The organism is Deltaproteobacteria bacterium HGW-Deltaproteobacteria-18 (assembly GCA_002841885.1).
Lineage (GTDB): Bacteria > Desulfobacterota > Desulfovibrionia > Desulfovibrionales > Desulfomicrobiaceae > Desulfomicrobium.
The window spans coordinates 56,880-172,222 of record PHBE01000009.1; the positions used below are offsets into that span (position 1 = coordinate 56,880).

A 115,343-nucleotide genomic window follows, 5' to 3' on the forward strand; every position below is an offset into this window, starting at 1 on the left:
CACAGTGGGCATGTACCTGTTCTTCATCGTCATCGCCCTGTTCGGCATCTGGGTATTCGGGGCATTTTTCAAGAATATCAAGACACTGAAGTATGAGGACTGATCTTATGATTCATAACAAAAAGGAATTCACCGGGGGAATTGCCCTGCTCGTGGTCTTCTTCATAGTCCTTTTCGCAATGTTCCAGCCCCTTTTCGATGGGCACAACGCAATGGGGTATCTGGACAACCTGTACAACTCCATCTCCAAGGGTTCGGCCTACTATGTGGACAACCTGAAGGAAGAGGCCAAGACCGTGTCCGGCTATCAGGTCAACGTTACCATGAAGATGGAAAACGAGACGCAGGCCGCCGACAGCGTCGCGCTGATCACCGCCGCCGGAGCGACGGCGACGGCTCAGGGAAAGGAATTGACCATATCCGGCGATTATTTCGCCATCCTGAGCGCCAGTCTTGAGGATGCAGACCGCATGTACCATAACGACGGCGCGGCTCTCAAGGCCAAGTATCCGGTTTTCGAGTCCAAGGATGATCGTCAGGCGCTCTACAACTGGAGCACGATCCTGGCCGGTTTCGACAAGAAATTGAAGGACCAGGAGGCGTTCGCCGAAGCCAAGGTGGCCTTCAACATCAATTCCAAGGTCGTGGAGACCGCCTACAACTACTACAGCGTGGTGCCGGAGCAGATCAGGGACAAGGCCGGAATCGTCATCTTCTCCCTGGCGTTCTATGTCATCTACACCATGTGGTACGGCTTCGGCATCCTCTTCGTCTTCGAAGGCTGGGGTCTGAAGATCAGCGGTCATTGATGCCAAATTAAGCCAGGGCCTTCCCTGCAAGAGAATCATCATTGTCGGCGCGGCCTCCACAGGAGGCCGCGCCGAAATTTTTGGGCCGGCGAATGTCCTTTGCCAGGTGGGTCGGCTCAGGATACTGGAGAGTGCATGAATCTTTCCGAATATTACAATACCGTCATGGAACTCAGCCACGGCATCGTCATCACCCTCGACGAGGACGGGCGGATCATCCATGGAAATTCGCGTTTCGAAGCGCTTTCCGGCTACGAAATCGGCGACATCGCAGGCCAGGACTGGTTTGAGCTTTGCGTGGACGCCAAACGCGCGGACACGTCCAGGGCGATATTCGCGGGGATCGTCGAGGCCGGGACGCTGGCGTTCATGAAAGGCTCCCTCATGACCAGGGACGGGCGCAAGATCTATATCGACTGGAACATGAAACCCCTGTTCGACTCCCGGCAAAGCCTGGTCAGCGTCCTCTGCGTTGGCCAGGATGTCACGGCCCATGTGCTGCGTCAGCGCGAGTTGCTGCACGAACATGGTCGACTGGTGGCCCTGAACAAGGAGCTTTCCTGCCTGCACGCCATGAACCGCATCGTCTCGAACATGGATAGTGAACTGCCGGACATTCTGCGCGAGATATTGGCCATAATCCCTCCCTCGTTCCAGAATCCCCAGTCCACTGGCGTGCGCCTGCTGCTCGACGGGCAGGTGATAATCAGCGGGAAATTCACGCCAGATGCCTCGTGCCGTCTGGAGCAGGAAGTGCTCGTGCAGAAGGTGAAACGCGGGCACCTGAGCGTCAGCCTTTCGGGGAGCGCCGAGGACGGGACTGATTTCGCCTTTCTGCCCACGGAGTCCGAACTTCTTGGAGCCCTGGCCAAGCATGTGGGCTGGATCATCGCCAAACGCGAGGCCCTGTCGACCAAGAGAAATCTCGAACGGCAATTGCAGCACGCAGACCGGCTGGCCAAGATCGGCCAGTTTGCGGCCGGCGTGGCGCATGAATTGAACGAGCCCCTGGCCAACATCCTCGGCTTTGCGCAGCTGGCCGAACAGACCCCTGGCCTTCCGGCGCAGGTCATGAAGGATCTGGACAACATCATCAAGGCGGCCCTGCACAGCCGCGAGGTGATCAAGAAGCTGATGATTTTCGGTCGTCAGGTGCCACTACAGAAAAGCCTTGTCGATTTGAATCAGATCATCCGCGATTCCCTGTATTTCATCGAGATGAGCGCCTCCCGAGGCAAGGTCGAGGTGCGCATGAACCTGGCCGAAGGACTGCCCACGATCATGGCCGACCCGCAGCATCTCAAGCAGGTCATCGTCAATCTGGTGGTCAACGGCATTCATGCCATGCCGGGGGGAGGGGTCTTGACCATAGAAACCATGTCCTTCAAGGATGACGTCTATCTTCTGGTCAGCGACATAGGCGTTGGCATGTCTCCGGAAGTCATGCGGCAGATTTTCAGCCCGTTCTTCACCACCAAGGACGTGGATCAGGGTACGGGCCTGGGTCTTGCGGTGGTGCACGGGATTGTCCATGCCCATGGCGGGGTCATCGAAGTGGAGAGCGAACCGGGCCGTGGCACGCGCTTTGAGATCACCTTCCCATGCCGCCAGAGCGTGCCTGACATGAATCCGGCCACCGACGACAAATAAGGACGAAATGAGCATGCAGGACAAGGCTACTTCAATTCTGGCCGTGGATGACAGCCCCGCAACCCTCGAAGTCATCTCGCGCAACCTGACCGGGGCGGGCTATGTGGTCCATACCTGCGGCAGCGTCGAGGAGGCCGGAGCATTTCTGGACGGGACGCCTGTGGACCTTATCATCACCGATTACAAGATGCCCCGGGCAAACGGACTGGAACTCATCAAGTATGTGCGGGACAATTTCAAAGACACCGAAATCATGATGATCACCGGCTATCCGACGATCAGCGGAGCCGTGGAAGCCATGCGAGACGGGGCCGGGGAATACCTGGCCAAGCCATTCACCGGCGAGGAGCTCCTGGCCGTGGTCCGGCGGATTCTTGAAAAACAGGCCAGAAGGCGAGCGGCCCACGCCGATGATCAGGAGCTCAGCGCATTCGGGATCATCGGTAACTGCCCCGAGATGCAGGCCGTTTACGGGCTTATCCGCAAGGCCGCCCAGACCAGCGCCAATGTGTTCATTTCCGGAGAGTCGGGCACGGGCAAGGAACTGGTGGCCCGCGCCGTGCACTACAACAGCGACCGCAGAGCCTCCGCCTTTGTGCCGGTCAACTGCTCGGCCATTCCCGACACCCTGCTTGAGAGTGAACTCTTCGGCCACGTCAAGGGCGCCTTCACCGGCGCCAAGGACAGCCGGGCCGGTTTTTTCGAGATCGCCAACGGCGGGACCATTTTTCTGGACGAAATCGGGGACGCCAGCCCCAATCTGCAGGCCAAGCTGCTGCGGGTCATGCAGAGCAAGGAGTTCTGCATGGTCGGGTCATCAAGAACCCGCACCGTGGACACCCGCATCATCGCGGCCACGCACAAGGATTTGAAACGTCTGGTGGCGCAGGGCCTTTTCCGGGAAGATCTTTTTTACCGCATCCACGTCGTGGAGATCCCGCTGCCGTCCCTGGCTGAACGCGGGGACGACATCCTCATGCTGGCCAACCATTTCCTGCGCAAATTCGCCGCAGACATGAACCGCGAGACCCCGCGCATGACCGACGAGGCTCTGCAAGCCCTGGCGCAGTATGCCTGGCCAGGCAATGTCCGGGAGCTCGAAAACCTGTTGCAACGCCTAGTCATCATCGGCGACGGGCCTGTCATCGACATCACCGACCTGCCCGAGTCCATGCGATTCTCCATCAACCGCGGCCGCCACGGGGACAAGACCCTGGCCGAGGTGGAAGCGGATCACATCCGCGCAGTCCTGGCCCGCACCGGCGACAACAAAACCCGCGCCGCCGAGATACTGGGCATCGATCGCAAGACACTCAGGGAGAAGCTGAAGCGTCTGGGATTGGGGTGACGGGTTTGTGAGGAGTCTTCGCGAACGTGTCGGGCTATGCGTGAGAGCCCAGCTTTCGACACGGCGATCCAGATCTGTAATTCTTGAGCATTTCGCATCGCGGCCGCGCTGCGGGTTGGATTGATTCAGCGAAGTCATTGCGAGAAGCTAGGCTCTGCGTGGGAGTCTTCGCGCGTAGCCCGACTTTCGACGCGGCAATCCATGCCTTCGATTGTTGGATGCATCGCATCGCGGCCGCGCCCCGGGCTAGGCCGGGCAAGGCCCGCCGAAACTCCTTCTCCGGCTTCGTAGAGCCGAATCGTTGCGTGTAAAACGGGAAATTTGGGCAGCGCAGCGGCAACGATTCAGCAACCGATGCCTGGCTCAGTCAGACAGTCGGCGCCCCTCGCCCGGCCCAACCCGGTGCGCTGGAGCGGCGCAGGGATGGGCTGCCTGAAAATTACTGCCCCAGGTTGCCGAAAATGGCGGGATGCGAGAAATAAAAGCCGTTGCACAGAGCCTTCATCCCCTTGAAGAAGGGGATCCATGTCTTTGCAGGGTCTCAGGGAACAAAGAAAATCCAGCCCCTATGCGCATTTTCATACGTGTAGGGCCTGGATTTTCTGCAGTGACGAATCGGATCGTCATTTGGGGCAGGAGGGCTTCCTACAAAAACTTCTTGAACACAGCCTGCAGGCTTTCGGCCGTGAAGGGTTTGCGCAGGATGTCGTTGACTCCGGCTTCAAGGGCCGCCTTGTTGTCGTTGGCCTCATCCTGGGTGGTGACCATGACTACGGGCAGGTCCTTCTTGGAGAAGGATTTGCGGATCTCCCGGGTCAGGTCGATGCCGGTGATGTCGGGCATGTTCAGGTCGGTGAGCACCATCTCCGGAGTGTTCGATTGCAGCCATTCCAGGGCGCTGGCCGGGAATTCGAAGAGCACGGGCTCAAAGCCAAGTTCATGCAGGGTGGACTTGTAGATGCTCAGGATCATGCGCGAGTCGTCCACGGCGCAGATGCGCTTGCGGACCGTCTTTTTTTCTTCCGGGGCCAGCAGTTTGAGGGCCAGCCCCGAATAGCCGTGTTCTTTGAGGATGGCGTAGAAGAAGTCGCGGATGTCCTGATGGGCCCGGGTCAGTTGGCTCAGCGCCATGGGCTGGAAGCGCTCCTCTTCCATGAGGCTGAGGAATATCTGTTTGGCCTGGGCGTTGATGGTGGTCTTGATGATGCGCTGGGCATCCTCTTCCCTTTCGCTGGCCAGGTTCTTGATCCCGGCGGCCATGATCTCGTTGAAGTTGCGGTCTATGGCCTTGGCAGCGGCGATGCATACGTGATCCACCGGGTCACTGAGGCCCTGCGTCAGCACGTAAGCGCCCCGGTCCAGCGGCAAGAGGCCCAGGGCTTCGTAGGCGGCGAAGCGCACATTGGCGTTGGCGGGGTGGGTGTGCAGCAGTTTGCGGATGGGCGAGATGGCGGCCGGGTCCCCGATGTCGCCCAACACATTTAATGTATGGATGCGCAGATCGGCGTCGTCGAAGAGCAGGTTCTCGGTCAGAATGGGGACGGCTTTGGGGCCGATGCCGACCAGAGTCTTCTTGGCGTAGGAGCGCAGATGGGCGTAGTGTGAGCGCATGGCCTCGTTGAGCTTGTCCAGGGAGATGGAGTCCTGGACCTTGGCGAAGATGTCGAGGATGAGCAGGTCGAGCTGGTTGTCCGTGCCCATGCGTTCTGCCAGCCGCAGCATGGCTGTGGGCGTGCCCAGCTTGCCCAGGGCCTTGGTGGCGGTGATGATCAGGGCGCGGTTGCCGGAGTAGAGGAACTCGCTCACGGGATTGGTGGCCTGCGGATCGCCGATTTCACCCAGGGTGTCGAGGATCTGGTTGATCTCGCTTATGTCCGTGGCTGCGAGCAAGGCTTCGATCAGATTGTCGACCACTTCCTCCAGGCGCAGCTCTCCGGCCATGGCGATGTACATCTCGCGGCAAGGGGTCTGCGGGTTGCTTATGGCCGTGGCGAGCAATTGGGGTTGGGCCAGGATCTTGACGGCCAGGATTTCCCGGACCAGCGGCAGGCTCGCGACCATGTCCCGGTGTTCGGAAATGAATCGGCAGAGGACGGGTACGGCAAACTCGGGCGCAGCTTCACGAAACGCGCCAAGTACCTGCTCACGGATGTTTTTGTCCATGTTCTCCAGGTATCCCAGCACCAGACGTGCCTTGATGGTGTCTTTATGATGAATGTTGTCCCGGATCTCGGCGAGCAGATGGGCGTGATCAGCCATGGCGACCTCCCAGGTTGGGGATGAATGCGGACAGGAGTGAACCCAGGGCATTGGCGGAGGCATTGGCCTGACTCAGAATCTCTGCATGAGATGTCTGGGCCATGCAATCCGGCAGGTTTTTGTTGGTCAGGCAGGAAATCCCCAGAACCTTGATGCCCATATGGTGGGCGGTGATGGCTTCGGGTACCGTGGACATGCCGATGGCGTCGGCTCCCATGATGCGGAACATGCGCGTCTCGGCCGGAGTCTCAAGACTGGGACCGGCCACGGCCACGTAGACCCCCTGCTCCAGGCGCTGTCCGCAACTCATGGCGGCCAGCATGGCCTGCTCGCGCAGGGCAGGGCAGTACACCTGGGACATGTCCGGGAACCTTGGTCCCCAGTCGTCGACATTGGGCCCGGTCAGGGGATTGTGTCCGGTCATGTTGATGTGGTCAGTCAGCAGCATGAGCCCGCCGGTGGCAAACAGGGGATTCAAGGCTCCTGCGGCATTGGTCAGGATCAGGTTTTCGGTCCCGAGCAGGCCAAGGCAGACGATGGGCAGAGTCACTTCCTGCGGGCGGTAGCCCTCATAAAGGTGAAAGCGTCCGGAAAAGACGAAGACAGGCGTGCCCTTGATCTCGGCCACAAGCAGCGTCCCAGCGTGGCCTTCAACGGTGGAGACCGGGAAGCCGGGGATGTCCGCATAGGGGATGCTTTTTTGAATCCACGCGGGTTCGATCCATTTTCCCAGGCCGCTGCCGAGCACAAGGGCGGTTCTGGGCATGGACAGGCAGTTTTTCTTGATCCAGTCGGCGGCGGTGCGGGCTCTGGTCTGTATATCAGTCATGGTCGTTATCCTTGATTATTTTCGTCCCGGAGCGATTCTGCCCGTTAATCTGGACAGCCCTCCAAACGCTGTTATACTGTTTCTTCAAGACGGTTTCTTTGGACTCCTCAGCTTGTTTGAAGGCGTCCACGGCGCAAAGAAATCAGACTTATCTTTCATCTTTCTTGCGGATTGTTTTGGTTTTGGCAAGGATTCCGAAGAGTTTATTTCTCTTTTTGACGAGGACAGCCCGGCCTGTCGGACTTGCCCCGATGCGATTATGGATATAAGCGGGTCCGGCTTTATGAAGGAATTTATTTTTTTCAACGCCCAACAGTTCATACAAGGAAAGGCTCTTTTAGACATGAAGAACCCCATCGAATCCAAGAAACATAAAGTTCTCATCGCCAATCGGGGAGAGATCGCCATCCGCATCATGCAGGCCTGCCGCAAGCTTGGCCTGGCATTCGTGGCGCTTTTCACCGAACCGGACAAGGACAGCGAGCACTGCGTCCTGGCACGCAAGCTTGGCGGGGACGAGTCCCTGTACCGTGTCAGTTCATATCTCGACGCCAACGAAATCTTTGCTGTGGCGGATCAGGCCGGAGCCACGGCGATTCATCCCGGATATGGCTTTTTTGCCGAGGATTACCGTTTTGCCCGCCGCGTGGCCCAGCGCGAGCAAAAACTCATATTCATCGGGCCTTCCTGGCAGGTCATCCGCGAACTCGGCGACAAGATCAACACCAAGCGTCTGGCTCGCAAGCTTGGCGTGCCCACGGTTCCCGGATCGGACAAGCCCGTGACGGATGACCTCGAAGCCGAGCACATCGCCAAGTCCCTGTTCGATTTTCAAAAAGAGCAGGGCATCAACAAACCCGTCATCCTGGTCAAGGCTTCGGCCGGGGGTGGGGGCATGGGTATCGAGGAAGTGGACGATCTGGACAAGTTCCGCAGCGTCCTGCGACGCATCAAGAGCTACTCCAAGCGCCAGTTTCGCGACGAAGGCGTGCTCATCGAGCAGCGCATCTTTGACTTCAACCATCTCGAAGTGCAGGTGTTGTCCGACCGCACGGGCCAGAACCCCGTCCATTTCGGCACCCGCAACTGCTCGGTGCAATCACCCGGCCATCAGAAGCGCATCGAGGTCGCGCCCGGTTTCGATCCCTCATCACTGCGCTACGCCTTTGACGCAAAAAAGGTGCTCGAAGACATCACCGAGTATTCCCTGCGCATGGCCAGGGAGGCCGGGTACGACAACGTCGGAACCTGGGAATGGATCGTCAGTCCCACCGGGCAGCCGTTTCTGATGGAAGTCAACACCCGCATCCAGGTCGAGAACGGAGTTTCGGCGCGCATCGCCGCCATCAAGGGCAAGGGCGACGTGGACCTCATCGCGGAGCAGATCCGCGTGGGCCTGGGCGCTCCTCTTGGTTACACCCAGAAAGACATCACTCTGAACGGCGTCGGCATAGAGTACCGCATCATCGCCGAAGATACGGACAACAAGTTCGCCCCCTGGGTGGGCCGCATCACCGCCTTTGACTGGCCCAAGCAGGATTGGCTCAAGATGCACAGTCAGGTGCCTACCGATCGCGAGTACGAGATCCCTACGGATTTCGACCCGAACCTGGCCCTGGCCATCATCTGGGGCAAGGATCTGGCCCAGGCCAAGGAGCGGGGAGTGGAGTTCCTGGGTTCCCTGACCCTGCAGGGCATCAACGCTTCCGGTGAAGCCATGAAGTCCAATGTCGAATTCCTCAAACGCAAGACCGAGGGCATCCTGGCTTTCTAGGATTCAAGCCGGCTTCGGGATCACATCCGTGCCGAATACTGATTAAGCGCTCAAGCTACGCCGGAAAAATCCGGCATAACCCAAGCATGCGAGGCAATCGCGCACTCTTATGGATATCGAAAAACGCATACAAGAACTTCGGGACCGCCTGAAATATATTCTGGACATCTTCGGACCCGATGAAAATACCAATGTCATCATGCTGGAAGCCAAGCTTGGCGAGTACGTCGCTCGCGAGCCGGGTCTGTCCAAGCAGGAAGCCATCCGGCAACTGGAAACCCTGGAAGAGCTGTTTCGCTTCCTGGAGAAGAAGCTCGAACGCGAGCTGACTCCCATGAACAAGGTGCGCATCGTGCGGCATCCGCAGCGCATCTGCCTCAAGGACATCCTTGAAAACGTGTACGACAACTACACCGAGATCGGCGGTCAGGACGATTACAGCATCGATCCGAGCATGCTCATCGCCCGGGCCTACATCACCCGCAGGCGCGGCAAGAAGGTCCACAACCAGGCGGTCATGGTCATCGGCCAGGAAAAGGGCCATGGCCAGGAGTTCCGCAACGGCGGTTCGGTCAAGCCCTGGGGTAACGCCAAGGCCCTGCACTACATGAAGGTCGCGGAGACGGAGAACATTCCGATCCACACCTACATATTCACCCCCGGTTCCTATCCCATCGAGGACTATCCGGGAGCGGCCCAGCAGATCGCCAAGAATCTCTACGAGATGGCCGGGCTCAAGGTGCCGATCGTTGCCGTCATCTCCGAAGGCGGGTCCGGCGGAGCCGAGGCCATCGGCCTTGCCGACACGCGCATCATGATGTCGCACGGCTACTATTCGGTCATCTCGCCCGAGGGTGCGGCCGCCATCGAGGGTCGGCTGCGCGGCGGACAGCGCGCCGAGCCCAAACTCATCGAGCACTGCGCCAAGCAGCTCAAGATGACGGCCGACGACAACCGCGCCATGGGTTTCGTGGACTGGAAAATCAACGAGCCGGAGCTTGGTGCCCGGCCGGAACATTACGACTTCTTCCGCAAGCTGCGCAAATCCGTGGTCTCTTCGACGGACGAGATAGTCCTGAATATCAGGGGTATGCGCTTTTTCAGGTCCCTCGCGCTACGGCGTCACAAGGGCGCGGACGTGTATGTGCGCTGGAGCCTCGACAGCCGGGCCAAGGAGCGTCTGCTCTGGACCCGCTACATGAAATTCCGCCGCATGGCGCAGGATGCCTACCTGGACAAACGCCACTGGTTCAGCCGGAGCAGCGAGTGGACCAGCGAGTTCTTCTCATCCCTGTACTCCTATTTCCGCTACGACCTCTTCGGCAAACAGCACAAGAAGGTCACGGAGCTGGCCGAGGACGTGCACGCGGAGATGCAAGTCGTGGTCGGGCGCTCTTCGCGGTATTGGAAGAACGTCATGTCCAAACTGTCTTTCGGCAAGGCCAAGAAGGACGTGGACAAGGCCGGACTGACCTCCCTGTCCACCTGGGACGACGGAGCGCTGAACAGCGGCAAGTGGCAGTACGTCAGCCCCCAGGCCAAGCTCGACCGGGCCGTGGTTTGCCCCAACACCGCCGTGCACGGATGCCTTGATCAGTGGGCCCCGGATCTTTTCGGCGAGTGGGCCGGGGTGTGCAGCTTCTGTGGGCACCATTTCCCCATGGAATACCAGTGGTACCTGCACAACATCTTCGATCCCGGCTCCATCTACGAGGTCTTCAGCGAGATCGAGTCCACCAATCCCCTCAAATTCGACGGCTTCGACCTGAAGCTCGATGAGGCCAAACGCAAGACCGGCCACAAGTGCGGGTGCATGACCTTCGAAGCCCGCATCGAGGGCACGTCCGTCATGGTCGCCATGTTCATGGGCGCTTTCCGTGGCGGCAGCGTGGGCGCTGCCGAGGGCGAAAAGTTCGTGCGTGCCATGGAGCGTGCGCGCAAGAAGCAGCTTCCATTCCTGTCCTATGTGCACGGCACTGCGGGCATCCGCATCCAGGAAGGCGTCAACGGCGTCATCCAGATGCCGCGCTGCACCATGGCCGTGCGCCGCTACACGGAAGCCGGCGGTCTGTATCTGGTGCTCTACGACACCAACTCCTACGCCGGGCCGGTGGCCAGTTTTCTGGGGTGCTCGCCGTACCAGTTCTCGGTGCGTTCGGCCAATATCGGTTTTGCCGGTCCCGGAGTCATCAAGGAGACCACGGGCATGGATATCCCGCCCAATTACCACAACGCCTATCAGGCGCTGTCTCGCGGGCATATCCAGGGTATATGGGATCGCCGGGAAATCCGGGGCAACCTGGTCCAGTCCCTGCAGACCATGGGTGGCCGCAACCTTTATTACCGTTAGGAGACCGTTGAAAAATGGCGATCTGCCGCGTCAGCGAAAAAATCCAGACCGCTCATGTATGCGCAATACACCGCGCGCCCTGGATTTTTTCGCTTCCTTGCATCTCACCATTTTTGAACGGTCTGCGAATTTTGAATTTTTCAGTCAGTTAGGAGTCACCAGTGATCGACGTTAAAGAATTGTTGCGGGAGCTGCGCGAGGAGCCTTACGAGAAGATCTCCATCAGGGCTCCCCATAGCGGAAAGGTGGAATTCGTGGCCAAGGAGCCCGGAGTGCGGGTCGTCGGCCCCAGCGGCACCTGGAAGGAGGTCCCCGGGACCCTGCTGGTCCGGATGGAGCGCGAAAATGTCAAGAAACCTCTCTTCGCCCCGCAGAAGGGTGAGGTCATGTCCCTGGGCGAAATCGAAAACGGCCAGTTCGTGCAGGCCGGTCAGGAGCTCATGACCATCCGTCATTACCTGACCCGCGAAGAGGTCATCGCTCGCATCCTGCGCCGCTCCCTGTCCCTGTTTCTGGCTCCGGAGAAGGGCAAGTATTATTTCTTCCCCGACGTGGACATCAAGGTCAAGACCAAGGGCAGCCAGAGCGTGCACATAGAGGACGGGCTGGAACTCTTCATCCTCTCGCGCATGAAGCGTGAGACCTCGATCCGCTACAGCGGCCCGGCCGGCATCATCTATGCCGTCTATTTCGAGACCAACGACTCCGTGGACCGGGACAGCCCGCTCATCGGCGTCTGCCCCGAAGACCAGCTTGGCCAGATCCAGGAAGTCGTCAGCCGCGTGCAGAGCGACTGGGAGGAGAGAGACTGATGGGCAAGGTCCTTCAGGTTCGAGTGTACGCCTACACCTACAGCGAGGAAGATGTCCGCAAGGCATGGCCAAGGCTCTGGAGCCTGGCCTTCGAGGAGACCAAGCCGGGATTTCCTTACGAGATGGCAGGGGTTCTTGAGCTTGTCAGGGCCCTTGATGACCTGTATCAGTTCGGAGTCATTGCCGAGGCCATCAGCAAGGTTTTGGCCTCGGAGCTTCCCAAGGTCGTGAAGGCGGTGGAGGAGTTGCAGCGGCACCTCGCCGACTGGAATCCGCAGGCCGCCAACCAGGCCTCCGACCGCATTGAAGAGGGGCTTGGCGAGCTGGAAAAACTGGTGGCCAATCCATGACCGCATCAACATACACGAGGAGACGACATGGCAGGTAGTCTGAATAAAGCAATCTTGATCGGCCGTTTGGGCCGTGATCCGGAGATGCGCTACACCCCGTCCGGGCAGCCGGTGGCCAATTTTTCCATTGCCACGGATGAAACATACACGGGCAAAGACGGGCAGAAGGTCGAAAAGACCGAATGGCACCGCATCGTGGTCTGGGGCAAGCAGGCTGAATTCTGCGGCAACTATCTTGCCAAGGGCCGTCTGGTCTACATTGAGGGCAAGATCGAAACCCGCAAGTGGACGGACAAGGACGGCGTGGAGAAATACACCACGGAAATCAAGGCCGACCGCGTGCAGGGACTCGATTCCCGCCAGTCTGAAGGCGGCTACGCCCAGGCCCCGCAGTACCAGCAGCGCCCCCAGGGAGCACCCCAGGGCGGCTCCCAGAACGGCGGCCGTGGCTACGAAGACGACATGGGCCCGGCCTTCCCTTCCGAAGCCAGCGGGATGGATGACGCACCTTTTTAGCGAATACCTTTTTACAAACTGTAAATAATAGAAGTGGAGTTACTGAAATGACTCCACTTTTTTTGTTATTGACACTTTTTGGTAAGCTGACTTCCCGGGAAACTTCGGACCACTCAATTTTTGAGGGTTTCCCCAAGGTTCAGTTTTTTTCCATACTGCCGGCAGAAGTGTTCGGGCGTCATGTTGTTCAGGCTTGAATGCGGGCGAACGGAGTTGTAGTGCCGCCTCCGTTCATCGATCACAACCTGCGCCTCAGTCCGACACCGGAACCATTCTCTCGACAGGCACTCGTCTCGCAATTTGCCATTAAAACTCTCGTTCAAACCGTTCTGCCATGGCTTGCCAGGCTCAATCAACGCCAGGTCCAGTATTCCGTTATTTTAATGAATGCCCCGGAGATTCTGATTCTCCGGGGCATTCTGACGATGCAGCCCCTGTGAAGGAGTTGTGAACAGGGATACTTCACCGCCTCTCATCATGATTCGTGAATCCACGGCTTCGGCATGCGACCGACGTCGGACTGCAGTTTCTCTGCTTCCGATGCCGCGGCACCGGGTCCATTGTCACACGAACGGCCGGGCTTCCCGTCAGAATTCCTTGGCGAGTGTGAAAACGGCCAGATTGCCCTCGGGCGCGTCCTTGGCCTGCACTTCGTGGAGAAATCGAAACGTCGCGCGGGTTTTCCAGGGTGCTATGATGTAGGAGATTTCGGGTCCAAGTGCCAGGGAACTGTCATGGACATCCTTGTCCCATGTAACGCCGCTGCCGGAGTCGTCGGTCATCTGTTTCTGCCAGTAGCCAGCCAGGCCGAATTCCCACATGCCGATCATTTTCCCCAGGCCGGCCTCGACGATGACGTTGTCGCCGTACCTGACGTCGGTTGCACTGTTTTCCGTATTGATCTCGTACCGCAACAAGGCGGACAATGACCAAGTCCTGTCCTCGTCGAAAAAGTAGGTCCCCCCGATGTCGAGCATGTGCGTCCAATAATTCTTGCCCGGAGAGGCCGGCCGGTCCTTGTTGTAATCTCCCACAGGAAGAAAGATCTCGTAACCGAAAGCGATGTCCCACCTGTCCAGATGCCAGGACAGGAGGAGCGGGCATACGTCCACGTCGCCGATGCTGCTGCGCGTATCCCCGCCATAATTGGAGTACTGCACGTGCGTGTATGTCAGCGGGATGGTCGCGAACATGGCGTAGTCAGCTCCGAAAATCTTGTAGTCGGTCACCCACAAGGGTCTGATGGCGTCGCAGACCACGTCCAAATCGAAGTTGATGGGGATCTTGTGCCCGTCGCCATCGTTGACGCGGTCCGCATTGTAGGCCGCGAGATAATTGAGGAGGTAATATCCTGGTCCCGGAACGGACGCGACCTTCACGCCTTCCACGCCGGCCACGTAGTGGCCGTTTGCCGCCAGAGACGGAAGTGCCGACAGCAGGACGACAAGAAGTGCCAACAATGCTTTTTTCATGTAAAAGTTCCTTTTGATGGATCTTGTGTTGCGATGACCGTCCAGGCGGCTGGTTGCCGCCTGGACGTCCGGCTTATGCGCCGATGGCGGCGGTCATTTTTGCGGCGACGAAGTCCAGGCCGAGTTTTTTCAGATGCGAAACCTTGGGGATTCCTGTCTTGATGTCGTATCCACGCAGTTCGTAATAGGCATCCAGCATCTTGTTGAACTTCACCGGGTCGATGGGCGGCAGGGGATTGGGGCCGACGGGGTGCTCCCCTGGGCAACTCGTATTGAGGCATTTCCAGTTTGGCTGATCGTCCTCGCGGCGCATGCCGCGCATGCAGATCGTCGCGCGTTCAATCTGAACGCAGCGTTCGTAGATGTTGTCCAGAGCCTCCTTGGTGTATTCGATGCCCGTGGCGTAGTATAACGCTTTGCTGATCATCTTGTGCATGTATTCGAGTTTTTCCGGAGTATCGTGGAAGTAGGCCAGGTGGCCGAAGTTGAATTTGCAGACGCCCGTGGAGTCGGAGAAAAAGAAGAAGTTCTCATAGAACCTGACCAGCTTTGCCTTGCCCATGGGATGATAGGAGCGGACATCGCCGGCCTCTTCGGTTCCTCCCAGATAGGCCGCGACCGGGGGGATGTTGACCCACTCGGCCGTGGGCAGGCCGTTCAGGTGATGCGACCCGCGCGGCGAGACTGCGAACTGCAGCATGGACCCCATGGTGGAGCGGGTCTCGACGCCCGTCGCGCACATCCCTTTCTGACAGTAAACCGACTTGAGCGCCTCGTCACCGAGCGTTTTGGCAAAGCGGTACGGCCCTTCGGCCAGCTTGTCGCCACAACCCTCGCGGAAAGTGATCTTGGGCAGCAGTTGAACGCAGGCGTCGCCATTGGCGAAATCGAGCTTAATGCCATCCGTGAAGTCATCACCGATGAGATTGCGTTCACGCAGTTCCATGATGGTTGAAAACACCGCGCCCGCTTCCACCGTGTCCATGCCGTAGTCGTTGATCATGGCGTTGAGCTTGAGCACGACGCGGCAGTCGGTGATGTCGCATTTATGGCCCAGGGCCGTGGTGGTCTCGTACTCGGGCCCGCCACCCCGGGTGGGGTACTTGCCGTCGGGAACGGCATAGGCCGCGTGGCAGTGGACCGGACAGGTGAAGCATGCCTCACGCCTGGTCCCGTAGGTATCAAACCAGTGGTTTACCAACTCATCGAATTTGGGGTCGATGCCGCAGCGCTGCCAGTTGCGGATCGGGACCATTCCCGTCTTTCCGATGAGATTGGTCACGCCGGGCGTTCCGTACGTGGACATGACTTTGTAGGTGAAGCTGTGGGCAGGACCGAAGTTCGGGTCCATGAGATCGTCGCGCAGCTGTTTGGAGATTTCGAAAAACTCTTTCGGCTTGAACAGATTGATGGTCTTGGTTCCGTTCGCGACGATGGCCTTGAGCTTCTTGGAACCGAACACGGCGCCCAGGCCGCAACGGCCCATGGAATTGGTGGTCTCGGTACGCACATTGGCGAAGCGGACCAGGTTCTCGCCCGCCTGGCCGATGCACAGGAGCTTGGTGCGCTCGCCGTATTTGTGGATCAGCTCCGCCTGCGTATCTATGGTGCCTTTACCCCAGAGGTCGCCGGCAGGCAGTATCTCGATATTGTCGTCCTCGATGTTGATATAGACCGGCTCTTTCGATGCACCGGTGATCACGAGCATGTCATACCCGCAACGCTTGAGGGCGGGGCCGAAATGTCCGCCGGAATTGGCGTCACCCCATCCGCTCGTGTTCAAGGGCGCCAGAAACGTCGCATGAGTGCGCCCCGAGCTGGGAAAGGTGGTGCCTGAGAGCGGGCCGGTGCCGATGTAGATGGGGCTCTCGGGGGCAAGAGGGTCGGTCTTGGCCACATCAACGTCCCGGAAAAGCAGGTAATGGGCCAGAGCTCGCCCTCCAAGCCAATCCTTGTGGTACTTGGTCGCGTCCTCCCTGACCACCTTCTTGCTCGTCAAATCGACCCGGAGAATCTGTCCCATGTTGCCATATGTTTTCGTACTCATTGTTTATGTACTCCTTGCAATTCCGGGTTAGAGCTTCGTGTAAGTGATTGCGCCTGTGGGACACCAGGCCACGCATTGCGGGTTTCCGCCGCAGAAGTCGCATTTGAAGGCGGTTTCTGCTTCCGGGTGAACGTGAATCATCCCGAATTGGCAGGCCTCAACGCAGGTTCCGCAACCGACGCACTTGGCCTCGTTCACGACTCTCGCCCCGGTTTTCGGATCGATAAAGATGGCCTTTTCGGGACACGCGTCCAGGCATTCGGGGGATGGACACTGTCGGCAGAACTCATTGGTGCTCATTTCCGTAAAATTCGCCCAGGACAGATGTTGCGGAATGCCAGGCGCGTTTGCGCTGAGAGCGCTGGCTCCAATGAACGGAAGGACCGGTTTCAGGTCGAAGACATTGCGCCTGGCCTTGATGTCGGCGTCGCCCGCGTGGAACTGGGCGCAGGCGACTTCGCAGTATGCGCATCCGGCGCATTTGGTGGTGTCGAAGTGCAGTTCGTACTGGGCTGCGGGCAACTTGCCGCTCTCGGCTTCCGGACTGGCCTGAGCGGCCAGATCGCCGGCGAGGACGCCGGCCAGGACTCCACCGCCGGCCTGCAGTGTTGTTTTGAAGAACGATCTTCGAGAAGCGTTTACGGACTGTTCTTTTTCCATGTCGTTAAGCTTGCTCCCCTCTTTCATGTAACTCCTCCGTACGCGGTATTTTAGTGCCTGAATGGGGTGATCCGCATTCGTCCTCCCCATTGAAAGAATCGGGCCATGTCGTTAATGATGTGTAACATTATGATATATAACGTTTTAATTGCAAGACGGCGCAGGGGGTGAGTGAAGGGAATATTCCAAAAAGAATATTTTCAGGGGCAAGAACAGCTAACCGTCTGTGTATGCACGACCTTTCAGTCGTATGACTTTTAGAATATTATAATATATGTCGCGCTTCTGCTGGATGGAAAAATTCATGTGTGATGCAAATTCAGGCGAGACTGGGCTGAAAATTGATGCAAAAAAATCAAACTCTGCCTGTAGTCATTGGAAAATCAGATATGAATCTGGATCAGCTCAGAGAGAATCATCTGCATTAGATCAAAGACTTGCATAAATCCGGATAAATTGAGAGGGATTGCAGGTTTCGGATTGTTCGGAGTTCGCTCACAAGAGCACGGAGACGTCACGGAGGGTCAGGCGCAAGCGCCTGCCATGCGGCGATGGCGCTCCCCAAGTGCCCTCTGAGGGACGGGGAGTTATGGGCGCTGCCGGACAGTTTCTGCAACGGCAATCCACGTGCACTACCACGCAACCGGAGAGGGCCATGCGCCAGATCACGAATTCGGCAGATGCTATTCAGGAACTGGACTCCCTGCGCCAGACGGTCATGGCGCAGCAGAACAAGATCGACGACCTCTCCAATGAACTGATAAAATTCAAGGCGATGTTCGAAGGCTCCTCGGATGCCATTTTCCTGATGAACAGCACCCGGATCAGCGACTGCAACGCCCAGGCATGCCGGATCTGGCGCAGCAGCAGGGAAGATATCATCGGAAAATGTCCTTATGATTTCGCCCCTGACACGCAGCCAAATGGAGGAAATTCCCGAAAGCTGGCCGAAACCAGAATCCGGGCGGCGCTGAAGGGCATGCCTCAGCGCTTCTACTGGCGGGACCGGCGCAGCGACGGGACGCAGTTCGACACCGAGGTTCACTTGCGGGCCATCAACATCTGCGGCGAAGAGTTCATTGTGGGGACGGTGCGCGACATTACCGCCATCCGACGCGACGAGGCCAAACGGGAGGCCCTGTACAAGCGCATCGCCATGATCATCGAGAAACGGAGCATGGAACTCGAGGCTGCCGAAAACCCCGATGCCGCCGAGACACGCTACCGACAGCACGTGAGAAAAGACCTCGCTCTGCTGGACCGGGAACTCAGGCACACCTTCGAGTCCGACAGTGACGGGTTGATCATAACCGATTCCCGACGCAACATTCTCAAAATCAACGCGAGTTTTTCGCGGATGACCGGCTACGTCCGCAAGCAGGCAGAGGGCGGCAGATGTTATCAGGTCTTCACCTGCAAGGGCTGTTCGGGGGGCGCGTGCATCGTGGCCCGCATGCTCCTCGGGCAGGACCGGGCCACGTTCGACACCGAATGCTACAACGCCCAGGGCGAGAAGGTGGCCTGTCAGATGGGGGCGACAGCCCTCCAGGACTCCCGCGGGAGACATATCGGCATGGTGGTCAGTTATCGCAACATCACCGAGTACAAGGAGTGGGTCGAGGCCCTGCGTCATTCCGAGGAATTGCACAGGATTACCTTGGCCAGTATCTCCGACGCCGTATTCATTACCGATGATGATGGTTTCTTCTACTATGTCAGCCCCAACGTGGAGAACATTCTGGGCTGCAGCGACGACGAGGCGCTCTGGAGGGGGAATATCGCAAACCTGCTGGGAGATAACCTTTATTCCCGCGAGGAACTGGATCGGCGGGGGGAACTGAGCAATATCGAGATCAAGGTGCCTGACGTGCTCGGCCGCGAGCGCATTCTCATCGTCAACGTGAAGAAGGTGGCCATCCAGACCGGTACCGTCCTGGTGACCTGTCGAGACATCACGGAAAAGCGGCTCATGGAGCGAGAAGGCCAGCGTAAGCAGGAACAACTGGAGCAGGCGGACAAAATGGTCTCCCTGGGCATCCTTGTTTCGGGCATTGCCCACGAGATCAACAACCCCAACAACTACATCCTCCTCAATTCACAGCTGCTCAACCGGATTTGGGTCGACATCGTCCCCATTCTGGACGCCTACCACAAGGAGACCGGGGATTTTCTGTTGAACCGCATCAAGTGGAGCATGGCACGCGAAAGGATGCCCCAGCTGCTGGCCAACATGGAGGAAGGGGCCAAGCGCATCAAGAATATCGTTACGGAGCTCAAGAATTATTCACGGCATGAGCCTACGGACCTTGAGCAGGTCGTGTTCGTCAATGCCGTGGTCAAACACTCGCTTGCCCTCTTGAACAACCAGATCAAAGGCGCCACGGACCATTTCGACGTCGGCTACTGCCATGACAGGCCCAAGGTGCGAGGCAATCGTCAGAAGATAGGGCAGGTGATCATCAATCTCGTCATAAACGCCTGCGAAGCCCTCCCCGACCATAACTCCACCATCGATGTGAAAACGATGGCCGATGTCGATGCCGGCCGTGTCCTCATCGTGGTGCGCGACACGGGCTTCGGGATCCAGCCGGAGGACATGCCCCATATTACCGATCCGTTTTTCACCACGAAGCGCAGCGTGGGCGGCACCGGACTGGGGCTGTCGGTAAGCGCCAAGATCGTGCAGGAGCACGGAGGAACCCTCGATTTCTCGACCAAGCCCGGACGCGGAACAACGGCCATATTGTCACTGCCCATGATTCGCGAGGAGGTTCGCCCATGACCCCGGCCGCACCCAAGAATGCCCGTATCCTGATGATCGACGACGAAGCCGCGACCCTGGACAGCTTCGAACTTACCCTGACCGCCGCGGGATTTGATTCCGTCGTGCGCTGCATGGACAGCCGCCGCGCGCTGGAGCAGCTCCGTGCGCTGGCCGCGGATGTGGTGCTCCTCGACCTCAGCATGCCGCACGTGTCAGGCGAAGAACTGCTGGAAGTCATCAGGAACGACCATCCGGATACCGAGGTTATCATCATAACCGGGATCGACACCACGGATTCGGCCGTGCGCTGCATGCGCATGGGCGCCTACGACTATCTGGTCAAGCCGGTCGACGAGAACCGGCTCACGGCCACCGTTGGCCGGGCCATGGAAACGATACTGTTGAGACAGGAGAACATCTGCCTCAAGGAACGGTTCCTCGAGGGCCGAATCCTCAACCCGCAGGCCTTTGAATCCATTGTGACCGCCAGCGACAGGATGCGCCATATCTTCCAGTATGTGGAAGCCATTGGGACTTCGCGCCAGTCCGTGCTGGTCACGGGTGAGACAGGTGTGGGCAAGGAGCTGCTGGCCCGCGCCATTCATGCCACAAGCCGCCCCGGCGGGCCTTTCGTGGCCGTGAATGTGGCGGGGCTGGACGATATTGTCTTCAGCGACACCCTTTTTGGCCACAGCAAGGGCGCTTTCACCGGTGCCCACACCGCTCGGCTCGGCCTGGTGGAGAAGGCCGCCGGGGGGAGCCTTTTTCTGGACGAGATCGGGGATCTGAGCCACACCTCGCAAGTCAAACTCCTGCGTCTCATCCAGGAGCGGGAATACATGCCCCTCGGTTCGGATTCGGCCCGCCCCGCCGAAATCAGGGTCCTGGCTGCAACCCATTGCGACATCGAGAAGGCCGTCGCCGAGGGGCGGTTTCGCAAGGATCTGTATTTCCGTCTCAACACCCACCGCATCCATATCCCCCCCTTGCGCGATCGTCAGGACGACATCGCCCCGCTGCTGACCCACTTTATGCACAAGGCGGCAAAAGAACTGGGCCGCGAGGCGCCCTGCTTGCCGAAGGAACTCCCGAAACGGCTCTCCGTCTACAACTTCCCGGGCAATGTCCGCGAGCTTGAGGGGCTGGTCTTCGACGCCCTGAGCAGGAGCGGCAGGCAGACCCTCGATATCCAGCCCTTTCGCGACAGGCTGGGCATGGCCAGGCTCATCCCGGAGGAACCGGACATGGGCACGTCAAACGGAGGATCCATCGTCTTCCCGGAGAAACTGCCGACGCTTGCCGAATCGAACGAACTCCTCATCGCCGAAGCCATGCGGCGGGCCGAAGGCAAACAGATCCTGGCCTGCCGCATGCTCGGACTTTCCCAGCCGGCTTTGAGCAAGCGATTGAAGCGCAGCAAGCTCAAGTTTTGACCTCGGTCTTTTTGATGGAAGCCCCTGAGAAGTGGCACCCATGGGCGATGACTAAGCTAAGCTGCGTTGATTGCTTAGGCAGTTACGGCAGTCCTTGGGCATTTATCTGCTCAGCACTTTTCAGACCAGTCGAGATTGGGTCGATTTTTCTCAGAGCAGATGGTGGGTATCCTGCGCAAGATGATCGCGGCCAGGTGGCGCAGGTGTCCTCTCGGGAAACTTCAGGCCAAATCATGGCAACAGTCCATTTCTCCATCCGCTCTGCCGGTAGACTCATCAAAATGTAAACAAGCGCTGCCCGAAAGACCATTTTGTAGATCCTGAAGGCTGCGGGCAAGCCTGTCGATAAAGTGGATTCACAAGGTGTTGCCATCATCCATGCGAGAGTGGCTACAAATTGAGTCCTGATCTTTAAGATGTTTGCTGTATTTTTTTGATATCACGCAAGGGTGGTGCTCCAAACAGACGACTGTACTCGCGGCTGAACTGAGACGGGCTTTCATAGCCGACCTGGAATGCCGCGCCAGTAGCGTCCTGATGTTCCGTCAGCATGAGCCGGCGGGCCTCGTGCAGGCGTATCCATTTCTGGTACTGGAGCGGGCTCATGGCCGTCATGGTCCGGAAATGGTGGTGGAACGTGGATGTGCTCATGCCGGCGGATGAGGCAAGTTCATCGACTTTGAGGGGCTTGCTGAAATTGTCTCTCAGCCAATCCAGCGTCTTGGCGATCTGGTGGCTGTGGCTGCCGGCAGTAGCAATCTGCCGCAAGCGCGGTCCCTGATCGCTCATCAGCATGCGGTACAGTATTTCACGCTGTACGAGCGGCGCAAGGACGGGGATGTCGCTCGGCCCGTCGAGCAGGTCGATGAGGCGTTCGAAGGCATTGAGCAACGGCACGCTCAGCTTGCCGACGGCCATGCCCCGCCCTGCCTGTTGCACGCGGGAGATGGGCAGGCTGCTGTCGACCATGAGTTGCGCAAGCTCGCGCAGATCCAGCTTGAGGATGAGGCCCAGATATGGCTTGTCCGGACTTGCCTCGGTGATCTGCGCTACCACCGGAAGTCCCACCGAAGTGATGAGGAAGTGGTGATCGTCATAGACGTACTCCTCCTCGCCGAGGAAGACGCGCTTGGCACCCTGGGCGACGAGGCAGATGCTCGGCTCATGCATGTAGCTCGTCGGTTCGCTGGGTGCTGTGAAACGGCGCAGGCCCAGGCCGGGGATGGCTGTCTCCACCGCGTTTTCCTTTTGTGTCCACCTCGCGATTTTCTCGCCCAGCGCCCCGCGCGCATCAAACAGGTCGTCATTCCAAGCCAGATTTGAAGTAGCCATTGTCTTTCCCCCCTTTTCTTGAGCGCCTAGCAGAACCATCGGTCCAAGAACAATACATTGGTTTGATCTTTCGGATGATCAGGCAAGAATTCGAGAGGATCGTTCTACCCGCTTCCGGTTTTTTCACCGTAGGAATTCATTCAAGAATGGGCAAGCGGCCTGGAACAGGCTTTTTTGCGAAAGCTGCCACCCCTGGCGCCACGGCCTGTCAGCCAAGAATGCTCAAGTAATTGGATCACAGACGCTCCGTAATTTGGAGCAAGGAGAATCACATGGATTTTACATTTTTCAATCCCACGAAAATCATTTTCGGCGCCGGCTCTCTCGAAAAACTCGGCGCAACCGTAAGCAGCCTGGGTAAACACGCCCTGCTCGTGACCGGCGGCGGCAGCGTGAAGAGGAGCGGGATATTTGACCGCGCCGTGGCCAGCTTGAATGCCGCCGGCGTTGCCGTGACAGAGTGCGCGGGCATCGAGCCCAACCCACGCATCACCTCCGTCATGCGCGGCGCCCAGATTGCGAGGCGGGAGGGTTGCGATGTGGTCGTAGCCCTGGGCGGCGGCAGCACCATGGATGCCTCCAAGGTCATCGCCGCAGCGGTTCTGTATGAAGGAGATCCCTGGAACCTGATCGCGCATGGTCAGAAGGACTGGCATATCCCGACCGAGGCGCTGCCGGTCGTCACCGTCCCCACGCTGGCCGCCACGGGTTCGGAAATGAACAGCGGGGCCGTCATCAGCAATGACGACACCAAAGTGAAATCCTTTGTGCAGACGGATTGCCTCTTTCCGAAGGTGGCAGTGGTCGATCCCGAATTGACCCTGACCGTGCCCAAGGATCAAACCGCGTACGGCGTGTGCGACATCATCACCCATGTCATGGAGGGCTATTTCAACGGCGTGGACGGCACGCCCATTCAGGATCGCTTCGCCGAAGGCGTTATCATCAATGCGGTGGAATGGGGCCGTAAGGCTGTGGCCGATGGTTCGAACCTCGAAGCACGCGAGCAGGTGCAGTGGGCTTCCATAGTGGCGCTCAACGGCTGGATTCAGGCCGGGGTGGATATGGTGCCGCCCATGCACATGATCGAGCACGCTCTGTCCGCTCACCACAACATCACCCATGGCGCCGGCCTGGCCATTGTCGGCCCGGCCTGGATGCGGTTCGCCGCCAAAGCCCGGCCCGCGCGTTTTGCCCAGTTTGCCGAGCGTGTTTTCGGCATCTCGCCTGAAGGAAAGGGCGTTCAGATTGTGTCAAGGGAAGGTATCGACGCCTACGTGGCCTTCCTGCGGGAAATCGGTTGTCCCACGCGCTTGTCGGATGTCGGCATCGGCGATGAACTGGTCGAGCAGTATGCGACGGACGCCGCGCTCGTGGTGCATGATGAGCAAGGCAGACTGCTCGGTCGTCCGCCCATGACCAAGGCAGATATTGTGGCGGTGCTGCGAGACGCGCTGTAAAAAAATGTATTCAGGAGCTGAGATATGGAAATCAAACGGAATGGATCCCAAGCTTCCATCACCGGCCCGGCGGACTGGTTTGCGGGCAGGGTGCGCATTGCCCCCCTGCTGTTCGAAGCCCAGGCTCCGGCCCGTGTGACCAGCGGGGCCGTGACCTTCGAGCCGGGCGCGCGAACGGCGTGGCACACGCATCCCCTGGGACAGATGCTCATCGTCACGGCCGGATGCGGCCGCGTGCAACTGGACGGTGCCCCGGTGCAGGAAATTCGCCCCGGCGACACGGTCTGGATCGCGCCGGACGAGCGCCACTGGCATGGCGCGGCTCCCCGCACTGCCATGACGCACATTGCCATTCAGGAGATGCTGGATGGATCAAGCGTGACATGGTCCGATCATGTCACGGACGAGGAGTACGGCGCGACCCCCTGCGGGTAGGTCGGATGCATCCGGAAATGTTCCGGAGACACTATATCGTAGCATGCGAAATATGCGGCGGTCCGGTTTGCGTGTCGCCGCATGTTTTTCTGAAATGCGTAACAATCGGACGCGGCCTGGCGGCCGGGTCAGCCTTTGCGCCTTGAGTCGCAGCGGTTGCTCACGTTTCGGAGAATCGGGCAAAAATATACGAGGATTGGTCTACTCTTTCGCGCCATGACTGGTAATCGGAAGAACGCTCATTCGCAGAATACGCTCAGAGAGTGGGCAAACAATGCTTTCAAGGAGAAATAAATATGAACACCACACGACAGAACAAAAACGACAGTCCGGCCCTGCCAGGTCGCCGCCATGTATTGAAGACCGGGATGGCGCTGGCCGCGGCGTCCGTGTTTCCCCTCGCGGTCGCTCAGGCCAATACCGACAAAGCTCTGGTCGGCAGCAACGCATACACGCTTGAAGATCGCCGCAGGCTGGGCTCCCTTGAAGTCTCCAGCATCGGCCTCGGCGTGCAGAACATGAGTCGCACCTACCAGACGACCATCCCTACCCGATCCGAAATGCACAACATCATCCGCACAGCTTATGACCGAGGCGTCACCTTTTTCGATGCGGCAGAGGCCTATGGGCCGCATGAGGTGGAGCGGATTCTCGGCGAAGGGGTCCAGCCGTTTCGGGATCAGGTCGTGATCGCATCCAAATTCGGCTGGAACATAGACCTTGAAACGGGCGAACGGCTGCCCGGCCTGAACAGCCGCCCCGAGCATATCAAACTGGCGGTGGAGGGCATGCTCAAGCGTCTGCGCACCGATCGCATTGATCTTTTGTACCAGCACCGCGTTGACCCGCAGGTACCCATCGAAGATGTCGCCGGCGCGGTCAGGGAACTGATCGCGCAGGGCAAGGTGCTGCACTGGGGTCTGTCCGAAATGGGCACGAACACTTTGCGCCGCGCCCATGCCGAACTTCCCGTGACAGCGGTCCAGAACGAATATTCCATGCTGTGGCGCGGCCCGGAAGAAAAAGTCATCCCACTCTGTCAGGAGCTCGGGATAGGCTTTGTGCCGTGGAGCCCCCTTGGCGTGGGTTTCCTGACCGGGGCCATCGACGCCAGGACGCGCTTTGCCGACGGTGATTTCCGTAAGACCGAATCCCGTTTCGCACCCGAGAATCTGCCTCACAATCTGGCTCTCGTGGACCTGCTCAAAAGCTGGGCCAAGCGCAAAGAGACCTCGCCCGGCCAGATCTCGCTGGCCTGGCTGCTGGCGCAGAAGCCGTGGATCGTCCCCATTCCCGGCACGACGCAGATGGTGCATATGCTCGAAAACATCGGCGCTGCCGCTGTCCGCTTCACTTCAGCCGAATTGGACGAGCTGAACAAGGCTGTCGCGGCCACTGAGATTCAGGGTGCGCGCCTGCCGGATTTTGTCCAGGTGTTCTCGGATGTGGAAGCGCCATTTAAAAAATAATCGTTCTCGAACAAAAAATTCGCGATAGGGCCTCTGCGCTGAGCTTGACGCTTGATGCGAAGTGTGGCCGTACGGATTTCGAATGACCAACACTGGCCCATCGCAAAATCCGCGAGTGTCTCCGAATTGGAAAAATGTTATTAAAGGAGTTTTTCATGCACGTGATTCTTGTCAACGGCAGCCCACATCCACACGGCTGCACTTACACAGCCCTGGAAGCGGTGGCTTCGACACTGCGGGAGGGAGGGATCGAAACCATTTTTTTCCAGGTCGGCACTAAGCCCTTGGCGGGGTGCATCGACTGCCGCTCCTGCGCTAAGACCGGGCGCTGCGTTTTTGACGACAAGGTTAACGAGTTCGTGGAGTTGGCCGAACAGGCCGACGGCTTCGTGTTCGGTTCGCCCGTGCATTATGCCGCCGCCAGCGGGGCCATGACCAGCTTCATGGACCGGACGTTCTTTTCATCCATGCTGTCTGGGCGCTCGGTCTTCCGCCTCAAGCCCGGTGCGGCCGTTGTGTCCGCCAGGCGCTCCGGCACAACGGCTGCCCTCGATCAACTCAACAAATACATGACCTGGGGCGAGATGCCGGTCGTTTCGTCGCGGTACTGGAACATGGTCCACGGCAATACGCCGGACGAGGTGCGCCAGGATCTGGAAGGTTTGCAGGTCATGCGCGCTCTGGGCCGCAACATGGCTTGGCTGCTGCAATGCAAGGAAGCGGGTTTGAAGGCGGGGATTGCCTTGCCCGATCCGGAAAAGCGGGTCGCGACCAATTTCATTCGGTAAATGCATGTGCCAGCCTATCGGAGTCCGCACCCATGTCCTGATCTCACGGTCGACCATTTGTTGGATATTCGCGGTGAGCGCACTGCTTGCAATGTTCTTTTTGGAAAATGGTGTCACCATGGCTGCCGAACCCGATGTCAATCGGCTTGAATTCCAACATTTGACGCTACGGGACCGTGTCCGCGACATTGCGCGACATCCGGCCTTTCGCGGATTTGGCCCTCTGCTGCTGCCGTGGGACGACAATTCGGCATACCTGGATACGCCGCTGGCTAACGTCGGTTTGCTCATGCCGTACCATGGGCATGTGCGACCGGATGTGGTTGTTCGTGCTCTGAATCGTATGATTGATGATGTCGCCGCAGGTCTGCCCGTATTTCATGACTTTTATGACGAGCAGCAGAAGCAGGAGGACCCTGGCAAACGGCTGACCGGTCTGTTTTTCTTGCGGGGCAAGCAGGGTGCGCCTTTTGCCGTGGTCTGTCCGGGCGGCGGATTTTCTTATGTCGGCTCCCTGCATGAGGGTTTTCCCCTCGCCGTGGAACTGAGCGCCAGAGGATACAACGCCTTTGTCCTCAGATACCGGGTGGGGAGCGAACTGCTGGCCACGGAAGATCTGGCGGCCGCGCTTGCGTATGTCACGGACCATGCCGGCCCGCTTGGCGTCGGGGTCGGCGGATATTCGCTGTGGGGCGGATCGGCCGGAGCGCGGATGGTCGGCAATATCGCCCAGCATGGAGCTGCCAGGTTCGGAGGCGTCGGAGTCCCTGCCCCTGGAACCGTTGTCATCGCCTACACAGGACAGTCCGGCATTTCATCCACCTATCCCCCGACGTTCATGACCGTCAGCAGTGACGATCGGATCGTCAGCGAATCGGTCATGGACCGTCGCGCCGAGGGACTCCGAAGGGCCGGGGTTCCGGTCGAGTACAGAAAATACACCACTGCAGGTCACGGATTCGGCACTGGTATCGGTACGGATGCCGAGGGCTGGATAGGGCATGCGATCCGGTTCTGGGAGAAGCACATCTCCATCGGCGCTCCCTGACCCGTTTCTTGTTGCAAACTCCGTACGACAAAGGCCTGACTACCCGAAAGAATAGTCAGGCCTTTGTCATTGGAAGCTTGAAGAACGACAAACAATCCGGAGTCGCGTTGGCATAATCCACCGAGGATTGCGCGTGCGTTCAGGCCTGTCCCATTTGCTGCAAGCTCTTGATGTCGCGCAGGGGCGGGGTTCCGAACTGGCGCTTATACTCGCGACTGAACTGCGACAGGCTTTCATAGCCAACAGACAGCGCCGCACGCGTCACATCCTGCTTTTCGGCCAGCATGAGCCGCCGCGCTTCGTGCAGCCGGAGCCACTTCTGGAACTGGAGCGGGCTCATCGTCGTCAGGGTCCGGAAATGATGATGAAAGGTCGACACGCTCATGCCCGACTGTCGGGCCAATTTTTCCACCTTGAGTTGTTGCGAGTAATTGCCCCGGAGCCAGCCGATGGCCTCGGCGATCTGATGGCCGTGGCTGCCTTCCGTGGCGATCTGGCGCAGGCGTGCGCCCTGGTCGCCGGTCAGCAGGTAATAGAGGATTTCCTTCTGGATCAGCGGCAGCAGAATGGGGATGCCTGCCGGCTGGTCGAGCAGGCTGATCATCCGCTGGAAGGCGTTCAGGAGCGTCGTGCTGACCGGGCTGATGGCCATGCCCCGATCAACTGGCGGCGCCTGCGGAACAGGCAGGGCGCTGTCGGCCATGAGTTGGGCGGCCACGGACAGGTCCAGCCTGTAAACCAGTCCAAGCAGGGGTGCTTCGGGGCTGGCCTCGATGACATTGCCCATCACGGGCACGCCCACGGACGTGATCAGGTAGTGATTGGCGTCGTACTGATAGGCTTCCTCTCCCAGACAGATGCGCTTGGTGCCCTGGGCAACCAGGCAGATGCTTGGTTCGTGCAGATAGCTCATGGGTTCCGTGGGCGCTTCGTACCTGCGCAACAGCAAACCCGGTATGCTGGTCTCCAGCCGGTCCTGCTTTTTCGTCCAGCGGGCGATCAGCGCAGCCAGCGCCGCGCGCGCCGCGTCCAGTTCCATCTCTGATGCCATCTGATTGTGTTCGTTCATACGCGACTCCTTGTTGCAGTCCATGTATCAGGGTCGCTCGACAAAACAACATGGTCGCCAAGCTTTTCGGAGGATCGTGCAAAAAATTGCGAGGATCTGTCTATCCGAAACGTACCCAGAGAGTAGACCGGACATGAAGGCTTGGTCTGTCGCTGCGGTGTCGGCGGCAGGACTGAGCCGGAAAAACACCATGCAGCATTTCGCAGGAGAACCATATGGATACCATTATTCTGAACAACGGCGTGGAGATGCCCATCCTGGGCTTTGGCGTCTTCCAGATCGCCGATCCGGCCCAATGCGAACAATGCGTCGCCCAGGCACTCGAAACAGGCTACCGCCTCATCGACACGGCCGCGTCCTATCAGAACGAGGAGTCCGTGGGCCGGGCGCTCAGTCAGAGCGGCATTCCACGTCAAGATCTCTTCATCACCACCAAGCTCTGGCTGGAAGACGCCGGATACGAAAAGACCCAAAAAGCCTTCGACAAATCCTTGGCCAAGCTGCGGCTCGATTATCTGGATCTGTACCTGATCCATCAGCCCTATGGCGACGTGTACGGCGCGTGGCGGGCCATGGAGGAACTGTACAGGGATGGGCGGGTCCGAGCCATCGGCGTCAGCAATTTTTATCCGGACCGCGTCCTTGATCTGATCCTGCACAACGAGATTGCGCCCGCCATCAACCAGATCGAGACGCACCCGTTCTGCCAGCAGGTTGCGACGCAGCGGTTCCTGAAGGACAACAACGTCCAGATCGAGTCCTGGGGGCCGTTTGCGGAAGGTCGGAACAATCTCTTCGGCAATGAGGTTCTGCAAAACATTGCTGCGAAGCACGGCAGGACCGTGGCCCAGGTCGTGCTGCGCTGGCTCACCCAGCGCGGAATCATCGCCATTCCCAAATCCGTCCGGCCCGATCGCATGGCCGAAAACTTCGCGATATTCGATTTTTCGCTGACCCTGGAGGATATGGCGGAAATCGGCAAGCTGGACATGGGCGTCAGCAGTTTCTTCGACCATCGCGATCCCGAAATCGTCAGGTGGCTGGGAACGAGAAAGCTTGAGCTCTGATCCACGTGTCGAGTTCGGTGATCTTGACCGCCAATAAGGAGAATATTCATGCACTCTATGCTGACGAAATGTGCGTCCCTTGCCTCGCTGCTGGTTTTGGTTGTTTTCGCATCCGCTGCGTTCGCCGCCGAATCAGACGGCCAAATCACTATCACGCGAAGGGGCTCTCAAGCCACTAAACCCGTAACCGGCCAGCACCATGCCGGTGCGGTACGCATTGAGCAAAGCTTCACGGCAAGCCCACTGGCGCGTCTGGTCGGCGAGCAGTTCACCTTTGAGCCGGGGGCGCGGTCGGCCTGGCACTCAAGCCCCATGGGGCAGATCCTGCTCATCACTTCCGGAAAAATGATCGTTCAGGAAGAAAACGGCCCCCTCGAAGAGGCGTTTTCGGGCGACGTGGTGATTTTTCCGCCCAAAGTGAAGGGCTGGTTCGGGGCATCTCCCGATACAGCCGCGTCCGTCTTGGTGATGGCCGAAGCCGTGGACGGCGGCACCGCGACCTGGTTTGAACACGTGAGTGACAGTCAGTACCAGAGCGGTTCTTCAGACAAAAAATCCATGAATCTGACGATCTCGCGCGCCGGCTCCTTGCCTTCCGGCAAGGCCGATCCGGCTCATTTTACCGGGATCGCCCGGACGGATTATCTGTTTTCTCCCAAAGACGGTTCACAAGCCTATGGCGCGGTGGTCACATTTGAGCCGTGCTCGCGGACCGACTGGCACAGCCACCCCATGGGCCAGACTCTGATTGTCACTGCCGGCCGTGGCTATGTGCAGCGCCTGGGCGGGCCGCTGCATGAACTCAGGCAGGGCGATATCGCCTGGACACCGGCCGATGTCGTGCATTGGCATGGCGCGGCCCCGGATACCGCCATGGCGCATATCGCGCTCTCCGAGCGGGTTGAAGGCAAGTCCGTGGCATGGGGCGCGAAAGTAACCGACGAGGAGTATGGGGCGGTCAACCCGAATGAAGTGCCGCATAAATTGCAGAAAATCGCGCTAATCGCGGCGTTTACGGCCAGTGGCGACATGGACCGTCTGAAGACGGTGCTGGTCGAAGGGCTGGAGGCGGGCCTCACCGTGAATCAGGTCAAGGAAGTCCTGATCCATACCTATGCTTATGCGGGCTTTCCCCGCGCCCTGAACGGGATCAACGCCTTCATCGGCGTCATGGAAGAACGTGAAAAACAGGGCATCAAGGATGTGCACGGCCCGGAAGCAAGCAAGATTGCCACGGACAAGAGCAGGTATGAATACGGCCACGATGTCCTGGCGAAGCTGCGCAACCCATCGTTCGTGCCCGGCCCGGCAGGCTCCCTGAAAAGACCGGCATCGCGGCCCGGATACGAGACGTTTACCCCGACCATCGAAGTCTTTCTGAAAGAGCATCTTTTCGCGGATATCTTCATGCGCGACGTGCTTGATTACCAATGCCGCGAAATAGCGACCGTCGGAGTATTGAGCAATTTGCCGGGCACGAACGCCCAGCTCCGCTCCCACATCGGCCTCGCCTTGGTGCAAGGCTTTACCGAGCAGCAAATGAAACATCTTTTTGCTGTCCTGGGAACGTATCTTGGCAAGGAACGGGAAGATAACGCCCTGTCGGTTCTTCAGCAGGTGACGGAGGAGCGGAAGAAGTAGCGCAAAATGAAGCCTGCAAAAAGTCATGTAAGAGTATCAAGCTCGAAGCCGAAGTTATAGTAATCAATAAAGTTATTAAAATAAGGAGAATAAGTATGTTTATATTTAAAGTCATGATGGGGTTGGTGGTGGCCATTGTTGTTTCCGCAGGAGGAGTAATGGCGGCCGACTATAAAAAGAACCCTTTCACTTTGGTCTATGACGGCGCGGTTACGGAAAATGTGAAAGGCGCTGTGAACATGAATCAGGTCACGTATAAACTGAATGGTATCGATATTTCGGCCAACGTGTATACGCCTGCGAGCTATGACCCGAGTAAGACATATCCTGCCGTGGTCGTGGCTCATCCCAATGGCGGCGTGAAAGAGCAGGTCGCCGGCCTGTATGCCCAGCGTCTGGCGGAAAAAGGCTACATCGCCATTGCCGCCGATGCCGCGTATCAAGGCGCGAGCGGCGGCACGCCGCGCAGTGTGGACAAGCCGGCCAATCGTATCGAGGACATTCATGGCATGGCGGATTTCATCAGTCGCTACGCCGGAGTCGATGCCGATCGTTTGGGCCTGCTGGGCATCTGCGGCGGTGGCGGCTATTCCTTGAAAGCGGCCCAAACCGACAAACGTTTCAAAGCAGTCGCCACTTTGAGCATGTTCAATTCCGGTCTGGTGAGACGCAACGGCTACATGGACTCGCAAGTGCCCACCATTCAGGAACGTTTACAGCAGGCCTCGGACGCCCGTGCACAAGAAGCGGCCGGCGGCGAGATCATCTATGCGGCTGATGCCAAACTGACCGATGAGCAAATCGCCAAGTTGCCGTTCGATCTGTACCGCCAGGGCTTCGAATACTACGGCAAGACCCACGCCCACCCGAATTCGACGTTCAGGTACACGATGAGCAGCCTGCTGGCGCTGATGAATTTTGACGCCGCCAGCAACATGGACCTCATCAACCAGCCTTTTCTGATGATCGCAGGCAGCAAGGCCGACTCGCTGTACATGACCCAGGATGCCTTTCAAAAGGCCGTCAATGCGAAGAATAAAGAATTGTTTCTGATCGACGGCGCGACTCACATCGAAACCTATTGGAAGCCCCAGTATGTGGACCAGGCCATGGGCAAATTGGCCCAGTTCTTCGGTGATACGCTCAAGTAAGGAGGCAAACGATGAGTATGAAATTGAAAAAATTGATGCTTGCGCTCACGCTGACTTTCGTCGGCGCGAGCCTCGTGGCCTGCGCAACCGCCGAACGCGGCGTCAAGCCCACGCCAATGGCCATCCAGGAGCAGGGGAGTTTTGCGGTAGGCGGGAGCGTCGTCACCGTACCCGGCGCATACGCTCTCAATTCCCGCGCCCCTGAAGGCCAGACCTATCACGGCGATCATGCCTACGTGTTCTATCAGGTGCCAAAGAACGCCCGCAAACTGCCCCTCGTGCTCTGGCACGGCTTCGGGCAGTTCTCCAAGACCTGGGAAAGCACGCCGGACGGACGTGAAGGCTATCAGAACCTGTTCCTGCGCCGGGATTACAGCGTGTACGTCATCGACCAGCCTCGACGCGGTAACGCCGGGCGCGGCACGGTGGGGGCGACCATCACTCCGACCCCGGACGAGCAGTTCTGGTTCAACATGTTCCGGGTCGGCGCATGGCCGGATTTCTATCCCGGCGTGCAGTTCTCCAAGGAACCCGAGGCCCTGAACCAGTATTTCAGACAGATGACGCCCGACAACGGACCCATCGACATCGGCGTCAATTCGGCCGCCGTTGTCGCCTTGTTCGACAAGGTCGGCCCCGGCGTCCTCGTCACCCATTCGCACAGCGGCGGCATGGGCTGGGACGCGGTCATGAAGAGCGACAAGATCAGGGGCGTGGCCTCGTATGAACCGGGCAGCAACTTCGTGTTCCCCGAAGGCGAGGCGCCCGCGCCGGTCACGAGCAAGTTCGGTGACCTGAAGGCCGTGAGCGTGCCCCTGGCGGATTTCATGAAGCTGACCCGTATTCCGATCATCATCTACTACGGGGACAATATCCCGAGCGAGCCTTCAGAAGATCTCGGCCGGGACCAGTGGCGGATTCGCCTGGAAATGGCGCGAAAATGGGCCGACGCCGTCAACCGTCATGGCGGCGACGTCACAGTGGTGCACCTCCCCGAGGTCGGCGTCCATGGCAACACGCACTTCCCGTTTTCCGATCTGAACAACGTGGCGGTCGCAGACCTGCTGTCAGCCTGGCTGAAGGAAAAACGACTCGACTAAGTTCCAAATATCGAATGGACGATGGCCCAGATGCCTCGTCACATGATGAAGGCTTGAGATTCCCCGTCTCAAGCCTTTTTTTACCCTGGACCCTCTTCCGGGCTGAATCGACGCTCCTTTTGCACCCTTTGAAATACGGCGATAGTCTTCATTTTCGGACCTTCAGGCAAGAATTCGCGAGGATTGGTCTACCGCTTTGGAATCCGGAATGCGTACAGATGTTCAAAACGAAAGGCGGGCGGCCCCGTCCGCTTGAATCTCCATCACCACGGCATCTTCTCTGGAGAAGGGATCATGAACACTATGTCCGCAACAGCAAAACCATCGAACAAGGCGTATGTCCTGCTGGTCATCGTCTGCAGCTATCTACTGATCGTCCTCGATATATCCATCGTCATCGCCGCGCTGCCCAGGATGCAGCTTGACCTCGGTTTCACGGCCACTGGCCTGTCCTGGGTACAGAATGCCTATATTCTGGCCTTTGGGGGCCTGATGCTTCTCGGAGCTCGCGCCGGAGACATGCTTGGTCGGCGGCGCATGTTCATCATTGGGCTGATTCTTTTCACGCTGGCGTCTCTGGCTATAGGCCTCGCGCACTCGGCAGAGATGTTGATCGTGTTTCGCGCCATTCAGGGCGTCGGGGCCGCGATTCTGGCGCCCTCCACCTTGGCGTTGCTGACAACCAATTTCGCGGCAGGTTCTGAGCGGACCCGCGCCGTGGCCATGTACGGAGCCGTGGCCGGCATGGGATCCAGCGTCGGCTTGGTCATGGGCGGTGTCCTCACGGACTGGCTGTCCTGGCGAGTCGGTTTTCTGATCAACGTGCCTCTGGGCATCGCCCTGATGATCGGGGCCTGGCGGTGGATCCCCGAGTCCGAACGCAGGTCCGGCAGCTTCGACATCATCGGCGCCCTGACTTCGACCCTGGGCATGACCGCCCTGGTGTTCGGCATCGTACGTTCGGCCCGTGTCGGCTGGGCCGATTCCCTGACCCTGGCGATGGTCATGGGCGGCGTGGCGTTCTTGATCGCACTCGTGATCAACGAGACCAAAGTGGCGCAGCCGATTATGCCCCTGCGCCTGTTCGCACATCATGAGCGCTTGGGCGCGTATCTGGGCCGGTTCCTGTTTCTCGGCGCCATGGTCGGATTCTGGTTCTTCACCGCCCAGTTCCTGCAGCGCGTGCTTGGCTTCAGCGCGTCCGAAGCCGGACTTGCCTTTCTGCCGGTGACCGTCCCTAATTTCATCAGCGCCCTGTCCGTTCCCCGCATGACCCGCCGATTCGGCAATGCCGGGCTCATGATCGGCGGGCTGCTTGTTTCGCTGCTGGGCATGTTCTGGCTGAGCCGGGTCGGGGTAGGGGGCTCTTACCTGACGGGTGTGGCCCTGCCCATGGTCCTGATCGGCATAGGTCAGGGATGCACGCTCAGCCCGCTGACCGTTTCCGGTGTGGCCGACGTGTCCGGAGAGGATGCCGGAGCGGCTTCGGGGCTGGTCAATGTCGCCCATCAGCTGGGAGGCTCCATGGGTCTGGCCGTGCAGGTCGTGCTTTTCGCGGCTGCCGGGGGTGCGGCAGGATCGCCCCAAGCCCTGGTTCACGGTATTTCTGCTGCGTTGACTGGCAGTTCGGCCATGCTCGCCCTGGCCCTGGCCCTGGTCTGGCTTCTCGTCATTCGTCCACGTTTCACGCCGGTCAATGTCCCGATCTGCAATCAATAACCGTAAGGAGATTATGCCATGAAAAAAGACATCGATATATTGGAACGTCCCCTGTCCCGTCGGGAAATGCTGCGCCGCACCGCAGGGGGACTTGCGGGAGGAATGCTGGCCGGACTGGCCGCCCCGTTGTTCGCGAGCGGGACGCTGTTCGCCGCTCCGGTCGATGCCAGGAAGTTTTTGACAGTCTTCTATTCTCGCAGCGGCAACACCCAGATCATGGCCGGCTTCGTTCAGAAAGCGGTCGGCGGCGATCTGGTCAGGATCGGGACGGTCCACCCCTATCCCGAAGCATACCGGGCCACCACCCGTCAGGCCAGGGAGGAACTGGATTCCGGTTTCAAGCCGCCGATCACGACAAAAATCGCCAATCTGGCATCGTATGACGTCGTATTCATCGGGTCGCCGTGCTGGTGGGCAACCATCGCCCCTCCGGTCATCACTTTCCTTACCGAAAACGACCTTGCCGGAAAGACCGTGGTCCCGTTCATGACCCACAAGGGCAGCGGGCTGGGCCGGACTCAGCCGCATGTGGAATCGCTGTGCCCGAATTCCAAGGTGCTCAAGGGGTTGGCCATCTGGGGAGACGACATCAGCTCATCAAAAAATGATGTCACGGGCTGGTTGCGGGACATCGCTCTGGTATCCTGATACGGTTGCCGCGCTTCGCATGGGGCCGGACGGAACGTTCGTCTCCGGGGGATGCTTCCTCATCGATGGCGGAGTGACGGCCCCAACTTTTACGGTGAGCCTGCCCCTAAGTCATCGAACTCCTTATTTCGACTTGGCTCCCACGGCACAGCGAGTTCAACGCTTGGCTCGAGCTTTCAGATTCTCCCGGATTTGACGAACAGGAATCGCAACGCTCGGTGCTTCACCGCTGTGACAGGACCATGCGGTCGGATTGTCGAGAGAAAGAACATGGCCGGAGGATAATGCTTCCGGCCTTCTATTTATCCCGCAGAACAATGCGCGTTATTTCCGACGGCACGCCGATGCGGCTGGCGAATCCTCCCCAGATTCCTGTGCCGGGACTGACATAGAGCTGCATGCCGTTCACGTCGTACAGGCCGTTGACCAGCCCGCCATTATAATTTGCGATCAGCTTCTGGATGAAGAACATCGTGCCGCCGTGCGTGTGCCCAGAGAGCTGAACATTGGCCAGAGTGCTGCCGGCCGTGCCGGGCCGATGATCGAGAAGGATGCGTGTCGTATCCGGAGCGCCGCTAAATGCCTTGTGCACATCCGGCCCTTCTCCGCCGAAACGCTGCTCCTGGATATCCGGAACGCCTGCGATGACGATCTCCTCTCCATCGACCGACAGCACCCGGTGCTCGTTGTGCAGCATGTCGATGCCAAGTCTTTCGAAGACCGGGAGCCACCCGTCGGCCTGGAAATAGTATTCGTGATTTCCGGTCACTCCGAAAACGCCGTACTTTGCCCGCAACTCTCCAAACGGTTGGACCTCGCGCCCGATCAGGTCCGGCAAGCCGTCGATCATGTCTCCGGTCACGGCGATGACGTCCGGGTGCAAGTTGTTTGTTTTCTCGACCACGCTTTGCAGCCAATCCCTGCGCACCAGTGGCCAGATATGGAGGTCCGACAATTGGACAATGGAAAATCCGTCCAGCCTGGCAGGCAGTTTCGGCACGGTGATCTCGACCGTGCGCATATCCGGAACCTTCACGGCCTGCCACGTACCCCAGATCGCCATGACCAGCGCGGCTGCGAGCAGGAACGCGCTTCGGAAGGCAGGGGTCAGGGGCAGCCGCCATGTGGCGCCGGCCTGACGAGCCAGCCATGACACCAGCACCGCCACGTCCTTCACGAGCAGCAGGACGGCCAGGATGACCAGAGCGGCGTACAGCGCCTCCATGGTCAGAATGACCGGGCGCGGCAGGTCCGGAGCAAAAAAGGAGCCGCCGAGTTGTTCGTACAGAAGGTACTTCATGCTGGCAGCCAAAAGAGCGACAGCCGCGGCCGCCTTGCCGGGCAACGGCCAGCGCAGGGGAAGAACGAGGCTCAAGAACGCGTACATGAAGAGAAACAAGGATGGGAGAAAGAGTCGCATACAGTCCTGATAGGCTACTGAACAGCCTGCTGGTTGAGGGGTTAGGTGCGTCGGTGATGGGAAATAATCAGTCATGATCCCAGGTCCACTAACCGATGTCGGTTATCTGGTTCGGTATGATGACGCTCGAAATTCCGGGATGTGTCAAGAGATGGTCCCTTCCGTTTCATGATGTCATTTTTGATGTTTAGCTGTGCCTTGTGAAGGAAACCAGGCACGATCCTCCGGGATTGTTGCCCGATTCTCCGGAAAGATTGTCTCGGTGCAAGAACGCTTGCCGGCAATGGAAGGAGGAGGCCGGGAGGCGCGCAGGAGAACCAGGCAAGAAATCAACAGGATTGTGTCTTCATGAGACAGGTCGGGAGTACTACCTACTCATTGATACGTTTGGACGGCCTGGACCAGTTGCGCGAGTGGCAGCCGGGTGTGTCCATGATAGTGATGTCAGGACGCCGAAAAGGCGCACGGGGAATCGAGAATTTGACCTTGAGGAGAGTGTGATGCTGTACAGAAAAATGCCGAAAAACGGTGATGAAAGCGAAGCTGCTGCGGTGGCTTCGCTTTTTTTATCATTGACACATTCCGCGCTTTGATTTTGAAAATATTACTCTGAAGAGGGCACGTTCGCACGACGAGTGAGGGCGGTCCTGCGGCCTGTTCATGGGATGCGCCGCAACGTCTTGTGCAATCAATACATCGGGAAGCAAAGGTGAGTGAACATGGAGAAAGCAAAGGTCTATTTTACCGATTTCCGCACGGTGGCTTTTGGAGACGGACTGCCCACCAAGCTCAAGAAGCTGATCAGAAAAGCCGGGGTCGGTGATATTGATATGGACGGGAAGTTCGTCGCCATCAAGCTGCATTTCGGCGAATTGGGCAATATCAGCTATCTTCGTCCCAATTACGCCAAGGCCGTGGCCGATCTGGTCAAGGAACTCGGTGGCAAGCCGTTTCTGACCGACTGCAACACCATGTATCCGGGCAAGCGCAAGAACGCTCTCGAGCATCTTGAATGCGCTTGGGAAAACGGGTTCTCGCCGCTGTCGGTCGGCTGTCCCATCCTTATCGGGGACGGGCTGAAGGGGACCGACGACATTGCGGTGCCCGTGGTGGGCGGAGAATATGTCAAGGAAGCCAAGATCGGCAGGGCGGTCATGGATGCGGACGTGTTCATCAGCCTGACGCATTTCAAGGGACACGAGATGACCGGCTTCGGCGGGGCCATCAAGAACATCGGCATGGGCTGCGGCTCACGGGCCGGCAAGACCGAGCAGCACAGCGGCGGCAAGGCGTCCATCGACGAGGCCAAATGCCGGGCCTGCATGGCCTGTCTGAAGGAATGCGCCAACGAAGCGCTCCACTTTGACGAGGAAGCGGAAAAGATGCGCGTCAACGAAGACAATTGCGTCGGCTGCGGCCGTTGCCTCGGGGCGTGTAACTTCGACGCCATCGCGTTCAGGAATTTCGCGGCCAACGAGCTTCTGAACAAGCGCATGGCGGAATACACCAAGGCGGTAGTGGATGGCCGTCCGTGTTTCCACATCTCGCTTGTCGTCGATGTCTCCCCCAACTGCGACTGCCACGGGGAAAACGACGCGCCCATCCTGCCCGATCTGGGCATGTTCGCCTCTTTTGATCCGCTCGCCCTGGACCAGGCCTGCGTGGATGCCTGCATGAAGGCGAGGCCCCTTCCGGGCAGCCAGCTCTACGAGAACCTGTTGAAGTCCGATTTCAACGACCATCACGACCACTTCAGGAACTCCACGCCGCAATCGGAATGGCGCTCCTGTCTGGATCATGCGGAAAAGATAGGGCTGGGCACCAGGGACTATGAGCTGATTTTCGTCAAATAAGCCGTGTAGATGAAGGTGGGAAGTCATCGACGCCAGGCAGGCCGAATACGAAACACAAAGCCGGAGGGCAGATGAGCAGCGACAGGTTGGCGGACATCGGAGTTGTCGGACTGGCGGTCATGGGGGAGAATCTTGTGCTCAACATGGAGGGCCAGGGCTTCACCGTGGCCTGCTTCAATCGCACCGTGGCCAGGGTCGATGCGTTCGTAAGCGGGCGCGGCGCGAACAGAAGCATCATCGGCTGTCATAGCCTGGAGCAACTGGTCCGGGCGCTGTCCAAACCACGCAAGGTCATGTGCATGGTCAAGGCCGGCGAGGCGGTGGACGCGTTGATGGCATCCCTCATTCCGTTGCTCGAGCCCGGGGACGTGATCATCGACGGCGGCAATTCCCATTTCCGTGACACCATGCGCCGGATCGACGAAGTCGAAAAGCACGGCCTCCTCTTTGTCGGGGCCGGAATCTCCGGGGGCGAGGAAGGAGCCCTGCACGGCCCGTCCATCATGCCCGGCGGGTCCGAAGGCGCCTGGGACATCATCCGCCCCGTGTTCCAGCGTATCTGCGCCGTGACGCCCGACGGGGAGCCGTGCTGCGAGTGGATGGGCGAGGGCGGAGCCGGGCATTTCGTCAAGATGGTGCACAACGGCATCGAGTACGGCGACATGCAGCTCATCTGCGAAGTCTACCATCTGATGAAGGCCGGGCTCGGGATGTCCAACGAGGAGATGCGCACCGTCTTCTCCCGCTGGAACAAGGGCCGCCTCGATTCGTACCTGATCGAGATCACGGCGGACATTCTCGGTTTCCGCGACGACAAGGGCGCATACCCCCTTGATGCCATCCTCGACGCAGCCCAGCAGAAGGGCACCGGCAAGTGGACGGTGGGCGCGGCCCTCGACGTCGGCCAACCGCTGACGCTCATCGGTGAGGCCGTCTTCGCCCGCTCCCTTTCGGCCCTCAAGGACGAGCGCCTTGCCGCCGCGCAGGTTCTCACAGGCCCCTCTCCATCTGATCTCGATGTGCTGTTCGAAGATTTCGAAGAGGCCCTTTACGCGGCCAAGATCGTTTCCTACGCCCAGGGCTTTCAGCTCCTGCGGGCCCAGGCGCAGGAACAGGGCTGGAAACTCGACTTCGGGAAGATCGCCAGGATATGGCGCGGCGGCTGCATCATCCGCTCCGTCTTCCTGAAGAACATCGAGAGCGCCTTTTCGGGAAACCCGGATCTCGTGAATCTTCTGCTCGCCCCTTTTTTCCGCGATGCGGTCATGCAGGCCCAGACCGGATGGCGGCGCGTCGTGGCGGCGGGGGCCTTGGGCGGCATCCCCGTACCAACCCTCTCGGCCGCACTGGCCTATTTCGACGGCTATCGCGCGGCCGTGCTGCCCGCCAACCTGTTGCAGGCCCAGCGCGATTATTTCGGGGCCCACACCTACGAGAGGACGGACAGTCCCCGTGGCGAGCGTTTTCACACCAACTGGACCGGGCAGGGCGGCGCGACCTCCTCGACGTCCTATGAAGTCTAGGGAGCAAGAGGAATGATAGTTGCGAAAAAATGCGCGCGAGGCCTGGTTGTCGCGATAATGGGGGCCGTTCTGCTTTTCTGGGCTGCGAGCGGGCCTGCGGATGCCGCTGAATTCGATCACGGCCACGGCATCCTCGGCCAGGTTCTCAGGGAGCGGGTCGTCGACGGCCGGGTCGATTACCGGGGGCTCCTGAAATCTCCGACGCTCCTCGATCGCTATCTGCAATCGACGTCCGGCGTCACCGAAGCCCAGTTCAAGGGCTGGAACGAAGGGCAGCAGCTCGCGTTCCTGATCAACCTCTACAACGCGGCCACCCTGCGGCTGATCATCGATCACTACCCGCTGGAGGGTATCAGGGACATCGGTAACATTTTCAAGGGGCCCTGGGATCAGAAGGTGGTCAGCCTGTTTGGAGGAATGATCACCCTCAACCATCTCGAACACGACATCATCCGCAAGGACTACGCCGAGCCGCGCATTCACATCGCCCTGGTCTGCGCGGCCAGAAGCTGCCCGGCACTTCCGAGCTACGCTTTCACGGCCGATGCGCTCGACGGGCAACTGGGCGAACGCGCCCGGCTCTATCTGTCAAGCCCGGAGGGCTTGCGTGTGGACCGCGCTGCCGGGAAGGTCTTTGTTTCGTCCATCTTCAAATGGTATGGGGAGGATTTTGTGCCCGGATTTTCCCGGACGCCGGGTTTCGACGGGTTGAAGGACAAGGAACGGGCGGTCATGCATTTCATCGCACAAAACGTATCCGATGACATGCGCAGCTATTTTTCAGGAGGCGGATACACATTGGGATACATCGATTACAATTGGTCCCTGAACGAACAGGAGGTCGGCCCATGAGCCCCGCCGCACCTTCTCGGCAGGGTAAAGTCGTCAAGATCCTGGCGATTATCGTCGCCGTTGCGCTGTTGCTGACTGCCATCAGGTACTTCGACGTTCAGACCCTGTTGAGGCAGGCCTTGCAGTGGATTTCGGAACTCGGTCCGGCAGGTCCGATCCTTTTTGTGGCCATCTACATCGCAGCCTGCGTGCTGCTCCTGCCCGGGGCTATCCTGACCCTCGGCGCCGGTGCCGTCTTCGGGCTCGCCAAAGGCTTCGTCGCCGTCTCCGTGGGGGCGACCCTGGGCGCGACCTGCGCCTTTCTGGTGGGACGCTACCTGGCCCGTGACTGGGTGGCCGCCAGGATCGCCGGAAGCGAAAAATTCCGGGCCGTGGACGAGGCCGTGGCCCGCGAAGGCTGGAAGATCGTGTTGCTGACGCGTCTGTCGCCAGTCTTTCCTTTCAATATCCTGAACTACGCCTTCGGCCTGACCAAGGTCGGTCTGAAGGATTATTTTCTGGCCTCCTGGATCGGCATGATCCCCGGGACCGTCATGTATGTGTACATCGGCTCCCTGGCCGGGGATCTGGCCAGCCTTGGAGCAGGGGGACGCGAGCGGACAGCCGGGGAGTGGGCTTTGTATGGGGTGGGCTTTCTGGCCACCATCGCCGTGACGGTCGTCGTTACACGTCTGGCCCGCAAGGCGCTGGCCGGCAAAATCGCAGCGTGAAGGAGATTCGTCATGGCGGATTCAAAAGTGCATTCTGTAAAACATGAGCCCCAGGACGAGCACAACAGGACCCTGGAGTCTTTCGTGCGCCCTTCGGGATGGACCAATCCCAGGCCAAAACCCATCTATAACCTGGTGGTGATAGGTGCCGGGACGGCCGGGCTGGTGTGTGCGGCGGGCGCGGCCGGGTTGGGAGCCAAAGTGGCTCTCATCGAGCGGGATTTTCTGGGGGGCGACTGTCTGAATTTCGGTTGCGTGCCGTCCAAGGCTCTGCTCCGGGCTGCGAGGGCCGCGGCGGCCGTGCGGGACGCTGGGGAGTTCGGCGTGAACGTGCCGGAAGGCATTGAAGTCGATTTCGGCCAAATTATGGAGCGCATGCGCAGGCTGCGGGCCGCCATCGCCCCTAACGACTCGGTTCGGCGCTTCCAGGGTCTGGGCGTGGATGTCTTCCTCGGTCCGGGCCGCTTCACGGATCCGCATACCGTGGAGGTCGGCGGGGAGCGCCTGTCCTTGGTCAAGGCGGTGATCGCCACGGGAGCCCGCGCCGCCGCCCCGCCCATCGAAGGGCTGGATACGGTGCGTTATCTGACCAACGAAACGGTCTTCTCCCTGACGAAGCTGCCCAAACGCCTGGCCGTCATCGGCACTGGGCCCGTCGGCTGCGAGCTGGCCCAGGCCTTCGCCCGCTTCGGTTCGGAAGTGCTGCTCATCGAGTCGTCCCGGGGCATCCTGCCCAAGGAGGATCGGGACGCGGCGGAGTTTGTCCGCCAGGCCCTGATCAAGGACGGCGTGAAGCTCCTGTGCTGCGGGAAGGAGGTCAAGGTCTCCCCGGCCGAAGGCGGGCGGATACGCCTCGTGGCGAATGCGGGGGCCGGGAGCTACGACGAGACCGTCGACGAACTGCTCATCGCCGTAGGCCGCAAGCCCAATGTCGAGGGATTGGGCCTGGAAGAGGCCGGGGTTGCGTATTCGGCCAAGGGCGTGCAGGTCGATGACCATCTGCGCACGACCAATCCCGACATCTTCGCCGCCGGGGACGTCTGCTCCCCGTTCCAGTTCACCCACGCCGCGGACTTCATGGCCCGCACGGTCCTGCGCAACGCGCTTTTCAAGGGCCGGGCCAAGGTCAGCGCCCTGACCATCCCCTGGTGTACCTACACGGAGCCCGAGATCGCGCATGTGGGTCTTGGCGAGAAAGAGGCGGCGGAAAAGGGGATTGCCGTGGACACCTTCACCCGGGAATTGCGTGAGGTCGACCGGGCCATCCTCGAAGGGCATACCGACGGTCTGGTGCGGGTGCATGTGCGCAGGGGCACCGACAAGATCGTGGGTGCGACCATCGTCGCCAGCAACGCCGGTGACATGATATCGGAGATATCCCTGGCCATGACGAGCGGGCTGGGCCTCGGGAAGATTGCGAACACCATCCACCCCTACCCGACCCTGGGTGAAGCCATCCGGCAAGTCGGCGACGCCTACAACAGAGGGCGGCTGACGCCGTTGGTCAAGCTCCTGTTTGAAAAGTGGCTGGCCTGGCAGCGAAGGAAGAAGTGATGCCTGGGACCGAACCCTGCTTCAAGCATGAGGGTAACTTCATGGCAAAATAGTAGTTTTCCGATTCATTCCAGCAAATGTCGATACCGTGAATGACTGATGGCCAGGTTCAGGAGGCCTCGACAGCATTTGATTTCCAGCTTTTCTGATGCCGGCAACGGACTTTTTAACGTAACAGACTGGAATTTCTGTGGCAATTTTGGAAAATTTATGGCTTTATGAAACATGTACTGAAGCGACGGATTTGCCGGTCTGATCATGTGGGAGCTGTTGCAAGGGATGCACGAAGGAGGCTGGGTTCATGAAGCAGTCACAGACGGAATGCGGCGCAAGATTGTCCGCAAACATTTCGGGGCAGCAATGAAGCGGAGCCTGATAGGCGTGTTGCCGCTCATGGTTCTTCTGGCCGCGTTTTCCGTCTGCGCGGAGCCGCTCAGGCTGAGCACGCTGGAATGGCCTCCTTTCGTTGGCCAGGATCTTCCGGATCAGGGAACGACCAGCGCCCGCGTGCGCAGCATCTGCGCCGTCGCGGGGCTGGATCTTGCCGTGTCCTTTCTGCCCTGGAAGCGGGTGCTCATGGAGGCCCGCGCCGGGCTCGCCCAAGGCTACTTTCCCGAATACCGCTCGGCGGACCGAGAAAAGGAATTTCATTTCTCGAAGGCGGTCGGGTGCAGCGTGGTGGGGTTGGTGCATCGGCGTGACGTGACGCTGGACTGGGTCCGCTTGGAGGACCTGGGCTCCTACCGCCTCGGCGTTGTGGATGGGTATGTGAACACCGAGGAGTTCGACCGTCTCGTGAGTGCAGGCGTCATCAGCCCCGTCAAATGCAACTCCGATGAGATGGCCCTGCGCATGCTCGAGGTTGGGAGGATCGACGCGGTCGTCATGGACCGGGCCGTGTTCAGGCATCTTTCAGGCAGGGCGGAAGCGTCGCAAACACCATCCCCCCTGGTCTTTGCCGCTAAAATCCTCACCGTACACTCGCTGCATGTCTGTTTTCCCCGGACTCCCGCCGGAAAGGCGCTGGTGGAGCGTTTCGACCGCGCGATCGTGTCCGGCGGGCTTGAGCTCATATGTGCCTCCTCGACCGAGGACCGCCACTGATTTCCTGCCGCGCACCTTTCCCTTGTTCGGGTCACCACCTCCCGGAATGTTTTTTTCCGTTGCGCTTTCCCGAGGGAGCCGGGAAACCTGCTAGCGCAGTCCCAGGATGCCGCGCTGTCCGAGCTGGCGGATGAACATGGCCACGGCCTGCTCGGCCTCTGCCGGAAGGCAGGAATAGTGCTTGGCAAGCTGGCGCGCCAGATCGTCCACCGAGGCCGTGCCGTCGATGCGGTTCCAGACGAAAGTGCCCATGGCGTCAAGCTCCAGGGTGCGCATGGGCAGGGTGACGGAGGGGGGTAGAAGCCGGGCCAGCCAAGGCTTCAAGGTGGCCGGGTGGCTGATGCGGACCAGACCTTGGTCCGAGACGATGGTCCGGATTCCGGGCATGGGCACGGGTACGGCGGAGAGGGCGTCAGCCTTGGATTGCGATTGCTGCATACGCCGCGAATGTCCTTTCGAAGTCCGGTGCCGGGACGAGGCAGCCGTGTTCCGTGAGAATCAGGATCTTGTTCCCGGCTTCGTCATGCCGGATGCCGCCCCGGATTTGACCCGGGTTGAAGGGGAGCCTGGCCAGGATGCGCCGCCATGGCGAGGCTGGATCGGCAAAGCGCGCTTGCGTGGAGTCGTTTGAACTGACGCTCAATTCACGACCGTGTTCGCGCAGGATTTTTTTTTCGAGCCACGCTTCAAGGGCAGTTTCTGCCAGAAGCACGCTGGCCGGTGCAAGACGCTCAAAGACAAGCCTTGAGCGGGCGATGGAGAACTCCAGCCTGAAAGCGCCGGGGCGAAACGAAGCCTTGTCCAGGACCGCATGCGGCGGAGTTTCGAGCCGCAGGTCGTAGCAGCGCCAGCTGCGCCATGCATCGGGGGGGGTCCAGTCCAGCGACTCCAATACCGAGCGGAGCAGGGCCTGCGGCGGGGGAGCGGAAAATAGGGCGGCGACAACCGCCTTTTTTTCCGTCGGATGCAGCACAAAAAGCCTGGGCTCGGCGGAGGGGGCGGCCCAGACCTCGCCCCTCAACCTGCTGGCCCGCGACGCACGAAAGGGAGTCAGACTTGCGTCGCCGATTCCCGAAGCCTTGAGCAGCCGTGGGCCGTCCTTGTCCGGACTGAAGATGGACTTTTCCGGGCCGAAGCGCAGATCAAGGACCGGCAGGTCCGTCCCGGCAAGCCGCACAAAGCCGCGATCCAGGATCACGGGTTGCATGCCGGCCGGTATCTCCAGTCGCAGGCCGTCCCAGCCGAGCGAACCGGTCATTGCGGGATGAGCAGCCGGTAGTCGAGCTTGTTCGCGGGGGTCGGATGGCGACCGTTTCGAGCCTCGGATTCATTCCTGGCGTCCCGGCAGGCGGCTTCGCTGAGCCACAGGGAGCGCAGGGTCATCTTCACGAAATTGCCCGTCTTGGAGCTTTCGTCCCTGCTGTGGGTCAGTTCGAGATTGACCTGCTCACCTTCGGAGTTGATGAAGCTCCATTTCCAGGACATTACCGTCTGAAAGGGATCGCCGCGCCATTCGAGAGGCTTGCCGAAACGATCCTGGTAGCGATTCAGCAGGTTGTCGAAGAACCCGCGGGTTGCATCCTCGAATTTTAGCTTGATGCGCACGATCCGGCCGACCTGATCGCAGTTGGCGTACGCCACGGTGCCCCCCCTGATGCCGGGAGCGTAGTAGGGACTGAGTTCGACCTCGATCAGGTGCCGCTCCTGGGAAAGGGGGATCTTTGTATGTATCTCGCAGATGTCGTGGATGCTGGAGACGTCCTCGCCGAGAACGATGCCTCCCAGGGACGTCGGAAAAACTTCGGCCTGGACAGAGGTGGCCATGAACAGCCAAAGAAGAAGTATGCAGCGTTTCATGCACACGATCCTATTCCAGTCCCGCGCAGGTTGTCCAGCCGCGAACGGGGGGAGGAGTTTCTCGTGACCAGAGTCCTCGTGTATTACGGCTTAATGCTCTTGGTGCTGACCTTTTACGGCGGCCAGGTCTGACCTTTCGTCGACTCGCTTCCGGTCTGGAAGTTCTTCATCACCCTGGCCGCGCACCTTGCCGTCGCCCTGGCCCTGCGGCAGCTCCTCATCCCCCGGCTGGTCAAGCCTCTGCCCGTGCCGCGGCAGTCGACACGCCTGCTGTTCCTGGACTTCGCCCTCTTCGTGGGCGCGGGTCTGGCTGTGGGCGTGTATCATCATCTTTTCTGGGGGTTTCCGGTCTTCAGCGGCGTGGAGATCATCATAGGTTTCGCCACTATCGGCCTTTTCGCCGCCCTGGATCTGAGTCTGGAGTGGGAGCACCGCGTCATTGCACACACGGACATGGCCGAAGTCCACCGTCCCGGCCCAGCCTCCTTCTTTCCCCAGACCCGGCGTTTCGCCTACCTCTCCTCAGGGATCATCATCTTCGTAACCATGGTTCTGCTCGCTCTGCTCATGCGCGACATCACTTGGCTCGAGGCCCAGGAAAAGGCCGCTCAGGACCTGTCCACCCTGCTGTGGGCCGTGATCTGGGAAGTGCTTTTCGTCATGGGCATCCTGCTGGTCATGACCCTGATCCTGGTCTTTTCCTATGCCCGCAATCTGAAGCTCCTCTTCCGCAACCAGACCTCGGTCCTGGAAATGGTCAGCCGCGGCCGTCTGGATACCAAGGTCCCCGTGGTGACCAACGACGAGTTCGCGGTCATCGCCGGGCACACCAACGTCATGATCGATCGCCTGGTGGAGCGGGAGCGGATGGTGCATGGCCTGGAGTTGGCCCGGCAGATCCAGGCGAATCTGCTGCCGACCGCCTCGCCCTACCTGCCGGGCCTGCAGCTCTACGGGGCCAGTGTCTTCTGTGAGGAGACGGGCGGGGATTTCTACGATTTCATGGTCCGCGACGGCGTCGGCGGACCGGAGTTGGTGGCGGTCATCGGCGACGTGACCGGACACGGCGTGGGCGCGGCCCTGCTCATGGCTTCCATCAGGGCTTACCTGAAAGCCCTGCTCCTGCAGGGACTGGACCTGGCCGAGGTCATGACGCGCGCCAACTCTCTCATCCACGCGGATGTGGACGACAGCGGCAATTTTGTCACCGCCTTCGTGCTGTCCTACTGTCCGGACACGCGCCGGGCCGCCTGGGTCGGGGCCGGGCACGACCCTGCCTGGTTCGTCGCCGAGGGTGGCACGGTCAGTCGCAGTCTGGCTGGCCGGGACATTCCCCTCGGGGTCACGCCGGGCTGGGAGTACACGGAACTTTCGGAGGAGCTGGAAAAGGGCGTGCTCGTCATGGGCACAGACGGAATTTGGGAGGCCGGGATAGAAGGGAAGGGGATGTTCGGCAAGGAGCGGCTTTTGAGTGTGGTCAGACGGAACCTGCAGGCGTCGCCTCAGGACCTCGCCTCGCGCATCCTGGACGCCGTGGATGCGTACACCGAAAACGCCCGCGTCGAGGACGACCGGACAGTGGTCATTGCCCGTCTGGCATAGCAGGCCGCCTCAAAAACGGCGATCTGCTGCGTCAGCGGGAAAAGCCAGGACGCGCAGTGTATTGCGCATACATAAGCGGTCTGGCTTTTTTCGATTCCTTGCGTCTCACCATTTTTGAACGGCCTGCGAATTTTGATTTTTTCAACAGTCAGAGCAGGTCGACCTCCCGCAGGGCCATCGCCATGTCGGGGCACATGGCGAAGATGCGGTCGTAGCCTGAGATGTCGAAGATCTCGGCAATGTAGTCCCGGACGCCGCAGATCAGGACCTGCCCGCCGCGTGGGTTCAGACGCTGGTAGCTCATGACCAGGATGCGCAGGCCGGCGCTGTTGATATACTCAAGTTCCGAGAAATCCATGATCAGGTGCCTGACGCCGCGGTCGAGGCTTTGCAGGACCTTTTTCTCGAGTTCGGCAGTGGTCGCTGCGTCGAGGCGCCCCTTGACCTGAAAGACGGCGGCAGCGGGGTGCTCTATTTCGTGGAGTTGCATGCTTTCTCCTGCATGTTCTTGCTGATGGTGAGCCTGGTGCGGTTGCGTCCGCCGCTGCGGGTGTAGTCCATGCGTGCTGCCAGGTTGCGCACCAGGCACAGGCCCATGCCGCCGATGCGGACGTCCCCATGTTTTGCGCATCTCTCCAGAGTGTGTGCAGTGGGGTCGAAGGGCGTGCAGGTGTCGACGATTTCCACGATCATGTCCTCCTCGCCGTCCGTCACGACGACGGAAACTTCGCAGTCCTGCCCCCGGCTCTTGCCGTGGGTCAGGCTGTTGGAAACGATCTCGTCGACGATGAGGCCCAGACGGTAGCGTAACGCGTCGGGCAGAGCCCTGGCCCTGGCGAATTCCTCCAGGGCTGCGAGCAGGTTCTGCTGGTCGTCCTCCGGACGGTTCAGGGAAAAATCGAATCTGGCGGTCATGGCGTCCTTTTCTCTAGGCATAGAGTAGGGTACTCAGGAAATCAAACCACAACTCGACAAGGATTGGCAACAGTTCATGGTGACCAAGCGCAGCCTGAATTCCTGGGTGCTCGAAAAAAACGGACGATGGCAGCTGCTCATCGTCCTCTTGGTCGTGGGGACCGTGGCCATCCGCGTCGTGCCGCTGGAGATGCAGAAGCGCATCGTCAACCAGGCCATCGGCCGGGGCGACATGGAACTGCTCGTCCTCTACTGCCTGCTCTTCGTGGGTTCGACGCTTTTGTCCAGCACCCTCAAGTTCTGCATCAATCTCCTGCAGGCCTACATCGGGCAGCACACCCTGCTCCGCATGCGCATCACCCTGCACGAGCACATCCTGAGTCTGCCGCTGTCCTTTTTCCGGACCATTCAGCCCGGCCAGGTCATCAACGCCCTCATCAACGAACTCGCCTCGGTCTCCGGATACATCGGCAGCGCCGTGTCCGTGCCCCTCATCAACGTCTGCACTCTTCTGGCCATGGGAGGCTACCTCTTCTACCTCAACCCGCTCCTGGCGGGGATGAGCTTCGTCATCTATCCTCTGCAGATCGTGGTGGTGCCCCGTCTGCAGAAGCGCGCCAACGAGGCCAACCGTTACCGCGTTCAGATCAGCCGGGCCATTTCCGGCAGCATCGGCGAGGTTATCACCGGCGTGCACGAGGTGCACGGCCACGCCGGCTTCGCCCTGGAGAACGAGAAATTCGCCAGCCAGGCCCGGCACCTCCTCAAGGCCAACGTGCGCATGAACGCCTACCGTTACGGCATCAAGTTCGCCAACAACTTCTTCGAGCACTTGGGGCCTTTCCTGCTTTTCCTGGTGGGCGGTGCCATGACCATCCGTGGTCACTTCGATCTCGGCGCCCTGGTGGCCTTTCTCTCGGCCTACGCGAGCCTGAGCGACCCCTGGCGCGAGCTCATGGATTTCTACCAGCTCAGGGAGGACAGCCGGGTGCGGTACTCCAACGTCATGGCCGCCTTCGACCTCACGCCCGATCACCTGCTCGTGCCCGTGGGCCGCGACGTGCACCGGCTGCGCGGCGACATCGACCTGGAAGGCGTGGCCTTCAGAACCCCCGAGGGCGCGCGCATCATCGAGGGCGTCAACCTCAGCATCCGTGCGGGCGAGATGGTGGCCCTGGTCGGCTTTTCGGGCAGCGGAAAGTCCACCCTGGTCAAGGTCATCGCCCAGCTCATGCCGTACACCGGAGGGCGAGCGCGCATCGACGGCCACGAGGTGCACGAACTGACCAAGCTCGACGTAGCCGAGAATCTGGGCATGGTGCCGCAACATCCCTTCATATTCAGCGGCACGGTCCGGGAGAACCTGCTCTATTCCAGCAGCGCCAGCGCCGCCAACCGCGTCCCAGGCTTCATGCCGCCGGACCTGGACCGCATCATAGAGGTGGTCCAGCAAGTCGGGTTGTTCCTGGACATCCTCAAGTTCGGCAGCCAGGCCAACATCACACCGGAAGAGCACCCGGAGCTCGTAGAGCGTGTGCTGCAGATGCGCCGCCTCTTCCGGGAGCGTTACGAGGTGCAGTTCGCCGAGGACATCGAGTTTTTCGACCAGAGGCGTTATCTGAACTACGGCTCCATCCTCAAGAACATCGTTTTCGGGGATTTCATCGAGCGCAGGGCCCGTCTGGAGGACGCCCTGAGCGACCGGCATTTCATCGAGTTCCTCGAACACAGCGGCCTGGACAGGATCCTGGTGGACTTCGGCGCCATCGTGGCAGTCGCGACCGTTCCCATCCTGCGTTACGGTGCGCAGACCCCCGAGCTATATGCCGAAAGCCCCATCTCCAGGGATGACGTGGACAGCTACGCCCAGATCGTGTCGGAAATGGGGGCACGGGGGCAGGGTTCCCTATCGAAAGCCTCCCATAACCTGCTGCTGCGTCTGGCCTTGAAGTTCGAGTCCGGCCGCCACAAGACCGTGCGCATGCCCGAACAGCTCAAGGACCGCATCCTGGGCGCCAGGTCGGAATTCCGCGATTTCATCAAGGACATGGAAGACCTGAGGCTGCGCTATCTGGAACCCACCCGTTACCTTGAGTCCTACAGCATCCGCGAGAACATCCTCTTCGGGCAGCCCAAGTCGGGCCGCTCCGGGACACTGGAGCGCATCAACCAGCACCTGGTACAGCTCCTCATCGAGGAGGGGGTGCTGGAGCGCATCGTGGAACTTGGACTCGAATTCCAAGTGGGCAGCATGGGCGAATACCTCTCGGGCGGGCAACGCCAGAAGGTCGCCCTGGCGCGGGTCTTTCTCAAGCAGCCGGCTGTGTACGTCCTGGACGAGGCCACGGCGGCCCTGGACAACGCGTCTCAGGCTCGGGTTCAGAATTTTCTTCGGACCGTGCGCGGAAAGCACACGGTCATCTCCGTTGTTCATCGTCTGGACACGGTTTCCCATTACGACCGGATCGTGGTCATGAAAGCCGGAAAGATCGTGGAGAGCGGTCCGTACGACGAACTCATGGCCGCCAAGGGGGTGCTTCATGGTCTCGTCGGAACAGTCTGAAAACCACCAATGCGAGCTGGAGTGCAACCTGCGCGTCCTGCGCGAGCTGCCCTTCCTGGCCGAACTGCCGGAGGAACTGCTGCGGGTAATGGCCTATCTGTGCGAACGGGAGACATTTGTCCCGGGACAGGCCGTATTCGAGGAGGGACAGCCGGCAGAAGGGGCGGTAGCCGTCATCACGGGGTCCATGGTCATTGAGCGGGGGGGGCGCAAGCTGGCCGCATTGAACGAGGGGATGTGCGCGGGCGGGCTCACGCTGCTGGGCCAGTACCGCTGGCTCTACACCCTGCGGGCCGAAACCGCGGCCGATTGCCTGCTTCTGCACCGACGCAGGCTTCTCCCCCAGCTTGTGGCCCAGCCCGCGTCCCTGGCCGCTGTGGCCCGGGAGCTTGTGGAGAGCGTGGTTTTCTGGGATTTGCAGCGTCTTGAACGTGGCGCCGACGGGGATGTTGCCGGGCCGGGATTGTTGTGAGGGTTGCGCCGGGCGCGTGCCGGGGTCAATTCCCGGAGGCCCGTAATTTTTCACGGAGATAAGGCATGGCTTCCCGCCTTCGCGGGAATGACTTCGTACCGTTGGCGGTGACCGGATGTTCGAAAGATGGAATCCATGCCTGCCATGCCTCGGTTGCACAACGGATCCGGTGCCCTCCGGAAGCGTTCATCCTGCTAGTACGGCAGCCTGTTCAAAGACTTGAGTATCAGCGTGCAGCCCATGGCGAACATTCCCGCCAGACCCATGCCGCAGGAGAACCCCGCCAGCAGGACCGGGGCGTACTGCCGCCATTTTGTCCCGAACTTCTTCAGGAAATAGTAGCGTCCCAGCAGCGCTCCCGCCAGTTCCAGGATCAGTCCGTGGGGCGTGGACTGGCCCAGGCCCCGCACCACGCCGTAGATGAGCAGCACGGGCAGGCCCACCACGCTCAGCAGGGCGTAGACGATCACTCCGAAAACCACCCCCGATGAAACATAGATCGAATTGAGCGCCTGGAAGAACAGGGAATTACCCTCCAGGGTGGCCGTCTGCAGGAGCAGGGTGTTCAGGGCCTGCAGATGCCACAGTTCCTGAGCGTAAGGGTAGCTGGCCGAAGGTATGGGCGCCAGTTGCCACAGGAACTGGGAAAAGAGCAGGGAGGCCACGAGCACGATGGGCAGGGTCAGGAATTCGGCCTTGATGATTCCCCGCAGGCTCGTGCCGGTCAGTTCGATCTGGCGGAAGCTCACCGTGGCTTCGCCGTAGTTGTGCATGGGGATGGGCGCGTACCAGATCTCGATGCCGTGATATCCGAAGTACTTGGCCCCGGCGATGAAGCTGGCCTCGCGCACCAGCGGCAGGCTGACGTACTGCCCGGCGATGCCCTCCATGCGCGCCGTGATGTAGGAGATGATGGGCGTGTAGATGAAGCCGTAGAGCAGGAAGAAGATCCAGGGGAAACTCGGCACCAGCCACATGCAGAAAGCCACGTAGGACAGGGTCGAGAAGACGTAGATACCCAGGGACAGCCAGATGGAGATGTCCCCGCGGCCCGGGGGCGGGGAGAACAGGGCCGCGAAGTTCAGGCGCTCGCCGGTCTGCTTCCGGTAGGATTTTCCCACCTGCCAGAAGCCGATGAGACCGATGGCCAGGCCCAGTCCGATGCCGAAGCTCATGTAGAAGTCGAAGCTGTTGGAGAAGACCGTGTCCACGGTGCCCATGCCCGGGTGCCAGCGGTGCAGGATGCCGTGGGCGTGCAGGATGGGGTTGGCCACAATGGTGATGAGCAGGCCCACGAAACCGCCGATGACGGCCCAGAAGGGCAGGACCATGCCGATGAAGATGAGGCCCAGATCCAGCTGGATGCCCGTGGCCACGGCCGGCAGGAAGCCTTCGGTATTGCGGGTCAGGTCCAGCCACGGGATGGGGATGATCCGGATGGGCTCCGTAAAGAACAGGCCGGACAGGGCCGGTAGCAGCACGTAGACGAAGCCGAAGGCCAGTCCGATCATGGCGCCGATGGAGAACACGCGCCATTTCCAGCTGTCCTTCTTGTCCTCGGTGGACTCGGCCAGGGCCATGGTGCCCAAGGCGGCCACGGGGGCCATGGGGAAGGGCAGCTTCTCCACATCCGAGGTCAGGCGGTACAGGGCGTAGCCCAGTCCGAACTGGTCCACACGCTGGATGATCATGGCCCCGCACATGAGCAGCACGGGCACGAACCAGTCCCGATGCAGGAAGGTGCGTTCGACGTAGGCGGCCGAATTCAGGGCCGGGGCCACCCAATTGGGGATGTATTCCGTCAGGCCCAGCATCTGGGCCGCGTCGGACTGGACCAGGTACTGGTTCCAGAGCAGGCCCTGGAAGGGCGAGGCCAGGGCCGCGCCGGCCATGTAATAGAGCAGGAAGATCTCCTGCTGCTTGAGTTCCGAATAGGAGCGTTTGGCGATCTCGGCGAAGAGGATGATGGTCACCCAGCGTGCCGCCGGCCCGATGCCCGTGCCCAGCACCAGTTGCAGGTACATGGAGCCGGGCATCATCAGGAAACCTATGAAGATGGCGCCGACCACGGTCTTCCAGTCAAAGCCCTCCTCGAAGTGCGTCGGCGGTTTCAGCAGATCCCGGTATTCCTTGAGTTCGCGATCGTCGTACATGGCACTCTCAGGATGGCAGAACCAGGTAGCTGATTCCGGTTTTAAGGCTGACCAGGGCCCAGAAGGCGCCCATGCAGAAGTCGCCGATGATCAACCCGATGAAGAAAAGGCGGACGCGCCGGTACAGAAACGTTCCTCCGTAGCGCAGGCACAGGGTGTTGAAGACCCAGCCGATGAGGAAGCTGAACCACAGGATGCGCATGGAGGAGCTGAAGGCCAGGATGTAGCCGATGGGATGGATGGGCCACCAGGGAAAGAGGTAGTAGCACAGCACCAGCACGAGCATGACCGCGGCACCGATGAGGATGAACGTCAGGATCCAGCCGTCTGGCGTGTGAGCCGTCTCCAGGAGGCGTTGGGAGTTGGCCCAGACCGTCCTGGTGGTGCGCGTGGCCCAGTCCATGTCCAGCTCCTGGATGCCGTAGCGGTAGCAGACGTAGAGCATGCCCATGAAGGAGGCGACCACGGCCAGGACCAGGCTCGCGGCCATGGCCAGACCCATGGTCCGCCGACGGCGCACGTGCTCGGAGACCTTGCCCGCATTCATGAGGGACGGCAGCAGGGATTCGCGCACGTCCACAAAAAGCATCTTCTGCAAGCTCATGCCCAGCACCAGGCCCACGCTGCCCAGAGGCTTGGAGCCGAACAGGGACAGGGCTGCGTCGGACGGGGCCGTGTTCAGGGAGATGTAGGGGATGCCGCCCTGGCAGACGAGCTTGGCGACCACGAGCATGACCGCGAAGAAGCCGGCGTAGAGCAGGACGGCCGCGCCCAGGCCCATGCCCCACCAGGCCGACCAGGCGCACAGCCCGGCCAATCCCCCCACGGCGCCCAGCAGGGCTGTGCGCGAAGAGATCCAGCCCGCCTCCTGGAATTCCGGGTCGGGGCGTACGCACTGTCTGATGGTGTTTAGCAGGTATTCGCGCGCCAGCCAGACCATGAACCCGAAGAAGACGATGGTCGCGCCGATGACCTGGGTTTCCTCGGGCCTCGAGATGACCGGGCCGAAGAGGGTGCCCAGGGACGAATCCGGGATCTGCAGCCCCGAGGTCTGCAGGATGCCCGTGACCAGCCCGGCCAAAAGGAAGAACAGCCAGAAGCTGAAGGATATCTGCCGGGTGGTGATGAAGGCGAAGCCGATGAAGGCCGGGTAGATGAAGATCTTGAGTTTCTGGAAGCCCGAAAGAAAGCCCGCCGATGGGAAATATGACCCGGCCAGGATCTCCGTAGGCATGGACGGGATGGACGGGAAATGGGCCGACAGGCCGCCCAGGGTGTGGATGAGCACGGGCACGCACAGCCCGCACAGCAGGAACGGGTCGCCCAGGAAGGCGAACAGGCGCTGCTCGTCGTAGGCCTCGGCCAGGAGTTTGGGCATCTGCAGCAGGGGGAAGTTGATGCGTTCGTTCACGACCCATTGAGTGGCGAAGAGGCTCGCCAGGCAGAAGAGCGTGGCGTAGGCCAGCAGGATGAAGACACTCCAGGCGCCCAGTACGGGAAGCCAGAAGGACCACGGGATGCGTTCCAGGGTCTCTATGATCGTCAGCCCGGTCTTGCCCGGCAGTCCTCCATACACGGCGTTCAGAACGGACGGGTCGCTGGGGTAGAGGGCCTCGGGCAGGTGGGGCAGCAGGCTCTCCCAGTTGTTGGTGGCGTCGGCGAAGTAGGCCGGGGCCGTGATGTTGATGAAGAAGGTCCGCACCAGCCCCGTGAATCCGATGCCCGAGACCAGGACCATGAGGGCCCAGGCAGTGAGCAGTTCGTAGCCGCTCAGCAGGGGGGGGCGGCGGCTGATCCTGGACAGGAGCGAGAGGAGCACGGCCGAGGCGAAGAAGACAAAGAAGGCCGCCAGGGGAAAGTGCCCGCCGGCCAGGGGCGTGGTCCGCAGGTAGGCGTTGGCGAAGGGGGTCACGGCGCAGAAGGCCACGCCCAGGAGCGTGCCGCCGAGATAGGCCCTTGGTCTGATGACGTGTGTCATGCCGCGCCTCCCTCAGTGTTCATGCGTTCCTGCATGAATCGTTCGAATTTTTCCTTTTCCGGGTCGCCCAGGGATCGCCAGATGAGCAGCTGCTTGCGCAGGTCGTTCAGAAACGTCCTGCACAGGCGCAGCCAGGCGTTCCGCTCCCCGGCCTCGCGAGTAAGGGTGGCGCGCATCTCCAGGAATCCCGGGTAGTCGGGCGAGGGGCAGGAGATGATGGACACCCGCTGGCGGATGCCGAAGTCGAAGGGCGCGAGCCAGGCTCTGAAGGAGATGTCGAAGCACTCCGGATGATCCTCGGCGCGCAGGCCCACGGGGCAGGCGTACTCCACTTCCAGGTCGTCGGTGGAGAAGAGGCCGTGGGAGATGTCGGCGTGGGCCAGGTAGTATTCGGCCAGGAAGCCTCCGGCGCACTCCTGTTCGTGCAGCTTGATGAGAAAGGGCAGGGTCACGACCAGGGTGGAGCCTTCGGGAGGAGGCAGTTTCCAGGTCCGGGTCACGTCGGGGATGGCGATGTGCGCGGCCACCCTCGACGGGTAGATGACCGACAGCAGGACCACGGCCATGACCGTGATCATGGCCCCCACCCCGGCCAGGGAAGAGTAGTTGGCCGTCATGCCGGCCCAGATGGGCGTGCCGGCCAGGAAATGTGCCGCCACCTGGGCCGCGAGGTAGCCGGTCACGGCGCTGATGATGCCGAAGGCCAGGGCCTCGGCGATGAACAGCGAGGACACGTGGGGCGGGGCCAGGCCCACGGAGGTGTAGACCGCGATCTCGCGTTTGCGCTCCACCACGCTGCCGACCATGGTGTTGAGCACGATGAGGATGGCTATGACCGAGGGGATGAGCACGTTGCCCATGCCGCCATAGGACAGGGTGCTGGACGAGTAGTGCAGCCAGGTGTTCTCGCCCTCGCCGTGGAAGAGCAGCAACTGGTACCTGTCGGCCAGGCTGGCCGACAGGTTGTGGTGGTCGAGGCCGGGCGCGGACGGCAGAGCCAGGCTCTTCAGGACGCCGCCAGCGCGCAGCAGGGTGGTGGCCGGTACGATGAGGGTCCGGCTGCCCGGGACGTGCTGGTACCGGCTGGACATGGTGGCGATGTCCTGGCCCGATTCGGCGGCCTCGGCCTCGGCCTCGCTCATATCCGAAGACACTTCGTTGGGATAGATGACGGTCGTCAGGGGTTCGCCGTCCAGGTCCAGGGCCTTGTCGTGGGAATCGCCGTCGAAGATCCCGCGCACGGCAAAGGGGATGCCCCAGATCCGGACTTCCGTCCCCGCCTCCAGTTCCGTGATGCCGAGTTCGCGGGCCACGCTTTCCGAAAGCAGGACCTGCCGCCCCTCGCTGTCGTCGATCCAGTCGCCCTGGACCATCACGGTGCGCCCGGCCGCCAGGGTCGCTTCGCCCGGGTCCAGTCCCACCAGACCGGCGGCTTCGGCCTCGCGGTCCCCGAAGGCGACAACGATGGCCGGCGGCCGCGTCCTGTCGGCGGTCTCCCACCAGACGCGGCGGGCCGGAACCGCCTCGCCCGGCCGGACGATCTCCCGGTCGAGTTCGTTCGGCAGGGAACGCCATTCCAGTGCCTTGAGCATGACCCCGTGATAGGGCGACGAGGGCTGGAAACGCACGGCGCCCTGGTCCAGGGAGTGCTTCACCGTGGTGAAATTGAGCAGGGTGTAGGTCAGGATGATCAGGGTGGCGCAGGTCAGACCCGTGCGGACCTTGCGCCGCCGCAGATTGGTCACGCCGATGGAGAAGGCCGCCACGAAGGCCCCCCACAGGGAAATTGCCTGGTCCCGCGAGACCATGGCCCGGCGCTGGAGGTTCTTCATCTCCTGCTCGAAGCGCGTGAACAGGATCAGCGAGACCAGGATCGAGAGCCCCAGGATGAAGAAGGCCAGGACCACCACCAGGGGGCTGTAGGTCAGCTCGAAGGCGGGGTGCACGGAGTAGACGATGGCGATGACCGCGCACAGGAGCGCCAGGAACGAGGCGATGCGCTTGTTGATGGAGACGTGGGCGAAGAGCAGGCGCTCCAGGCAGTAGGCAAAGGGCACGAACAGGGCGATGTAGAAGAGCACGCCGCCCAGGACGTCCTTCTGGGTCCCCTCGACGTCGTTGTAGACACGCGAGATGAGGGACAGGCAGGCGCGGGCATTGCGGTCCGCCACGCTGTGCATGAGGTTGTCCCTGGCCTCCTCGGCCCGTTGCAGATGGTCCCTGGCCTGGCTCAGGAGCAGGCGTACGCGTTGGTTGACGATGGAATGGCTTTCCAGGTTCTCCACGCGGGGCTGAACCAGATTGACCATGTCCTGCGCGGCCTGGAGAGACGTGTTCAGGACGGCGGGCGTGGTCGCGGCCGGGAAGCCCTTGCCGAGCATGTCTTCGGGGCTGTTGTTCAGCAGCAGGAGCTTGCGCTGCAGCACCGTGTCCGAGAGGGTCGCCTTGAAGGGCGTATCGCCGTCCAGGAAGATGCTGCACAGGGTCGTACGCCGGGTGTCGACCCTGCTGTACCAGTAGCGCAGCGGCTCGGTGTCCGTACGTGCGTCCAGGAGGTTGATGCGCGTCAGGGGATTCAGGTTGCGCGCCTCCCGCAGGTCGAAAAGGGTGGTCTGGGTGCAGCCGAACATGATCAGGTCCGTCTCGGTCATGCCGCTCCCGAGCTTGACCCGGTAACGGTCCTTGCCCGTGGCCGCCTTGTCGATGGCCCAGGCGGCCGTGTTGGCGCCGGGTTCGAAGCGGTAGCCTTCGATGATGGCCTTGCCGAAGGAATGCTTCTTGTCGGCCAGGCCTGCAAGTTTGAAACGTCCCAGGCTGTCCACCCAGGTCAGGGCGTAATGCTGGTCCTGATAGATCTGCAGCAGGGCGCCCTCGGCCTCCTGTTCCGGGAAGAGTTCGCCCTGACGCAGGAAATTGGCGCGCCCGGACAGGGTGGCGAAGCCCTTTGCGGCCTTCTGGGATGGTTCCGGCAGGTCGGCGCCGTCAAGGGCCCGGATCATGGAGACGACCATGTCTGCCTGCTGCTGGGCCCTGACCCTGTCCACGTGCTCCAGGGTGTCGTATGGGGTGCCCCAGGCCGGGCGCATGTCGTTCAGGGTGGCCAGGGTGAATCCGGGCATACCGGCCAGGGCCAGGACCTCGCCGCCCATGGGCGGCTGGTCTGGAAAATTGTTGAACCATGTCTTGCGCCCGACGCCGCCGAGAAGATCGCGGTACGCCACGTCGCCATCCCGGGTCGCGTTTTTCAGGACAGGGCGGATGTTGGCGAAGCTTTTGGTGCGGTTCACCCTCGGGGTCAGTTGGAAGAGCCAGCCGTCATCCACGCTGCCCACGCCGTTGCCGTGGGAGGAAAGGTGCAGGGACACGGCCGCGGCCATGCGCCTGCCGTCCACGGCCTCCTTGAGAGCCAGGGCGGAGCGCAGGGCGCCCAGACGGTCCGCGATGTCCGCGGCCATGCGCCGGGAGCGCTTCAGGGCCGAGGGCACAAAGGCACGCACGGCCTCCAGGCCGTCGTCCCCGAGCCCGGCAAAGGATGCTTCCCAGCCCACCTTGCGCAGCAGGAGCTTGCGCGCGGCCATCTCCCTGATCCGGACGGCGTTGGCCTCCTGGTCCTTGCGTGCCAGGCGCAGGTCCACGTTCAGTCGTTCGACCTCGTTGCGGATCTCTGTCTGGATGGCCTTGATGATCAGGTCGTTTTCGCGGGCGTCGTCCGCATGAAGCCTGCCCGCCTCCAGGAGGGCTGACGTGTCCCGCGCGTCCGCATCCTTTGTCTCCATATCCCCGAGTTCAGCGGCGATGTCCTTGTCCTTGGCAAAGAGGGCCCACACGGCCTCGCGCAGGCCCGTCAGGGCGTTGCCGTGAGCCGAGGAGGCCATGAGCAGCACGGGGCGGCGGGGAGGAGCCTCCTGAAAGGTTTCGGCCAGGTGCAGCAGGGTGGCCAGGGACACGGCCTCGTCGGCTCCCGGGGCATGGCCCGGAACGTAGCGGCCGCCGTCGAGGAAAGCCTCCACCATGAGAATTTCGCCATCCATGGACGGGTCCTGCCCGGGCACGAGGCACCACAAGTTGGCCGAGCGTCCCTTGGCCCACTCGGCGCGGCAGTCCAGCGTCGCCGTCAGGCCGTTGGCTTCTTCCGGGGGGCCGAGCAAAGTCCGGAATTCGTCCGCGGGAATCCAGAACCGGGGGAAGTCCACGGGCGCGAGCTCCTCCTTGTCCCGGAACCGGAGTCGCGGCGCGATGTCCCCGCCCCGGTCCAGGTAGACGAGGGCGCGGGCTCCGAGGTTGGCTGCGTGCTGCCAGCCCTGGCCTGAGTCGAGGTTCATGAGCACTATGTTCCCGGCCACATCCTTGCCGTCAAAATCCTCCAGGCGGCCGTCGCCCACATGCACGAGACCGGCCCGGTGAGGCACGGCCAGACTCTCCGGGGCCATGGCGTTGGCGAAGAGGGGGCGGACGGGCAGCATCCTGCCGTCCACGGTCAGGGACGCAGAATGGAAGACGCGCACAGGCGTGAGGAATTCCTGTCGGCCCGTGGTCGCGCCCAGTCGCTCTTCCAGAGACTCGAAGACCTGGCGGACATGTTCGGCCGTCTGCGCCTCGCCGGCCGTGCCCACGGCGCGGTCCGGGATGGACGCCAGGGCGCGAAGATGCTCCTCGACCCCGCCCAGGGCCGGGCCGCAGGCCAGCACGAGGCAGACCAGGGCAAGGATGAGCCTACGCAAAATCATGGCGCTCCTGGATGGTCCCAAGCGAGATGTTCAGTTCATCGCGGTTCTCGATTTTATCGATGCGCCCGTCGCGGATCCAGACCACGCGGTCGGACACGTTGAGCATCTTGAAGTCGTGGGTGGCGGAGATGATGGTCACGCCGCGCTCCCGGCTCATCTTCTGCAGCAGGTCGATGATCTCCCCGCCCGTGGACGAGTCCAGGTTGCCCGTGGGCTCATCGGCCAGGATGATGGCCGGGTCGTTGGCCAAGGCGCGGGCGATGGCCACGCGCTGCTGCTGGCCGCCCGACAGCTCGGCCGGCTTGTGCAGGAATCGCTCCCCGAGGCCCACCAGGTCCAGCAGGCCGCGGCCTTTTTCCACGGCGTGGTCGCTCTGCATGCCGGCGAAGATCATGGGCAGGGTCACGTTCTCCAGGGCGCTCATGACCGGGATGAGGTTGAAGGTCTGGAAGATGTACCCGATCTTGCGGTTCCTGAGCCAGGCCAGCTCGTAGGCGTCCAGCTGGGAGATGTCGACCTCGTCAATGAACACGCGGCCGCTTGTGGGCTTGTCCAGGCCGCCGATCATGTTGAACAGCGTGCTCTTGCCCGATCCCGACGGTCCCATGATGGACAGGTATTCCCCGGCCGCGACCTCGAGGTCCACACCCTTGAGGACCTGCACCGGCATCTTGCCCAGGGCGAAGGTCTTGGTCACGCCGACCACGCGGACGATGTTGTGCTTGTCCATCAATGTTCTGCCCTCATGACGATGATGGGTTGAAGCCTGGCGGCGAGATAGGCCGGGTAGAGGACGCCCAGCAGGGACAGCCCCACGCCCGTTGCCCACGCCTTGCCCGCCTGGGCCAGGAGCGGCGTGAGGCTCATGCCCGCGAAGTCCAGGCCGGGATAGTTCAGCAGAGACACGCCAAGGGACGCGGCGAGGCCAAGCAACGCTCCGGCCCCGGAACCCAGGACGCCCATGATGAGCGCCTCCAGCATGAAGAGGCGCAGGATGATGCGGTCCAGGGCCCCCAGGCATTTCATGATGCCGATCTCGCGGAAGCGTTCGGTCACGGACATGAGTTGGGCATTGACGATGCCGACGGTGCAGACCAGCAGGGACAGGGCGATGAGCCAGAGCTCCTTGGGTCCGGTGGTCAGGCCGCCCCCGGCCGCGTCCACTGTGTAGCCGGCAGCGGTCAGCAGGGTCTCGGCCCCTTTGCCGTGCAGCCGGAAAAGTTCACGGGCAATGGCCGAACCTGTCAGGGTGTAGCCCAGGAAAGCGATGGCCAGGACCAGGCTGAAGGCCGTGACCAGGGAGCGGAAGAACCGGATTCGCAGGCTGTTCACGGCCATGGCCACGGACTTGTTCCAGGGCAGCACGATCTGTCGCGATATGGCCTTGCCGCGCGGGAGGCGCGTGGGTTCGTTCATGGACTTCCTCGTCGTGAGCAGAGCCTTGTCGTAGTTGATAACTGTTCCTGTCTTGTGAAGATCCCTATCCCGGATGAAGCGCAAAAATCAAGGAATATCGGGAAATTTCACCAAGAAGACGCACTGCGTTCGGAGGCCAGGCGGCGGATGATGCCAGCGCTCTCCCTGTCGCCGTCCAGGCGCAGCGGTCTTGCCGGAGCGTGCTCCCTGCGCAGGGCGTCTTCCATGATTCCGGCCAGCCGGTTCGGTTCCAGATCCGCGTCTTCCAGCAACCCCACGTGGCCCAGTGCCGAGAGGGCCGCAAGGCGCATGCGCTGCTCGCGATCGTGGCCGTACGGATGCATGAGTCCACGCGCGCCGCAGGCCAGGAGGTTCATGGTCGTGTTGTAGCCGCCGCGGCTGACCGAGAGGTCGCAGGCCAGGACATGGTCGGGAAAACGGGGGGTGAACTCGCGGACCGTGGCGTCGGGATGGGCCCGGCTGCGGTCCTCCAGGCGTTGCCGCTCCTCAATGGGGGCGTTCGGGCCCGTGAACATGAGGAGTTTGTGGGGGAAATGGGCGCCAAGCTGGATGGAGGCCTCCATGATGGGGTCCAGGAGGTCGCGGATGATGGTCCCGCTACCTGCGCTGGCCAGGATGACGGTCCCGTCAGGGGGCAGCCCCAGGGACTCCCGCGCGGCGGCCTTGTCCGGGAGGGACGGCCCTTCGGCCACGTAGCCCGTGTACCAGACGGGGCAGGTGATGTCGGCCACGCGCGAGAAGGTCCGGTCCAGCCTGATGAGGTCCGGGTCGGAGTGGACCAGGACTCCATCGAACCAGGGATTGAGCCAGCCGAGCACCCGTTTTTCGAATTTGGCCTGATCCTTCTTTTCCACGAGAATGTCGCGCACGCTGCACAGGATCTTGGCCGGACGCGGACGGCGGCGGTTGCATTCGAACAGCGGCAGCAGTTCCCGGGCAAAGACCCGGCGGCCGAAGGGGAACATCTCGACGAGCACCACGTCGGGCTCAAGGTCGCGGAAAAGGTCCAGGAGCATGGCCTCCCGCTCCCGCCACGTGTCTTCGAGCTCGCCGACCACGGCCAGGACGCTGCCGTAGTTTTCGTCCATGCGGATGGCGGGCATGGCATGATGGCGCACGTTGTCCGGCATGGGAATGGGCACGCCCGCCCCGCCCGTGACCAGGTCCACGGTCAGGGGGGCCAGGGCCCGGTCGATGGCCATGCTGCGAAAGAGATGGCCGATGCCGAAGACGTATTGCGTGTAGTGCAGGATTTTCATGAAAGTCTCACATTGGTGTGGAGGACACGAAGTTCCCCGCCGTCCAGGAGCAGCAGGTGCAGGGCCCGCTTGGCCACGTTGGCCGAAGCGTTCGGCAGGAAGGGGGAGCCCAGGAGATGGTTCAGGATGATCTTGATGACGCCAAGGTGGGTGACCATGAGGATGCGCTTCCCGTCGCGGTCGCGGGCAGTTTCCGTGACGGCGGCGAGAGCCCTCTTGAGGACTTCTCGGCGGCTCTCGCCACCTGGCGGGGTGAAATCCCATCCCCGGGCCTCCTGAGTCTCGATCAGGCCGGGATGGTCCCGTCGCAGGCCTGCCACGGTGCGGCCCGTCCATGCCCCCCAGTCCTGCTCGCGCAGGCCCGGGACGATTTCGGAAGTGCACTCCGGAAAGAGAAGCCGTGCCGTTTCCCGGGCTCGCTGCAGGGGGCTGGTCGCGGCGTAATCCCACGGCCCGTGGGCGGTCAGGGTCTCCCGCCAGGAGCGTGGGTCGAAGCCGGGGTCCAGGGGCGTGTCGGTCATACCCTGGATGCGCTTCTCGCGGTTCCAGACCGTGGGGCCGTGGCGCAGCAGGCCAATGACGTTCATGAGCGCCTCCCGGCGCAGATCTTTTCCATGACGACCAGCATTTCCCGGTAGTTGGCGGCGATGTCGTGAACACGCAGCACGCGTTTGCGGGCCTGCCTGCCCAGGAGCCTGCGCCGGTCCGCGTCGCGCAGCAGTTCGCCCACCGCAGAGGCAAAGGCTTCGAGGGAGAAGGGCGGGACGATGATCCCGGCCTCGCCGTCGGCCACGACCTCCGGCGCACCGTCGTGACTGGTGGCCACCACGGGCAGGCCGCAGCACTGGGCCTCGAGGTAGACCATGCCCAGGGCCTCACCGATGCCGGGAAAGGCGAAGATGTCGCCGGCCTGGTACCAGCCGTGCATGTCTGCAGGTTCCACCCGGCCGGAGAAGGTGCAGGCATCGGGCAGGAGCTGCCTGGCCCGCTTCTCCAGACGTTCGCGCCCGGCGCCGTCGCCAAGGATGAGCAGGTGCAGTTCCGGAAACCGGGGTTTAAGGGCCGCGCAGGCGTCGATGACGAAGGCGACGCCGTCCTCCTTTACGCCGGGGCGGAACATGGCCGCCGTGACGACGACCAGCTTTCCATTGAGCCCGAGGCGCAAGCGGGTGGCCGCGCCCAGGCCGGGGTTCAGGGGGAAATTTTCCGTGCGGATGCCGGGACGGATGTAAACGATGCGCTCCGGCGGCAGGATGCGCCCGAGGTTGTCCACGTCGCGCAGTTTGTTGACGAAGACCGCATCGGCCCGCTCCAGGGCCATGCGGTTCAGGTGGAAGCCTGCCCAGGTTTTCAGGCGCTTGCGGTACTTGGTGGCATAGGAGCCCGCCAGGATGAAATAGGGCAGGCGGTGGCGGGCGGCGATGAATGGCCCGAACGGGTCCGGGCCGCGATAGTAGGTGTGGTAGGTGAACCAGCAGTCCGGGCGGGCGCGTTTCACGGCCCTGCAGGCCTTCCAAGCATCGACCAGGGCCCCGGGCCATTCAAGCGGGCGCAGGAAGATCCACTCCGTGGTCTGGCTGAGAGGCACCATGACCTCGTGTCCCCCGGCCTCCATGGCCGCGACAACGTCACGGGCAATGGACACCAGGCCCGACGATCGCGGGTGATCCAGGGCGCGGAAGGTCGGGTAATAGGCGATGCGCATGGGCCTAGAGGTTCGTCAGGCTGCGGTACAGGGCCACGAGTTCGACAATGAGCTTCTTGTTGTCGAAGACCTCGGTCACTTTCTGCCTGGCCGCCGGAATGATTTTCGCCCGCAGCGCCTGGTCCGTGGCGATGCGTTTGAGGGCCGCGGCCATTTCTTCGGGCCGCGTGGCGTCGACCAGCAGACCCGTCTCCTCGTGTTCGACCAGTTCGGGGATGCCCGAGACGCGGGTCCCGATGACCGGTACCCCCAGTGCCATGCTTTCGGCCAGGACGTTGGGGATGCCGTCGCGGTCGCCGCTGCGGGCGATGCGGCAGCCGAGCACGAAGCAGTCGGCGCCCTGGAAGTGTTCCAGGACCTGGTCGTGGGCCATGGTGCCCGGCATCTCCACATGCCCTTCCAGTCCCAGTTCCCGCACCCTGGTTTTCACGGCCTCCTTGTCGTCGCCGCTGCCGATGAGCACGTAGCGGAAGGGGAAACCCTCCCTGGCCAGCAGTGCCAGGGCTTCGAGGATGTCGGGGATGCCCTTCTTTTCGACGATGCGGGCGACGGTCAGGAATGTGTAAGGCGGCTCGGGTGTGCGCGTCACCGCGTGGGCGAAGAAGAGTTCGAGGTCGATGCCGTGATACACGCAGTGCACTTCGTGTCGCCCCTGCACGAGATCTTCCAGGAAGGCCTTGTTGTATTTCGTGCAGGTCACGACGAAGCGGGCCTTGTCGATCTTCTCGGACAGCTGAGTGGCGTCGGAGGTGTAGATGTCCTTGGCGTGGGCCGTGAAGCTGAAGGGCACGCCGCAGATCTCGGAGGCGAACATGGCAACCGAGGTCGGGCTGTGGGCGAAGTGGGCGTGCAGGTGGGCCAGGTTCAGACCTTGGGCGTGGTGCACCAGATAGCCGCCCTGGAAAAAATGCTTGAAGGTCATGAAATTGCGGTTGTGCAGGAAGCGCTTGCAGGCCAGCCGGAAGCTCTTTGCGTATCCTGCGGGGTGGGACAGCAGGGTGCGCAGGTTCGGCCACAGGAAGCGGTGCAGGCTGGTCCAGAACTCGGACGGCAGATAGGTCACGCGGGCCTTTATGGCCTCCACGGACTTGTGGGTGAAATTCTCGCGGGGCTGGCGCATGGAAAAGATGTGCACCGTGAGCCCCTGTTCTTCCAGGAGGCGGATCTCGTTGGAGATGAAGGTCTCGGAAATGCGGGGATACCCCTTGAGGACCATGCCGATGACGGGAGTTTTCATGCCTGTGCTCCGAAGCTCTGGATTCGCTGGTTGATGATGTCGAAGGCGGTCATGGGGAAACCGGCCAGGGCCGCTTCGTAGGAGGCCGGTTCGTGCAGGAGTTTCTCGATGCATGCGAGCATGGGGGCCGGTTCGACGGTCTCCCACGGGATGTATTCCAGCAGTCCCCTGGCGGCGAAGAGTCTGGCCCGGATGAGCTGCTCTTCCCGCGGGACGCTGCGGGGGATGATGAGGGACGGGCGGGCAGCGCCGACGATCTCGCACATGGTGTTGTAGCCGCCCATGGAGACCACGCAGTCGGCGGCCAGGATGGCCTTTTCCATCTTGCGGTAGAACTTGCAGATGCGCACCTTGAGCTTACGGGCCCTGGCCGCGAGCTGGTCGTAAAGGTTCTCGGCCAGCATCGGGCCGGTCACGATCATGGTTTTGAACGGGGCATGGGGCAGGGTCTCGAGCATGGTCAGGTACGTGTCCACGACCTTGTGTCCGTCTCCGCCCCCGCCGGCCGTCACCAACACGAACTTTTCGCCCGGTGCTATGTTCATGCTGCGGCGGATGCGCGGGCGATGCTGGATACGCGGGATCTGCCGTGGGATGTATCCGGTGAAATGCATCTTCGAGGCGATGTGGGCGGGAATTTCGTATTCTCGTACAGAATCGTACACCTCGCGGTTTCCGTAGACCCAGATCTCCGAATAGAGCGTATCCAGAGCGTCATAGATGTTCTTCCTGCGCCATTCCTCGATAGTGCTCTCGGGGCTGTCCATGATGTCGCGAAGCCCCAGCACGACTTGAGTTTTCGGGCTCTCTTCCCGCAACCAGCGCAAGGTCGGGACCACCTCGCGCTTGAGGCCCAGCGGGGCCTTGTCGACCAGAAAGAGGGAAGGCTTGAAAGCTTGCGCGGTGGCCAGGATGATGTTCTGGCGAATGGTCAGTGCCATCTCGGGCTCGACCTTTATCGAATGCGGCACATAGAGATCGTTGTTCTGTTTGATCATGCCCGGAACGCGCACGAAATCGATGCCTTGCGGGAAGTCGAACCGGCCGACGATGGGTGAACCCGTCAGGATGAGGATGTTGTGTTCCTCGGTCAGGATGTTTTGCGCCAGAGCCATGCTCCGACGGATATGTCCCAGGCCGTAGGTGTCGTGGGAGTACATGAGAATGTTCACGGGAGGTCCTGAAGGGGATGATGCGTTTTAAGAGGGCTGCCCCAAGAAAAGTTGAAAAGGAAAAGGTCCGCTATCATGCATGAAAAATTGCGTTGTTGATCATAAATCCTAATTGATGCTGTGAAAGTGTGCAATTCAAATAGTTGGCTCTCGAAAGGATCTGCATCAGAAGTCTTGAAGTTTGCCCCGTTCGTCCTGAATTGACAAACATGGCCCCATTGGTTTTGATGAGCCTCCTGCGCAGGGATAAATCCCGCAAAACGCAGGTGGCTTTGCCAAACGGTCCCGGGGTGCGGGACAAACATGGGTGGTGCGGGATATGATTATCGGAGTGGGTGTCGACATTGCGGAGCTTGAGCGAATCGCGCGTTCGTATGCCCGGTTCGCCGACAAGTTCAGCGCACGAATTCTGACTCCGGCAGAGATCGCCCTTGTTCCGGCCAATGCGGTTCCGTTTTTGGCCTCCCGTTTCGCGGCCAAGGAGGCGGCGGTAAAGGCGCTGGGCACGGGATTCAGCGGCGGGATCACGTTTCAGGATATCGAGGTGCGTTCCGACGCGCTCGGCAAGCCGCAGATCTCTTTTCACAACCAGGCCCAGCTCAGATTTCAGGCCCTGGGGGGCCGCACCGCGCATATCACCCTGTCCCACAGCCGCGAAAATGCCGTGGCCATGGTCATTCTCGAAGGCTGATTTTTTTGTACCGCACTGACAATGCTTGCGGGGCTGCCGCATCGGGCAGCCCTGCTGTTTTCTACTGCTGAATTTCCACCGTCGCTTCGTGCGCCCCGGACAGGGCCTGCGGGCCGGTCTTGCCCAGAAAGATGCGCCCGGCATCCACGCCAAGCTCCTGCACGAGATGATTCTTCACAAATTCCGCCCGGGTGGCGGCAAGGCGCACAAGATCGGCGTCAGTGATGTTTATGAGCTCCCTGAGCTTGTCTTCCTGAACCTCGCGGGAGACGTCCTTGTGCATGCCGAAGGCGCCCTTTTCCTTTTCCACGGGCTCTTCCTTGTAGGCCTCCCAAAGCAGTTCAGGGTATTCCTCGTCCGTGATCTCAAGTTCATCCAGCGTCGTCTTTTCCTTTTCCCTTCGTGGCAGATCATCGAATTTGATGACCTGCAGCTTGCGCATGAATTGCATGTCGGCCAGGGCCTGCCTGTCGGCGGCGGGATCGGAGTGGCCCTGGATGGATATCTTGATGCCGGGGCGCTGCGCCAGGATATCGGCCAGGGCCTGCATGTTCTGCAGGGCTTCGGGCGCGGGGGCGGACAGGCCGGGCGGGAAGGGGAGTCTGTTCAGGTCCTCGCCGCCTCCATCGGGGACAAGGCTGGCCAGCAGGGAGAAGGGGGAAGCGATGGCCTTGACGATAAGGCCCAGGAAGGCCTGCAGCACGATGCCGCCGATGTTGAATTTCGGGTCGGCCAGGTCTCCCTTGATGGGCAGGTTGATGGCGATGTTGCCGGACATGTCGCGCAGCAGTGCCAGGCCCAGCTTGACCGGCACATTGGGTGCGTCCGGGGATTCGACCTTGTCGCCGAGTTCAAGCTGGCGGGCCTTGATGGCGTTGCCCATGGACAGCTTGTTTTCCGAGGTGTCCACGTTCATATCCCAGTCCAGTTGGCCGCGTGCGACAGGGTAGGCGATGAATTTCGAAGAGTAGGACGACAATGCGACCAGATCCAGATTGCGCAGGGTCACGGTGCTGCTGGCTTCCATGGGGTCTTTCAGCGGCGAGACCCACCCCTTGGCGGTTATGGGCGCGGAGCCGTCGATGATGGCGGTCAGGTCCAGTTCCGTGCGCTTCGCCGGGTCCAGGGAAAAGCCGGTCACGGTCAGGTCCAGCGGTGAGATGACGGACTCGAACTGTGGTGAAAGGGTCTTGTCGGCAAAGGAAAAGCGCCCTTGCTTGAGGCTTACCTTCCCGATTTCCAGGGTTTTGAGCCCCTCTGAAGTGTCGGAGGGGCTTGCTTGGCTTTTCCTTGGGGTTGTCGGCGCGAGGCGGTCCAGGCTGGTCGTGCCCTGGGCGTCGATGACATAACTGCCTCGGGGTTCGACCAGATTGACCTGGGCAATGGTCAGGGTCAGGGGCGAGAGTTGCAGGTCGAGGCGATTCACGTCCAGGGATTTGAAGCCGAGCAGTTCCGTCCTGGACCGGGCCTCGGTGACCCGCAGCCCATCAACCTGCAGGGAGCCGGAGATCCGGTCCCGGGCCTTGTCGCCCATGCTCCAGTCGAGTTTCCCGCCGAGTCTGCCCGCAGGAATGTCGATGGCGGCCACATCCGCGACATAGGCTGCGGCGACGGCCAGCGGAATCCGGGTCAGCGTGAGGCTGCCCTTGCTGGTCATGGTGGCCGGAACGATGTCACCGGCGGCCTTCAATGTGCCCGTCTCCTCCACGCGGCAGGACAGGGTCAGAGGGACGGCCTTGCCGAGATCCGTGGACAGGTTCTTGGCCAGAAAAGTGATCTGGTCCACATCAAGGCGTACGGGCTTGGCCAGGGTCTGGTCCGTGAGCGAGACACTGGTGCCGGCGAGGGAAACCTGCTCCACGGCCACCGCCCACGACGGTGAGGAAGTCTTGGCCTGGGCTGCGGGGCTGGCCGAGGCCGCCTTTTCGGGAGCGAACAGCCTGGCCAGGTTCAGATCGCCGTTTGGCTGCCTTACCAGATCGACAGCCAGGTTCAGTTCCGCGGGGCCGACCTGCACGGATTGCACTTTTGTGTCCACCGCCACCGGGCCAACCTGCAGGGAGGAGAGTCTGACCGGAGTCGGGGCGGCCTTGTCCCCGGTTGAAAGGGTTGTCTCTTTTATGGATACCCCCGCCAGTGCGACATTCCAGGCTGTGGCATCGGGCTGCGTCTGGTCGGTGGAGTCGGGCTTGGCCGGTCCGGAGGGGTCGGCTTTTTTGGTGGTTGGAGCATCCAGAGCGTCGAGCAGGCTGGCCCTGCCCTGCTGGTCGAGGGCGGTGGAGACCTTCGCCCCATTCAAGGTGAACACGCCTGTGCGGACACTTTTGTCGGCCAGGTTCAGGAAAATGTTGTCCAACGCCGCGCGGTCCAGCGTGACCTCTCCGGCTCCATCGGCCGCCGTGAGTGACAGGTTGCGGATTTCGAGGGATGCGTCGTCAAGGCGTGGGGCCTTGTCCTCTCCATCGATGAGGAAACGCAAGCGCGTGTCGGCCTTGGCCGTGGTCAGGGTCAAGGGCAGGGCATCCTTGAAGTACGGGGAGTAGGTGGGCACATCCAGGCCGCGGGCCGCGATGGCGGCCTGCACGCGGAAGGGCGAGATCGAGAAGGTCGCGTTCGTGTCGAGGCTTTCGCCGTCGGATGTGCGCGCATGAAGTTCGGCCTGGCTGGTTGCGTTGCGCGAGGTGTCCAGATCCGTGATGCTGACGCTCAAGGAGTTCAGTTCCTTGGTGAAGGAGGTCGTTTCGTCCATGAAGAGGACGCGGCCGTCGGTGATTCGGATTTTGGGTGCCCGCAGCAGCAGGGTTTTGGCGGTTTCGCGTCTGGCGGCTGTGGCGTTGTCGATCTCCGGGATTTCGGTCATGGATGCGTTGCCGGTTTCGACGGCAACAGTCGTGTTGGTGCTTGCCGTCTGGGCTGCAGTTCCCGTGGCGTTCCCGCTTTTCATGGCGACAGGGACGGTTGCGTTCCGCGCGGCCAGTGCGCCTGGGTCCGTGGCGTTGGACGGCGAGGTTGCCGGGTCATCCGGAGTCACGAAGTAGTGCATCCAGTTCAGGCTCCCGTCCTTTTGGCGCACGATTTTCAAATATGGCTGTTCCAGAGCTACGGAGTTCAGTCCGAGCTGCAGGTTCAGGATGGAGATGTCGTCTATGACAACCTCTGTCCTGGCGGCGGTGAGTACGGGCACTCCGTCATCGGTCAGTTCGATGTCGCTTCCCGTGATGATGCCCTGCAGGGAGAAGGAAGGGAGCGCGTCCTCGAATTGTTCGAAGGCCAGCTTGCTTTCAAGGGTCAGAAACCCCTTGGAAAGCTTGAGGTTTTCCCTGGCCATGGCATAGGCCCAGTATTGGGGCAGCGCGAGGTCGACGACGTTCAGGTCGAATTCGGTTTTAAGGGAGTTGGAAAAGGGGGTGGTCCGCCCTTCGAGGTTGAACGGAGCACCGTTGGCTCGAAAGGACAGAGTAGGGGTCATGAAGGTTTCCCAGTCCTTCTTGCGCGATGAAAACCGGGGCAGGTTGAACTCGATCTGGTCCACGACATGACTCACTCCCTTGGCCTTGTCCTCCAGGGTCAGAGTGCCGTTGCCGATGGTGAAGGGTTCGACAATAAGGGGCAGGAGCATGGGTTCGCCAGGAGTGTCGGTCCCCGTTTCCGCTGAGCCGGCGGTCAGGTCGGAAAAATTGGTTTGCCCGTCCTGTTCGAGGCGGATATGAATGCGCGGGCCATCCAGGCGGGCTTCACGCACGACCAGGGCCAGACGCGGGATGGAGGCGAGTTCAAGGTTGGCGTGCAGGGCATCGAAGGCGACAAACTCGCCACTGCCGTCCTTTTCACTGATGGCGAAATCGACCACATCCGCAGTCATGGCAAAAGGATTGATGCGAATCTCCCCGACGCTGATCTGACGGCTTAGGGCGGGAGAAACTTTCTCGACAAGAACGTAGCTGGCGATGCGCGGCAGAAGAAGGAATCCGAAAGCGGCATAGAGAGCCACGCAAACAGTAGTCACGAAAAGCGACTTTTGCCACCACGTCAGTTTTTTCCAGGATTCGCTTATGGCTATCATGACGGACTCCGTGAGTTTGCATTTTGGGGAAGGTAGCGTTCTTGTCCCTTGTTTGGCAAGAAATGGTTGCGATTTGTTGGTGTTAATAGTTGAAATTGCAGTGATGGCATGCGTTTTCATGAATACGTGCCACGATGCGCGCCGTGTATTCATATGGTGCGTTCGTCCGCACGAGTCCGTTTTTCTTGATGTTGAATAGAGTTAGGCTTCTCGATAATCCCATGCGTTGCTGCCGGTGTCTGGCGTGTATATGAAAATGCACGGTTACGTGCTTTCGGAGATGTGATGATCAAGATTGCGTATGTTGTTGGCGGGCTTCCTTTTGGCGGCGTTGAAAATTGGCTTTTTGACGTGGTCTTGCGAATGGAAAAATCAAAGACGTATACATGCAGAATATTCAATATTTCCGGTACTGGTTTGAAAATGCCCGAGTTTTACGCATCAGGTCTGGACGTGGTGAATATCGGTAAAAAAAATTCAGCAGCGTCTTCACATCGGATCGATACGGCATTTTTGCTCAGAAAAGAGCTGAAAAAGTATTCTCCTGATATTATACATACAATACATAATAGTGGAGATTGTTTTGGAAGAATTTCATCTGTAGGATTACGTATTTCTATATTGACACATATACTCAACACCAAAAAATAAAAAAAGATAAGTCGGAAAGTTTCAAATAAAATATTTTCATATTTTACATCGTCTTACATTCCAGTGTCTCATGATGTAGATCGTGTTGTTGACTCCGATCATAATTTATTCAAAAGAAAAAAATTTGTCTTACATAATGGAATAGACACATCACGCCTTGATTTTGATCCTCACGATTTGCGCGCAATGTATGGATTAAGCGGGAAAATAATAATTGGTATTGGAAGGTATGTAGAACAAAAGAACTTCGAGAGTCTTATCGAGGCTATGAAAATTCTCGTTGACTCCGGAAAAGATGTTTCCCTGGTTTTGGTTGGGGAAGGGAGTAAGCGCGATCTCTATGAATCAATGATTTCAGATCTGGGGTTGAAAGACCGGGTCGTCTTGACGGGTTAGCGAACGGACGTAGGGGCATTTTTGTGCGGTTCGGATATTCTTGCCATGCCATCCCTTTTCGAAGGATTTGGGAATGTGCATTTGGAGGCAATGTACTGCGGCATTCCTGCCGTCGTTTCCCGAGTCGTTCCATCGTTTGAAGTGTGCTCCGAAGCGTCGCTTGTCTGTGATTTTTCCGGGGAGAGTATTGCATCCCAGATTTCTGTTTTGCTTGATGATCCTGATTTATATCGAAAGTTGGCGGATGCGGGACGCAGGATCGTAGATGGATATACGATTGAGCGTTGCATGGACCGGCTCTTTTCCATCTATGCAAAAACACTCTGTGAACGTCAGGCCTGAAACCTGCGCGCCAGCATCTCTTCGAGTCCCGAATCGCGGCGAGCCGGGCGTTGCACCGCAGTTCTGACCTGATCCGTAGTGCCGATGAGCGAGAATTGTTTTTTCGCCCGGGTCAGCGCCGTGTACAAAAGTTCCCTGCCCAGGATCGGACAAGGTTCTTCCGGCAGGACCAGGACGGTGTGGCCGAATTCCGAGCCCTGGCTCTTGTGCACGGTCATGGCGTAGCAGGTCTCGAAGCGCGGCAGCCGCGCGGGCGAGAACGAGACAAAGCCTTCCGGGCCCGGGAAGAAGACCCTCAGTTCAGGGCCTGCGGGCAGGGCGATGCCTACGTCGCCGTTGAAGAGCCCCAGATTGTAATCGTTTTCCAGGATCATCACCGGGCGGCCCGCGTACCAGACTTCGCCGACCTGGCCCAGGGTCTCCTGCGCCAGGCGGTTCAGGGCCTCGGTGCCGCGCGGCCCCTGCCGGATCGGCGACAGCAGTCTCAGGGTTCCCAGGGCTTCGAAGGCCCGTCCGGGGGCCGTTTCCTTTCCCAGTTTCCCGAATGATCCGCGTAGAAGCGGCTTCAGGTCAGCGGCCAGGGCCGTCGGGCCGGGGCGAGTTTTCACCTCCAGATCGTCGTGCTCCAGTTCCAGAAGCGCCGCCGCCCGGTCGGCGTCCCCGTCACGGATGAAAGCGGCCAGGGCTGAGATGCCACTGTCCCCGCGAAATCGGTAGCTCATGCGCAGTTCCACCACATGGTCGGTCAGGGGCGTCGCAACCTCCGTCACCGGAAGGCCGGGCACACCCGCGTCCGCCGTAAAGCCGGGCGAGAAGGCGTTGACCGCAGCCTCGTGGCAGAGGTTTGCCAGGACTGCTCCGGCTTCCACTGAAGCCAGCTGGTTGCGGTCGCCCAGCAGGACGAGGGCGGCATGTTCCGGCAGGGCGTCCAGCAGGCGCGCCGTCAGTTCGAGATCCAGCATGGACGCCTCGTCCACCACCAGCATGTCCAGGGGCAGCGGGTTGTCCCGGTGGTGCCTGAACCCGCGCGCGCCCCAGCCCAGCAGGCGATGAACGGTCTGGGCGCCCTGGGTCAGGCAGGCTTCCAGTTCGGGGGGCAGAGCGCCGTCCGGAAAGGCCTGGGCCAGGGCTTCGGTCATGCGCGAGGCCGCCTTGCCCGTGGGCGCGGCCAGGCGGATGGTGAAACTTTTCCCCGCGTGCATGCGGGCCGCCAGGGTCAGGATGCGGGCCACGGTGGTGGTCTTGCCCGTGCCCGGTCCGCCCGAGATGACGCAGAAACGGCTGCGCAGGGCCGCGAAACAGGCCACGTCCTGCCAGTCCGGGGCGTCCGTGCGCCGGAAGATGTCGGGTAGGAGATCTTCGGGGATTTTGCGGGGCGGCGTCTGAGCCAGGCGCAGGAAGGCTTCGGCCAGGGATCGTTCGTCCCGGAAGAAGCGGGAGAAATAGAGGCGCCGGCCATGGATGATCATGGGCGCGCCGGAATCCGGGCCGCCGACGATGCCTGTAGCCGTCAGGTCGACAGATGCGTTCAGAGCCAGGGCCTCAAGCCTCTCGCGGGCCGTTGCGTCGTCCAGGTGCAGGCAGACATGCCCTTCGCGCACGGCCAGGGACAGGAGGGCGGCCAGGCCCGCGGCCAGGTCGCCCTGGCCCGGCGCGGCCAGGGAGGCCGCAAATCTGGCCTGGTACACGTCGGCCGCATTGAACAAGCCCGAGGCGGACAGGCGCGGCAGGATGGCGGGGCTGGCAAACATCAGCGTCTCTCCATGTCTAAAAGGGCCTTGTCCAGGGCGGTCAGGAAGGCCGGAGCGGGCGTGTCCGTATGCACGCCCTGTCCCCGGACGGCCGGGTCGATGCCGCGCAGGAAGACGTAGCGCACGCCGCCGAAATGCTCCGCGTACCCGTATCCTTTCATGCGCAGTCCCAGATGGCGGTTCAAGGCCAGGCAGTAGAGATGGTACTGCAGGAAATAGTGGCTGCCGGCCATGGCCGCTTCCAGGGCCTTGGGCGTGTAGTGCCCTGGCGTGGGGCCGAGCCAGTTGGACTTCCAGTCGAGCAGGTAGAATTTTTCCTCATGCCTGACGACCAGATCCATGAAACCGGTCATGAAGCCCCGGCGCGGCTCGAAGCGCAGGCTTTCCATGCGTTCGGGCAGTTCGGGCGGCAGCAGTCCGGCCGCCTCGCGATACACGGCGGCCAGGGCCTCGCGGGTCACGGGGCGCAGGGGGAAGAGGAATTCCAGTTCCACCACCCGTTCCCTGGTTCCGATGTCCTCCAGCTTGAAGCCACCCAGGTCCGTGCGCAGGGTGCGCCGGACCATGTTCGTGACCGTCCCTTCCCAGGCCGCGTCGAAGCCGTAGGCGGCCAGTGCTTCCGCCACCTCTCCGGGGACGGTTCCCGGGTCCGTGAAGTCGATGCGTTCGAAAATGCGGTGCAGGCACGACCCGGCCGCGGCCCCGCGCGGGAAGCGGGCCATGGACCACTCGTCGTCCCCGGCCGCGCCCGCCGCGTCGTCCTCGTCCAGGCCGGGCCGCAGGCCGTGTTCGGACCCGCGGGTCAGGCCGGTGAAGCTGGCCAGCCCGAAGCCAGGCCCCAGGGTCCGGTCCCAGGTGCGGCAAGCGAGTTCCGGCGCGTTGGTGAACTGCGGAGGCCCGGGCTCGGCTTCGACTTCGGGCAGTTCCGAAATTTCGATGCAGTCGTCCCGCAGCTGTTCCAGATCCTCGCGCACCAGTTCTTCGGTGACGCTCTCCCAGCTGAGATTCCCCGGGGCGTCGACGCGATGCCCATGAAAAAGCCAGGCCGCACCCGAGGTCTCGGCCTCGTTGATGCGTCCCCAGACGGTGTAGCAGCGGCACTTGGCGCGGGTCAGAGCCACGTAGAGCAGGCGCACGCGCTCGGCCTGGGCGTCGTCCAGGGCCGCGCGCACCCGCGCGCCAAGCTCCGGCGAACCCAGATCCAGCAGCAGGCCGTCGTCGTGGACCAGGGCGCGGTCGTCGGGGCATCTGGCCTTGCCGTGGATGAAGGGGCAGAAGACCACGGGGTACTGCAGGCCCTTGCTCTTGTGGATGGTCACGATCTGGACCGCGTCGCGGTCCGTGTCCAGACGCAGCTGGGTTTCCTCGGTGCCGTCGGTGTCGAGCTTGCGGCCGAACCAGGTCAGCAGGGCGTGCATGGACGCCCCTGCCTCGCGCTCATGGCCGTGAAGCAGTTCCAGGCAGTGCAGGACGTTGGTCATGCGCCGCTCGCCGCCCGGCAGGGAGACGAGGCGCTTGCGCACGTCCAGTTCGGCGAAAAGGCGCTGCAGCGCGGCCATGACCCCGCGGCGTTCCCACAGGTCGCGGCAGGCGAGGAAACGTTCGAACCAGGCGTCGAGGCGTCCGCCGTCCTCGTCCAGGGCGAGGAGCTCCGGCGCGGTCAGCCCGACCATGGGCATGGCGAGGGCCGTGCGCAAGGCGGCCGGACGCTGGCATTCGGCCACGCCGTGCAGCAGGGACAGAAGCTCCCTGGCCTCGGGTGTGGCGAAGACCGACGAGGTGTGCGTGACCACGCTGGGGATGCCGAGGGCGCCGAGGGCCTTGTGGATGTCCTCGCCCTGGGCGTGGGTCTCGACCAGGACGGCGATGTGGCCGGGCAGGAGCGGGGCGTCGCCGACGCGGACACGCCCCGCGGCCGCCCCGTTCAGCAGGCGGCTTATCTCTGCGGACACGGCCCGGCGGATGCGCGGGGCGAGTGCCCCCTTGGCCAGGGGCTTTTCCCCGCTCCCTGCGTGCCACAGAACCAGGGGCGCGGGACGGCCGCCGTCTTCGCTGAACCGCTCGTGCTCCCCTGCCGGGGCCGCGACGCCCTGGTAGGCGATCTTGCGATGCAGGAACGGGTTCTCGGGCCTGGAGAACACGCGGTTCACGGCCTCGATCAGTTCGGGCGTGGAGCGGTAGTTGACCCCCAGGGTGCGGCTGCGTGCGCAGCTGTCGGCCGCCTGGAGGTAGGTGTGCAGGTCCGCGCCGCGGAAGGAGTAGATGGCCTGCTTGGGGTCGCCAATGAGGAACAGGCTGGTCTCGTCCGGGCCGGCGAAGAGGGTGCGGAAGATGTCGTACTGCAGGCCGTCGGTGTCCTGGAATTCGTCGATGAGGGCGGCGCGGTACTGGCTCCGTGCCGCATTCACGAGTTCCGGGCTGGCCAGGGCGGCGTGCATGCCCCGCAGCAGGTCGTCGAAGCCCATGACGCCCCGGCGGCGCTTGAGTTCGTCCAGGCGGGCCGTCACGCCGGAGAGGAACGCGTGGCGCAGGTGGACGACGAAGGGGCCGACGGCCTGGCGCAGTGCCTCGATCAGGTCGAGCAGCTCGCGGATGCCCTCGAACAGCGGGTGTTCGGGCGCCGTAAAAGCCTTCTTGGTCATGCCCCGCACATAGTCCGGGGTGAGCTCCCCGAGGGCTTTGAGCTGGTTCTTTGCGTCCAGGCGGGGGAGCAGCAGGAACTTCCGCGAGGCCTCTAGCCGCAGGTGCAGCTTTTCGGGCGTGAACATGCGCGCGTTGAAACTGGAGGCCTGGCCCAGCAGCAGGTCGCGGACCTCCCTTTCGGCCGCGGGCCACGAGGCCAGAAGCCGCGCGCAGGCGTCCTGCGCCGCCCGGTCCAGGGGGGCCGGGTCCGGCGGGACGGTGTCGGGCACGATGCGGACGCTCTGGGCCAGGAAGGGCAGGCCAGCCAGCTCCGTGAGCAGGTCCGGGGTCAGGGCCGCGCGCACCGCCGTGCCGGTCAGGCCCGACAGGGACAGGATGCGGGAGCGCCAGAAATCCACGCAGACCTGGCGGCGCAGGTCCGAGAGGTCGGGTTCGAGCTGCGTGTCGAAGAGGGCCGAGCACTCGAAGCCGTTTTTGGAGAGCATGCGCTGGCAGAAGCCGTGGATGGTGAAGATCTGGGCCAAGTCGAAGTTGCGCAGGGCCAGCTCCAGCCTGCGGGCGGCGTCGGTGCCCCCGAAGCGGGCCAGAAGGTCCCGTTCCAGGTCGTCGTCGGCTTCCAGCCTGTCGGCCAGAACGCCGGCCATGTCCGACAGGCGCTTGCGGATGCGGCCGCGCAATTCTTCCGTGGCCGCGTCGGTGAAGGTCACGACGAGGATCTGGTCCACGGTCAGGTTCTTCTCCAGCAGCAGACGCACGACGAGGCCCGTCAGGGTGTAGGTCTTGCCGGTGCCGGCGCTGGCCTCGATGAGGGTCGTGCCGTCCAGTGGGGCCGTGCAGAGATCCATGGGTTCCTTCATCGGGAACCTCCGAGGATCGGCCCGTAGATGCGTTCGGCCAGGTCCGCGAATTCCTCCCAGTCCGGTTCGGAGTCGCGGAAGAGGAAGGCCAGGTGCGGGTCGTCTCGCTCCGGGTCGGTCATGAAGCCGCCTTCCCACTGCCGCATGGCGGAGGCCAGCGCTTCGTCCCGGCCCTTGGGTCTGCTCTCCTTGAAGCGGGCTTCGGCATAGGCCAGGGACGTGCGGGGGAAGAACGGCAGCAGGGTGCGCGTGCCCTGGGCGTAGAGTTTGAGAAGGTCCCGCAGGACGCTCCCGGCGTCCGTTGCGGCCGGGGCAGCGAAACCGTCTTCGGTGCCGATGTGCACGGACTGCGCGTCGATGCCGGCGGCCGTAGCTGCAAGGTGGCGGACCCACAGGCGGAGCATGTCCGCGCTTTTGGTCCTGGCCGGGCGGCAGGTGACGATGCGCTCGCCGTGGAGGTTGATACTTCCCGTGAGAGTGGCCCCGCCCAGGGGGAGCTTCAGGTCGAGCCTGCGCGCCCCGCCCTCGCCGATGAAGGCCCGGGCCTGTTCGGCCAGGGAGCGGATTCTGGCGCAGAGCTCGCGTCCGGCGTCCGTCCCGGCCTCACCCGGCGGCAGGATCTGCCAGGCCAGGAGCAGGTATTCGAGACCGGCGTCGGGCGCGTCCAGGGCCGTATGCAGGAGCTCCTGCAGGGGGCCGTAGGCGTCGAGGCCCGTGGGCACGGCGAGGGGCTCCTCGTCCAGGAAATCGTTCTCCCCCCCGCCGGGGTCGATGCGCAGGGCGCGCAGCAGGTGGCGGCAGGGATGGGTGAGGAAGCGGGTCAGGTCCTCGATGTCCACTTCCGTCGCCGTCCCTTCGGGGAGGGCGACGCCCTCGGGGAAGAAGCGTCCCGGTGCGGGGGGGGCGAAGAGGGCCCGGGCCGCGTCGCGGTTCTGGCCGGAAAAGGAGAAGATGCGCGAGCCGGCGCTGAAATAGTCCGGGTGGAAGGCCTGCAGCCTGTGCCGGAAGACCAGGGCTTCGGAGGGTTTCCGGCTGCCGGCCGAGTAGCTCCCGTCCAGGAAATCCAGCAGCTCCGAAACCAGGACCGAGGGCGGGGCCTCGGCGTTGTCCGACTGGGACAGGCCCGGGTAGGTCAGGATGAGGCTGTCGCGGGCCGAGATGATGCTCTCCAGGAACAGGTAGCGGTCGTCCTCGCGCAGGGACCGGTCGCCGGGGCGGGGACGCAGGGCCATGAGGTCGAAGCCGGGGGGTGTGTCCTGGCGCGGGAAGGCCGTGCTGGTCAGGCCCGTCAGGCAGACGACCCGGAAGGGGATGGAGCGCATTGGTTTCAGACCGCAGAAGGTCAGGCCCGAGGCCAGGAAGCCCGATTCCCCGCCGCTCTCGTCCAGGCGTTTGCGGATCAGGTAGAGCATGGTCCGGCCGTCGGCCTCGAAATCGCCCATGTCGCGGGTCAGGTCCGTCACGACCCTGCGGATGGCCAGCACATGCTCGGCCTGGGCGCGGTCCTGGGGAAAGAAGGCGTCCAGAACCCACAGCAGGCAGTCCAGCCAGGCCGACGGCGCGCGGGTGCCCTGCAGCCTGGCCCAGAGGGACGCGAGGTCGTCGATCCAGGCCGTCACGCGGCCCAGCAGCTCCTGCTCGGACGAGCCGCGCAGGGCCAGGGGCGCGATGCCGTTCAGGGGCTCGGCCGGTCCGGTCATGTAGCCCAGATAGAGGCGGGAAAGGCCGCTCTCCCAAGTGTTCTGGGCGTAGTCGCCGATCCCCCGGCGGAAGTCCCGGTCCAATCCCCAGCGCACGCCCGAGGCGCGGACCCACTCCAGCACGCGGCGCGTCTCGGCCGCGTCCATTCCCAGGCGCTGACGGACGGGAGGGGCTTCGAGCAGGGCGCAGACGCGCGAGGCCTCGAAGCGGTGCTGGCCGAACTCCATGAGCTCCAGAAAGAGGCGGATGGTCTCGGCGGCCCGCGTCGGCTTGCGGTCGGAGATGGAGAAGGGGATGTCCCCGCCCGACGTGCCGAACACGGCCTGGATGACCGGCGCGTAGGCCTCGATGTCCGGGTTCATGACCAGGATGTCTTGGGGGGTGAGGGAGTCGTCCCCGGAAAGCAGATCAAGGATCAGGTCCTTGAGCACCTCCATCTCCCGCAGGGGGCTGTGGCAGCAGTGGACCTGGATGGAGTCGTCGGTGAAGTCGTGCCTGTCCCCGCCGGTGTTCAGGTCCAGCAGGTCGGCCTGGAGGCGGCCGAGCATGCGGGAAGTGTCGGGGTCTTCGTAGAGATCCGGGTCCGTCTCCTGAATGTTCCTGTCCAGAAGCAGTTCCTGGAAGTCCCGCCCCACGGCGCCGAGTCCGGCCAGCGGCGTGGCGTCCTCGGGGCGGTCTTCAACGTCGGCATGCCGTTTACGGTACGCGAGGCGCTGTTCCCGGTGGGAGGCAAGATCTCCCCAGTATTGTCTGCATGGGCTGAGCAGAAAGACGTGAACCGGGATATTTTCGGCCAGTTGCTGCAGCAGGTCGAGATAGAGGGGCGGCAGGGTCGGGATGCCGAAAATGCAGATTCTGGGTGGCAGGTCATCCAGGGGGACGCCGTTCCGCAGCATGGTCAGGGCCCTGTCCAGCAGCGCTGCCCGGTGTTCTCCACCCATTTCTTCCACCAGTTCCCGCCATAGCCTTGCCTGCCAGATCTCGCCGGCGATGTGCCCGGGCTGCCGGAAGTCGCCGCTTAACCGCCCTGTCTCCCAACTCCTGGACCATCCTGGTCTGAAAATGAGGTATTGGTCGAAATGGTAGGCAATCTTTTCAGCAAGTTGCACGATCTTGAGATCGGAATCCTCCTCAACGTAACGCGCAAGCGCCTCGAACTCCTCCTCATGGAGCAGACCGGGCTGGTCATGCCGCCCACGCAGGCACCGAACGATGCTCCAGAGCATGCGCTCCTTGCTGAGCGAGTATTCGCCCGGGAGACCTTTGAGCAGGCCGGTGCAGAGACCGTAGGCGAAAGCGACCGGGAACGGGAAGAGGACATTGGCGCAAACGCCGCGTTGCCTGGCCAATCGCATGGAGACCCAGCGCTGCATGCCGCCGGACTGGACCAGAATGGTCTCCGGCTTCATGGGATCAGGCGTTGCGTCCAGAACCATGGCCAGTTTTTCGGCCAGGATTTCCAGTCGATTGGAAACGTGGAGCAGGAATGCGCTCATGGATCGGCTAGGACGCCAGCCCCACCTCGGCCTCGATGCCCGTGATGGCGCCGATGGCCAGGGTCAGGAAGTCTCCCAGTTCCAGGCCGAGCTTTTCGCATTCCTTGATGGTCTCGCGGCAGACCGAGGCGGCGAAGGCCTTGTCCTTCATCTTCTTCTTAAGGCTCTTGGCCTCCATGCCCTGCATGCGCGTGGGCCGGACCAGGGCGGCGGTGTGGATGAGGCCGGTCACGGTCTCGCCGCAGCGCAGGGCGTAGTCGAAGTCCGTCTGCGGCAGGTTGCCATTTATTTCGTTGTGGCGGGCGATGGCCTGCACCGCTTCCTCAGGGAGCTTGCCGGTCAGGGTCTCGGCGGTGATGAGGCCGTGCTTCTCGGGCGTGTCCTTGGTCTCGGGGTAGTCGAGGTCGTGCAGCAGTCCGGCCAGGCCCCAGGTTTCGGCGTCATGGCCGAGGCGGGAGGCCAGGGCGCGCATGACGGCTTCGGTTTCCAGTGCGTGTATGAACAGATGATCCGGGGCGCTGTCCTTGATCATGGTGAGAGCTTCGGGGCGTGCGAGCATGAATTCTCCTTGGGTTTGAACTCAAGAAACTCATGCATTTCTTGGCCGGGGTCAAGGTTTCAGCAGCAGGATGGCCCGCGCTTGCCCGGCAGCCAGGTCTGGATGATGTATTCCGCGCAGCCCACTCCGGGGGTGACGGTGATGGCCGCGGTCGGGCAGTTCAGGGCGCAGGCTCCGCACTCCATGCATGCCTCGCGGTCCAGAACTTCGGCCTTGCCGTCCCGCACGGCGAAAATGCGGTGCGGGCAGACCGTGGCGCAGAGGCCGCAGCCCACGCATTTGTCTTCGTCATAGGCCAGGGTGGCCACGTTTTCGAGATGTCGGAAGATTTTCACGTGTTCCTCACAAAAAATTGCCGGTCACAAAAAGGATCGCCGCCAGCACCGTGCTGCCGGCCAGAATGGGGATGGCCCTGCGCATCTCCTTTTCCACTCCGGAAGGCGATGTGTACGGTGTGGACCCGGTGAAGTTGAGGGCCAGCCAGGATGCCAGCGACATGGTCCAAAGTCCGGCGCCTGCGGTGGCGGCCCAGGAGCTCTGGGGGAAGATGGCAGGCAGAAGCACGGCCAGGGCCAGCCCCAGCCCCGCGCCGCCCAGGGAAAAGATGCGCGTACGCAGCGCAGGCAGGAGCAGGGGGAATAAAATCACTCCGGCGGCCAGGCCAAGGCCCGTGGCAGTAGCGGCCAGGGCCCAGCGGTGCAGAATGCTTTGCAGTGAGAATTGGGGGCCGATGAGGCTGAGCAGGGCCGCCGCCAGGATCGCCGTCAGGATCAGCTTCCAGCCTAGCACCAGTTCCACCGGAATGACCTCGGCCCGTTCCCTGAGACTGAAAGTCACCGCGCGCATGGCTTCGTCGATGCCGGTGTCGAGATAGCGGGGCAGGTCCTGGGCGCGGATCGGCCCGAAGACGGCCTCGAAACCGCAGGCCTTGCGCAAGTCGCGGGCCCGCACTCCGTTGGCGCCGAGTTGGGGCAGGATGAGGCGGCGATGGGCTACAATGCGCTCAAGGCCTGTCTTGCGCACCTGGTCGGCGATACCGGCTGCGCTGAAGGTGCCCTTGCCGCCCGCGCACCAGACGTTGATGCCCCGCGTGTCGGCGACCAGCAGCCAGAGGTTACGCCCGGCCAGGACGAACCGCACCGTGTCGAAGGTCAGTTTGTAGTTGGCCGTGACGATGACGGGCGCTTCGGGTCCGGGGTTGCCGATGGCGTACAGACCGGGGTTGACGGTATAGTTGTTGCGGTCAATGCCAAGTCGCGCGCGGCAGGTCCCGAGCCGGTCCCGGGCGGTGGGGCTGGTCCTGAGACGGGGCACCCGGGCGTGCGCGGCGGGCAGGAAACCCTCCACGTAGGGTTCGATGCGATACCCGGCAAGGTCGTCCACCCCTGCACCAGGGGCGGGAGGCGGGCCTCAGCACGGGCCGGGGGCCGCCGTGCCGGGAAACCCGTCTGACGCGAGGGGGGCGGCGCAAGTTGCTCCGCCGGGGGCCATGGGAAAGGGCTGCAGAGGTTTCATGGTGAGCCTACAGTGAAGAGATGAGGTTTTTAAGTTCGGCCAGACGGTCCTTGTCCGCGCAGTAGCAGATGCGTGGCCCTTCGATTTCGCCGCGGACCAGTCCTGCCTCTTTGAGTTGCTTCAGGTGCTGGCTGACCGTGGACTGGGCCAGGGGCAGGATGTTTACAATCTCTCCGCAGATGCACCTGTCCACTTGCAGGAGATGCTTTAAAATCGTCACCCGTGCGGGATGCCCGAGGGCTTTGCAGATGGCTGCCAAGGTCTGGTCTTGGTTCATGGTGTGCTCCGATCAGATGTATCGTATATCGTAAAATTACGATAATAATGGGCCCGTGTCAATGTGCCGGTCGTATTGAGTTTTTCCGGCTCAAGGAGCATGGTGGGCCGATACAAAGATTGAGGAGGTTTACAATGCGCTGGAAACAATTCCTGACCCCGGTTCAATCCATGGATGTCGACGAAGTCCGGGCCTATCTGTCCGGAAAGACTTTGCAGGAAGTGACCATAGTCGACGTGCGTCAGCCGGGGGAATATGAAGAAGGGCATATTCCGGGGGCCAGACTCGTGCCGCTGCCGGTGTTGACCGACTCCCTGGACGAGATTGATCCTTCAAAACCCGTTCTGGTCTACTGCGCCATCGGCGGGCGCAGTCGGGTCGCCGCCCAGACCCTGGCCGGCAAAGGTTATGACCAGGTCATCAACATGAACGGCGGCTTCAAGGCCTGGAACGGCCAGGCGGCCTTCGGTGCGGAAGAGGCCGGCGTAGACATTTTCGCGGAGCTCGACAGCGCCGAAATGATTCTGGCTACGGCCTATTCCCTGGAAGAGGGGTTGCGCGATTTTTATCTGCGGATGCTGGAGAGGGTCAGCGACGAGAAGGTGAAGAGCGTGTTCCGCCTCCTGGCCGACATCGAAATCAAGCACAAGGATCGTCTTTTCGCCGAATACACGCGCATCAGCGGAAAGGATGATCGTGGGGATTTCGAGTGCCGGTTCGTCACTCCGCTCATGGAAGGCGGAATGACCACCGAGGAATACATGGATCGCTTCAAACCGGATTTTGACAGTCCAGTGGACGTCATTTCCCTGGCAATGTCCATCGAAGCCCAGGCTCTGGACCTTTACATACGTTCCGCCGCCTGGACTCAGAGCGACGAGAACAGGGCCATTCTGGAGCAGATCGCCAGTGAGGAAAAGACGCATCTGGAACGATTGGGCCAGCTTATGGACGAGTTGGTCGGCGGCGGATCCGGGGCTACGAACTGATTTTTGATGAGTAGGGCTTGATTCGTAAAATCTACCTGAACTAATAATCTTTTTGTTTTTGATTTAGGTAGTTTTCCGAAGAGAATTTTTAGGATGTACAGAGATGAGTGGGTGGTGAGAAAAGTCTTGCGCACAGTGTACGCTCTTTGCGCTAGCTTTTTTGAATCAAACTACTCATATTTTGGGCGGGTATTGAAAACTCAAGGCATGACAGCACGTTGCTCCGGGATGATCGCTTAGGCACACCCTTTGCTCAATGGAAAGTCCGAGCGTCTAAAAATGGCGCCGATCATATCCAAAGATTTGGGGGGTAAATGTCATGAAGCAGTTATGTTACCTTTTCTGGCTTGCCGGGATGGCAACTCTTGTTGCTTATGGCTGGAGCGATACACTTTTGAACCAGGTGTCGGATGTCGTGCATTTCATGGGGCAACTCGTTGCCTTTGTGATCGCTTGAAAATCCGGACGTCTTTGCTTTCGCGTATCCGCGGTCGGGAGGAACTGGCACCTTCCGGCCGTGGTTTTTTTTGTCCCTTGCTCCGTTTTTATTCGGGTGCGGGCAACTCTATGACAAGGATGCCCTGAAGCGTCGGCGTCCGTCCTTCTTGTGCTGTTGCGTTGCAACGGTGCGCACGATAGGGCTTGGCCATGTCCGCCGCTGTCCTTTATTCCTCAGAACATTCGGCCTGGGTGCGCTATGAGCGTCCCCGGGCCATTTTTGTGGCCCGCAGGCACGGGGAGGTGCCCCCGCTGCTCGCACATCTCGAAGACGAGGTGGAAAGGGGTGGTCTCCATGCTGTCGGATTTATGGCCTATGAAGCGGGAAGCGCCTTTGATCCGGCCATGCCCCGCGCCTTCTGCGGCTCTTTTCCCCTGGCCTGGTTCGGTCTTTTCGCCCCCCCCGTCATCGTATCCCTGAATCAGTCAAGGCCTGATCCTGGCCTTGATTGGGTTTCGGAACTGGACGCCGTTGCACATGGCCGCGCCCTGGAACGCATTCACGGGTATCTTGCCCGGGGCGAAACCTATCAGGTCAATTTCACCCATCGCCTGCGCGCCCGTTTCGGCACGGATCCTCTGGATTTCTTCAGCCGGCTCGTCAGTCGCCAGCCGTCGCCGCACGCGGCCTTTATCGACACGGCCGATTTTGCGCTGTGCAGTGCTTCGCCGGAAATGTTTTTCGAGCGCGATGGTGAGGACATCTGGTCCCGGCCAATGAAGGGCACCGCTCCGAGGGGCCGCTGGCGCGAAGAGGACGAGGCCCTGGCCCGGGCTCTTGCGATATCGGAAAAGGAACGGGCCGAAAACGTGATGATCGTCGACATGGTCAGAAACGACCTCGGCCGGATCTGCCTGCCCGGCAGCGTGCATGTGCCCGAGCTCTTTCGCGCGGAGCGGTATCCGACGCTCTGGCAATTGACGTCGCTGGTGCGAGGGCGCACTGCGGAATCCACCGCGCAGGTCATGGCGGCCCTGTTTCCGGCCGCATCGATCACCGGCGCGCCGAAAGTCCGGACCATGAACATCATCCAGGAACTCGAGATCTCGCCGCGCCGCATCTATACCGGGTGCATCGGGGTGATCAGTCCCGGGCGCAGGGCGCGTTTCAACGTGGCCATCCGCACGGTTCTGGTCGAAAAATCTCTGGGCATGGCCGAGTATGGAGTGGGCGGGGGCATTGTCTGGGATTCCGATCCGGGAGCGGAATTTCGCGAGACGCGCATCAAGGCTCGCGTGCTGGCTGGCCCAGAGCCGCAATTCTCGCTGCTTGAAACCATGCGCTGGAACCGGGGCGAGGGCATTTTTCTACTTGATGAGCATTGCAGGCGACTTAAAGAGAGCGCCGCATATTTCGGCTTCCGGCTCGACCCGGAAGCCTTGCGCGACGCCCTTGAGCGGGAAGTCTCGGCGGCTTGCGGCACGGAAGGTGTGCTGCGCCTGACCGTGGACGCGGCCGGGGCCCTAGTCATCGCGCATCGACCTTTGCCCGGACCGTCGCCGTGCAGGGTGTCCCTGGCCTTGTCGGCCGTGGATGCGTCCGATCCGTTTCTTTTCCACAAGACCACAAGACGTGCCGTTTACGATCAGGCCAGGGCGCAAGTGTCGGGGGCGGACGATGTGCTGCTCTGGAACGGACGCGCTGAGGTGACGGAATCGACGATCGCCAACCTGGTCGCCGAAATTGACGGCGAACTGCTTACGCCCGCTCTTGCATGCGGGCTGCTGCCGGGCACCATGCGGGCCCGGCTGCTGCAGGAAGGGCGGATCAGGGAAGGGGTGGTACGGGTGGATGATCTGCGCCGCTGCACAAGGCTGTGGCTGACGCGTCCCTAGTCGGCGTCGTATCCACGCCGATAGAACCAGGCCGCTGTCAGGCCGATGACCACGAAAATGACGTCGCGGACGATGAAGAAGACCATGTCTCCGGAGGTTCCGGGCGCGCTGGAGAAGCATCCGCAGTTCAGGTCGATGCCCCGGAAATATGCGCTGAGGATCGCGCCCAGAAAGACGATGAGCATGGAATTGGCCAGAAACAATGCGGGTCCGGCCCAGGCCCGGCAGATGAGCAGGAAGGCCACGACCATTTCCAGCCAGGGCAGGGTCAGGGCCGTGAAATTTATGAGCACGTCCGGCAGGATGAGATAACTGCCGACGCTGGCGGCGAAATCGTCCGGGGCCATGATTTTCTGCGGGGCTGCAGCCACGAAGATGAGGGCCAGGGCCAGGCGCGAAGCCCGGGACCAGGATGCTGCGGTCATGATTTTTCTCCCTGGGTTGTGGAATCAAGGGGAGGGGACTGATTAGTCGGTTCCTCGGGCGTGGTTTCCGCTGGCGCTGGCTCCGGCGGTGCAGGAGTCAGAGAGGGCAGATCCTGGGGAACCCTCTCTTGCAGCTGGTCCAGCGGTGCGGGCTCGGCATCCTCGGGGGCCTGGTCCGGCATCGCCGGTTCAAGGGGCTGCTCCGAAGTTGCGGGTTCCGGAAGCTCCGGCGTCAGCGGCGGCTCCGTTGTAGTGGTCCCGTTTGACTGCTCGATGGGCGGCGTTTTTTCTTCGCTCATCGGCGTCGTGGGTGCCTGCTCCGGCGCTGGGCTGCCCGTCGCGGTGGGCAAGCCCTGGTCGCGCCACAGCGTCCAGCCGTTCTTGAGCACGCGGACGTTCTGCAATCCCATGCCTTTAAGCTGTTCGGCCAGTTCCCGGCTCAGTTCGCAGAATTCCCCGTCGCAATAGGTGACGATAGTCGTTGCCCCTTCCAGCTGCTCCTGCAGCGATGGAAAGTCCTGTTCGAACATGAGAGGGTCAAGAGACAGCGCGCCGTCGATGTGACCAAGCGCATACTCGCCTGCGTCCCGCGCATCGGCAAAAACGGCTTCCCCGGATTCAAAAAGAAGGATCGCATCGGCAAGGGATATTTCCCCGCGCTGGGCAGCGGCCTGCGCCGCGATTTCCGGATCATGGACCAGAGGCAGTCTGTCCGGCCGTGTGGCGTTGAAAGCCAGAGCCAGTCCGATGGAAATGGCTAAGATGATCGCGGTTCTGATGCCAAAAGAAATGGATGGTTTCATGTATTGCTCCTGCGTACTTGGGTGTGTTCCTACGATCTCACGCCCTGCAAGGCAAGGGCGGGCTGAATCATCCTTTGTCCAGGAGCGTGTCCGCTCGGGAGACTAGCCAGCAGCCAATGCAATGTTCGCGTCGTTCGGGAGCATGGCGTTACGGACTCACTGCACAGGTAATCATGATAGGGTTATATATGACTTCATGGACTGTCGAGTTTCTGGACGAAGCTCTTTTCAGGGCTTGCACCATTTGCAGCATGGCAAGTTGCGTGCACAAGCTTCGCCGCCGTCTGCGCGGCTCGATCCGTGATTTGGATGGATTATGCAGCTGTCGCCGGAAAAGCAGGCCAAAATTGGTGTGCGTGCAGAGGGAGCGAGGTTGAAAAAAAGGGAAAGGGGCTAGATTTTTACATCTAACCCCTTGAGCTACATGCTTTCCAAGTAAAAAAAAGCATTGTGGGGGTGCAGCTGCACAGTGGTGACACATAGGGAGCAGCGGCATTGCCCGGAGTGCATGACGACTAAGCGCGCGAGGAAGTGTGACTTGTGGCACTAAAAGGAGGCAGGTTACGCCAGTTGTGTCCAGCCATGGGTGGCAAACAAAGCTAACCGGCACGCGCACGCGCAAGAGGTCGGCATGGTATGAAATGTCAGGGATTAGTTTCTTTTACGATGCGCCATGAGTTGTTGATTTTTTTGAAGTGATAAGTTTCCAATTGATGCTTGCCATTGCCTATCATACTCACGCTGACAAAAGCGTCTTCTGCATTGATTTGCTTCTTTGTCACTTCCATTTTTGTGATTTTGTAAGAAAAGCCATCAATCATTTTTCTCATTTCTTCTTTCGTCACATTTTTTTTACCTGAAGTCAGAATCGCATCGTCGCTATACATTGCGAGCCACTTGTCCCATTGACTCGTAGATATGTATTGTTGGAGATTTTGAACAATCAGAAAAATTTCAGCCTCATCGTTATTCGCTGGCTGAAGATTTTCCACAAGGGTTTTTGAAGATTTTGTAGAATTACATGAGACAATCAAGAATGTAAAAAGAATGACTAGTGCACAAAAATACGAGTTCTTCAAGGGATTCGTCATCATACCTCCTGTAAATTGTATATATTTCAATCTTATCAATATTCAGAATTAAGGGCAAGCCATCCGGCCCGATAGCGTGCAAGAACTTAAACGCGGGTGTTGACCATGGGCAAGACTTTCCGTCTATCATGCCGGGAATTCCCGCACCAAGATTGCAGGGGTGCCGCGGCAAGGAAAAGTGGGGTGGGCAATATCTAAAAACTCACTACGGGACATCTTTCGGTCCAGACGCAACAGGAAGGGTCACTGGCCCAGCCGGTCGTTCATGAGCACGATGCGAGCAATCTCTAAGGCAACATCCGCGCCGCGAAGTCCCGTGGCGATTACGCTGAATGCGGCTTGAAGGGCCTCCGTCCTTATCCCCAAGGCGGTGCATCTCTGTCAGTTAGCCCCTGTCATCGTTGATTTTGCACTCTTCATGCCGGTGGCGCTCCAGAACCAAGGGATAACGGCGATCAGCATGCAGGCCATGAGTGCGAAGGCCCATCCGTAGCCAAGTGCGCCGACCAGCAGGCCGCCCAGGATAGGGCCCGAGGCGTGCCCGACATCGAAGATGGTCCCAAAGACGCCCATGGCCGTGCCGTAGTGGCGGGCTTTGCACAGGTCCGCGACCATGGCCGCCGAGGACGAGGTGACCAGGGCTTCGCCGAAGCCGAAGAGCAGGCAGGCCGGGACCAGGGCCCAGAATCCGATGAGATGCGGGATGAGGGCGAAGGGCAGGGCGCAGGAGATCAGGCCCGCCACGATCAGCGGGCGGCGTCCGTAGCGGTCCGAAACCTTGCCCATGACCGGTTTGGCCAGCATGGTCACAAGCACCTGCACGGCCCACAAAAGCCCCGCCTCGAAAGCCGAGAGTCCTGCCACGGTAACCGCATAGATCGGCAAAAACGCTTCCAGTGCGCCCATGGTCATGTTTTGTACGCCCTCCATGGCCGAGGCTGCGACCACTCGTCTGTCGCTGCCCACTTCCTTGATCCCTGACATGAATTGATCCATTCGCGAAGCGAAGCCCGCCCCGGATGGGGTTTCGTCCTTGAGCAGAACCTTTGCTCCGAGGATGAGTGAGGACAGTCCGGTAACGGCCACGATGGCGTACACGGTACGGAAGGTTGCGTCCGTAGGCCCGTCAGCCCCGCCCATGAGGGAGACTATGAGTCCGCCCACAGGTGCGCCCGCCAGCGTGCCGATGATCGCCACTGACGAGAACCAGGACAGCATTTCGCCCTTACGCTCCCCGGCCACGTCGGCCACCACGGCCATGGCCACCGGGCCGTACACGGCTGTGGCGAAGCCGTGCAGGAAGCGCACAGCAACCAGCATCGAGTAGCTGTTGATGAAGAAATAGGCGAAGGGGATGAAGGCGAAGAAGCACAACCCGGCCAGCATGGTCCTTCTGCGCCCGATGACGTCCGAGAGGGCTCCGGCCGGAAGTTTGAAGAAGATTCCTGTCACAGTTGATATGCCAACTGCCAGCCCGATTGCTTCGGGGCCTGCGCCGAGGTACATGGCGAAAAGCGGAAGTGCCGGATTGCGCGCCAGGGCGTAGGAGAATCGGGCCAGAAAGCCCACGGAGCACAAGGCGGTTATCAATGGTTGGTCCATTTTATTCTCTGTCGTATTTAGAGTTTGTCATGTCCTTTTCGGCGATTCGCCCGGCATGCGATGGCGATCTCTTGTTGCAATTGAAATATTTTCATTCTTAATAAAAAGTCAATTGCTCTTTTTTCCAGGAATGCTTATATGTCAGTTGTCGCTTAATGGCAGGTTGGCCGTTGGGTAACGAGCGCCCGCTCCGGCGGAGTCGTCAACAACAAATGCGAGCGCCCGAAAAGGGTGGTCTGGACAGAAGGAGAATCATCATGCCGGAACTGAATGTGCACATCGCCGCGAGCTTGGCTCGCACGGGGAAGGAATATCGCGAGGTTCACGAATGGATCGATAATGCGGAAACCAAATATGAGCGCCATGATTTTTCCAAGGTTCTGGTCAATGCGGCCATGTTCCGGGAAAAATATGGCGAGGAGGCTGCTCAGGAGTACGTCTATCATCTGGTGGACGATCTGAAGTGCCGGTTCGGGAAACAGTTGGCTGGTCATCAGGCAGCCATGGCCGATTGTCTGAAGTATTTCGGAGCGTAGGAAAACTGTTCGCGCCGGGGCATCAGTTCCGGCGCACAAAGGAGGTTATTCATGGCCGACACCATTACCCCCAGCGAATTGCATACTTTATTGGCGGCGGGCAATGTCACGCTGCTTGATGTCCGCCGCTGCGCAGACCGCGCTGCTGCGCCCCAAGGCATTCCCGGCGCCACATGGAAGGACCCGGAACTGGTGGAAAGCTGGGGCGATGAACTGCCCCGGGAAAAGCCGGTGGTTATCTACTGCGTGCGCGGTGGCTCCGTCAGTTCGTCGGTCCAGTCCGCGCTGCGGGGAAAGAATCTCGATGTAACCTTTGTGGAAGGAGGCCTGGCGGCCTGGGATGCGTCAAAATGAGCACGTGTTCGGCGGAGTGCGCCTGGCTCCTGTGCATCCACAACATTCCTCCCAAGCCGCCCTATCTTCGGGCCAAGGTGGCCCGAAGACTGGCGGCTCTCGGAGCGGTGGCGGTGAAGAACGCGGTGTATGTGCTCCCCAACAACGAACCCCAGCAGGACGGACTCGTCTGGCTGGCCAGAGAGATCGAGCAGGGCGGAGGGCGAGCCTACGTGTGCGGCGCTTCCTTTGACGTAACTGGCGGCGGTCTCGACGACGCCCATATTCGCAACCTCTTCGTGGAGGCGCGGGAAGGGGATTACCGGTCCTTGGTGGCGGAATACAAGCCCTTCTTCGAGGCCTTGGGAGAGCCCCATGACGCTGACGAGGCCAAGGTCAGGGAAACGCACGGTTGGATATCGCAGTTGCGTGCCCGCTTCGAGGCTATCCAAGCCATTGATTATTTCGGGGCTCCCGGTCGTGAAGCTCTGGAGGGGCTCTTGGCAGGGGCGGGTCGGTGGCTTCGCATGAACGCCCTGGATGGGCGTCCCGACGATGCGCCTCTGGATCCCAGCCTTTATCAGGGGCGGACATGGGTCACCAGGCCCAGCGTTCATGTGGACCGAATCGCATCGGCTTGGCTCATACGCCGTTTCATAGATGCCGCAGCCACGTTCCGGTTCGACGCCAAAGTACGTACGTCTGAAGATATTCGTTTCGACATGGCCGAAGCGGAATTCACCCATGAAGGTGAGGCGTGCACCTTCGAGGTCATGGTTCGTCGATTCGGGCTCAGTGATGACCCCGGCCTCGGGGCCATGATGGAGGTCATTCACGACATCGACCTGGACGAGGCCCGGCCGGTCCGCCCCGAATCGGCTGGGCTTGCTGCGCTTCTGGCCGGCATCTGTCTTCGAACGGATAACGATCTCGAACGGATCGAACAAGGCGGTCGCCTGCTCGACAATCTCTATGAATATTTCGAGCGCGGCGCAAAGCGCAGGAGTACGTAACAGGTATGAACGCACAAGCCCCTCCAAGTTTCAGGGAAGCCTTTTTCGTCTGGCTGAAAATCGGGCTGCTGAGTTTCGGAGGCCCGGCAGGGCAGATCGCCATGATGCACAAGGTGTTGGTCGATGAAAAGAAGTGGGTCAGCAACGATCGCTTCCTGCACGCCCTGAACTACTGTCATTTCCTGCCCGGCCCCGAGGCGCAGCAATTGGCTACCTATGTTGGCTGGCTCATGCACCGGACCTTGGGCGGCCTGGTTGCCGGTACGCTCTTCATTCTGCCAGGCTTTTTCGTCGTGCTGACGCTCAGCGCCCTGTACGCGGCCTACCGCCAGGTGCCGGCCGTTGACGCCCTGTTCTACGGCCTCAAGCCCGCCGTGCTGGCCATCGTCATTGGCGCGGTGATCCGGGTAGGCGGCAAGGCGCTGAAGACTCGCTTTTCCATGGCGTTGGCGGCGTCGGCTTTCATTGCCCTTTTTGCCTTTGACGTGCCTTTCCCTGCGGTCGTTTTCTCAGCCGGTATTCTGGGCTGGCTCAGAAGTAGAAGTCAGATCGGCTCTTCAGGGCATAGCGCAGTAGATGTGACGGATGAGCCCCTGCTCGACCATGCCAGGCCTTCGCTGCGTCGCAGCTTGAGCGTGCTGGCCGTCTGGCTGCCGCTTTGGTTCGTGCCCGTGCTGCTTCTCGGCACCTTCTTCGGGTGGGACGACGTGTATGCGCGAATGGCTGTCTTCTTCAGTAAGATGGCCGTGGTCACCTTCGGCGGCGCCTACGCGGTGCTCAGTTACGTGGCCCAGCAGGCGGTGGAGGGCTACCAATGGCTTTCCCCCACAGACATGATCAACGGCCTGGCCATGGCCGAGACCACGCCCGGACCGCTCATTCTGGTTTTGCAATATGTCGGATTCATGGCCGCCTACGCCAGTCCCGGTGCTCTTCCGCCGCTTTTGGCCGGAGCCCTCGGGGGTGTGCTCACTGTGTGGGTCACGTTCACGCCGTGTTTCTTGTGGATATTCTTGGGCGCTCCTTATATCGAACAGGTCCGCTCCAACCAGACCCTGTCGGCGGCCCTTGCAGGAGTAACCGCCTCCGTGGTTGGAGTTATCCTGAACCTATCGGTCTGGTTCGGGTTGCACACGATTTTTTCCGAGGTCGGCAAGTGGCAGGGGCCGATAGGATTGCGCCTGCCAATTCCGACCCTTGCGACGGCGGATCTCTGGGCCGTGGCACTCAGTTTTGCGGCGGTCCTGGCGATGACCCGGTTCAAGATGGGCATGGGCTCGACCTTGGCCGGATGCGCGGCCGTGGGCTGGTTGGTCAGGATGGTGGGGTAGAACTTGCAATCATTGGGTATCAACTACGGGATACCTCTTCCCGCTGATCACATCTTCGAATCGCGGCATGGGGGCGCTGGTCACGCTCGATTTTCTGGCAATGCCGATCACCATGTTCGTGGTTCTGGAAATGATCATGAACGCGTATTATCGCAAACGATCGATGAGGTGATGCATCGCAAGAGGGTATGAGGCCATGGCGTCAGGGTGTTCGTCTTGACGACGAAAAATTTTACATCCATTTGCACCGACAATTCCCCCGGTCTTGAACCAGACCTGGGAAATTGTCAGTGCAGGGGTGCACCGTGTTCGGCACCGCTGTGCTACTGCTGCGCCGGGGTTCCGTGTCCGGAGTGGTCGGCGGGCGCCTGGCCGCTGTTGTCGGGCGTATTGTGCTGCATGCCGCCCATCGCGCCGTGCTGCATTCCTCCGCCGGCCTGCCCGTGGTTCATGTCACCCTTCATACCGCCGCCCATCATCGGGCAGCCATCCTTGCCGCCCATCATGCCGTGTCCTTTTGTAGGCACGATGCCTTCTTTTGCCATGGACTTGTGCATCTTGACACGTTCGGCATAGATCCTGGCGTTCAATTCGCTGATTTCCTTCGTCAGGGCGTCAACCTTTTTGTCATCGGGCTTGTCGGCATAGAGTTCGGCGTTGAGCTCGGACTCTTTGGCGAAGAGCTGCTTGTTCAGATCGGCCGTGGCGGCGTTGAAGTCGGCATGAAGTTTCTGCATCGTTGCCTGCTTCTCCGGGGTCATGTTGCCCATGCCGCCCATCATTCCTTGTCCCTGGGCAGAGGCGACTCCAGCGAAGGCCGTGACGAGGGACAGGGTCAGGAAGGTGGCGACAAGTCTGCGATTGATTTTCATGAGGGTTCTCCTTGATGGTTGATGATTACGTTCGAGCCCGGAAAGGGTCACATGTTGCATTTGAACCAATGCTTTGGCCGTGTTTGTTCAAATTATGGATTTCAATGTGTTGAATTCCTCGATGCTGATTTCGCCCTTGGCCAGCCGGAGCTTCAGTATCTCCAGCGAGTCGGCCCTGTCCGCCGATGAGCCCGGGTGTCGCCGCGGCTTGAAGGCGTTCCAGAGAAGCAGTCCGATGCCCGCTGCGAGCAGAAGGCCCAGCAGGGAGGGGCCACCCATCCAGCCGCCGAACCAGGGCAGTGCTCCGCAATTCCACATGATGATATCCTCCGGTTTTTCTCCTCGTGTTGAAATATGACTAAGGCAATCGGCGTGCCAGAGTTTCAAATTGTTTTGAACAGCCAGGAATTAAAGAAAATATCGGTCTGCGAGCAAGTCCGATACGCATTTGGCGCAGGAATGAGCGGGTAAATATGTGACAATGGGATGGACAGAGCGGGTAAAAAAGTTACAGGTGGTCCTGTGAGGTTACAGATGAACATATTTGCAGGCTTTCCGAAGCGAAAGCGTACAACTCCCTGGCTGGCTGTGGGCTTCGTGACCATCCTGGGGCTTGCAGTCGCGATATTCGCTGCGGGGAATCTCCAGCGCACCAGAGCGCACATGATTGCGAACTATCTCGATCACGCAGACGCCTTGTTCTGGGCGCTGGAGGCCGGAACGCGGATAGGAATGGGCATGCATGGGGGGCCGGGCTATTTCCAGTCCCTGGTGGAAGAGACGTCCAAACAGCACGGGATCGTCTATCTGGCGGTGACCGACGAGCGCGGGACGATTCTGGCCCACAACGATCCGGCACGCATCGGGTCCGTGCTCCATCCGCAGGGTGCCCGATCCGAAATCTCTCCCGAAGAAGGGCGCAAGGGCCGTTTCCTGACAACCGACGACGGCCATGAAGTTTTCGAGGTGTACAAGAAATTTTCCCCGCTTCCTGGCATCCACCCGTCCATGTGGTGCGGACCCATGGCCGGCTTCGGTCGTAATGGAGGTGGAATTGGCAAAAAAGAGGAGGAACCGGCGGTCATCTTTCTCGGGCAGGACGCGCGCCCCCTAGAAGAGGCTATGACCAACGAAATCAGGACCAGTGCCATGATCGGGACGCTGACCGTGCTCATCGGCGCGGGCGGGGTAGCGGGGCTGTTCTGGGCCGAACGCTACCGGCGTTCCCGCCGTCTTCTGCAGGACACGCAGGCTTTCGCTTCCGAGGTTGTGACGTGTCTGCCCCTGGGGCTTCTGACCACGGATACGGACGGACGGGTCGTGCTGGCCAATGCCGCAGCGTCATCACTCATCGGGAAGCCGATCGCTGAGATTGAGGGGATGCCTGTGTCAGGTCTCGGGAGCTTTGACTGGGTCGGGTTGACGGGTGAACTCGAAGAGGCGGAAGAGTTGCTGGAACGGGAGGACATGCTTACGGCTTCGGGTGGCCGGCGCATACCCGTCGGCATCGCCGCATCGCGCATTGTCAATAGTGACGGCCGGTTCCTGGGGCACCTTTTTCTGCTGCGCGACCTCGGGGAACTGCGCCGATTGCAGGATCAGGTGCGACGCAACGAGCGCCTCTCGGCCCTTGGCAGCCTGGCGGCGGGAGTGGCGCACGAGATCAGGAATCCGCTGAGCTCGATCAAGGGGTTCGCCACCTATCTCGTCGGGAAGGTTCAGGGTCAGGACCGGGAGGCGGCGCAGGCCATGGTCCAGGAGGCGGATCGTCTCAACCGGGTGGTTTCTGAACTGCTCGAGTTCGCCCGGCCGGGCGAGTTGAGGTTGCGCGACGAGGACCTGGGCGCTGTGGTGGAGCGGGCTCTGCGCCTGGCCAATGCTGACGTCGCATCCAAGGGGATTGCGGTCGATTTCAGGCGCGACGTGACGTTGCCGACCATTACCCTGGATCCCGAGCGCATGACCCAGGCTTTGCTCAACCTCTTTCTCAATTCCGTGCAGGCAATGGAGCAGGGCGGGGCGCTGCTCATCTCGGTATGCCCGGATCATGAGGCGGGCATCGTGTCCCTGCGCATCGAAGACACTGGCCACGGCATGCCGCCCGATGTCCTCGGGGACATTTTCAATCCTTACTTCACTACCAAGCCGTCGGGCACGGGGCTTGGTCTGGCTATCGTGCACCGCATCGTCGAGGGGCATGGCGCCGTCATCAAGGTCGAGAGCGCGGTCGGCCGGGGGGCTGCCTTCACCATCGAATTTCCCATGAGCGGGAGGCCGGCATGAAGCCTTCCAAGATCAACATCCTCGTTGTCGACGACGACCCAGGACACAGGGGTATGCTGAAGACCCTGCTGACGGACTGGGGCTTCCGCACGGAGGCGGAGTCCGACGGTGAAACCGCTGTCGCGCGCTGTCGGGAGCAGGCCTTCGATCTCATCCTCATGGACGTGCGCATGGCCGGAATCTCGGGCATCGAGGCCCTGAAGGAGATCAAGGCCTACAACCCGGCCATCCCCATCCTGATCATGACGGCCTATTCCGACGTGGAGACGGCGGTGGAGGCCATCAAGGCGGGCGCTTACGATTACCTGACCAAGCCTCTGGACTTCGACGATCTGCGGCTGACCATGGACCGCGCCCTGGACCACGCGGCCCTGCGCGACGAGAACAGGGCTCTGCGCCAGACCCTTGCCGCATCCTTCGACCCCGGGGGCATCATCGGCCAGAGCCCGCCCATGCGCCGGCTCATGGAGATGCTGGCCACCATCGCCCCGTCCGAGGCCACGGTCATGGTCACCGGTGAATCGGGCACGGGCAAGGAACTCATCGCCCGGGCCATCCACGCCAACAGTCAGCGCCGAAAGGGGCCCTATATCGCCGTGAACTGCGCGGCACTGACCGAGACGTTGCTCGAATCCGAGCTCTTCGGCCACGAGAAGGGCGCCTTCACAGGCGCCGAGCGCCGGCGCGAGGGCCGTTTCCTCGCTGCCGACAAGGGCACCATCTTTCTCGATGAGATAGGTGAAATGCCACTCTCCATGCAGGTCAAGCTGCTGCGCGTCATCCAGGAGCGGGAAATCCAGCGCGTGGGCGGGGACCAGACCCTCAAGGTCGACGTGCGCATCGTGGCCGCCACCAACCGTGACCTTCTGGCCGAGGTCGAGGCCCGGCGCTTTCGTCAGGATCTCTACTACCGACTGAACGTGGTCACCCTGAACCTGCCACCCCTGCGCGAGCGGGGGGAGGACATCCCGCTGCTGGCTACCAACTTCCTGCGCCGTTTTGCCGAAAAGAACGACAAGCGGATCAAGGGGTACACTCCCGAGGCCATGGACCGTCTGCTCAAGCACTCCTGGCCCGGCAATGTCCGCGAACTGGAGAACGCCGTGGAGCGGGCAGTGGTTTTGGCGCTGGGGGAATACATCGGCGAAAGGGACCTGCCCCCGCAACTGTCTGGAGCAGGGGGCGAATACGGGCGTCCGGACGGCGGATTCGCCAACATTACGCTTGAGGAACTGGAGCGGTTGGCCATCCTCGACGCCATGGACGCAGCCGGCGGGAATAAGAGCGAGGCAGCCAGGCGGCTTGGCATCACGCGCAAGACGCTGCACGCAAAGATGACCAAGTATGGAGAGTGAGAATTCTTCGTGCTTTACCCAAACAGGCGGTCCGCCAGGATCAGAAATCCTTTTCCATGTCGGTAATTATGAGTGTCCCTTTTTTTCTTCAACGGTTCGGAACCGGACCTTGTCTCCGATGAGCACTTTGTCCAGCAGCGCAGCGTCTCTGATCTGGAAGACCATGGTTAATGAAGGTGGTTTGTGTGTCACTGAAGACTTTAACTTCGGTGGCGTTTTTTGTGCGCAGTCAGGGGGGTGGCTTTTGGACCGGGTGTTCATGCTCATTCCACTCACAGTTCCTACATACCAAATGCGTCATGGGGGTTGGTCAGCCTCTCGTCACAAATTTTGGCGAGAGGTCGCTATTCCAGCACGCACTCCTGAGCCTGGAGTGTTGCAGAGCCCGGGAACACCACCAGATGTTTTAAATCGGTGCGAATGCCAATCTTGTGCCCGATCGAATGATCATGATGGCTCGGAATCTGAGCAAGAACCACTTCCCCCGTTTCCAATCGCAGCGAATATAAAATACTTGAGCCACGGAACGTCCGTCCGACTACCTGCGCCTGAAAGGGACTGGCTTCATCAGGCAGAATGTCTTCCGGGCGCACGAGAACCTTGATGGCGGAGACATTGGTTAAGCTCTCGGATGAGAACTCTCCCAGAGCGCAGGACAGGATGTTGCCGGAGACCTTTCCGACGATGAGGGAACCCTCGCCAACGAAGCCTGCGACCTCCGTGGACGCAGGGCGATGGTAAACAGCGAGGGGCGTGTCCCACTGGTGCATTGTGCCGCACGCGATGACGCCGATCCTGTCCGCCATGGCGTAGGCCTCTTGCTGGTTGTGCGTGACCAGCAGGGCCGTTGTTCCCCGTTCTTTGAGGATGGAGCGGACTTCCATGGACAGGGATTCCCGCAGGGACACATCGAGATTCGAGAATGGTTCGTCCATGAGCAGCAGTCGGGGCTCGGGGGCGAGGGCGCGGGCCAGGGCGACTCGCTGCTGCTGGCCTCCGGAGAGTTCGTGGGGGTATTTTGAGCCCGCGTTGGTCAGTCCTACGGTTTCCAGCAGGGAATCGACGGTTCGGGCTATTTGCGCGGCGTTCAAACCTGACAGTCCGAAGGCCACGTTTCGCGCCACAGTTAGGTGTGGAAACAGGGCGTAATCCTGGAATACCATGCCGATGCGACGGCGTTCCGCGGGCACGAAGCGCTGTCCGGAGACAATCTCGCCATCAAGGACAATGCTGCCGGACTCGATGTTCTCAAATCCCGCGATGCTGCGAAGCAGAGTCGTTTTGCCGCATCCGCTGGGGCCAAGCAGGCATCCGATCTCCCCGCGATCCAGGGAAAACGAGATGTTGTCGACCACCGGACTGGAACCATAGCTCTTGGACAGCGCTTCCACGCTCAGGAAAGTCGTCATGATTTGTTCCGTGTTTCGGTTTTTCCGGTCAGGAGCATGATGGGTACAAGTCCCGCCGCGATCAGCACAAGGGCCGGGGTCGCCGCCATTTTCCATTCTCCTTCCGAAGTGAATTCGTAGATTTTCACCGCCAGCGTGTCCCACCCGAAAGGCCGCATCATGAGGGTTACGGGGAGTTCCTTCATGACGTCGATGAGCACAAGGACTGCGGCCGTGAGGATGCCGGTGCGGGTCATGGGCAGATGGACACGCCTGACGAGCGCCGCACCGTGGCAGCCCATGGTTCTGGCCGCTTCGACGACCGATGGCGTGATGCGTTGCATGGCGCTGTCGACGGACCCGAAGCCTGCCGCCAGGAAACGGACCGTGTATGCAATGACGAGCAGGGCCAGCGAACCCTGGATAAACGGGCTCATCGGCACCCCGGTCGCCGAGGCAATGAAATCGAGCATGGTGTTGTCAATAAAGGCGGCTGGAATAAAGATGCCCACGGCGAGGATTGTCCCGGGCATGGCATAGCCGAGAGTTGCGATGCGGATGATCCAGCCCGTTCCGGGGTTGCTGCGCCTGGCGTAAGCCAGCAGGAGAGAGACGGCGGAAGTGGCCACAGCCGTCATCAAACCGAGTATCAGCGTGTCCTTGCCAAGCTGAAGATAACGCGCGGTGTTAGGCCCTGCCGCTTTCCAGGCCCAGAGCAGGAGTTGCAGACAGGGAACGGCGAAGGCGAAGACAAAGATCAGTGACGAAAGGGCGAAGGCAAGCCATTTGCCCGCACCGGTCAGGCGCAGGTGCAGCGCAGGCGTGCCCGACCTTCCGGCTTCGGTAAAGCGGAGTCGGGCTCGGAAACGTTGTTCCAAGGCCAGCATGACAAGGACGAAGGCAACGAGCACTGCGGAGAGCTGGGAAGCGGCCTTGAGTGAAAACAGGCCGAACCAAGCCTTGTAGATCGCAGTGGTGAAGGTGTCGTAGTTGAAGATTGAAACTGCCCCGAAATCGGCCAGGGTTTCCATGCAGACGAGCGTCACGCCGGCCGCGATCCAGGGCCGGGCCATGGGGATGGCCACCCGGAAAAATGCTTTTGACGGAGAGAGGCCGAGTGTCCTGGCCGCTTCCATCGCTGTTCTGCCCTGGGTCAGAAAAGCGCTACGGCAAAGCAGGTAAACGTAAGGATAAAAAGCCATCGAGAGGATGGCTGCCACCCCGAAGACATTGCGGATGTCCACGAAGCCCACGCCGGGGAAAACCTGTCTGATCGTCGTCTGCACGGGGCCGGCGAAGTCGAGCAGGCCAAGATACACGAAGGCGTAAACATACGGCGGCACTGCAAGGGGAAGCGTCAATGCCCAAGAGAAGAATTTTCTGCCCGGGTAGTCGCAAACGGTAGTGAGCCACCCAAGGCCGACGCCTAGGAATGCGGTCATGGGGATGACCAGAGCCAGCAGGGCGATGGTGTTTCCCACGAGACCGGGCAGGACATGTTCGGCCAGGTGCCGCCATATGTCCTGTTCCGGGGTCAGGAAGGAATACAGGAGAACCGCGACCGGGGTTACGGCCATGGCCGCGCACACGGATGCAGCCAGGAGCGTGCCGGGAGAGTGCATGCGGAAGGTGCGGAGGCGGAGGGAGAGTCCCCCCGCCTTCGTACTCATGTCCCGATGAGGGAATGCCATTATTTGTAGCCGACCCGGTCCATGAGCTTGATGGCCTGGGTCTGATACTCACCGTATTTGGCCACGTTCAGGGTGCTGGCCTTGAAGTCGCCCCATGCGGCCACCGCAGAATCGGCGGGCACGGAGGGGTTTGCAGGGTATTCCATGTTCAGTGCTGCGAACATGGATTGCGCCTCGCCGGAGGAGAGCCATTCGAGAAATTTTACGGCCTCTTCCCTGTGCTTGGCGTGGGTGGTGATACCGGCCCCTGAGACGTTGACATGGACGCCTGTCCCGGCCTGATCGGGCCAGAAAAGAGCCAGCGGTGCATCGGGTTTCTCTTTCATCAACTTTCCGAAATAATAGGTGTTTACGATGGTCACGTCGCCTACGCCGGCAGCCACGGCCTCCATGGCCTGGTTGTCATTGGCGAAGGGTGCGACGGGAATGTTCGCGACCCAGCCAGCGACGACGCGTTCCGCTTCGGCTTCGCCGAGTTCGGCAATCAGGGCCGCCACGAGGGACTGGTTGTAGACCTTTTTGGATGTGCGCAGCACCAGCCTGTCCTTCCATTCCGGGTCTGCCAGGGCGGCGTACGAAGTCAGGTCGGCGGGCTTCACCTGGCCGGTGTTGTAGACAATGGTCCTGGCGCGCAGCGACAAGCCAAACCACCTGTTGCCGGGATCGCGGAGGTGGTCGGGAATGTTGGCTGCAAGGGTTGCGGACTGCACTGGCGAAATTACGCCAGCCTCCCCCGCCAGCCAGAGGTTGCCGGCATCGACGGTGATCAGCATGTCGGCAGGGGTGCGTTCGCCCTCGGCCTTGAGTCGCTCAAGGAGCACCGGTTCCTTGTCGGTCACGTACTGGATTTTTACACCAGTCTTGGCTGTGTAAGCATCGAAAAGAGGCTTGATGAGCTGCTCTGCCCGTGCAGAATAAACCACCAAATCTCCTGCGGCAGCCGGGATGGCGGACACGAGGGCCAGAATCAGGGTCAGCAAAAGGGTAAATTTTTTGTTCACAGTAACTCCATTTGGCGAGTTGCGCCCATTTTAATAATTTTTGTTCAAAAATAAAAAGTAGATAAGATGCTGCTGTTGATTAAAAGAAAAATTGTCTCCGCAAAATTATTTCACTTGGCTAACTTTTTTTGTAAACAAAAAAGCAATGGCCCAGACCGGTGATTGTTTCCTTGTTTTAAAAGTTAGTCGATGTCAACTTTTTTTTGGTCGCGAAGGCTGATGTTTAGGCAGTCTTGAAAAAACTAAAAACGGACCGTGCGGGGAATAGTGCGGGGAAGGATATTTGGGCAAAGAAAAAGGGGTTAGACTTTTATATCTAACCCCTTGTTTTCTTATGGTCGGGATGAGAGGATTTGAACCTCCGGTCTCTGCGTCCCGAACGCAGCGCTCTACCAGCCTGAGCCACATCCCGATTGAGGAAATGCTATCTAGCCAAGATGATTTTGGTTGGCAAGGATTATTTTTGTTTTTCATCGTGTTGTCAGAGTTTTGTTTTTTCACTAAAAAGGGCGAGTACAAAAATATTTTGGAACTCTGGATGATCCTGCGCGTTCATAGCCGGTGATCTTTCCGGAGGAGTGAGAAAATGACTACAGCTTTTCATGTGCTGGTGGTGGATGACGAACCTGCGCTCAGGGAAATCTGCGAAGAGGCACTTTCCGGCGTCGGCTATGACGTGACCCTGGCCGCCAACGGGCAAGATGCTCTGTGCAAGCTCGGGACGGGTGCCTTTGATCTTGTCATCAGCGATTTGCGCATGCCCGACATGAACGGCCAGGATCTCTTGAGCCAGATACGCAAGCATCAGCTTGACGTGGATTTTCTGGTCATGACCGGCTACGGGACCACGGAAACCGCCGTGGACATCATGAAGAACGGCGCGGCTGACTACATCGCCAAGCCTTTCGACATCAAGCATCTGCTTTTGCGGGTGCGCTCCATTCTCGAACAGCGCCGGAGTCGTCAGGAACAGGAGAAGCTCTCCTCCGTGGTGCGCATGCTCAATCTGAGCAAGCGGCTCGGCACCCAGCTCAACCATGTGGCCGTGGTGGAGGAGTTCCTGATCCATCTGCGCGAGAATTTTTCCCCCGACGCGATCTGTCTGCTCCTGCCGGAAATGCTGGAGCGCGGCCCGACTCTCATGCAGGGCAGCCTTTTTGAAACCAACGAGGTGCTGCGCGTTTTCGTGACCAAGCTGTGCGAGCGGATTCTGCGCCAGGGCAAATCCTATCTTCTGGACCAGTTTACCCTGCAGCAATCTTCCTTCAATTTGTCCTTGTTCCCGGGTGGGTTTCCCTATTCGGTCATGGCCGTTCCGCTGGATCTGCCGCAGAAGCGCATCGGAGTCATCACCCTGGTTCGCGACAGGGAGAACCATCTCTATTGCGAGCAGGATCTGCAACTGCTGGGCGTGTTTGCCTCCCACACGGCATCTTCCCTGCAAAACTCCCACCTCTATTCGCGTCTGCGGACCATGAATCAGGATGTAATCCGCTCTTTCGCCCAGGCCGTGGAACTCAAGGATTATTACACCCGTGGGCACTCCGAGCGCGTGGCCGAGTATGCTTGCCGTCTGGGGCGCACGCTGGGGCTTGGAAGCAAGGAGCTTGATCGATTGCATATAGCAGGAATGCTTCATGATATTGGAAAAATCGGTATCCCGGACCATATCCTGAACAAGCCCGGCGCCCTGACCGATGCCGAATATGAGAACATGAAGCGTCACAGCTCCATGGGCCGAGAGATTCTTGGCCAGGTCGGTGCGATGAACGACGTGACGGAGATCATTTACCATCATCATGAGCGCATGGACGGCCAGGGCTATCCCGATGGCCTGATGGGTGACGCCGTGCCCTTCATGGCCCGCATCATCTGTCTGGTGGACAGTTACGAGGCCATGACCTCCAACCGCGCCTATCGCCAGTCCCTGCCCCTCAGCAAGGTCATGTACGCCCTGGACCGGGGAGCGGGCACGCAGTGGGACAAGGACCTGACCGCGGCCTGGATGTCCATTGTCGAACAGGAGCAGCCCGGATTTTCCCGGCAATGAGTCCCGATCGCGCCTTTTCATCACCCTAGCAATCAGGATCGTTGCCTTCGGCTTGCGTCCTGACTCACCGGCATTTCCATGACAAGTTCATTTTTCTATTCCGAAGAGCTTCCGCCTGCCCGACTGGACAAGGCTCTGGCCCTGCATCTGGGATTCGGCCTCCGACGCTGCCGGGCCCTGATCGAGGCAGGGCAGGTCCTGGTCGATGAGCGTCCGTGTGCCAAGGGCGTGATCATCCGGCCCGGGCAGCATGTCAGGGTGACGATGCCCGGGGATATCGCTCCCGCCTGTCAGGATATCCGTGTTGTCGCCCGCAACGAGAGCTTCGCGGCGCTGCTCAAGCCGGGCGGCCTGCATACGGTGGCGGGCCGGGGTGCGTCGTGCCTTGAATCCTGCCTGCCCGGGCTGGGGCTTGAGGGCTGGGAGCTGCTCAATCGGCTGGACCACTTGACCAGCGGGCTGGTTCTGGCTGCCGGCGATCAGGAGGCCGCGTCGGCTTACAAGAGCTGGCAGGACGCCGGGCAGGTCCGCAAGTGGTATCTGGCCTTGGCTAGCGGTATCGTCCATGGTCTGGATTCCCGGGAACGGATTCTGGATGACAGGCGCCGCGTCGTGCGAGTGACCGCGGAAGAGGACGAGCCTCTGCGCTGGACCCGGGCTCGTGCTGTGTGCGAGGTTGACGGCGACACGTTGCTGCTGGTGAAAATTTTGAAGGGCCGCAGGCATCAGATTCGTGCCCATCTCGCCCATGCCGGGCATGCGCTGATCGGTGATCCGGTCTATGGCGCAGGCGAGCCCGGCGGGCTTTATCTGCACCACTGGCGGCTTGAGATGCCGGGCTTCGCGGCCGCGCATTTGCCGGATTGGCCCTGTGTCCATTCCGTGCAGGTGGAGAGCCTTTTGTCCGCCTTTGATTCCGACTGAGAGCTGCCCATGGCCTGCTTCTCGCCATCCGGGATTGTCACAAAATGTGAAACCACGAGGGAAAGCGTATGAAAAAGTCCTGTCTGGCGATCCTTGTCTGTCTCGGTCTTGCCTCCTGTTCAGTGGCTACCGGCCAGGGTCTTGAAGGCGGCCGCCTGCGGCCATGCCCGGCCTCGCCCAACTGCGTCACTTCGGAAGCGCCCGGCGGTGACGTGCAGTCGTTTGAACTCCAGGGTGAAGATGGCTGGGGTCGTCTGCGTCTGGCCATAGTCTCCCAGGGTGGGAGCATCGAGCGCGAGGAAGAGGGGTATCTGCACGCGACCTTCCGTTCCCGCGTCTTCGGCTTTGTGGACGATCTGGAATGCAGGCTGGACGGGGACGTCGTTCAGGTCCGCTCGGCGTCCCGGTTAGGCTGGTGGGACATGGGGGCGAATCGACGCAGGGTGGAGATGCTGCGCAGGGTCTTGGCTGCAACGATTCCGGGCGAGGGGTCATGAAGCGGGCAGGATGAACCTGCCCGCACTGATTCAATCGAAAAGGGCGCTGGCGAATTCCTGCCCCGAGAAGGGGCGCAGATCTTCCATTTTTTCACCAAGGCCGACAAAGCTGATGGGGATCTTGAATTCGAGCGCGATGGCCACGATGATCCCGCCCTTGGCCGTACCGTCCAGCTTGGTCAGCACGATTTCGTCCACGGGCGATGCCTGGGAGAAGAGCTTGACCTGGGACAGGGCGTTTTGGCCGGTGGTCGAGTCCAGCACCAGGATGGTCCGGTGCGGCGCTCCTTCGAGCTTCTTGCCCAGGACCCTGTTTATTTTTTTCAGTTCTTCCATGAGATTGTGCTTGGTCTGCAGGCGTCCGGCCGTATCCACGAAGACCAGATCGTATCCTTCCTTCATGGCGTGCTCCACGGCCTCGAAAGCCACGGCCGCCGGGTCGCTGCCGTGGGCCTTGGCGTAGAACCCGGCTCCGACCCGCTTGGACCAGACCTGCAGCTGTTCGATGGCCGCCGCGCGGAACGTGTCCCCGGCCGCGACCAGGACCTTGCGACCCTGCATCTGGGCACGATGGGCCAGCTTGGCGATGGTGGTGGTCTTGCCCGCGCCGTTGACGCCGATCATGAGCACCACTTCCGGGAGCTGGGGGATTCTTGGCGCTTTCGGTTCGATGAAAACGGAGGCCAGCTCTTCCTTCATGAGGGTCTTGAAGGTCGCCGCGTCTCTCTCTGCAGCCTGACGCAGCTTGGGCCGCAGGCGCTTCGAGAGTTCCTGGGTGGCGTTGACGCCCACGTCGGCCATGAGCAGGATTTCTTCCAATTCCTCCCAGAACGCGTCGTCGTATTTGCCGGTCATGGACAGGAGCTGGTCGATGCGCATGGTCAGCTGCTCGCGGGTCTTGCCGAGGCCTGCGGAGAGCTTCAGGAAAAGTCTGTTGCGTTCGTCTTCCTCGTCTTCGAGCTCAAGGGCCAGGGCCATGCGGTACTGCAACTCGGAGCGGAATTCATCGACATGGTCGTACTCCATGTCCAGAAGCCATTTGTCGAAGCGGCGGATGAAATCCTGCGCCTCCTCGGTCGGAACTTCGAGCTGGGCAAAAAGAAACCTGAGCCGCTCCCACAAAACGTCACCGCGTCTGGTAACCCCGTCCAGAATGTGAACCATCCAGGTCGAGAGCTTCGGCTCCGCTTCGCCCAGGGCCTGCTGCAGTGATTTCTGCCAGGGCGCAAGCTCATCCTTGGCGACCGGTTTTTCCTGGAAAAGCATTTCGGGGGCAGGTGTGGCGCGCGTCTCTTCCTGCGGCGCACTTTCAGCGGCGGGCGCCTTTTCTTCGGCCTTGCCGCCAAGTCCGAACAGCCTGCGCCATCCACCTTCCCGGCGCGTTGCGGTCTCCCCGGAAGAAACGTCCGCTCTTGCGGTGGGCTGGGCCTCATGCGCTGGATCGGTTTCGTTTACCGGTCCGCCCTCAGGTTCTGGTTCGGGCGATGGGGGGGGAGGCGTTGCGTCCTGCGGGGCTTGCGGTTCGTGGCCCTCGGGTTCCTCTTCGATTTTTGGAAGTTCCCGGATTGTGGGCGCTTCCGAGGGAGCCCCTTCGGGCGCCTGTGCGGACGCCTGCGGCGACAATGACTCGTCCCGGGGCTCGCCTTCGGCTCCCCAGAGTTTTTTTATGCGTGAGAAAAAGCCCATGTTCTGGTCCTTTGGTGGAGATGTTCGAAAAAATCAGCCGTCGAGGTCTGTAAAGATGTTTTCCCAGGCGATCTTGCCCTGATCCTTGCGCACCTGGCGCAGGAGCAGATAGACCGCGCCGCTTCCGCCGTGTTTGGGCAGAGCGGTGGTGAAGGCCAGGGTGATGCGCTTGAGCGGAGCCTGGGTCAGCCAGTTGGTCAGTTCCTGCCGCAGCACGCCCTGGCCCATGGGAGAGTTTCGTCCCCGGCCGGGGATGAGCAGCACGCAGCGCTTGCCTTCCATGTAGCTGCGCCGCAAAAAGTCGATCACCGCGATCTTGGCCTGGTCCGTGTTCATGCCGTGCAGGTCGAGATGCCCCTGAACGCTGAATTCCCCGCATTTGAGCTTGCGGAAGATCTTGGCGTCCAAGCCCCGGATCTGGCCTGTGATGAATTCGTGGGTGTACTCCATGTCGAATTCGATGTTTTCTTCCAGCAGGCGGGCAAAGGACGGCGCCTCAGGCGCAGTGACCTCCCTGGGACTGGGCGCTCCGGCGATGTCGCGGCCGCCCTTGGACAAGGGCGCGACGTCGGAGAAGGCGTGCATAAACAGCTCTTCCTCGGACTGGTGGTCACCGGTCTTGTCGTCACTGCTCGCGGCCTTGGACGGCGCGGTTTTTCCGCGCGGGGGCTTTTTCTTCAGCCGGGACCGCAGAGACGGGTCTTTATCTAGGGATTTGAATGGATTATGCATGCATGGCTTCCGCAGTAGTCAGGGCTCAATACACAATAATGCGGTCAAGGGCAAAATCTTAAGGCGGGCCATCCCGCCCGGTTTGTGGACAAGGAGCCCGCTCGTCTGCTACCCGGAAACCTTGTCAAATCCAGGCGATTTTCCATTCACATCTGCCGGAATCAGAGAAAGCACGCATGATTACATCCCCCCTGGAAAAAGATCGGTTTCGATTTCTGGTCGTCGAACCGGATGAGGACCTCGCACGGGAAATGACAATCGTGCTTGAAAGGCTCGACGTGCAGGTCGACCATGTACGCGGACACCTCAAGGCCCTGGCCTTGAGCGAGGACACCGAATACAGTTGCCTGCTGGTCGCCTCTCGCGGCATCGACATCTCGGGCCTGGAACTCTGCACTCTGGTTCGGGCCCGTGAGGCCCGGCGTTCCCTGTCTCCTGCCTACATCATCCTGGTTGGTCCCGAAGAGGACCTGGTCACCGTCTTCAACAGCCCCGACGACATCGACGACTACATGCTCGGAACGTGGATGGACCTTGAACTCGAGTGGAAGATCAAGCGCGGTCTGCGCGCCATGTCGCGGTGTCGCGATTTTGGAGCCTCGCGGATTTTTGACACGGAGACCGGCCTTCTGACCTCGGAAGGATTGCGCACATTTCTCCATGAGGAGGTCAACCGCATCGGCCGCCGGGATGGCTGGCTTTCCATGAGCATCCTCGCCGTGCCGGGCCTTGGCGGCTTGCGCGTCAGCTATGGGGAAGCCTGGCTGGAGTGGTTCAGGGATGGAATCTGGTCGTCGCTCAGGAGGCAGCTGCGCAATTATGATCGATTGGCATCCATGAACAACGGTTTTCTGTGTCTCATCTCTCCCGACCTCAACGAGGAGGGGACGCGCTTTTTGCTGGCGCGTCTGGCCTCGGTCATCAGCGAGTACCAGTTTCAGGAAAATACTGAGTCATCCACTCATGTCTCTCTTGCGGCGCGGTATCTGTGCGTGCGCGTGCGCGGGGACTACAGGCAGTTCGGGCGCACCGGCGATGTGCTGTGGGGCTGGCTGTGCGAGAAGATGGCGGAGCCCATGTCCGAGGGAATCATGGGCTATACGGGTACCGTGGACCTCAATCTTCAGGTCGCGCAGACTCTTGTCCCCAAGGATTGATCGTCAATCGAACGCCTGGCTGACAAGCATCTCCACTTTCAGCGCCACTTCCTCGATCACCGGCTGGAAGTCGTTCTCCAAGAGAAAGACGGGAAGCGTCAGGCGCTTGAGTTCAGCTGTGAACATGGGGTTGAAGTGATACCCCGTCTCGGTGGCCAGATAATCGGCGAGCTTGAGGAGCATGATGGCCGGTGGCGGAGAGTCGTCGGAAATGGTGCGATGGTGGGCGTATACCGCGAGCTGGACATTTTTCGGAAATTTCCACAATTTGAGCGCCTTGGCGCTCAGGATGGGGTGGCTGACGCCGAAGAGCTCATCCTCGATCTCAAGGGGCGAACTCCCTCCCGCTTCCCAGAGTTTGGTCATGGTCGTGAATTCTCCCGGCAGGAGCGAAGCCATGACCACATAGCCGATGTCATGCAGCAGGCCGGCCAGGTAGATGCTGTCCTGTTCCTCCGGGGTCATGGGGAAAAGATGCGGGTAGAACTGGGCCAGCTTTTTACACAGAAGCGCCGTGCTCAGACTGTGAGTCCAGAATTTGCGTATCGAGAACGAGGGTGGAAAGGCGTTTTTGCGCACCGAGTCCGAGAGGGTCAAATAGTAGACGATTCCCTTGACCTCGTTTAAGCCCAACCGGACCAGCGCCTTCTGCGGGCTGTTGATTTCCTCCAGCCCCCGGTACAGGGGCGAATTGGAGATGGCCATGATGCGCGCGCAGAGCACCGGTTCCGCGCTCATGGCTTCGACGATCTCCTGCAGGCGGGTGTTCTGGGCGTTCAGGAGCTGCCACAGCCTGAGGACCATCGGTTTCAAGGGAGGCAGGTCGCGGTCGCTGAGTTTGTCCAGGTTGATCATGATGTGGTCTTTGATGGAAAAGGGTTGTTTTACGGCCCAAGGCCTTGATGTGTGCTTATCCCGGGAGCGCTAGCACAAGCGGATGGAGCAGGGCAATGGGCTGATATTTTGTTTCAGGTTTATGTGTCTGTAATAAATGGAGAAATTTATGAAGATAACTTTTCTTGGCGCGGCTCGCACCGTAACCGGCTCGTGTTATGTGCTCGAGTGCGAGAATGCCCGCTTCGCCATCGATTGCGGCATGCATCAGGGCAACAGGAGCATCGAGGGACGCAACTGGGACGAGAACGGCATGTATCGTCCCGAATCCCTGGATTTCATCCTGCTCACGCATGCGCACATCGATCACTCCGGCCTGCTCCCGCGCCTGGTGTCCCAGGGATTCAAGGGCTCGGTCTATACCACGGCCCCGACCAAGGACCTGCTTGGGATCATGCTCGAGGACAGCGCCCGCATCCAGGAGACCGAAGCGCAGTGGCGCAGCACCAAGAAGCAGCGGGTAGGCGATCCGCCGGTGGAGCCGCTTTACAAGGTGGAGGATGCCCAGAAAGCCCTCAAGCAGCTCAAGACCCAGGAGTACAATCAGGTTTTTGAGCCGGCCCCGGGCATCCGCGTGATCTTCAACGACGCCGGACATATCCTGGGTTCGGCGTTCATCGAGTTGTGGGTCAAGGAAGGGGACGAGGAGACCAAGCTGGTTTTTTCCGGAGATCTCGGGCGTCCGAACCAGCTTCTGGTCCCCAACCCCCAGACCGTGGAGACGGCCGATTTTCTTTTCCTGGAATCGACCTATGGAGCGCGCAATCACAAGAACGAGACCCAGAGCCGGCAGGAACTGGCCGAGGCCATCGCCTACAGCTATGAACGCGGGGAAAAGGTCATCATCCCGGCATTTGCCGTGGAACGCACCCAGGAGCTGCTCTACAGTTTGCATCTCCTGCACGAGGAAGGCCTGCTGCCCGACGACATGCCCGTCTATGTGGACAGCCCTCTGGCCATCAAGGCCACGGAGATTTTCCGGCGTCACTGGGACTACTACGACCAGGAGACCAAGGAACTGGTCAGGAACGGCAAGAACCCGCTGGAGCTGCCCAACCTGCGCTTCACGCTGACCCCGGACGAGTCGCGGGCCATCAACGTGTCCCAGGAACCGGCCATCGTCATCGCGGGCAGCGGCATGGCCAACGCCGGCCGCATCAAGCACCACCTGCGTCACAACATCTGGAAACCGGGCGCCTCCATCGTCTTTGTGGGCTTCCAGGCCGAGGGTACGCCGGGCCGCCGCATCGTCGACGGGGCCAAGAGCATCCGGATTCTGGGGGAGGAGCTGTCGGTCAAGGCCAAGGTTTTCACCATCGGCGGTTTTTCGGGCCACGCCGGACAGACTCAGATTCTGGACTGGCTGTCCCATTTTCGCAGCCCCGAAGTGCAGGTCTATCTGGTTCACGGCGAGCATTCGGGACAAAAGGTCCTGGCCGAACTGATCCGGGAGAAATTCAACCTTAACGTACACATTCCCGACTATCTGGACGAATGCCTGCTCGAAAAGGGCGGCCGCTTCGAGCTGACCGCCCGGCCAACCCTCGCTGCCCCGCGCATCGACTGGGAGTACCTGCTGGAAGAGACCGCCGGAAAGCTGGCTCAGGTTCAGGACCGGGTCGAATACCTGCAGCGCATGGGTATGACCAGCCAGGTGGAGATTCGCGGCAGCCTGCTGGCCATCAATTCGCGCTTCAGTTCCATTTTGTCGGAGCTGATGTTTGAGCAGAAACAAAAAACCACGCAGGACTAGGGCGTGCGCATCATCGCCGGGGAGTACAGGGGCAGACAGATTCGCACCACCGAGGGGCCGGGCTACCGGCCCGCCACGGGCAAGGTGCGTGAGTCCCTGTTCTCCATGCTCGAATCCCTCGGCGTGGACTGGGGAGAGACACGTGTGGCGGACATTTTTGCGGGCAGCGGCTCACTTGGCATCGAGGCCCTGAGCCGGGGCGCCCAAAGCGCCGTCTTCGTGGAAAAGGCGGTCCAGGCGGCGGCGCTCATCCGGAGCAATCTGGAGGCGCTTGGCGTGGAGCGGCGGCGCTGCGGGGTGGTCAAGGCAGACGCCCTGCGCTGGCTTGTCGGCGGCCGCGGATCATTCGAGCTCGTCTTCATCGATCCGCCATACGGTAAGGACCTGCTGCTGCCCACTCTAGGCCTGCTGCTGGAACACGGAGCGCTCGCGCAGGGCGGGATCGTGTGCGTCGAGGTGGAGGCGGGGCTCAGGTTCGAGAATCCTCCAAGGCAGGAGCTGCTTTTGCTGCGGGATAAACTTTACGGGCAAACAAGGATTTGCATATGGCGCAGAAACTAGAGCGGGTGGCGGTCTATCCGGGCACCTTCGATCCTTTCACCAACGGGCATCTGAGTCTGGTGCGCAGGGGGCTTGAAGTCTTCGACAAGGTCATCGTGGCCGTGGCCAAGGATTCGGGCAAGAATCCTCTTTTTACCCTCGATGAGCGGGTGGAGATGATCCGCGAGGTTTTTCGCGGCCAGTTGCGTGTCGAGGTGGAGGGTTTTTCCGGGCTCCTGGTCGAGTACGTGCCAAGCAAGGGCGCCAACACCATCCTGCGCGGACTTCGAGCGGTCTCGGATTTCGAATACGAATTCCAGATGGCCCTCATGAATCGAAAACTCAAGCCCAGCATCCACACCGTCTTCATGATGACGGATTACCGCTGGCTTTACATCAGTTCGACCATCATCAAGGATGTGGCCAGGCTCGGCGGAGTCGTCGAGGGACTGGTGCCCGAAAGCATCCTCGCCCGGGTGGTCGCGCGCATGAATGAAAAACGAAACGCCATGGCACTGCCTGATTCCGGAGAACCGCAGCGGACATGACGGACATTTCGCTTCTTTGTCTGGTCGGGGCCACGGGCACGGGCAAGACCGCCGCAGCCCTGGCCTTGGCCCGGGCGCTTGGCGGCGCAGTGGTCAACTTCGATTCCCGGCAGGTTTATGCCGGGCTTGGAGTGGTTACGGCCCAGCCCACGGCAGAGGAACGGGCCGTCTGCCCGCATGCCCTGTACGGTTACCTGCCCATAAGCACTCCCGTCCGCGCCGGAGCCTTTGCCGTTGAGATCATGGACCAGGCAAGAGCCTACCGGGACCAGGGGCTGGCGCCCATTCTTGTCGGAGGGACCGGCCTTTACCTGAAAAGTCTTGTCGACGGCCTGGCTCCCATTCCAGACATCGATCCGCGTATCCGCGAGGACGTGGTCGGCGAGTGCCGGGCCCATGGTTCGCAGATACTGCACGGCCGTTTGCAGCTTCTGGATCCGGACTATGCCGCCAAAATTCATCCCAACGACCCTCAGCGCA

At 60.9% G+C, this 115,343-nt stretch carries 95 protein-coding genes, 1 tRNA gene and 2 pseudogenes (2 of these 98 cut by a window edge); 52 read left to right on the forward strand and 46 right to left on the reverse strand.

The features are described 5' to 3' along the window. From CVU60_09520 to CVU60_09535, 4 genes are all read left to right on the forward strand, one after another. Positions 1-103: the 3' end of a hypothetical protein gene (locus CVU60_09520; protein PKN41625.1), read on the forward strand. The gene continues 1,175 nt to the left of window position 1, outside the view; 103 of the gene's 1,278 nt are visible here — the last part of the coding sequence; the start codon falls outside the window, past its left edge; it ends in the stop codon at positions 101-103. A 4-nt stretch (positions 104-107) separates the two neighbouring features. After that, positions 108-809, forward strand: a complete 702-nt coding sequence (locus CVU60_09525; protein PKN41626.1) for a hypothetical protein — start codon at positions 108-110, stop codon at positions 807-809. A gap of 135 nt (positions 810-944) precedes the next feature. Then, positions 945-2,459, forward strand: coding sequence for a PAS domain-containing sensor histidine kinase (locus tag CVU60_09530; GenBank protein PKN41627.1), 1,515 nt, complete (start codon positions 945-947; stop codon positions 2,457-2,459). Positions 2,460-2,472: 13 nt separating this feature from the next. Continuing rightward, positions 2,473-3,807 carry a sigma-54-dependent Fis family transcriptional regulator gene (locus CVU60_09535; GenBank protein ID PKN41802.1) on the forward strand — a complete coding sequence of 445 codons (1,335 nt, stop codon included), beginning with the start codon at positions 2,473-2,475 and terminating at the stop codon, positions 3,805-3,807. Positions 3,808-4,452: 645 nt separating this feature from the next. Here the strand turns inward: CVU60_09535 and CVU60_09540 are convergent. Both CVU60_09540 and CVU60_09545 read right to left on the reverse strand, forming a co-directional pair. After that, positions 4,453-6,066 (reverse strand): response regulator, encoded by a 1,614-nt coding sequence (locus CVU60_09540; protein PKN41628.1) that lies wholly within the window; start codon positions 6,064-6,066, stop codon positions 4,453-4,455. Next, complete coding sequence (locus CVU60_09545; protein ID PKN41629.1) at positions 6,059-6,895, reverse strand: purine-nucleoside phosphorylase; 837 nt, start codon at positions 6,893-6,895, stop codon at positions 6,059-6,061. The genes CVU60_09540 and CVU60_09545 overlap by 8 nt, the downstream gene beginning before the upstream one ends. Before the next feature lie 343 nt (positions 6,896-7,238). Between CVU60_09545 and CVU60_09550 the strand changes: the two genes are divergently transcribed. The 5 genes from CVU60_09550 to CVU60_09570 all read left to right on the forward strand — a co-directional run bounded on the left by CVU60_09550 (position 7,239) and on the right by CVU60_09570 (position 12,697). Beyond that, entirely contained in the window at positions 7,239-8,669 is a 1,431-nt protein-coding gene (locus tag CVU60_09550) for an acetyl-CoA carboxylase biotin carboxylase subunit (GenBank protein ID PKN41803.1), read from the forward strand. 109 nt (positions 8,670-8,778) lie between these two features. Continuing rightward, positions 8,779-11,019, forward strand: coding sequence for an acetyl-CoA carboxylase carboxyl transferase subunit alpha/beta (locus CVU60_09555; GenBank protein PKN41630.1), 2,241 nt, complete (start codon positions 8,779-8,781; stop codon positions 11,017-11,019). Between the two features lie 161 nt (positions 11,020-11,180). Next, entirely contained in the window at positions 11,181-11,831 is a 651-nt protein-coding gene (locus CVU60_09560; GenBank protein ID PKN41631.1) for a biotin attachment protein, read from the forward strand. After that, positions 11,831-12,181, forward strand: a complete 351-nt coding sequence (locus CVU60_09565) for a hypothetical protein (protein PKN41632.1) — start codon at positions 11,831-11,833, stop codon at positions 12,179-12,181. The genes CVU60_09560 and CVU60_09565 overlap by 1 nt, the downstream gene beginning before the upstream one ends. Before the next feature lie 27 nt (positions 12,182-12,208). Further along, positions 12,209-12,697 (forward strand): single-stranded DNA-binding protein, encoded by a 489-nt coding sequence (locus CVU60_09570; GenBank protein ID PKN41633.1) that lies wholly within the window; start codon positions 12,209-12,211, stop codon positions 12,695-12,697. A gap of 113 nt (positions 12,698-12,810) precedes the next feature. On the opposite strand, the pseudogene CVU60_09575 reads toward CVU60_09570, so the two are convergent. The 4 genes and pseudogenes from CVU60_09575 to CVU60_09590 form a co-directional block, all read right to left on the reverse strand. Continuing rightward, positions 12,811-13,065 (reverse strand): annotated as a pseudogene (locus CVU60_09575) (IS3 family transposase). Positions 13,066-13,284: 219 nt separating this feature from the next. Next, positions 13,285-14,169, reverse strand: coding sequence for a transporter (locus CVU60_09580; protein ID PKN41634.1), 885 nt, complete (start codon positions 14,167-14,169; stop codon positions 13,285-13,287). 73 nt (positions 14,170-14,242) lie between these two features. After that, a complete protein-coding gene (locus tag CVU60_09585) occupies positions 14,243-16,216 on the reverse strand; it encodes a hypothetical protein (protein PKN41635.1) in 1,974 nt (657 codons plus the stop codon). A gap of 27 nt (positions 16,217-16,243) precedes the next feature. Continuing rightward, entirely contained in the window at positions 16,244-16,966 is a 723-nt protein-coding gene (locus CVU60_09590) for a hypothetical protein (protein ID PKN41636.1), read from the reverse strand. Between the two features lie 499 nt (positions 16,967-17,465). Here CVU60_09590 and CVU60_09595 point away from each other — a divergent pair, with 499 nt between their 5' ends. Together CVU60_09595 and CVU60_09600 are read left to right on the forward strand one after the other, a co-directional pair. Then, on the forward strand, positions 17,466-19,658 hold the full coding sequence (locus CVU60_09595) for a hypothetical protein (GenBank protein PKN41637.1): 2,193 nt from the start codon (positions 17,466-17,468) through the stop codon (positions 19,656-19,658). After that, positions 19,655-21,073: a two-component system response regulator gene (locus CVU60_09600; GenBank protein ID PKN41638.1), complete on the forward strand. Its 1,419-nt coding sequence runs from the start codon at positions 19,655-19,657 to the stop codon at positions 21,071-21,073. The genes CVU60_09595 and CVU60_09600 overlap by 4 nt, the downstream gene beginning before the upstream one ends. A gap of 411 nt (positions 21,074-21,484) precedes the next feature. Here the strand turns inward: CVU60_09600 and CVU60_09605 are convergent, their stop codons facing one another. Next, positions 21,485-22,405 carry an AraC family transcriptional regulator gene (locus tag CVU60_09605; GenBank protein PKN41639.1) on the reverse strand — a complete coding sequence of 307 codons (921 nt, stop codon included), beginning with the start codon at positions 22,403-22,405 and terminating at the stop codon, positions 21,485-21,487. A 272-nt stretch (positions 22,406-22,677) separates the two neighbouring features. Between CVU60_09605 and CVU60_09610 the strand changes: the two genes are divergently transcribed. The 5 genes from CVU60_09610 to CVU60_09630 all read left to right on the forward strand — a co-directional run bounded on the left by CVU60_09610 (position 22,678) and on the right by CVU60_09630 (position 27,605). Continuing rightward, the gene (locus CVU60_09610; protein ID PKN41640.1) at positions 22,678-23,865 is read left to right on the forward strand and encodes an alcohol dehydrogenase; all 1,188 of its coding nucleotides are present in this window, start codon (positions 22,678-22,680) and stop codon (positions 23,863-23,865) included. 24 nt (positions 23,866-23,889) lie between these two features. Next, entirely contained in the window at positions 23,890-24,300 is a 411-nt protein-coding gene (locus CVU60_09615; protein ID PKN41641.1) for a cupin domain-containing protein, read from the forward strand. Positions 24,301-24,668: 368 nt separating this feature from the next. Next, positions 24,669-25,769: an aldo/keto reductase gene (locus CVU60_09620; GenBank protein PKN41804.1), complete on the forward strand. Its 1,101-nt coding sequence runs from the start codon at positions 24,669-24,671 to the stop codon at positions 25,767-25,769. Positions 25,770-25,924: 155 nt separating this feature from the next. Continuing rightward, positions 25,925-26,557, forward strand: a complete 633-nt coding sequence (locus tag CVU60_09625; GenBank protein ID PKN41642.1) for a flavodoxin family protein — start codon at positions 25,925-25,927, stop codon at positions 26,555-26,557. A 118-nt stretch (positions 26,558-26,675) separates the two neighbouring features. Then, a complete protein-coding gene (locus CVU60_09630) occupies positions 26,676-27,605 on the forward strand; it encodes an alpha/beta hydrolase (protein ID PKN41805.1) in 930 nt (309 codons plus the stop codon). A gap of 139 nt (positions 27,606-27,744) precedes the next feature. Here CVU60_09630 and CVU60_09635 read toward each other — a convergent pair whose 3' ends face one another. Then, a complete protein-coding gene (locus tag CVU60_09635) occupies positions 27,745-28,674 on the reverse strand; it encodes an AraC family transcriptional regulator (GenBank protein ID PKN41643.1) in 930 nt (309 codons plus the stop codon). A 215-nt stretch (positions 28,675-28,889) separates the two neighbouring features. On the opposite strand from CVU60_09635, the gene CVU60_09640 reads away from it, so the two are divergent. The 7 genes from CVU60_09640 (at position 28,890) to CVU60_09670 (ending at position 36,196) form a co-directional block, all read left to right on the forward strand. Further along, the gene (locus tag CVU60_09640) at positions 28,890-29,741 is read left to right on the forward strand and encodes a 2,5-diketo-D-gluconic acid reductase (GenBank protein ID PKN41644.1); all 852 of its coding nucleotides are present in this window, start codon (positions 28,890-28,892) and stop codon (positions 29,739-29,741) included. Between the two features lie 48 nt (positions 29,742-29,789). Beyond that, positions 29,790-31,382 (forward strand): hypothetical protein, encoded by a 1,593-nt coding sequence (locus CVU60_09645; protein ID PKN41645.1) that lies wholly within the window; start codon positions 29,790-29,792, stop codon positions 31,380-31,382. Between the two features lie 95 nt (positions 31,383-31,477). After that, complete coding sequence (locus tag CVU60_09650; GenBank protein PKN41646.1) at positions 31,478-32,533, forward strand: alpha/beta hydrolase; 1,056 nt, start codon at positions 31,478-31,480, stop codon at positions 32,531-32,533. Between the two features lie 35 nt (positions 32,534-32,568). After that, positions 32,569-33,633, forward strand: coding sequence for an alpha/beta hydrolase (locus CVU60_09655; GenBank protein ID PKN41806.1), 1,065 nt, complete (start codon positions 32,569-32,571; stop codon positions 33,631-33,633). Between the two features lie 303 nt (positions 33,634-33,936). Next, positions 33,937-35,352 carry an MFS transporter gene (locus tag CVU60_09660; GenBank protein ID PKN41807.1) on the forward strand — a complete coding sequence of 472 codons (1,416 nt, stop codon included), beginning with the start codon at positions 33,937-33,939 and terminating at the stop codon, positions 35,350-35,352. An 18-nt stretch (positions 35,353-35,370) separates the two neighbouring features. Beyond that, entirely contained in the window at positions 35,371-36,000 is a 630-nt protein-coding gene (locus tag CVU60_09665) for a flavodoxin (GenBank protein PKN41647.1), read from the forward strand. Beyond that, positions 35,960-36,196 carry a hypothetical protein gene (locus CVU60_09670; protein ID PKN41648.1) on the forward strand — a complete coding sequence of 79 codons (237 nt, stop codon included), beginning with the start codon at positions 35,960-35,962 and terminating at the stop codon, positions 36,194-36,196. The genes CVU60_09665 and CVU60_09670 overlap by 41 nt, the downstream gene beginning before the upstream one ends. A 102-nt stretch (positions 36,197-36,298) precedes the next feature. Here CVU60_09670 and CVU60_09675 read toward each other — a convergent pair whose 3' ends face one another. Next, complete coding sequence (locus tag CVU60_09675; protein ID PKN41649.1) at positions 36,299-37,420, reverse strand: metallophosphoesterase; 1,122 nt, start codon at positions 37,418-37,420, stop codon at positions 36,299-36,301. 719 nt (positions 37,421-38,139) lie between these two features. Here CVU60_09675 and CVU60_09680 point away from each other — a divergent pair. The 6 genes from CVU60_09680 to CVU60_09705 all read left to right on the forward strand — a co-directional run bounded on the left by CVU60_09680 (position 38,140) and on the right by CVU60_09705 (position 45,016). Continuing rightward, complete coding sequence (locus tag CVU60_09680) at positions 38,140-39,273, forward strand: 4Fe-4S ferredoxin (GenBank protein ID PKN41650.1); 1,134 nt, start codon at positions 38,140-38,142, stop codon at positions 39,271-39,273. Positions 39,274-39,344: 71 nt separating this feature from the next. Further along, complete coding sequence (locus tag CVU60_09685; GenBank protein ID PKN41651.1) at positions 39,345-40,796, forward strand: phosphogluconate dehydrogenase (NADP(+)-dependent, decarboxylating); 1,452 nt, start codon at positions 39,345-39,347, stop codon at positions 40,794-40,796. 12 nt (positions 40,797-40,808) lie between these two features. After that, on the forward strand, positions 40,809-41,648 hold the full coding sequence (locus tag CVU60_09690) for a DUF547 domain-containing protein (protein ID PKN41652.1): 840 nt from the start codon (positions 40,809-40,811) through the stop codon (positions 41,646-41,648). Further along, entirely contained in the window at positions 41,645-42,358 is a 714-nt protein-coding gene (locus tag CVU60_09695; GenBank protein ID PKN41653.1) for a hypothetical protein, read from the forward strand. Before CVU60_09690 ends, CVU60_09695 begins: the two co-directional genes overlap by 4 nt. 12 nt (positions 42,359-42,370) lie before the next feature. Beyond that, a complete protein-coding gene (locus CVU60_09700; protein ID PKN41654.1) occupies positions 42,371-43,912 on the forward strand; it encodes a mercuric reductase in 1,542 nt (513 codons plus the stop codon). A gap of 258 nt (positions 43,913-44,170) precedes the next feature. Further along, positions 44,171-45,016, forward strand: coding sequence for a succinate dehydrogenase (locus CVU60_09705; protein ID PKN41655.1), 846 nt, complete (start codon positions 44,171-44,173; stop codon positions 45,014-45,016). Positions 45,017-45,106: 90 nt separating this feature from the next. On the opposite strand, the gene CVU60_09710 is transcribed toward CVU60_09705, so the two are convergent. The 3 genes from CVU60_09710 to CVU60_09720 are packed head-to-tail and all read right to left on the reverse strand — an operon-like array spanning position 45,107 to position 46,873. Beyond that, positions 45,107-45,454: a PqqD family protein gene (locus CVU60_09710; protein ID PKN41656.1), complete on the reverse strand. Its 348-nt coding sequence runs from the start codon at positions 45,452-45,454 to the stop codon at positions 45,107-45,109. After that, positions 45,429-46,274 carry a hypothetical protein gene (locus CVU60_09715; protein ID PKN41657.1) on the reverse strand — a complete coding sequence of 282 codons (846 nt, stop codon included), beginning with the start codon at positions 46,272-46,274 and terminating at the stop codon, positions 45,429-45,431. The genes CVU60_09710 and CVU60_09715 overlap by 26 nt, the downstream gene beginning before the upstream one ends. Continuing rightward, positions 46,271-46,873: a hypothetical protein gene (locus CVU60_09720; protein ID PKN41658.1), complete on the reverse strand. Its 603-nt coding sequence runs from the start codon at positions 46,871-46,873 to the stop codon at positions 46,271-46,273. Before CVU60_09720 ends, CVU60_09715 begins: the two co-directional genes overlap by 4 nt. A gap of 246 nt (positions 46,874-47,119) precedes the next feature. On the opposite strand from CVU60_09720, the gene CVU60_09725 reads away from it, so the two are divergent. Then, positions 47,120-48,475, forward strand: coding sequence for a stage II sporulation protein E (locus tag CVU60_09725; protein PKN41659.1), 1,356 nt, complete (start codon positions 47,120-47,122; stop codon positions 48,473-48,475). Between the two features lie 148 nt (positions 48,476-48,623). On the opposite strand, the gene CVU60_09730 is transcribed toward CVU60_09725, so the two are convergent. Both CVU60_09730 and CVU60_09735 read right to left on the reverse strand, forming a co-directional pair. After that, entirely contained in the window at positions 48,624-48,965 is a 342-nt protein-coding gene (locus tag CVU60_09730) for an anti-sigma factor antagonist (GenBank protein ID PKN41660.1), read from the reverse strand. After that, on the reverse strand, positions 48,947-49,411 hold the full coding sequence (locus CVU60_09735) for a hypothetical protein (protein ID PKN41661.1): 465 nt from the start codon (positions 49,409-49,411) through the stop codon (positions 48,947-48,949). Before CVU60_09735 ends, CVU60_09730 begins: the two co-directional genes overlap by 19 nt. Positions 49,412-49,466: 55 nt before the next feature. Between CVU60_09735 and CVU60_09740 the strand changes: the two genes are divergently transcribed. After that, a complete protein-coding gene (locus tag CVU60_09740; protein PKN41662.1) occupies positions 49,467-51,953 on the forward strand; it encodes an ABC transporter ATP-binding protein in 2,487 nt (828 codons plus the stop codon). Further along, positions 51,931-52,425, forward strand: a complete 495-nt coding sequence (locus CVU60_09745) for a hypothetical protein (GenBank protein ID PKN41663.1) — start codon at positions 51,931-51,933, stop codon at positions 52,423-52,425. The genes CVU60_09740 and CVU60_09745 overlap by 23 nt, the downstream gene beginning before the upstream one ends. Positions 52,426-52,619: 194 nt before the next feature. Here the strand turns inward: CVU60_09745 and CVU60_09750 are convergent, their stop codons facing one another. From CVU60_09750 to CVU60_09795, 10 genes are all read right to left on the reverse strand, one after another. Further along, entirely contained in the window at positions 52,620-54,578 is a 1,959-nt protein-coding gene (locus CVU60_09750; protein ID PKN41664.1) for a peptide transporter, read from the reverse strand. 7 nt (positions 54,579-54,585) lie between these two features. Continuing rightward, positions 54,586-56,556 carry a hypothetical protein gene (locus tag CVU60_09755; GenBank protein PKN41665.1) on the reverse strand — a complete coding sequence of 657 codons (1,971 nt, stop codon included), beginning with the start codon at positions 56,554-56,556 and terminating at the stop codon, positions 54,586-54,588. Further along, entirely contained in the window at positions 56,553-61,283 is a 4,731-nt protein-coding gene (locus CVU60_09760) for a peptide ABC transporter permease (protein PKN41666.1), read from the reverse strand. The genes CVU60_09755 and CVU60_09760 overlap by 4 nt, the downstream gene beginning before the upstream one ends. Further along, positions 61,270-62,016: an ABC transporter gene (locus tag CVU60_09765; protein ID PKN41667.1), complete on the reverse strand. Its 747-nt coding sequence runs from the start codon at positions 62,014-62,016 to the stop codon at positions 61,270-61,272. The genes CVU60_09760 and CVU60_09765 overlap by 14 nt, the downstream gene beginning before the upstream one ends. After that, positions 62,013-62,699 (reverse strand): hypothetical protein, encoded by a 687-nt coding sequence (locus tag CVU60_09770; GenBank protein PKN41668.1) that lies wholly within the window; start codon positions 62,697-62,699, stop codon positions 62,013-62,015. The genes CVU60_09765 and CVU60_09770 overlap by 4 nt, the downstream gene beginning before the upstream one ends. Before the next feature lie 107 nt (positions 62,700-62,806). Next, the gene (locus CVU60_09775; protein PKN41669.1) at positions 62,807-63,979 is read right to left on the reverse strand and encodes a hypothetical protein; all 1,173 of its coding nucleotides are present in this window, start codon (positions 63,977-63,979) and stop codon (positions 62,807-62,809) included. Beyond that, positions 63,976-64,566, reverse strand: a complete 591-nt coding sequence (locus tag CVU60_09780) for a histidine phosphatase family protein (GenBank protein ID PKN41670.1) — start codon at positions 64,564-64,566, stop codon at positions 63,976-63,978. Before CVU60_09780 ends, CVU60_09775 begins: the two co-directional genes overlap by 4 nt. Next, complete coding sequence (locus CVU60_09785; GenBank protein ID PKN41671.1) at positions 64,563-65,684, reverse strand: glycosyl transferase family 1; 1,122 nt, start codon at positions 65,682-65,684, stop codon at positions 64,563-64,565. The genes CVU60_09780 and CVU60_09785 overlap by 4 nt, the downstream gene beginning before the upstream one ends. Positions 65,685-65,688: 4 nt before the next feature. Then, a complete protein-coding gene (locus tag CVU60_09790) occupies positions 65,689-66,921 on the reverse strand; it encodes a colanic acid biosynthesis glycosyltransferase WcaL (GenBank protein PKN41672.1) in 1,233 nt (410 codons plus the stop codon). Then, on the reverse strand, positions 66,918-68,081 hold the full coding sequence (locus CVU60_09795; protein PKN41808.1) for a glycosyltransferase: 1,164 nt from the start codon (positions 68,079-68,081) through the stop codon (positions 66,918-66,920). Before CVU60_09795 ends, CVU60_09790 begins: the two co-directional genes overlap by 4 nt. A 331-nt stretch (positions 68,082-68,412) precedes the next feature. Here CVU60_09795 and acpS point away from each other — a divergent pair, with 331 nt between their 5' ends. After that, entirely contained in the window at positions 68,413-68,784 is a 372-nt protein-coding gene (gene acpS / locus CVU60_09800; protein PKN41673.1) for a 4'-phosphopantetheinyl transferase, read from the forward strand. Between the two features lie 61 nt (positions 68,785-68,845). Here acpS and CVU60_09805 read toward each other — a convergent pair whose 3' ends face one another. Further along, a complete protein-coding gene (locus tag CVU60_09805; protein ID PKN41674.1) occupies positions 68,846-73,000 on the reverse strand; it encodes a hypothetical protein in 4,155 nt (1,384 codons plus the stop codon). A gap of 684 nt (positions 73,001-73,684) precedes the next feature. Between CVU60_09805 and CVU60_09810 the strand changes: the two genes are divergently transcribed. Both CVU60_09810 and CVU60_09815 read left to right on the forward strand, forming a co-directional pair. Beyond that, on the forward strand, positions 73,685-73,894 hold the full coding sequence (locus CVU60_09810; GenBank protein PKN41675.1) for a hypothetical protein: 210 nt from the start codon (positions 73,685-73,687) through the stop codon (positions 73,892-73,894). 21 nt (positions 73,895-73,915) lie between these two features. Beyond that, positions 73,916-74,236 (forward strand): hypothetical protein, encoded by a 321-nt coding sequence (locus CVU60_09815; protein PKN41676.1) that lies wholly within the window; start codon positions 73,916-73,918, stop codon positions 74,234-74,236. On the opposite strand, the gene recD is transcribed toward CVU60_09815, so the two are convergent. The 7 genes from recD to CVU60_09850 all read right to left on the reverse strand — a co-directional run bounded on the left by recD (position 74,227) and on the right by CVU60_09850 (position 85,035). Further along, on the reverse strand, positions 74,227-75,987 hold the full coding sequence (gene recD / locus CVU60_09820; protein PKN41677.1) for an exodeoxyribonuclease V subunit alpha: 1,761 nt from the start codon (positions 75,985-75,987) through the stop codon (positions 74,227-74,229). The genes CVU60_09815 and recD overlap by 10 nt on opposite strands. Further along, positions 75,987-79,487 carry an exodeoxyribonuclease V subunit beta gene (recB, locus tag CVU60_09825; GenBank protein ID PKN41678.1) on the reverse strand — a complete coding sequence of 1,167 codons (3,501 nt, stop codon included), beginning with the start codon at positions 79,485-79,487 and terminating at the stop codon, positions 75,987-75,989. The genes recD and recB overlap by 1 nt, the downstream gene beginning before the upstream one ends. Beyond that, positions 79,484-82,684: an exodeoxyribonuclease V subunit gamma gene (recC, locus tag CVU60_09830; GenBank protein PKN41679.1), complete on the reverse strand. Its 3,201-nt coding sequence runs from the start codon at positions 82,682-82,684 to the stop codon at positions 79,484-79,486. Before recC ends, recB begins: the two co-directional genes overlap by 4 nt. A 7-nt stretch (positions 82,685-82,691) precedes the next feature. Continuing rightward, positions 82,692-83,243, reverse strand: coding sequence for an HD family phosphohydrolase (locus CVU60_09835; protein ID PKN41680.1), 552 nt, complete (start codon positions 83,241-83,243; stop codon positions 82,692-82,694). Between the two features lie 59 nt (positions 83,244-83,302). Beyond that, complete coding sequence (locus CVU60_09840; GenBank protein ID PKN41681.1) at positions 83,303-83,578, reverse strand: ferredoxin; 276 nt, start codon at positions 83,576-83,578, stop codon at positions 83,303-83,305. Between the two features lie 7 nt (positions 83,579-83,585). Continuing rightward, complete coding sequence (locus tag CVU60_09845) at positions 83,586-84,578, reverse strand: hypothetical protein (GenBank protein PKN41809.1); 993 nt, start codon at positions 84,576-84,578, stop codon at positions 83,586-83,588. Between the two features lie 187 nt (positions 84,579-84,765). After that, positions 84,766-85,035: a transcriptional regulator gene (locus CVU60_09850; GenBank protein PKN41682.1), complete on the reverse strand. Its 270-nt coding sequence runs from the start codon at positions 85,033-85,035 to the stop codon at positions 84,766-84,768. A gap of 134 nt (positions 85,036-85,169) precedes the next feature. On the opposite strand from CVU60_09850, the gene CVU60_09855 reads away from it, so the two are divergent. Both CVU60_09855 and pabB read left to right on the forward strand, forming a co-directional pair. Continuing rightward, positions 85,170-86,024: a sulfurtransferase gene (locus tag CVU60_09855; GenBank protein PKN41683.1), complete on the forward strand. Its 855-nt coding sequence runs from the start codon at positions 85,170-85,172 to the stop codon at positions 86,022-86,024. A 648-nt stretch (positions 86,025-86,672) separates the two neighbouring features. Next, complete coding sequence (gene pabB, locus CVU60_09860; protein PKN41684.1) at positions 86,673-88,358, forward strand: aminodeoxychorismate synthase, component I; 1,686 nt, start codon at positions 86,673-86,675, stop codon at positions 88,356-88,358. Here the strand turns inward: pabB and CVU60_09865 are convergent. The 4 genes from CVU60_09865 to CVU60_09880 form a co-directional block, all read right to left on the reverse strand. Then, complete coding sequence (locus CVU60_09865; GenBank protein PKN41685.1) at positions 88,355-88,783, reverse strand: methylamine utilization MauE; 429 nt, start codon at positions 88,781-88,783, stop codon at positions 88,355-88,357. The genes pabB and CVU60_09865 overlap by 4 nt on opposite strands. Further along, positions 88,780-89,586 (reverse strand): hypothetical protein, encoded by an 807-nt coding sequence (locus CVU60_09870; GenBank protein ID PKN41686.1) that lies wholly within the window; start codon positions 89,584-89,586, stop codon positions 88,780-88,782. Before CVU60_09870 ends, CVU60_09865 begins: the two co-directional genes overlap by 4 nt. Before the next feature lie 644 nt (positions 89,587-90,230). Next, complete coding sequence (locus CVU60_09875; GenBank protein PKN41687.1) at positions 90,231-90,677, reverse strand: hypothetical protein; 447 nt, start codon at positions 90,675-90,677, stop codon at positions 90,231-90,233. A gap of 381 nt (positions 90,678-91,058) precedes the next feature. Then, complete coding sequence (locus CVU60_09880) at positions 91,059-92,279, reverse strand: MFS transporter (protein PKN41688.1); 1,221 nt, start codon at positions 92,277-92,279, stop codon at positions 91,059-91,061. Positions 92,280-92,536: 257 nt separating this feature from the next. On the opposite strand from CVU60_09880, the gene CVU60_09885 reads away from it, so the two are divergent. The 5 genes and pseudogenes from CVU60_09885 (at position 92,537) to CVU60_09905 (ending at position 95,664) form a co-directional block, all read left to right on the forward strand. Continuing rightward, the gene (locus tag CVU60_09885; GenBank protein ID PKN41689.1) at positions 92,537-92,815 is read left to right on the forward strand and encodes a hypothetical protein; all 279 of its coding nucleotides are present in this window, start codon (positions 92,537-92,539) and stop codon (positions 92,813-92,815) included. A gap of 51 nt (positions 92,816-92,866) precedes the next feature. Beyond that, positions 92,867-93,169, forward strand: a complete 303-nt coding sequence (locus CVU60_09890) for a sulfurtransferase (protein ID PKN41690.1) — start codon at positions 92,867-92,869, stop codon at positions 93,167-93,169. Continuing rightward, positions 93,166-94,161, forward strand: a complete 996-nt coding sequence (locus CVU60_09895) for a ChrB protein (protein PKN41691.1) — start codon at positions 93,166-93,168, stop codon at positions 94,159-94,161. Before CVU60_09890 ends, CVU60_09895 begins: the two co-directional genes overlap by 4 nt. Before the next feature lie 5 nt (positions 94,162-94,166). After that, a complete protein-coding gene (locus CVU60_09900; GenBank protein ID PKN41692.1) occupies positions 94,167-95,492 on the forward strand; it encodes a chromate transporter in 1,326 nt (441 codons plus the stop codon). A 19-nt stretch (positions 95,493-95,511) separates the two neighbouring features. Next, a pseudogene (locus CVU60_09905) lies at positions 95,512-95,664 on the forward strand (ABC transporter). Positions 95,665-95,815: 151 nt separating this feature from the next. On the opposite strand, the gene CVU60_09910 reads toward CVU60_09905, so the two are convergent. Next, positions 95,816-96,364 (reverse strand): hypothetical protein, encoded by a 549-nt coding sequence (locus CVU60_09910; GenBank protein ID PKN41693.1) that lies wholly within the window; start codon positions 96,362-96,364, stop codon positions 95,816-95,818. Between the two features lie 87 nt (positions 96,365-96,451). Further along, the gene (locus CVU60_09915; protein ID PKN41694.1) at positions 96,452-96,682 is read right to left on the reverse strand and encodes a hypothetical protein; all 231 of its coding nucleotides are present in this window, start codon (positions 96,680-96,682) and stop codon (positions 96,452-96,454) included. A gap of 168 nt (positions 96,683-96,850) precedes the next feature. Here CVU60_09915 and CVU60_09920 point away from each other — a divergent pair, with 168 nt between their 5' ends. Next, positions 96,851-98,647, forward strand: coding sequence for a histidine kinase (locus tag CVU60_09920; GenBank protein PKN41695.1), 1,797 nt, complete (start codon positions 96,851-96,853; stop codon positions 98,645-98,647). Beyond that, complete coding sequence (locus tag CVU60_09925; protein ID PKN41696.1) at positions 98,644-100,002, forward strand: two-component system response regulator; 1,359 nt, start codon at positions 98,644-98,646, stop codon at positions 100,000-100,002. The genes CVU60_09920 and CVU60_09925 overlap by 4 nt, the downstream gene beginning before the upstream one ends. Positions 100,003-100,068: 66 nt before the next feature. On the opposite strand, the gene CVU60_09930 is transcribed toward CVU60_09925, so the two are convergent. The 5 genes from CVU60_09930 to CVU60_09950 all read right to left on the reverse strand — a co-directional run bounded on the left by CVU60_09930 (position 100,069) and on the right by CVU60_09950 (position 104,494). After that, positions 100,069-100,269 carry a hypothetical protein gene (locus tag CVU60_09930; GenBank protein ID PKN41697.1) on the reverse strand — a complete coding sequence of 67 codons (201 nt, stop codon included), beginning with the start codon at positions 100,267-100,269 and terminating at the stop codon, positions 100,069-100,071. A gap of 77 nt (positions 100,270-100,346) precedes the next feature. Further along, the gene (locus CVU60_09935) at positions 100,347-101,411 is read right to left on the reverse strand and encodes an iron ABC transporter ATP-binding protein (GenBank protein PKN41698.1); all 1,065 of its coding nucleotides are present in this window, start codon (positions 101,409-101,411) and stop codon (positions 100,347-100,349) included. Continuing rightward, positions 101,408-103,060: an ABC transporter permease gene (locus tag CVU60_09940; protein PKN41810.1), complete on the reverse strand. Its 1,653-nt coding sequence runs from the start codon at positions 103,058-103,060 to the stop codon at positions 101,408-101,410. Before CVU60_09940 ends, CVU60_09935 begins: the two co-directional genes overlap by 4 nt. Positions 103,061-103,080: 20 nt before the next feature. Further along, on the reverse strand, positions 103,081-104,082 hold the full coding sequence (locus tag CVU60_09945) for a Fe(3+) ABC transporter substrate-binding protein (GenBank protein ID PKN41699.1): 1,002 nt from the start codon (positions 104,080-104,082) through the stop codon (positions 103,081-103,083). A 335-nt stretch (positions 104,083-104,417) separates the two neighbouring features. Next, a tRNA-Pro gene (locus CVU60_09950) sits at positions 104,418-104,494 on the reverse strand. Between the two features lie 174 nt (positions 104,495-104,668). Between CVU60_09950 and CVU60_09955 the strand changes: the two genes are divergently transcribed. The 3 genes from CVU60_09955 to CVU60_09965 all read left to right on the forward strand — a co-directional run bounded on the left by CVU60_09955 (position 104,669) and on the right by CVU60_09965 (position 107,553). Then, entirely contained in the window at positions 104,669-106,132 is a 1,464-nt protein-coding gene (locus tag CVU60_09955; protein PKN41700.1) for a phosphohydrolase, read from the forward strand. A 78-nt stretch (positions 106,133-106,210) separates the two neighbouring features. Next, positions 106,211-107,056, forward strand: coding sequence for a pseudouridine synthase (locus CVU60_09960; protein ID PKN41701.1), 846 nt, complete (start codon positions 106,211-106,213; stop codon positions 107,054-107,056). A 68-nt stretch (positions 107,057-107,124) separates the two neighbouring features. Further along, positions 107,125-107,553: a DUF1499 domain-containing protein gene (locus tag CVU60_09965; protein ID PKN41702.1), complete on the forward strand. Its 429-nt coding sequence runs from the start codon at positions 107,125-107,127 to the stop codon at positions 107,551-107,553. Between the two features lie 30 nt (positions 107,554-107,583). On the opposite strand, the gene CVU60_09970 is transcribed toward CVU60_09965, so the two are convergent. Both CVU60_09970 and CVU60_09975 read right to left on the reverse strand, forming a co-directional pair. Then, positions 107,584-109,239 (reverse strand): signal recognition particle-docking protein FtsY, encoded by a 1,656-nt coding sequence (locus tag CVU60_09970; protein PKN41703.1) that lies wholly within the window; start codon positions 109,237-109,239, stop codon positions 107,584-107,586. A 33-nt stretch (positions 109,240-109,272) separates the two neighbouring features. Next, positions 109,273-109,971, reverse strand: coding sequence for a DNA mismatch repair protein MutS (locus CVU60_09975; GenBank protein PKN41704.1), 699 nt, complete (start codon positions 109,969-109,971; stop codon positions 109,273-109,275). Positions 109,972-110,147: 176 nt separating this feature from the next. Here CVU60_09975 and CVU60_09980 point away from each other — a divergent pair, with 176 nt between their 5' ends. Further along, positions 110,148-111,128 carry a hypothetical protein gene (locus tag CVU60_09980; GenBank protein PKN41705.1) on the forward strand — a complete coding sequence of 327 codons (981 nt, stop codon included), beginning with the start codon at positions 110,148-110,150 and terminating at the stop codon, positions 111,126-111,128. A 3-nt stretch (positions 111,129-111,131) separates the two neighbouring features. Here the strand turns inward: CVU60_09980 and CVU60_09985 are convergent, their stop codons facing one another. Next, positions 111,132-111,983: a hypothetical protein gene (locus tag CVU60_09985; protein ID PKN41706.1), complete on the reverse strand. Its 852-nt coding sequence runs from the start codon at positions 111,981-111,983 to the stop codon at positions 111,132-111,134. Between the two features lie 148 nt (positions 111,984-112,131). Between CVU60_09985 and CVU60_09990 the strand changes: the two genes are divergently transcribed. The 4 genes in view from CVU60_09990 to CVU60_10005 are tightly spaced (at most 3 nt apart) and all read left to right on the forward strand, a layout consistent with a single transcriptional unit that may run on beyond the window. Further along, on the forward strand, positions 112,132-113,775 hold the full coding sequence (locus CVU60_09990; protein ID PKN41707.1) for an MBL fold hydrolase: 1,644 nt from the start codon (positions 112,132-112,134) through the stop codon (positions 113,773-113,775). 3 nt (positions 113,776-113,778) lie between these two features. Beyond that, complete coding sequence (gene rsmD, locus CVU60_09995; GenBank protein PKN41708.1) at positions 113,779-114,336, forward strand: 16S rRNA (guanine(966)-N(2))-methyltransferase RsmD; 558 nt, start codon at positions 113,779-113,781, stop codon at positions 114,334-114,336. Next, positions 114,321-114,863, forward strand: coding sequence for a pantetheine-phosphate adenylyltransferase (locus CVU60_10000; protein PKN41709.1), 543 nt, complete (start codon positions 114,321-114,323; stop codon positions 114,861-114,863). The genes rsmD and CVU60_10000 overlap by 16 nt, the downstream gene beginning before the upstream one ends. Then, positions 114,860-115,343: the 5' portion of a tRNA (adenosine(37)-N6)-dimethylallyltransferase MiaA gene (locus CVU60_10005; GenBank protein PKN41710.1), read on the forward strand. The gene runs 446 nt beyond the window's last position; only the first 484 of its 930 coding nucleotides appear in the window; its start codon is at positions 114,860-114,862; the stop codon falls past the right edge of the window. Before CVU60_10000 ends, CVU60_10005 begins: the two co-directional genes overlap by 4 nt.

Excerpts from the sequence above, each read along its gene's own strand:
- CVU60_09885 (PKN41689.1), top strand. The coding sequence starts at position 92,537 with ATGCCGGAACTGAATGTGCACATCGCCGCGAGCTTGGCTCGCACGGGG.
- CVU60_09690 (PKN41652.1), top strand. The coding sequence starts at position 40,809 with ATGATAGTTGCGAAAAAATGCGCGCGAGGCCTGGTTGTCGCGATAATG.
- CVU60_09650 (PKN41646.1), top strand. The coding sequence starts at position 31,478 with ATGTTTATATTTAAAGTCATGATGGGGTTGGTGGTGGCCATTGTTGTT.
- CVU60_09630 (PKN41805.1), top strand. The coding sequence starts at position 26,676 with ATGGCTGCCGAACCCGATGTCAATCGGCTTGAATTCCAACATTTGACG.
- CVU60_09715 (PKN41657.1), bottom strand. The coding sequence starts at position 46,274 with ATGACCGGTTCGCTCGGCTGGGACGGCCTGCGACTGGAGATACCGGCC.
- CVU60_09645 (PKN41645.1), top strand. The coding sequence starts at position 29,790 with ATGCACTCTATGCTGACGAAATGTGCGTCCCTTGCCTCGCTGCTGGTT.
- CVU60_09870 (PKN41686.1), bottom strand. The coding sequence starts at position 89,586 with ATGAAACCATCCATTTCTTTTGGCATCAGAACCGCGATCATCTTAGCC.
- CVU60_09640 (PKN41644.1), top strand. The coding sequence starts at position 28,890 with ATGGATACCATTATTCTGAACAACGGCGTGGAGATGCCCATCCTGGGC.
- pabB (PKN41684.1), top strand. The coding sequence starts at position 86,673 with ATGTCCGCCGCTGTCCTTTATTCCTCAGAACATTCGGCCTGGGTGCGC.
- CVU60_09615 (PKN41641.1), top strand. The coding sequence starts at position 23,890 with ATGGAAATCAAACGGAATGGATCCCAAGCTTCCATCACCGGCCCGGCG.
- acpS (PKN41673.1), top strand. The coding sequence starts at position 68,413 with ATGATTATCGGAGTGGGTGTCGACATTGCGGAGCTTGAGCGAATCGCG.
- CVU60_09790 (PKN41672.1), bottom strand. The coding sequence starts at position 66,921 with ATGAAAACTCCCGTCATCGGCATGGTCCTCAAGGGGTATCCCCGCATT.
- CVU60_09895 (PKN41691.1), top strand. The coding sequence starts at position 93,166 with ATGAGCACGTGTTCGGCGGAGTGCGCCTGGCTCCTGTGCATCCACAAC.
- CVU60_09985 (PKN41706.1), bottom strand. The coding sequence starts at position 111,983 with ATGATCAACCTGGACAAACTCAGCGACCGCGACCTGCCTCCCTTGAAA.
- CVU60_09595 (PKN41637.1), top strand. The coding sequence starts at position 17,466 with ATGGGCGCTGCCGGACAGTTTCTGCAACGGCAATCCACGTGCACTACC.
- CVU60_09975 (PKN41704.1), bottom strand. The coding sequence starts at position 109,971 with ATGCATAATCCATTCAAATCCCTAGATAAAGACCCGTCTCTGCGGTCC.
- CVU60_09970 (PKN41703.1), bottom strand. The coding sequence starts at position 109,239 with ATGGGCTTTTTCTCACGCATAAAAAAACTCTGGGGAGCCGAAGGCGAG.
- CVU60_10000 (PKN41709.1), top strand. The coding sequence starts at position 114,321 with ATGGCGCAGAAACTAGAGCGGGTGGCGGTCTATCCGGGCACCTTCGAT.
- CVU60_09735 (PKN41661.1), bottom strand. The coding sequence starts at position 49,411 with ATGCCTAGAGAAAAGGACGCCATGACCGCCAGATTCGATTTTTCCCTG.
- CVU60_09695 (PKN41653.1), top strand. The coding sequence starts at position 41,645 with ATGAGCCCCGCCGCACCTTCTCGGCAGGGTAAAGTCGTCAAGATCCTG.
- CVU60_09910 (PKN41693.1), bottom strand. The coding sequence starts at position 96,364 with ATGAAAATCAATCGCAGACTTGTCGCCACCTTCCTGACCCTGTCCCTC.
- CVU60_09555 (PKN41630.1), top strand. The coding sequence starts at position 8,779 with ATGGATATCGAAAAACGCATACAAGAACTTCGGGACCGCCTGAAATAT.
- CVU60_09545 (PKN41629.1), bottom strand. The coding sequence starts at position 6,895 with ATGACTGATATACAGACCAGAGCCCGCACCGCCGCCGACTGGATCAAG.
- CVU60_09855 (PKN41683.1), top strand. The coding sequence starts at position 85,170 with ATGCGCTGGAAACAATTCCTGACCCCGGTTCAATCCATGGATGTCGAC.
- CVU60_09590 (PKN41636.1), bottom strand. The coding sequence starts at position 16,966 with ATGGGGAGGACGAATGCGGATCACCCCATTCAGGCACTAAAATACCGC.
- CVU60_09745 (PKN41663.1), top strand. The coding sequence starts at position 51,931 with ATGGTCTCGTCGGAACAGTCTGAAAACCACCAATGCGAGCTGGAGTGC.
- CVU60_09850 (PKN41682.1), bottom strand. The coding sequence starts at position 85,035 with ATGAACCAAGACCAGACCTTGGCAGCCATCTGCAAAGCCCTCGGGCAT.
- CVU60_09550 (PKN41803.1), top strand. The coding sequence starts at position 7,239 with ATGAAGAACCCCATCGAATCCAAGAAACATAAAGTTCTCATCGCCAAT.
- CVU60_09940 (PKN41810.1), bottom strand. The coding sequence starts at position 103,060 with ATGAGTACGAAGGCGGGGGGACTCTCCCTCCGCCTCCGCACCTTCCGC.
- CVU60_09920 (PKN41695.1), top strand. The coding sequence starts at position 96,851 with ATGGACAGAGCGGGTAAAAAAGTTACAGGTGGTCCTGTGAGGTTACAG.
- CVU60_09670 (PKN41648.1), top strand. The coding sequence starts at position 35,960 with ATGTCACGGGCTGGTTGCGGGACATCGCTCTGGTATCCTGATACGGTT.
- CVU60_09805 (PKN41674.1), bottom strand. The coding sequence starts at position 73,000 with ATGAATACACGGCGCGCATCGTGGCACGTATTCATGAAAACGCATGCC.
- CVU60_09785 (PKN41671.1), bottom strand. The coding sequence starts at position 65,684 with ATGCGCATCGCCTATTACCCGACCTTCCGCGCCCTGGATCACCCGCGA.
- CVU60_09810 (PKN41675.1), top strand. The coding sequence starts at position 73,685 with ATGTATGGATTAAGCGGGAAAATAATAATTGGTATTGGAAGGTATGTA.
- CVU60_09875 (PKN41687.1), bottom strand. The coding sequence starts at position 90,677 with ATGACGAATCCCTTGAAGAACTCGTATTTTTGTGCACTAGTCATTCTT.
- CVU60_09710 (PKN41656.1), bottom strand. The coding sequence starts at position 45,454 with ATGCAGCAATCGCAATCCAAGGCTGACGCCCTCTCCGCCGTACCCGTG.
- recD (PKN41677.1), bottom strand. The coding sequence starts at position 75,987 with ATGTTTGCCAGCCCCGCCATCCTGCCGCGCCTGTCCGCCTCGGGCTTG.
- CVU60_09655 (PKN41806.1), top strand. The coding sequence starts at position 32,569 with ATGCTTGCGCTCACGCTGACTTTCGTCGGCGCGAGCCTCGTGGCCTGC.
- CVU60_09900 (PKN41692.1), top strand. The coding sequence starts at position 94,167 with ATGAACGCACAAGCCCCTCCAAGTTTCAGGGAAGCCTTTTTCGTCTGG.
- CVU60_09720 (PKN41658.1), bottom strand. The coding sequence starts at position 46,873 with ATGAAACGCTGCATACTTCTTCTTTGGCTGTTCATGGCCACCTCTGTC.
- CVU60_09675 (PKN41649.1), bottom strand. The coding sequence starts at position 37,420 with ATGCGACTCTTTCTCCCATCCTTGTTTCTCTTCATGTACGCGTTCTTG.
- CVU60_09580 (PKN41634.1), bottom strand. The coding sequence starts at position 14,169 with ATGAAAAAAGCATTGTTGGCACTTCTTGTCGTCCTGCTGTCGGCACTT.
- CVU60_09530 (PKN41627.1), top strand. The coding sequence starts at position 945 with ATGAATCTTTCCGAATATTACAATACCGTCATGGAACTCAGCCACGGC.
- CVU60_09620 (PKN41804.1), top strand. The coding sequence starts at position 24,669 with ATGGCGCTGGCCGCGGCGTCCGTGTTTCCCCTCGCGGTCGCTCAGGCC.
- CVU60_09700 (PKN41654.1), top strand. The coding sequence starts at position 42,371 with ATGGCGGATTCAAAAGTGCATTCTGTAAAACATGAGCCCCAGGACGAG.
- recC (PKN41679.1), bottom strand. The coding sequence starts at position 82,684 with ATGAGCGCATTCCTGCTCCACGTTTCCAATCGACTGGAAATCCTGGCC.
- CVU60_09935 (PKN41698.1), bottom strand. The coding sequence starts at position 101,411 with ATGACGACTTTCCTGAGCGTGGAAGCGCTGTCCAAGAGCTATGGTTCC.
- CVU60_09625 (PKN41642.1), top strand. The coding sequence starts at position 25,925 with ATGCACGTGATTCTTGTCAACGGCAGCCCACATCCACACGGCTGCACT.
- CVU60_09890 (PKN41690.1), top strand. The coding sequence starts at position 92,867 with ATGGCCGACACCATTACCCCCAGCGAATTGCATACTTTATTGGCGGCG.
- CVU60_09535 (PKN41802.1), top strand. The coding sequence starts at position 2,473 with ATGCAGGACAAGGCTACTTCAATTCTGGCCGTGGATGACAGCCCCGCA.
- CVU60_09980 (PKN41705.1), top strand. The coding sequence starts at position 110,148 with ATGATTACATCCCCCCTGGAAAAAGATCGGTTTCGATTTCTGGTCGTC.
- CVU60_09635 (PKN41643.1), bottom strand. The coding sequence starts at position 28,674 with ATGAACGAACACAATCAGATGGCATCAGAGATGGAACTGGACGCGGCG.
- CVU60_09750 (PKN41664.1), bottom strand. The coding sequence starts at position 54,578 with ATGTACGACGATCGCGAACTCAAGGAATACCGGGATCTGCTGAAACCG.
- CVU60_09955 (PKN41700.1), top strand. The coding sequence starts at position 104,669 with ATGACTACAGCTTTTCATGTGCTGGTGGTGGATGACGAACCTGCGCTC.
- CVU60_09755 (PKN41665.1), bottom strand. The coding sequence starts at position 56,556 with ATGACACACGTCATCAGACCAAGGGCCTATCTCGGCGGCACGCTCCTG.
- CVU60_09665 (PKN41647.1), top strand. The coding sequence starts at position 35,371 with ATGAAAAAAGACATCGATATATTGGAACGTCCCCTGTCCCGTCGGGAA.
- CVU60_09610 (PKN41640.1), top strand. The coding sequence starts at position 22,678 with ATGGATTTTACATTTTTCAATCCCACGAAAATCATTTTCGGCGCCGGC.
- CVU60_09865 (PKN41685.1), bottom strand. The coding sequence starts at position 88,783 with ATGACCGCAGCATCCTGGTCCCGGGCTTCGCGCCTGGCCCTGGCCCTC.
- CVU60_09585 (PKN41635.1), bottom strand. The coding sequence starts at position 16,216 with ATGAGTACGAAAACATATGGCAACATGGGACAGATTCTCCGGGTCGAT.
- CVU60_09880 (PKN41688.1), bottom strand. The coding sequence starts at position 92,279 with ATGGACCAACCATTGATAACCGCCTTGTGCTCCGTGGGCTTTCTGGCC.
- CVU60_09795 (PKN41808.1), bottom strand. The coding sequence starts at position 68,081 with ATGTACTCCCACGACACCTACGGCCTGGGACATATCCGTCGGAGCATG.
- CVU60_09525 (PKN41626.1), top strand. The coding sequence starts at position 108 with ATGATTCATAACAAAAAGGAATTCACCGGGGGAATTGCCCTGCTCGTG.
- CVU60_09740 (PKN41662.1), top strand. The coding sequence starts at position 49,467 with ATGGTGACCAAGCGCAGCCTGAATTCCTGGGTGCTCGAAAAAAACGGA.
- recB (PKN41678.1), bottom strand. The coding sequence starts at position 79,487 with ATGAAGGAACCCATGGATCTCTGCACGGCCCCACTGGACGGCACGACC.
- CVU60_09835 (PKN41680.1), bottom strand. The coding sequence starts at position 83,243 with ATGCTCGCACGCCCCGAAGCTCTCACCATGATCAAGGACAGCGCCCCG.
- CVU60_09685 (PKN41651.1), top strand. The coding sequence starts at position 39,345 with ATGAGCAGCGACAGGTTGGCGGACATCGGAGTTGTCGGACTGGCGGTC.
- CVU60_09760 (PKN41666.1), bottom strand. The coding sequence starts at position 61,283 with ATGATTTTGCGTAGGCTCATCCTTGCCCTGGTCTGCCTCGTGCTGGCC.
- CVU60_09965 (PKN41702.1), top strand. The coding sequence starts at position 107,125 with ATGAAAAAGTCCTGTCTGGCGATCCTTGTCTGTCTCGGTCTTGCCTCC.
- CVU60_09565 (PKN41632.1), top strand. The coding sequence starts at position 11,831 with ATGGGCAAGGTCCTTCAGGTTCGAGTGTACGCCTACACCTACAGCGAG.
- CVU60_09605 (PKN41639.1), bottom strand. The coding sequence starts at position 22,405 with ATGGCTACTTCAAATCTGGCTTGGAATGACGACCTGTTTGATGCGCGC.
- CVU60_09915 (PKN41694.1), bottom strand. The coding sequence starts at position 96,682 with ATGTGGAATTGCGGAGCACTGCCCTGGTTCGGCGGCTGGATGGGTGGC.
- CVU60_09660 (PKN41807.1), top strand. The coding sequence starts at position 33,937 with ATGTCCGCAACAGCAAAACCATCGAACAAGGCGTATGTCCTGCTGGTC.
- CVU60_09930 (PKN41697.1), bottom strand. The coding sequence starts at position 100,269 with ATGAGCATGAACACCCGGTCCAAAAGCCACCCCCCTGACTGCGCACAA.
- CVU60_09540 (PKN41628.1), bottom strand. The coding sequence starts at position 6,066 with ATGGCTGATCACGCCCATCTGCTCGCCGAGATCCGGGACAACATTCAT.
- CVU60_09780 (PKN41670.1), bottom strand. The coding sequence starts at position 64,566 with ATGAACGTCATTGGCCTGCTGCGCCACGGCCCCACGGTCTGGAACCGC.
- CVU60_09730 (PKN41660.1), bottom strand. The coding sequence starts at position 48,965 with ATGCAACTCCACGAAATAGAGCACCCCGCTGCCGCCGTCTTTCAGGTC.
- CVU60_09775 (PKN41669.1), bottom strand. The coding sequence starts at position 63,979 with ATGAAAATCCTGCACTACACGCAATACGTCTTCGGCATCGGCCATCTC.
- CVU60_09925 (PKN41696.1), top strand. The coding sequence starts at position 98,644 with ATGAAGCCTTCCAAGATCAACATCCTCGTTGTCGACGACGACCCAGGA.
- CVU60_09770 (PKN41668.1), bottom strand. The coding sequence starts at position 62,699 with ATGAACGAACCCACGCGCCTCCCGCGCGGCAAGGCCATATCGCGACAG.
- CVU60_09960 (PKN41701.1), top strand. The coding sequence starts at position 106,211 with ATGACAAGTTCATTTTTCTATTCCGAAGAGCTTCCGCCTGCCCGACTG.
- CVU60_09680 (PKN41650.1), top strand. The coding sequence starts at position 38,140 with ATGGAGAAAGCAAAGGTCTATTTTACCGATTTCCGCACGGTGGCTTTT.
- CVU60_09990 (PKN41707.1), top strand. The coding sequence starts at position 112,132 with ATGAAGATAACTTTTCTTGGCGCGGCTCGCACCGTAACCGGCTCGTGT.
- CVU60_09600 (PKN41638.1), top strand. The coding sequence starts at position 19,655 with ATGACCCCGGCCGCACCCAAGAATGCCCGTATCCTGATGATCGACGAC.
- CVU60_09705 (PKN41655.1), top strand. The coding sequence starts at position 44,171 with ATGTGGGAGCTGTTGCAAGGGATGCACGAAGGAGGCTGGGTTCATGAA.
- CVU60_09570 (PKN41633.1), top strand. The coding sequence starts at position 12,209 with ATGGCAGGTAGTCTGAATAAAGCAATCTTGATCGGCCGTTTGGGCCGT.